The 115,343-nt window shown below is 39.3% G+C and carries 105 protein-coding genes (1 of these 105 running past the window's edge); 60 read left to right on the forward strand and 45 right to left on the reverse strand.

Translation table 11 applies throughout. From position 1 onward, the window contains the following. Positions 1-1,021: OmpA family protein (locus M0R16_02695; GenBank protein ID MCK9611791.1), on the forward strand; the 1,021-nt coding region annotated here is incomplete at its 5' end. A 26-nt stretch (positions 1,022-1,047) separates the two neighbouring features. Here the strand turns inward: M0R16_02695 and M0R16_02700 are convergent. From M0R16_02700 to M0R16_02720, 5 genes are read right to left on the reverse strand one after another with little or no spacing between them, the layout of a single operon-like run. After that, positions 1,048-2,055: a BtrH N-terminal domain-containing protein gene (locus M0R16_02700; protein MCK9611792.1), complete on the reverse strand. Its 1,008-nt coding sequence runs from the start codon at positions 2,053-2,055 to the stop codon at positions 1,048-1,050. Beyond that, complete coding sequence (locus M0R16_02705) at positions 2,052-2,567, reverse strand: hypothetical protein (GenBank protein ID MCK9611793.1); 516 nt, start codon at positions 2,565-2,567, stop codon at positions 2,052-2,054. Before M0R16_02705 ends, M0R16_02700 begins: the two co-directional genes overlap by 4 nt. Positions 2,568-2,593: 26 nt before the next feature. Continuing rightward, positions 2,594-4,048: an ABC transporter permease gene (locus tag M0R16_02710; GenBank protein MCK9611794.1), complete on the reverse strand. Its 1,455-nt coding sequence runs from the start codon at positions 4,046-4,048 to the stop codon at positions 2,594-2,596. A gap of 2 nt (positions 4,049-4,050) precedes the next feature. Continuing rightward, positions 4,051-4,797 (reverse strand): ABC transporter ATP-binding protein, encoded by a 747-nt coding sequence (locus tag M0R16_02715; protein ID MCK9611795.1) that lies wholly within the window; start codon positions 4,795-4,797, stop codon positions 4,051-4,053. A gap of 53 nt (positions 4,798-4,850) precedes the next feature. Continuing rightward, on the reverse strand, positions 4,851-6,137 hold the full coding sequence (locus M0R16_02720; protein ID MCK9611796.1) for a glycosyltransferase: 1,287 nt from the start codon (positions 6,135-6,137) through the stop codon (positions 4,851-4,853). A 144-nt stretch (positions 6,138-6,281) separates the two neighbouring features. Here M0R16_02720 and M0R16_02725 point away from each other — a divergent pair, with 144 nt between their 5' ends. From M0R16_02725 to M0R16_02735, 3 genes are all read left to right on the forward strand, one after another. Beyond that, entirely contained in the window at positions 6,282-8,135 is a 1,854-nt protein-coding gene (locus M0R16_02725; GenBank protein ID MCK9611797.1) for a type IIA DNA topoisomerase subunit B, read from the forward strand. Between the two features lie 132 nt (positions 8,136-8,267). Next, positions 8,268-9,407, forward strand: a complete 1,140-nt coding sequence (gene amrS / locus M0R16_02730; GenBank protein ID MCK9611798.1) for an AmmeMemoRadiSam system radical SAM enzyme — start codon at positions 8,268-8,270, stop codon at positions 9,405-9,407. Next, complete coding sequence (locus tag M0R16_02735) at positions 9,404-10,486, forward strand: hypothetical protein (protein MCK9611799.1); 1,083 nt, start codon at positions 9,404-9,406, stop codon at positions 10,484-10,486. The genes amrS and M0R16_02735 overlap by 4 nt, the downstream gene beginning before the upstream one ends. A gap of 380 nt (positions 10,487-10,866) precedes the next feature. On the opposite strand, the gene M0R16_02740 is transcribed toward M0R16_02735, so the two are convergent. After that, positions 10,867-11,925: a deoxyhypusine synthase gene (locus tag M0R16_02740; GenBank protein MCK9611800.1), complete on the reverse strand. Its 1,059-nt coding sequence runs from the start codon at positions 11,923-11,925 to the stop codon at positions 10,867-10,869. Positions 11,926-11,930: 5 nt separating this feature from the next. Then, complete coding sequence (gene speB / locus M0R16_02745) at positions 11,931-12,848, reverse strand: agmatinase (GenBank protein MCK9611801.1); 918 nt, start codon at positions 12,846-12,848, stop codon at positions 11,931-11,933. A 233-nt stretch (positions 12,849-13,081) separates the two neighbouring features. Between speB and M0R16_02750 the strand changes: the two genes are divergently transcribed. Together M0R16_02750 and M0R16_02755 are read left to right on the forward strand one after the other, a co-directional pair. Then, positions 13,082-13,324, forward strand: coding sequence for a DUF5652 family protein (locus tag M0R16_02750; protein MCK9611802.1), 243 nt, complete (start codon positions 13,082-13,084; stop codon positions 13,322-13,324). A 137-nt stretch (positions 13,325-13,461) separates the two neighbouring features. Continuing rightward, complete coding sequence (locus tag M0R16_02755; protein ID MCK9611803.1) at positions 13,462-14,373, forward strand: exonuclease domain-containing protein; 912 nt, start codon at positions 13,462-13,464, stop codon at positions 14,371-14,373. Positions 14,374-14,547: 174 nt separating this feature from the next. Here the strand turns inward: M0R16_02755 and M0R16_02760 are convergent, their stop codons facing one another. Beyond that, complete coding sequence (locus M0R16_02760; protein ID MCK9611804.1) at positions 14,548-15,147, reverse strand: flavin reductase; 600 nt, start codon at positions 15,145-15,147, stop codon at positions 14,548-14,550. 150 nt (positions 15,148-15,297) lie between these two features. Here M0R16_02760 and M0R16_02765 point away from each other — a divergent pair, with 150 nt between their 5' ends. Beyond that, complete coding sequence (locus M0R16_02765; protein MCK9611805.1) at positions 15,298-19,494, forward strand: C25 family cysteine peptidase; 4,197 nt, start codon at positions 15,298-15,300, stop codon at positions 19,492-19,494. A 47-nt stretch (positions 19,495-19,541) separates the two neighbouring features. Here M0R16_02765 and M0R16_02770 read toward each other — a convergent pair whose 3' ends face one another. After that, a complete protein-coding gene (locus M0R16_02770; protein ID MCK9611806.1) occupies positions 19,542-20,378 on the reverse strand; it encodes an ATPase in 837 nt (278 codons plus the stop codon). A 340-nt stretch (positions 20,379-20,718) separates the two neighbouring features. Between M0R16_02770 and M0R16_02775 the strand changes: the two genes are divergently transcribed. Continuing rightward, the gene (locus M0R16_02775; GenBank protein ID MCK9611807.1) at positions 20,719-21,120 is read left to right on the forward strand and encodes a hypothetical protein; all 402 of its coding nucleotides are present in this window, start codon (positions 20,719-20,721) and stop codon (positions 21,118-21,120) included. Between the two features lie 7 nt (positions 21,121-21,127). Here M0R16_02775 and xdh read toward each other — a convergent pair whose 3' ends face one another. Together xdh and M0R16_02785 are read right to left on the reverse strand one after the other, a co-directional pair. Next, positions 21,128-23,686, reverse strand: a complete 2,559-nt coding sequence (gene xdh, locus M0R16_02780; GenBank protein ID MCK9611808.1) for a selenium-dependent xanthine dehydrogenase — start codon at positions 23,684-23,686, stop codon at positions 21,128-21,130. A gap of 46 nt (positions 23,687-23,732) precedes the next feature. After that, positions 23,733-24,920, reverse strand: coding sequence for a diaminopropionate ammonia-lyase (locus tag M0R16_02785; protein ID MCK9611809.1), 1,188 nt, complete (start codon positions 24,918-24,920; stop codon positions 23,733-23,735). A gap of 217 nt (positions 24,921-25,137) precedes the next feature. On the opposite strand from M0R16_02785, the gene M0R16_02790 reads away from it, so the two are divergent. The 3 genes from M0R16_02790 (at position 25,138) to M0R16_02800 (ending at position 27,310) form a co-directional block, all read left to right on the forward strand. Further along, on the forward strand, positions 25,138-26,148 hold the full coding sequence (locus M0R16_02790; protein MCK9611810.1) for a hypothetical protein: 1,011 nt from the start codon (positions 25,138-25,140) through the stop codon (positions 26,146-26,148). 180 nt (positions 26,149-26,328) lie between these two features. Continuing rightward, positions 26,329-26,520, forward strand: coding sequence for a cold shock domain-containing protein (locus M0R16_02795; GenBank protein MCK9611811.1), 192 nt, complete (start codon positions 26,329-26,331; stop codon positions 26,518-26,520). Positions 26,521-26,626: 106 nt separating this feature from the next. After that, positions 26,627-27,310: a hypothetical protein gene (locus M0R16_02800; GenBank protein MCK9611812.1), complete on the forward strand. Its 684-nt coding sequence runs from the start codon at positions 26,627-26,629 to the stop codon at positions 27,308-27,310. A 60-nt stretch (positions 27,311-27,370) separates the two neighbouring features. On the opposite strand, the gene M0R16_02805 is transcribed toward M0R16_02800, so the two are convergent. Further along, positions 27,371-29,101, reverse strand: a complete 1,731-nt coding sequence (locus M0R16_02805; protein ID MCK9611813.1) for a phospho-sugar mutase — start codon at positions 29,099-29,101, stop codon at positions 27,371-27,373. A gap of 148 nt (positions 29,102-29,249) precedes the next feature. On the opposite strand from M0R16_02805, the gene M0R16_02810 reads away from it, so the two are divergent. After that, on the forward strand, positions 29,250-30,152 hold the full coding sequence (locus tag M0R16_02810) for a cation diffusion facilitator family transporter (GenBank protein MCK9611814.1): 903 nt from the start codon (positions 29,250-29,252) through the stop codon (positions 30,150-30,152). A gap of 58 nt (positions 30,153-30,210) precedes the next feature. Here the strand turns inward: M0R16_02810 and M0R16_02815 are convergent, their stop codons facing one another. From M0R16_02815 to M0R16_02825, 3 genes are all read right to left on the reverse strand, one after another. Continuing rightward, on the reverse strand, positions 30,211-30,660 hold the full coding sequence (locus tag M0R16_02815) for a hypothetical protein (protein MCK9611815.1): 450 nt from the start codon (positions 30,658-30,660) through the stop codon (positions 30,211-30,213). Positions 30,661-30,784: 124 nt separating this feature from the next. After that, positions 30,785-32,332 (reverse strand): DUF4301 family protein, encoded by a 1,548-nt coding sequence (locus tag M0R16_02820; protein ID MCK9611816.1) that lies wholly within the window; start codon positions 32,330-32,332, stop codon positions 30,785-30,787. A gap of 102 nt (positions 32,333-32,434) precedes the next feature. Further along, positions 32,435-32,881, reverse strand: coding sequence for a hypothetical protein (locus M0R16_02825; protein ID MCK9611817.1), 447 nt, complete (start codon positions 32,879-32,881; stop codon positions 32,435-32,437). A gap of 152 nt (positions 32,882-33,033) precedes the next feature. On the opposite strand from M0R16_02825, the gene M0R16_02830 reads away from it, so the two are divergent. From M0R16_02830 to M0R16_02860, 7 genes are all read left to right on the forward strand, one after another. Continuing rightward, the gene (locus M0R16_02830; GenBank protein ID MCK9611818.1) at positions 33,034-33,885 is read left to right on the forward strand and encodes a mechanosensitive ion channel family protein; all 852 of its coding nucleotides are present in this window, start codon (positions 33,034-33,036) and stop codon (positions 33,883-33,885) included. A 112-nt stretch (positions 33,886-33,997) separates the two neighbouring features. Beyond that, complete coding sequence (locus M0R16_02835; GenBank protein MCK9611819.1) at positions 33,998-35,029, forward strand: hypothetical protein; 1,032 nt, start codon at positions 33,998-34,000, stop codon at positions 35,027-35,029. Between the two features lie 28 nt (positions 35,030-35,057). After that, on the forward strand, positions 35,058-36,110 hold the full coding sequence (locus M0R16_02840) for a hypothetical protein (GenBank protein MCK9611820.1): 1,053 nt from the start codon (positions 35,058-35,060) through the stop codon (positions 36,108-36,110). Positions 36,111-36,424: 314 nt separating this feature from the next. After that, entirely contained in the window at positions 36,425-36,823 is a 399-nt protein-coding gene (locus tag M0R16_02845) for a zf-TFIIB domain-containing protein (protein ID MCK9611821.1), read from the forward strand. A gap of 28 nt (positions 36,824-36,851) precedes the next feature. Next, positions 36,852-37,409, forward strand: coding sequence for a LemA family protein (locus tag M0R16_02850; GenBank protein MCK9611822.1), 558 nt, complete (start codon positions 36,852-36,854; stop codon positions 37,407-37,409). Between the two features lie 22 nt (positions 37,410-37,431). Then, positions 37,432-38,640 carry a M48 family metallopeptidase gene (locus tag M0R16_02855; protein ID MCK9611823.1) on the forward strand — a complete coding sequence of 403 codons (1,209 nt, stop codon included), beginning with the start codon at positions 37,432-37,434 and terminating at the stop codon, positions 38,638-38,640. An 18-nt stretch (positions 38,641-38,658) separates the two neighbouring features. Then, entirely contained in the window at positions 38,659-38,928 is a 270-nt protein-coding gene (locus M0R16_02860) for a hypothetical protein (GenBank protein MCK9611824.1), read from the forward strand. A gap of 139 nt (positions 38,929-39,067) precedes the next feature. On the opposite strand, the gene M0R16_02865 is transcribed toward M0R16_02860, so the two are convergent. The 5 genes from M0R16_02865 to M0R16_02885 form a co-directional block, all read right to left on the reverse strand. Continuing rightward, positions 39,068-39,457, reverse strand: coding sequence for a heavy-metal-associated domain-containing protein (locus M0R16_02865; protein ID MCK9611825.1), 390 nt, complete (start codon positions 39,455-39,457; stop codon positions 39,068-39,070). A 29-nt stretch (positions 39,458-39,486) separates the two neighbouring features. Further along, positions 39,487-41,727 (reverse strand): TonB-dependent receptor, encoded by a 2,241-nt coding sequence (locus tag M0R16_02870; protein MCK9611826.1) that lies wholly within the window; start codon positions 41,725-41,727, stop codon positions 39,487-39,489. 76 nt (positions 41,728-41,803) lie between these two features. Continuing rightward, positions 41,804-42,289, reverse strand: a complete 486-nt coding sequence (locus tag M0R16_02875; GenBank protein MCK9611827.1) for a hypothetical protein — start codon at positions 42,287-42,289, stop codon at positions 41,804-41,806. 112 nt (positions 42,290-42,401) lie between these two features. Beyond that, positions 42,402-43,634, reverse strand: coding sequence for a carboxypeptidase-like regulatory domain-containing protein (locus M0R16_02880; protein ID MCK9611828.1), 1,233 nt, complete (start codon positions 43,632-43,634; stop codon positions 42,402-42,404). 50 nt (positions 43,635-43,684) lie between these two features. After that, positions 43,685-44,380 (reverse strand): TonB-dependent receptor, encoded by a 696-nt coding sequence (locus tag M0R16_02885; protein ID MCK9611829.1) that lies wholly within the window; start codon positions 44,378-44,380, stop codon positions 43,685-43,687. Positions 44,381-44,639: 259 nt separating this feature from the next. Here M0R16_02885 and M0R16_02890 point away from each other — a divergent pair, with 259 nt between their 5' ends. Continuing rightward, positions 44,640-45,881 (forward strand): NAD(P)/FAD-dependent oxidoreductase, encoded by a 1,242-nt coding sequence (locus M0R16_02890; GenBank protein ID MCK9611830.1) that lies wholly within the window; start codon positions 44,640-44,642, stop codon positions 45,879-45,881. A 2-nt stretch (positions 45,882-45,883) separates the two neighbouring features. Beyond that, entirely contained in the window at positions 45,884-47,167 is a 1,284-nt protein-coding gene (locus tag M0R16_02895; protein MCK9611831.1) for a WG repeat-containing protein, read from the forward strand. Between the two features lie 139 nt (positions 47,168-47,306). Here M0R16_02895 and M0R16_02900 read toward each other — a convergent pair whose 3' ends face one another. From M0R16_02900 to M0R16_02910, 3 genes are all read right to left on the reverse strand, one after another. Beyond that, positions 47,307-48,476, reverse strand: a complete 1,170-nt coding sequence (locus tag M0R16_02900; GenBank protein ID MCK9611832.1) for a sigma-54 dependent transcriptional regulator — start codon at positions 48,474-48,476, stop codon at positions 47,307-47,309. Between the two features lie 53 nt (positions 48,477-48,529). Continuing rightward, a complete protein-coding gene (ettA, locus tag M0R16_02905) occupies positions 48,530-50,203 on the reverse strand; it encodes an energy-dependent translational throttle protein EttA (GenBank protein MCK9611833.1) in 1,674 nt (557 codons plus the stop codon). A 136-nt stretch (positions 50,204-50,339) separates the two neighbouring features. Next, positions 50,340-51,176, reverse strand: a complete 837-nt coding sequence (locus M0R16_02910) for a hypothetical protein (GenBank protein ID MCK9611834.1) — start codon at positions 51,174-51,176, stop codon at positions 50,340-50,342. 509 nt (positions 51,177-51,685) lie between these two features. On the opposite strand from M0R16_02910, the gene M0R16_02915 reads away from it, so the two are divergent. Both M0R16_02915 and M0R16_02920 read left to right on the forward strand, forming a co-directional pair. Further along, positions 51,686-52,030 (forward strand): hypothetical protein, encoded by a 345-nt coding sequence (locus M0R16_02915; GenBank protein ID MCK9611835.1) that lies wholly within the window; start codon positions 51,686-51,688, stop codon positions 52,028-52,030. A gap of 2 nt (positions 52,031-52,032) precedes the next feature. Continuing rightward, positions 52,033-53,541 carry an NAD(P)H-hydrate dehydratase gene (locus tag M0R16_02920; protein MCK9611836.1) on the forward strand — a complete coding sequence of 503 codons (1,509 nt, stop codon included), beginning with the start codon at positions 52,033-52,035 and terminating at the stop codon, positions 53,539-53,541. A 49-nt stretch (positions 53,542-53,590) separates the two neighbouring features. On the opposite strand, the gene M0R16_02925 is transcribed toward M0R16_02920, so the two are convergent. Beyond that, positions 53,591-54,136 carry a nitroreductase family protein gene (locus tag M0R16_02925; GenBank protein MCK9611837.1) on the reverse strand — a complete coding sequence of 182 codons (546 nt, stop codon included), beginning with the start codon at positions 54,134-54,136 and terminating at the stop codon, positions 53,591-53,593. Between the two features lie 11 nt (positions 54,137-54,147). Further along, positions 54,148-54,543 carry a transposase gene (locus M0R16_02930; protein MCK9611838.1) on the reverse strand — a complete coding sequence of 132 codons (396 nt, stop codon included), beginning with the start codon at positions 54,541-54,543 and terminating at the stop codon, positions 54,148-54,150. 82 nt (positions 54,544-54,625) lie between these two features. Between M0R16_02930 and M0R16_02935 the strand changes: the two genes are divergently transcribed. Then, positions 54,626-55,126 carry a thioredoxin domain-containing protein gene (locus M0R16_02935; GenBank protein ID MCK9611839.1) on the forward strand — a complete coding sequence of 167 codons (501 nt, stop codon included), beginning with the start codon at positions 54,626-54,628 and terminating at the stop codon, positions 55,124-55,126. 96 nt (positions 55,127-55,222) lie between these two features. Further along, positions 55,223-55,582: a thioredoxin gene (gene trxA / locus M0R16_02940; GenBank protein MCK9611840.1), complete on the forward strand. Its 360-nt coding sequence runs from the start codon at positions 55,223-55,225 to the stop codon at positions 55,580-55,582. Between the two features lie 80 nt (positions 55,583-55,662). On the opposite strand, the gene M0R16_02945 is transcribed toward trxA, so the two are convergent. Continuing rightward, complete coding sequence (locus tag M0R16_02945; protein ID MCK9611841.1) at positions 55,663-56,316, reverse strand: ABC transporter ATP-binding protein; 654 nt, start codon at positions 56,314-56,316, stop codon at positions 55,663-55,665. Next, entirely contained in the window at positions 56,300-58,777 is a 2,478-nt protein-coding gene (locus tag M0R16_02950) for a carbohydrate binding family 9 domain-containing protein (protein MCK9611842.1), read from the reverse strand. The genes M0R16_02945 and M0R16_02950 overlap by 17 nt, the downstream gene beginning before the upstream one ends. A 118-nt stretch (positions 58,778-58,895) precedes the next feature. Here M0R16_02950 and sucC point away from each other — a divergent pair, with 118 nt between their 5' ends. Next, positions 58,896-60,089, forward strand: a complete 1,194-nt coding sequence (gene sucC / locus M0R16_02955) for an ADP-forming succinate--CoA ligase subunit beta (protein MCK9611843.1) — start codon at positions 58,896-58,898, stop codon at positions 60,087-60,089. Positions 60,090-60,265: 176 nt separating this feature from the next. Here sucC and M0R16_02960 read toward each other — a convergent pair whose 3' ends face one another. Continuing rightward, positions 60,266-62,131, reverse strand: a complete 1,866-nt coding sequence (locus tag M0R16_02960) for a polysaccharide biosynthesis protein (GenBank protein ID MCK9611844.1) — start codon at positions 62,129-62,131, stop codon at positions 60,266-60,268. Between the two features lie 200 nt (positions 62,132-62,331). Here M0R16_02960 and gcvT point away from each other — a divergent pair, with 200 nt between their 5' ends. Continuing rightward, complete coding sequence (gene gcvT / locus M0R16_02965) at positions 62,332-63,420, forward strand: glycine cleavage system aminomethyltransferase GcvT (protein MCK9611845.1); 1,089 nt, start codon at positions 62,332-62,334, stop codon at positions 63,418-63,420. A 50-nt stretch (positions 63,421-63,470) separates the two neighbouring features. Here gcvT and M0R16_02970 read toward each other — a convergent pair whose 3' ends face one another. Beyond that, complete coding sequence (locus M0R16_02970) at positions 63,471-63,866, reverse strand: hypothetical protein (protein ID MCK9611846.1); 396 nt, start codon at positions 63,864-63,866, stop codon at positions 63,471-63,473. 417 nt (positions 63,867-64,283) lie between these two features. On the opposite strand from M0R16_02970, the gene M0R16_02975 reads away from it, so the two are divergent. Both M0R16_02975 and M0R16_02980 read left to right on the forward strand, forming a co-directional pair. Then, positions 64,284-64,616 (forward strand): PadR family transcriptional regulator, encoded by a 333-nt coding sequence (locus tag M0R16_02975; GenBank protein MCK9611847.1) that lies wholly within the window; start codon positions 64,284-64,286, stop codon positions 64,614-64,616. An 18-nt stretch (positions 64,617-64,634) separates the two neighbouring features. Further along, positions 64,635-66,374, forward strand: a complete 1,740-nt coding sequence (locus tag M0R16_02980) for a PspC domain-containing protein (GenBank protein ID MCK9611848.1) — start codon at positions 64,635-64,637, stop codon at positions 66,372-66,374. Between the two features lie 137 nt (positions 66,375-66,511). Here M0R16_02980 and M0R16_02985 read toward each other — a convergent pair whose 3' ends face one another. Next, a complete protein-coding gene (locus tag M0R16_02985; protein MCK9611849.1) occupies positions 66,512-67,036 on the reverse strand; it encodes a hypothetical protein in 525 nt (174 codons plus the stop codon). Positions 67,037-67,104: 68 nt separating this feature from the next. Next, positions 67,105-69,162, reverse strand: coding sequence for an acetate--CoA ligase family protein (locus M0R16_02990; protein MCK9611850.1), 2,058 nt, complete (start codon positions 69,160-69,162; stop codon positions 67,105-67,107). A 120-nt stretch (positions 69,163-69,282) separates the two neighbouring features. Between M0R16_02990 and M0R16_02995 the strand changes: the two genes are divergently transcribed. The 7 genes from M0R16_02995 to M0R16_03025 all read left to right on the forward strand — a co-directional run bounded on the left by M0R16_02995 (position 69,283) and on the right by M0R16_03025 (position 74,737). Next, a complete protein-coding gene (locus tag M0R16_02995) occupies positions 69,283-69,573 on the forward strand; it encodes a hypothetical protein (protein MCK9611851.1) in 291 nt (96 codons plus the stop codon). Positions 69,574-69,667: 94 nt separating this feature from the next. Then, on the forward strand, positions 69,668-70,225 hold the full coding sequence (locus tag M0R16_03000) for a nucleotide exchange factor GrpE (protein ID MCK9611852.1): 558 nt from the start codon (positions 69,668-69,670) through the stop codon (positions 70,223-70,225). 10 nt (positions 70,226-70,235) lie between these two features. Then, positions 70,236-71,378, forward strand: a complete 1,143-nt coding sequence (gene dnaJ / locus M0R16_03005; protein ID MCK9611853.1) for a molecular chaperone DnaJ — start codon at positions 70,236-70,238, stop codon at positions 71,376-71,378. 38 nt (positions 71,379-71,416) lie between these two features. Then, entirely contained in the window at positions 71,417-72,367 is a 951-nt protein-coding gene (locus M0R16_03010) for an ATP-binding cassette domain-containing protein (protein MCK9611854.1), read from the forward strand. Between the two features lie 4 nt (positions 72,368-72,371). Next, positions 72,372-73,694 (forward strand): ABC transporter permease, encoded by a 1,323-nt coding sequence (locus M0R16_03015; GenBank protein ID MCK9611855.1) that lies wholly within the window; start codon positions 72,372-72,374, stop codon positions 73,692-73,694. Positions 73,695-73,805: 111 nt separating this feature from the next. Then, positions 73,806-74,171 (forward strand): hypothetical protein, encoded by a 366-nt coding sequence (locus M0R16_03020; GenBank protein ID MCK9611856.1) that lies wholly within the window; start codon positions 73,806-73,808, stop codon positions 74,169-74,171. Between the two features lie 218 nt (positions 74,172-74,389). Continuing rightward, on the forward strand, positions 74,390-74,737 hold the full coding sequence (locus M0R16_03025; GenBank protein ID MCK9611857.1) for a hypothetical protein: 348 nt from the start codon (positions 74,390-74,392) through the stop codon (positions 74,735-74,737). Positions 74,738-75,080: 343 nt separating this feature from the next. Here the strand turns inward: M0R16_03025 and M0R16_03030 are convergent, their stop codons facing one another. The 4 genes from M0R16_03030 to M0R16_03045 all read right to left on the reverse strand — a co-directional run bounded on the left by M0R16_03030 (position 75,081) and on the right by M0R16_03045 (position 80,662). Continuing rightward, entirely contained in the window at positions 75,081-76,694 is a 1,614-nt protein-coding gene (locus M0R16_03030; GenBank protein ID MCK9611858.1) for a T9SS type A sorting domain-containing protein, read from the reverse strand. A 130-nt stretch (positions 76,695-76,824) separates the two neighbouring features. Beyond that, complete coding sequence (locus tag M0R16_03035) at positions 76,825-79,686, reverse strand: outer membrane beta-barrel protein (GenBank protein MCK9611859.1); 2,862 nt, start codon at positions 79,684-79,686, stop codon at positions 76,825-76,827. Positions 79,687-79,758: 72 nt separating this feature from the next. Further along, complete coding sequence (locus M0R16_03040; protein ID MCK9611860.1) at positions 79,759-80,217, reverse strand: hypothetical protein; 459 nt, start codon at positions 80,215-80,217, stop codon at positions 79,759-79,761. A gap of 94 nt (positions 80,218-80,311) precedes the next feature. After that, positions 80,312-80,662, reverse strand: a complete 351-nt coding sequence (locus tag M0R16_03045; protein ID MCK9611861.1) for a carboxypeptidase-like regulatory domain-containing protein — start codon at positions 80,660-80,662, stop codon at positions 80,312-80,314. A 535-nt stretch (positions 80,663-81,197) separates the two neighbouring features. On the opposite strand from M0R16_03045, the gene M0R16_03050 reads away from it, so the two are divergent. Together M0R16_03050 and M0R16_03055 are read left to right on the forward strand one after the other, a co-directional pair. Further along, on the forward strand, positions 81,198-81,845 hold the full coding sequence (locus M0R16_03050) for a DUF47 family protein (protein MCK9611862.1): 648 nt from the start codon (positions 81,198-81,200) through the stop codon (positions 81,843-81,845). Between the two features lie 11 nt (positions 81,846-81,856). Continuing rightward, positions 81,857-82,876, forward strand: coding sequence for an inorganic phosphate transporter (locus M0R16_03055; protein MCK9611863.1), 1,020 nt, complete (start codon positions 81,857-81,859; stop codon positions 82,874-82,876). Positions 82,877-82,893: 17 nt separating this feature from the next. Here M0R16_03055 and M0R16_03060 read toward each other — a convergent pair whose 3' ends face one another. Next, the gene (locus M0R16_03060; protein ID MCK9611864.1) at positions 82,894-83,673 is read right to left on the reverse strand and encodes a DMT family transporter; all 780 of its coding nucleotides are present in this window, start codon (positions 83,671-83,673) and stop codon (positions 82,894-82,896) included. Positions 83,674-83,901: 228 nt separating this feature from the next. Here M0R16_03060 and sufB point away from each other — a divergent pair, with 228 nt between their 5' ends. Further along, the gene (gene sufB, locus M0R16_03065) at positions 83,902-85,344 is read left to right on the forward strand and encodes a Fe-S cluster assembly protein SufB (protein MCK9611865.1); all 1,443 of its coding nucleotides are present in this window, start codon (positions 83,902-83,904) and stop codon (positions 85,342-85,344) included. 258 nt (positions 85,345-85,602) lie between these two features. On the opposite strand, the gene M0R16_03070 is transcribed toward sufB, so the two are convergent. Beyond that, positions 85,603-86,499 carry a DMT family transporter gene (locus tag M0R16_03070; GenBank protein ID MCK9611866.1) on the reverse strand — a complete coding sequence of 299 codons (897 nt, stop codon included), beginning with the start codon at positions 86,497-86,499 and terminating at the stop codon, positions 85,603-85,605. A gap of 90 nt (positions 86,500-86,589) precedes the next feature. Here M0R16_03070 and M0R16_03075 point away from each other — a divergent pair, with 90 nt between their 5' ends. The 21 genes from M0R16_03075 to M0R16_03175 all read left to right on the forward strand — a co-directional run bounded on the left by M0R16_03075 (position 86,590) and on the right by M0R16_03175 (position 107,368). After that, positions 86,590-87,690, forward strand: coding sequence for a hypothetical protein (locus M0R16_03075; protein ID MCK9611867.1), 1,101 nt, complete (start codon positions 86,590-86,592; stop codon positions 87,688-87,690). 39 nt (positions 87,691-87,729) lie between these two features. Continuing rightward, positions 87,730-88,236 (forward strand): DUF5606 domain-containing protein, encoded by a 507-nt coding sequence (locus M0R16_03080; GenBank protein ID MCK9611868.1) that lies wholly within the window; start codon positions 87,730-87,732, stop codon positions 88,234-88,236. A gap of 28 nt (positions 88,237-88,264) precedes the next feature. Then, positions 88,265-89,032 carry a dihydroorotate dehydrogenase electron transfer subunit gene (locus M0R16_03085; GenBank protein ID MCK9611869.1) on the forward strand — a complete coding sequence of 256 codons (768 nt, stop codon included), beginning with the start codon at positions 88,265-88,267 and terminating at the stop codon, positions 89,030-89,032. Then, positions 89,026-89,937: a dihydroorotate dehydrogenase gene (locus M0R16_03090; GenBank protein MCK9611870.1), complete on the forward strand. Its 912-nt coding sequence runs from the start codon at positions 89,026-89,028 to the stop codon at positions 89,935-89,937. The genes M0R16_03085 and M0R16_03090 overlap by 7 nt, the downstream gene beginning before the upstream one ends. Positions 89,938-89,969: 32 nt before the next feature. Next, positions 89,970-91,310, forward strand: a complete 1,341-nt coding sequence (locus M0R16_03095) for a B12-binding domain-containing radical SAM protein (GenBank protein MCK9611871.1) — start codon at positions 89,970-89,972, stop codon at positions 91,308-91,310. Between the two features lie 145 nt (positions 91,311-91,455). Continuing rightward, on the forward strand, positions 91,456-93,831 hold the full coding sequence (locus M0R16_03100; GenBank protein MCK9611872.1) for a carboxypeptidase-like regulatory domain-containing protein: 2,376 nt from the start codon (positions 91,456-91,458) through the stop codon (positions 93,829-93,831). A 318-nt stretch (positions 93,832-94,149) separates the two neighbouring features. Then, positions 94,150-94,878 carry a beta-ketoacyl-ACP reductase gene (locus M0R16_03105; GenBank protein ID MCK9611873.1) on the forward strand — a complete coding sequence of 243 codons (729 nt, stop codon included), beginning with the start codon at positions 94,150-94,152 and terminating at the stop codon, positions 94,876-94,878. 108 nt (positions 94,879-94,986) lie between these two features. Next, positions 94,987-96,207, forward strand: coding sequence for a beta-ketoacyl-[acyl-carrier-protein] synthase family protein (locus tag M0R16_03110; GenBank protein MCK9611874.1), 1,221 nt, complete (start codon positions 94,987-94,989; stop codon positions 96,205-96,207). Between the two features lie 17 nt (positions 96,208-96,224). Further along, complete coding sequence (locus M0R16_03115) at positions 96,225-96,476, forward strand: phosphopantetheine-binding protein (protein ID MCK9611875.1); 252 nt, start codon at positions 96,225-96,227, stop codon at positions 96,474-96,476. A 247-nt stretch (positions 96,477-96,723) separates the two neighbouring features. After that, positions 96,724-97,395 carry a lysophospholipid acyltransferase family protein gene (locus M0R16_03120; protein ID MCK9611876.1) on the forward strand — a complete coding sequence of 224 codons (672 nt, stop codon included), beginning with the start codon at positions 96,724-96,726 and terminating at the stop codon, positions 97,393-97,395. After that, positions 97,392-98,765 (forward strand): radical SAM protein, encoded by a 1,374-nt coding sequence (locus M0R16_03125; GenBank protein MCK9611877.1) that lies wholly within the window; start codon positions 97,392-97,394, stop codon positions 98,763-98,765. The genes M0R16_03120 and M0R16_03125 overlap by 4 nt, the downstream gene beginning before the upstream one ends. Then, complete coding sequence (locus tag M0R16_03130) at positions 98,744-99,193, forward strand: hydroxymyristoyl-ACP dehydratase (protein ID MCK9611878.1); 450 nt, start codon at positions 98,744-98,746, stop codon at positions 99,191-99,193. Before M0R16_03125 ends, M0R16_03130 begins: the two co-directional genes overlap by 22 nt. A gap of 26 nt (positions 99,194-99,219) precedes the next feature. Then, positions 99,220-99,651, forward strand: coding sequence for a hypothetical protein (locus M0R16_03135; protein ID MCK9611879.1), 432 nt, complete (start codon positions 99,220-99,222; stop codon positions 99,649-99,651). A 13-nt stretch (positions 99,652-99,664) separates the two neighbouring features. Continuing rightward, on the forward strand, positions 99,665-100,669 hold the full coding sequence (locus tag M0R16_03140) for a BtrH N-terminal domain-containing protein (GenBank protein MCK9611880.1): 1,005 nt from the start codon (positions 99,665-99,667) through the stop codon (positions 100,667-100,669). Positions 100,670-100,734: 65 nt separating this feature from the next. Next, complete coding sequence (locus M0R16_03145; protein ID MCK9611881.1) at positions 100,735-101,487, forward strand: ABC transporter ATP-binding protein; 753 nt, start codon at positions 100,735-100,737, stop codon at positions 101,485-101,487. A gap of 11 nt (positions 101,488-101,498) precedes the next feature. Then, a complete protein-coding gene (locus tag M0R16_03150) occupies positions 101,499-102,785 on the forward strand; it encodes an ABC transporter permease (protein ID MCK9611882.1) in 1,287 nt (428 codons plus the stop codon). A 3-nt stretch (positions 102,786-102,788) separates the two neighbouring features. Then, the gene (locus M0R16_03155) at positions 102,789-103,946 is read left to right on the forward strand and encodes a hypothetical protein (protein MCK9611883.1); all 1,158 of its coding nucleotides are present in this window, start codon (positions 102,789-102,791) and stop codon (positions 103,944-103,946) included. A gap of 5 nt (positions 103,947-103,951) precedes the next feature. After that, positions 103,952-104,587, forward strand: a complete 636-nt coding sequence (locus M0R16_03160) for a hypothetical protein (protein MCK9611884.1) — start codon at positions 103,952-103,954, stop codon at positions 104,585-104,587. Positions 104,588-104,595: 8 nt separating this feature from the next. Continuing rightward, positions 104,596-104,862 (forward strand): phosphopantetheine-binding protein, encoded by a 267-nt coding sequence (locus M0R16_03165; GenBank protein MCK9611885.1) that lies wholly within the window; start codon positions 104,596-104,598, stop codon positions 104,860-104,862. Between the two features lie 3 nt (positions 104,863-104,865). Beyond that, a complete protein-coding gene (locus M0R16_03170) occupies positions 104,866-106,059 on the forward strand; it encodes a beta-ketoacyl-[acyl-carrier-protein] synthase family protein (GenBank protein MCK9611886.1) in 1,194 nt (397 codons plus the stop codon). Positions 106,060-106,300: 241 nt separating this feature from the next. After that, the gene (locus tag M0R16_03175) at positions 106,301-107,368 is read left to right on the forward strand and encodes a hypothetical protein (GenBank protein MCK9611887.1); all 1,068 of its coding nucleotides are present in this window, start codon (positions 106,301-106,303) and stop codon (positions 107,366-107,368) included. 151 nt (positions 107,369-107,519) lie between these two features. Here the strand turns inward: M0R16_03175 and M0R16_03180 are convergent, their stop codons facing one another. The 8 genes from M0R16_03180 to M0R16_03215 all read right to left on the reverse strand — a co-directional run. After that, positions 107,520-108,575 carry a hypothetical protein gene (locus tag M0R16_03180; GenBank protein ID MCK9611888.1) on the reverse strand — a complete coding sequence of 352 codons (1,056 nt, stop codon included), beginning with the start codon at positions 108,573-108,575 and terminating at the stop codon, positions 107,520-107,522. A 20-nt stretch (positions 108,576-108,595) separates the two neighbouring features. Next, the gene (locus M0R16_03185) at positions 108,596-109,114 is read right to left on the reverse strand and encodes a T9SS type A sorting domain-containing protein (protein MCK9611889.1); all 519 of its coding nucleotides are present in this window, start codon (positions 109,112-109,114) and stop codon (positions 108,596-108,598) included. 139 nt (positions 109,115-109,253) lie between these two features. After that, positions 109,254-109,778: a hypothetical protein gene (locus M0R16_03190; protein ID MCK9611890.1), complete on the reverse strand. Its 525-nt coding sequence runs from the start codon at positions 109,776-109,778 to the stop codon at positions 109,254-109,256. Between the two features lie 86 nt (positions 109,779-109,864). Then, the gene (locus tag M0R16_03195; protein MCK9611891.1) at positions 109,865-111,895 is read right to left on the reverse strand and encodes a S9 family peptidase; all 2,031 of its coding nucleotides are present in this window, start codon (positions 111,893-111,895) and stop codon (positions 109,865-109,867) included. A gap of 105 nt (positions 111,896-112,000) precedes the next feature. Then, a complete protein-coding gene (locus M0R16_03200; protein ID MCK9611892.1) occupies positions 112,001-113,023 on the reverse strand; it encodes a tetratricopeptide repeat protein in 1,023 nt (340 codons plus the stop codon). 21 nt (positions 113,024-113,044) lie between these two features. Next, positions 113,045-114,064: a recombinase RecA gene (gene recA, locus M0R16_03205; GenBank protein MCK9611893.1), complete on the reverse strand. Its 1,020-nt coding sequence runs from the start codon at positions 114,062-114,064 to the stop codon at positions 113,045-113,047. A gap of 11 nt (positions 114,065-114,075) precedes the next feature. Then, entirely contained in the window at positions 114,076-114,543 is a 468-nt protein-coding gene (bcp, locus tag M0R16_03210) for a thioredoxin-dependent thiol peroxidase (GenBank protein MCK9611894.1), read from the reverse strand. 373 nt (positions 114,544-114,916) lie between these two features. Beyond that, a protein-coding gene (locus M0R16_03215) for a hypothetical protein (GenBank protein ID MCK9611895.1) crosses the window boundary here: on the reverse strand, positions 114,917-115,343 show its 3' portion. It continues 413 nt past the right edge of the window; only the last 427 of its 840 coding nucleotides appear in the window; the start codon falls outside the window, past its right edge; its stop codon occupies positions 114,917-114,919.

A 115,343-nucleotide genomic window follows, 5' to 3' on the forward strand; every position in this document is an offset into this window, starting at 1 on the left:
TGCCAGCGTTGTGCTAAAGGATTTGGCAAGCAATGAAACTATCAATGTAAGAACTAATTCATACGGAGAAGTGCTTTTGCCTCTTGATCATAAAAGCATTGGCGATAGTTTACGTTATCAACTTAATTTAAGTAAAGAAGGTTATGTCTCCAAAAAAGTTACTCATAAAAGCATCCTAACTATAGGAGAAAACCTGATTAAGGCAGTTATCGGAAAAATTGAAATGGGCGTTGATTTAGCAAAGGTTATAGAAATTAATCCGATATTTTTCGATTTCGATAAATACAATATCAGACAGGATGCGGCTGTAGATCTGGATAAAATTGTTAAAATTATGAATGAATATCCGAATATGGTAATCGAGTGCGGCTCTCACACCGATTGCCGCGGAAGCGTAGCATACAATAATGTCCTTTCCGATAACAGGGCCAAATCATCCGTAGAATACATTAAAAAACGCATTGTCAACACGGAACGTGTCAGTGGTAAGGGGTACGGAGAAAGCAAACATGTAAACCGCTGTAAATGCGAAGACTCTTATGTTGTAACTTGTACAGAAGACGAACACCAAATGAACAGGCGAACCGAGTTCCGGGTTGTCGGCTTTTTAGAAGGGAAAGATACTATCAGCAATATTGCCAAGAATGTTAAGGTTATCTACAATTTCCCCAAGTTAAGCAGAAGCTATACAACGCCTCAATATATAACATTTGAAAGTAACGAGACCAATAATGAGGAAGCAAATTTGAATAAAGAAGAAGTGATTTATCGTATTCAATTATGTGCCATCACCACAAAGCTACCCTTCGACAATCCGCTGTTCAGGGGTTTAGAAAACCTGAGTGTATACAAGAACAAAGGGTTATATAAATACACCTGGGGTGCAACCAATAGTTTAGGCGAAGCTGAAGTTTTGAAAAAACAAATGCAGAAAAAAGGATTTAACGATGCATTTATTGTTCCGTTTTATAAGAACAAACGTATCCCCATGGATGAAGCACTTCAAATGGGGTCGAAATAATTTGCTTTAAAACGCCGGGGTTCTATTTATTTTATTGCCCTTGAAAGTGTTTTAAAAAATTGTTCTTCCCTATCGGCCTGTTTGCTAATCAATGAGCCAAGTTCTTTTAGTTTTTCTTCGGCAAAATCGCGGTTGCGGCCGAGGCGGGCAGCAAACAAAGAAATTTCGCGCCAGTAGTCGCCGATTCCCATCATTTGTTTTGAAAGATCAGTGATATCCGGATTATTGAGCACTTCGGCTGCCTGTTTGAGGAAAGTGGCATACATAAAACGAAATCCTGCTCCCCCCGTGCCCTGGTCTTCCAACAGGACATTTATTTTAGACAACTGATGCGAGAGATCTTCGTTATCAATGGCAAATTTTGGCCATTCGGTGATATGCCTGGCAAACTTCCTGATACCTTTCACCCCAAGGAAAGGAATAGGTATCTTCAGCATATAAAAGCATGCTTTTTTAATACCGTTTTTCACTGCTTTAGGAAAATCAAAATCTTGGGGAATAAAAACCGGGTAAAACAAAAAACCATTGGGCGCCATACTGCCCCCGGCAAAGCGGCCTTTGGTCAGTGATTCTTCCGATAGCTCCACGATACGCGGATGGTAGCAATCACTGATAAGATAATTGTTTTCATTTTTGCCTACCACATTGATGAAATGAACATTGATATGCACCCTTAAATATTGCGGAAGGTACTCCATAAAAAAGAAATCCACCTGTGTGGCCACTGGTAGGCCTTTTTCAAGCACCCTGTCGAGCCCAGCCTGCGCCTGCTCCGGGGTTTTGAAACTTTCGGTATGGAATTTTACACCCAGTTGTTTGCTGATGTTTTTGCGTATCTGCCCTGGCTTATTTCTAACGATAAATGTCGGGAAAGCAAACCTGGAGTTATTAAAATACCCAAAAAAAATACCGCTGCCAATGCCGAAAACCATAGATTCGCTGATATCCATGCCGTGATATGATAACTGCGAACTCAGGGTGCCTGTTTCACAATGTGCCGACATGCGGTGTTCAAAAGGAATGTTTATGTTCATTTGTTTTTCTCCTCTGTTTTAGTTATCACGACCCATGGGTTTTGCACCTTATGCTGGGCCACACGGAAAGCATCTTTTATATTTTCTTCTTCATGATAAAAATGATAATTAGGGTTTAATCCCGTTGAGGTTTCAATCACCTGAAAAAAATTTGCCAAAGGAATATTAAATGCTTTTGCATATTTCCCCAGGTCCCCTACTCTGGCTTTTTTAAATCCTGATGGTTTCAGGTGGCATCTGACTTTTACCTTGCAAATCTTTGCTCTCCCAGCAAGTTCTGCCACCGTCATCTCTCCAAGCACCATGTAGTAATACACAGGAGTTATTTCTCCTTTATACAGGCGTTCCCTGAGAGTTTTTTCCAGATGGTTTTTTTTATGCCAGAAATCGTCCAAATCGTTTTCGATGATATAAGAGCCGCCCTCGACAGTTCCGTAAGAGCCGTCATTTTTTTCGGCATACAGGATATATTTCTGGACTTTGTAATCGTGGATTACGTCTTTTTCTTTCATGAAATTTTTTTTTCAAATTTAAAAAATTATTTTCTTCTCACAAAAATTAGGAGGGCGATGAGCAGGGAGATGCAGAAAAACGCATTCATTCTGAGCAAGTTCATACCGATATCTTTAAGTCCTGCATCCCGTACAAAAATATCAAGGAAACTGTCGATGCCCCAACGCAGTGGCGAAATGACACTGGCTGCCTGCATGGGTTCGGGCATCATGTACACTGGCAGGAAAATCCCCCCCAATATAGCGAGTATGAGCACCATGAAAGAGCCAAAAATCCCTGCCTGACTTTGAGTGGAAGCAAAGGTGCCAACCAGCAGGCCAAATCCTATTGCAGCAAAGGCAGAAGAAAAGGCAGCACATAATAAGGCGATATAATTAGTGCCTAATACCAGTGCAGGCATGCCGTAAATCAGCGGAAGCAGGTACATACCTGTAACAATCATCAGCAACAATTGAAGCAGACAAATGGAAGCATACACAACAACCTTACCCCACAATATAGTAATGTACTTCACAGGCAGCGTTAAGATGCGATTGTAAGTTCCTTCATTTCGTTCGGTGAGCAAACTGCCCGCCAGGGGAATAACAATAAAAAACATGGCAAACAGGGCGAAGGCAGGAACATTGTTTTGTACCAGCGTAGGTTTGATTACCGCTTTACCGCTTTGGGCATATTGTTCCGCGACAGTAACCAGGTTTTCATTTTCAATGTCATCGTTAAACTTAATTCCATTTCGAATATCTTCCGTCATGTCGAGCTCCACCTCACGCGGCTGGGCATCAATCTGAAAGTCAGCAGGCAGGTATTCGCCCATACGGTTTTTAATTTCTTCAGTAAAAACACCTTCCATTACTTCTAACTGTTGCAGGAGGAAATTTTTTATAGGCTGCTGCAGTTGTGCATTTAACTCATGTGGCAGGGCTTCAAAAAAAGTACTGAGAATAATTTTTATCTCTGCCGAAAGTATAAGCCGCTCCAGAGAGCTTGTTACTGCATTTTTGTATGAGTCGCGTATGGCAGGGTCATAAATTATGCATATGGCTTCATTTTCATGCTCTTTATTTTTCTCAGCTGTTACCAGGGTGTCGAGGGCAAAGCTTTTCTGGATACGTTTTATTGCTTTGGCCCTAGCATTTTCTGTAGCTCCTTTGTTTATTATAATACCCACCTGATAATTTCCTGCTGAAATTTCATTTTGTGCAGTGGTAACATCCAAGTTTTTTCCTTTCAGTTCTTTAATCACATGGAAATATCCGGATTTAATCAGGCCATCTTCGACCGTTTTGCTGAGATATTCTTTATCATTGTCAATAAAAAGAATGTCCGATTTATTGTCGTAAAGTTTTTTAAATGCATTTTCCTGTGTACCTGTAACGGCAAGTATCAACACCATGGGCATCAGAAAAAGTATGATTAGTCCCGGGATATCCCTGATAACCTGAATGTATTCCTTTTTTATGATGGCTTTCAGCGCATTCATGATTAATCTCTCAGCTCCCTTCCTGTCAGTTTAATGAATACCTGTCCCAGGTCGTTGCATCCGGGGTTATTTTTAATCAGTTCCGCCGGTGTTCCGTTGGCAATTATTTTTCCGTCGTCAATTACGGTAACACGATTGCAAAGGTTTTCGGCTTCTTTCATATAATGCGTGGTATAAACAATGGTTTTTCCCGAGCCGTTCAGTTGCTGAAGGTATTCGTAAATGAGGTTCATAGACTGAGCGTCCACTCCCAAAGTTGGCTCGTCAAGGAAAATGATATCGGGTTCATGTATCAGTCCTGCAACAAGGTTTGCGCGGCGTTTGATGCCTCCCGAGCATTTTGATATGCGTTTTTTGGCATGAGTACCCAGCTGAACCACGTCAAGATATTTATCAACAGCACTTTTCAGTTGCCCGCCCTGCAGTCCGTGCAAACGTCCGAAAAATTCCATATTTTCTTTTACAGTTAATGTTGGATAAAGAGCTATCTCCTGAGGTATCAGTCCAATCATATTGTTGAGTTGGCGGTGGTGTTTTCCGATGTCAATGCCGTTGACATAAACACTGCCTGAGTCAAACTTCAGCAAGCCGCAAATCACGGAAATCAGTGTAGTTTTTCCAGCTGCATTGGGGCCGAGCAACCCTAAAAACTCCCCTTCAAAAACTTCCATGTCAACACCCTTCAATACTTCCCCGGGGTTGCCTTTATATGTTTTTATCAGTTTTGAAATCTGGATGATTCCGTGCATACATTTCTGAAAGGCTGCTAAATTAATCAAATAATCTTTAAACAGGAAATGTATTAAACCGATGGATGTAAAAATTTTTCAATCAGTTCAACGGTTTCCACAGGGGCATTGTGCTGTTGAAAATCCCTGCTAATGCGAGAGGCATTTTCTTTATAGACAGGGTTATTAAAAATTTCGCTCACTGCTCTGGCAATTTTTTTAGGTTTGGGATGGCCGGTGCCCAGGTTAATGCCCACCTTGAAATAATTTATTCTTGCAGCAATTTCAGGCTTATCTTCCGAGTCGCCGGCCACTATGAGCGGCACACCATAATTCAGTGCGGTAATCACCCCGCCAAAACCACCGTTTGTAATCATCAGGCTGGCATAAGGCATAATATCAGCATAAGGCATAAACTCCTCGATGATTATATTTTCTTTGGGACATTGTTTTTTCAGATCTTCCATAAACTCCTTCCCTGTGGCGACAAGAATGAGGGCATCCATGTCATGCACAGCTTTCAGGGCGGGGATAATCAATTTGTCATAATCATGAATGTTCACGGAGCCCTGGGTAATAAAAATAACAGGCTTTCCGCTATTTAGTTTGTCAAGCCAGTAAAAATGTTTATGATTTGAATTTTCGGGGATAGCCGGACCCGTAAAATGAATCTGCTGAGGTAAATATTTCCATTTAAATTCAAAAGCCCGGGTATTAAATTTTATAAAGAGTTTGCTAATAAAAATATTATGGATCAGAAAAAAATGTTCCATAGATTTCAGGCCAAGCTGCCTGCGGGTTTTGTTAATATACCTTTGCACTCCGACAAAAAATATTTTCGTTACCATACAGTTCACGATGCGGTTTCTATGAATGCCGTAAACATCAGTTCTAGGGAAAATGCCTGCCCCGGGAAATGGCACTTCATCATCGTAAAAAAACAAGGGTGAATTGCAATACACTATCCATGGTAATTTGTTGCTTTCGGCATAAGGAATAGCTCCGGTAAACCATTCATCCGTGAGGAGCACATCGGCATGAAACTCCTGAAGTATCTCTTTCATGTCGAGGTACTGGCCCTGCATGTTGTCGTAAAATACATGCTTGATGAAGAAGGAAGCATGTCTGAACAGGCTTTTTTCCGGCAAGTTTGGAAATTCCGCACGGATGGTGCTGTCGTGGAAATCCCTGGCTTCTTTAAAAGGAAAAAAACGAGCTCCTGTACTTTCTATAAGCTGCTTGTATTTTTTTCCGCAGTACCAGCATACCTCATGTCCGCGGCTGATAAGCAGCTTTGCCAGCGGGACAGCAGGGTTGACGTGTCCGGAGAGTGGTACCGATGCGAGGAGGATTTTTGCCATATTGTTTGCAAAATTATTAATTTTCTATGATGCTTATAAACGGAATGCTTAGACATTAAATTATAAACAAACCCTGTTAATAAAAAAATTTAGTAAGCACACCTACTCATGCCTGCTTTAGGTAAATTTGCAAAAATTTTCTCTATGACTTTCGAAGCTCACGGATATAATGAAGAGTCCATACGGACACTGGAATGGAACGAGCACATACGGCAGCGCCCGGGGATGTATATCGGCAAACTTGGCGACGGCACCTCACCCGATGACGGCATCTATGTGCTGCTGAAAGAAACCCTTGACAACGCCATTGACGAGTTTACCATGGGGTTCGGCAAAACCCTCGATATCACTATCAAAGAACAGACGGTCATCGTGCGCGACTACGGAAGAGGCATCCCCCTGAACAAACTCGCCGACTGCGTATCAAAAATTAATACAGGCGCAAAATACGATAATAGTGTATTCACAAAAACAGTCGGATTGAACGGGGTGGGTTCCAAAGCGGTGAATGCGCTTTCGGCATTCTTCAGGGCACAGTCGGTGCGCGATAAAAAAATTAAAACCGTTGATTTTGAAAGGGGCTTGATGGTTAAGGAAGAAAAAATCAAAGACTGTGAACTGCAAGACGGCACCATCATTAAATTTACTCCCGACGAAGCGATATTCGGAAATTTCCGCTTCATCAACGAATACGTTGAAAAGATGCTGTGGAATTATGCCTTTCTGAACAACGGCCTTACGATAATTTTCAATGGTCAAAAATTTGTGGCGAAAAACGGCCTGCTCGACCTGCTGAACAACTATATTGACGGAGCCATCCTCTACCCCATCATCCACATTAAAGAAAACGGCTTTGAATGCGCCATCACGCACAGCGCTTCCAAATATAATGAAGAATATTACTCATTCGTCAACGGGCAACACACCACACAGGGAGGCACACACCTGCAGGCATTCCGCGAAGCCGTGGTAAAAACCATACGGGAGTTTTACAAAAAAGAATACGAGCCCAGCGACATACGTGAATCCATTTTGGCAGCCATCAGTATAAAAGTACAGGAACCGGTGTTTGAATCTCAGACAAAAACCAAGCTCGGCTCCCAGCACATTGAACCCAAAGGCCCCGGTATCCGCAACTACATTCAGGATATTATCAAAAAACATCTTGACAACTACCTGCACATAAATACAGAAACGGCAGAGATACTTCAACGCAAGATAATGCAGTCGGAAAAAGAGCGCAAAGAGCTTGCCAGCATAAAAAAACTGGCAAAAGACAGTATCAAAAAGGTGAGCCTGCACAATAAAAAACTCCGCGATTGCCGTATTCATTATAACAGCAACGAAGATCGGCGTTATGAAAGTACGCTATTTATCACCGAAGGTGATTCCGCCAGCGGGTCCATCACCAAATCAAGAGATGTAAACACCCAGGCAGTGTTCAGCCTGAGAGGCAAACCACTAAACTGTTTCGGCCTCACAAAAAAAGTTTGTTACGAAAATGAAGAGTTCAACCTTTTGCAATCCTCTTTAAATATTGAAGATGATATTGAAAACTTGCGTTATAACAACATCGTGATTGCCACCGATGCCGACGTAGACGGCATGCACATACGTATGCTACTGGTAACTTTCTTTTTGCAGTTTTACCCTGAAGTCATCAGGACGGGACATCTGTATATTTTGCAAACCCCACTCTTCCGTGTACGCAACAAAAAGAAAACCATATACTGTTACAGCGATGCTGAAAAAAACCGAGCTATCTCCGAACTCGGCACCAATCCCGAAATAACACGCTTCAAAGGGCTGGGTGAAATCTCCCCTGAAGAGTTTAAACACTTTATAGGTCCGAAAATGCGCCTCGAGCCGGTGATGCTCACCAAAGACTCTCCCATCAAAGGTTTATTATCATTTTATATGGGAAAAAATACCGCCGAACGCCAGGATTTCATCATTGAAAATCTGAAGGTGGAGTTGGATGTCGTGGGGGAAGGTTAGGAGGAAGTTGAAAGTTCAAAGTTAGATGTTAGAAGTTGAAAGTGTTTTTGAATAATATTTCCGTAATTTTATTCGTTTTCTTTTTACAAATCTTTTCATTACTTTTACATCTTAATGAACGATTCGAAAAAAATGAACCGTCGTGAATTTCTGAAGAGTTGTGCCCGTTATGCCGGTACGGCAGCTATTGGCTTTTTTGGCCTCGACACCTTTGCGGAACACAATAAGTATTTAAAATCAAAAAATATGGTTGACATCTGGAAATGGAATACCCTTGCACATTATTATACAAAAGGTCCAAATGGTGTTGTTTGCGGCTTGTGCCCCAATGCCTGCCTGATAAAGCCCGGCGACAAAGGAATCTGCAGGACACGCGTCAACTATAAAGATGAGCTTTACGCCATTAATTACGGCAATCCATGTTCCATAAATACAGACCCTATTGAGAAAAAGCCTTTATATCATTTTTTCCCCGGCACCTCGGCATTTTCGCTGGCTACAGCCGGATGTAACTTCACCTGCCTGAACTGCCAGAACTGGCAGATATCACAGTCATCTCCGTTTGAAACAAAAAATTACGACCTTTTTCCCAAAGAAATAGTTGCATACGCTCTGAGAAATGATTGCAAAAGCATTGCTTATACTTATACCGAACCGGTGGTGTTTTATGAATATGTTTACGACACTGCCAAGCTAGCAAGAGAAAAAGACCTGAAAAATGTTTTTATTTCCAATGGTTACATCAAAGAAGAACCACTGCGAAAGCTCTGCAAATACCTTGATGCCGCCAACATCAACCTGAAAGGGTTCGACGATACCAAACACCGCAAGCTCAACGGCGGAATGCTTGAGCCTGTTAAAAATAGTTTAAAAGTTTTTAAAGATGAAGGCGTGTGGCTGGAAATCACCAACCTGATAGTACCCAGCTGGACCGATGACATGGATATGATAAAAAGAATGTGCGACTGGCTGTACGATTCAGGCTTGCATATTTTTCCCCTGCACTTCAGCAGGTTTTTCCCAACTTATAAACTCACCGACCTGCCCTATACACCGGTGGACACTTTGAACAAAGCACATGACATCGCCCTGAATGCCGGCATCAAACATGTTTATATTGGTAATGTTCCCGGAACAGAATACGATGACACCTACTGTCCGAAATGTAAGAAGAAAATCATAGAACGTAAAGGTTACGTGATACTTTCAAAGCAAATCAAAGGGGGAAAATGCAGTTACTGCGGAGAAAAAATCAATGGCATCTGGGAATGAAAAAAATTAAAATCTTAGCGGTTTTATCTTTTTCACTTCTGCTACTCTGCTGTATATCCTTCACATTTCATCCACCAAAAAAAACAATTTCAGAAGATTGGGAGACGCAGCTCAATTATCTTAATTACCTTATCATCCGCGCATCTTCCATCAATATAATTCATGGTTTATACCTTAATGATGAACAGGAAAAAAAACTTCTGCCTCTTTCACGTCAGATTGAAAACATAGATATTCCAAAGCATACAGGAATAAATTATTATAATGATGACTTAAAAAACATTTGCCAGACTTACGAAAAGCTCATCGAGCTGTTGCTAAGCAAACAACCGCTGAGTGATTCCATCAAAGCTGCTGTAAACACCTGCCGGGAACAACATGCAGAAATAATCAAGCGCAGTTTGCTTGCAGCGCAGGGTCAAGGCTACCAAGCAGAAGGCTGCCTGAAATGCCATGCACCTCCATCGCTATTTCCGAAAGGCAATATATCCGGCAAGGACACAAAACCCATAACTTCCTGCGACAGAAAAGAAATTGACCTCGCACATGTTAAAGGACTGTTTGGGGAAGCAGGCACCTTGTTACTTTGGGATTTGCGCAATGAAGTTGATAATATCCTTACCAATGAACAGCTTTACATATTCAACAGCTTCCGTTGCTGCCTGATACCTCAGGAAGATGTAGCAGACCCGGGTATTTTCGGGCAGTCATTTGTTACCAATGAATGGATAGAATTTTTCAGGAAAGCCCGTACGTTAAATAATAATGAATGGAATGATTATAAAGACCTTTTTCTGATACCACTCAGAGATATCCTGGAGGCAAAATTACCGGGAATAAAAAAAAACGACAAAAAGCGTATGATGCACAGCGCCGAAGCAGTGATAACAGATGCACGCAATATGGATGAAATTGACTTTGAACTGCAGAAGGAAAACCTGTGCGTGCGTTTGAGCGAAGCACTCAATGTTGACATTCTTAATGGAGAAGCAAACCGCCAGAGCGATGAGAGAAAATTTATTGCAGCGATGTTTTTGCTTTTCCCCGGAAGCAGCGATTTATTGAACAATGAGCAATGAGCAATGTTCAATGTTCAATTTTATTAACTACAGGGGCCGCAGAGAGAAAACAGAGGGACACAGTGATTTTTTAAACACATAGGGCACATAGGATACATAGGCACATAGAGGATTATTTTCAATCCGCCACGGCGTATCAATTTTTAATTTTCAATGTTCAGAAAATTTAACATTTTATAAAGTTAAAAATGTAAGATTTTCTATGTCGGGATTACCCCCCGACACTTTTTGTGCGGGACAGTCAGATTCTGCCCGCACTCTTTCCTGCTTGTCATTAGTTCATTATATTCCTAATGATAAATCTGGGTTTAACTTTATGCAATAAAAAAGCCCCGGCCATCAGGCCGGGGCTTTTTATTATATGATTTCCGATGGACATATTATTTCTTCTTAGGAGCAGCTTTCCCAGCCGTTTTCTTTTCGAACAATTTTGCCCACTCGTATTTCTTGCGTTTGCGCCAATCGCCCTTATGATACAGATAACTTGCAATCAACGGGACAACAGTCGTTGCTTCAGCGTACACCATTTGTTCATAAACCGTATCCACTTTTCCCCAAGAAGATGCTTCTTTCAGCGTGGAACTGGAACATGCGCCGTCACGGACATCAGCCACTGTAATCTGAATGGCATATTTGTGCATGGGGACATCAAATCCCAACACTTCGGCACAAACCACAGTGTCCTGAGTGAAATTTTTAGGAACTCCCCCGCCCACCATGAACAAGCCGCTTGTTTTTGCCGCAATTTTGATTTTGGTCAATTCCAAAAAATCCTTTACGGAATCAATACTTGCATGGCTTTCAGGGCGAAGCCATTGATGTTTTACCAGGCCGAAACCCGCGCTGCTGTCACTAAAAGCCGGGCAGAAGATTGGGACATTATGTTCGTAACATGCCTGAACCAGCGAGTTCTTCTTCTTTGCATTTTTTACGAGATATTTGCCCATTTCCCAAATAAACTCCCTGGAGGAATATGCCCGGTGCTCAAGAGATTCAGCAATCTTAAAGATAGCATTATCACAAGCCTGCAACTCTTTCTCATCAATAAAAGTGTCATAAATACGGTCGATGTATAAGCTACGTAGCATGCTGTCGTCTATCCAGGGCGTGCCTTTGTAATGCTTGAATCCAAGGGCTTCGAAAAAATCCATATCAACAATAGAAGCACCTGTAGCAACCACCACATCTATCATATTGTTTTTCACCATGTCCACGTAAATCTGCATGCATCCGCCTGCGCTGGTGCTTCCGGCGAGGGTCAGCATCACGGTACAGTCCTTATCCTTTATCATCCGATCGTAAATATCGGCAGCAACAGCTGTGTCGCGCGAAGTAAACGACATGCCGCGCATCGAATTGATGATGGCTGTGGTGTCCACTTTTTTAATGTCGAAATGTTTAATGGTTTCTTTCAACAGGTCTTTCTTTTTTAATTTCATGATGTTTATTTTTTACTAAATTTATAACTCAGAATTTTATAAATAAGTTTTGATGCGAGAAAATCCGGGGCTTTATTGATTTTATTGGGACAAAGTTCCACCACATCAAAACCGGTAATATTGCTTTTTTTGTTAACCCTTCTCAACAATTTGAGTACTTCATTCCAGTACAAACCTCCGGGCTCCGGGGTTCCAGTGGAGGGCATGATGGATGGGTCGAACACATCCAGGTCAATGGTAATGTAAACATTTTCAGACAACAAGCGTATCACTTTATCCATCCATACAGCATCTTGCAGGCGTTCCTCTGCCAGAAACAAATGCTTTTTGCTGATGTATTGCAGTTCTTCCTTTTCCATGCTTCGTATGCCGACATGCACCACCGGGCAGGATTCCACAGCCCTTGACATGGCACATGCGTGGTTGTAACGGCTCCCCTCATATTCGGGGCGCATATCGGAATGAGCATCCAGTTGCAATACGGTTAGTTTGTCAAATTTTTCAGCATGTGCCCTGATGGCGCCCACACTCACCGAATGTTCTCCACCTATGGTTACCAGAAATTTTTTGTTGTCAACAAATTTTTTTGCAGTTTTAAAAACGGCTTCGGTCATCTTTTCGGGCGAAGAATTTTCCGTTATGGGCTTCGCCGTGTGTATTCCTTTTTTATATACCTCGCTGTCGGTTTCTATGTCGTAAAGCTCCATATTGGCAGAGGCTTCCAGGATGGCATCCGGACCTTTGTCGGCGCCTTTGAGCCAAGTGCTGGTGCCATCATAAGGAACCGGCAGCACCACTATTTTTGAGTTGCTTATTTCCGAAAATTTCTTTGGTATGCCTCCGTAATTTGTTGTTGTCATGCAGTATTTTTTTCTCTTATCACACAGAACTTCCGCCGAAGGCGGATAGTCGAAGCGTGACATTCATTATTATTTTTTATCTCGGCCTTCTCCCCTGCTTACCGGAATATCCGTTATGCAGGCAGTAACTCATTCCCATTGCATTCGGAACAAGTTTAGTTAACCGTAGATTGTTCATTACTAATTATCAAAACCTTGACAAAATTAGTAAATTATGCGATTTTTTAAGTGATAAGTTTTTTGTAATTTCTTATAAAATAATTATTTATATTTGCTGTAACCAAAAACTTAAAATTATGTGTGAGTTACATGAAGTCTGGGGCCCTATCGCCTGTCTTATTCCTGTTTTTCTTTTTCTTGCACTGTGGGAAACAGTCTGGAAAGTCATCGCCATGTGGAAATCGGCCCGCAATAATCATCTTGCATGGTTCATCTGCATTGCCGTGATAAACACCGTTGGCATTTTACCCATTATTTACATTTTGACACACCGTAAAAAAGCTGATGCTGAAAAGCCAAAAACTGAAGGTGAAGCTTAAAAAATAATGTGTACAAAAGGTGTAGCAGTCTCCCTAAAAATAGTAAACCTGCCTGCCTGCAGGCAGGTAGCTTAGCACAAAGGTGAAGCGAGAAACAAGTTAGTGGCAACCCTAACAAAAGAAAAAACACAAAATAAATGGACTTTATAACAATTGACTTTGAAACAGCAAATTCACTAAGAGAGAGTCCTTGCGAGATTGGCTTGACATTCGTAAAAGACAATCAAATAGTTGAGACAAAATCTTGGTTAATAAAACCAATGTTTAACAGATTTGATCCTTTCAACATTTTTATTCATGGTATAAGACCTGAACATGTTGCAGATAAACCCGAATTTAATGAATTGTGGCCTGAAATAAAACCACTTATTGAAAATCAATTTTTAATTGCACACAATGCAGGTTTTGACTTTAGTGTATTGCGCAAGACACTAGACACCTATCAACTGCCTTATCCAACTTTAAATTATTCTTGCAGTTATATTTTTTCAAAAAAAGTTTGGCAAGGACTTCCAGCATATGACTTAAAAACCCTATGCAAAGTAAACAATATTGACCTAATACATCATCGAGCAGGTGCAGACAGCAAAGCAACTGCCGAGTTGACTATAAAAGCATTAAATATTGCTGGGGTTACATCAATTGATGACTTTCCTGAAAAACTTAAAACAACCGTTGGACAAATCTATGACGGTGGATACAAATCTTCTGAAACAAAAAGAGAATATAAACCAAAAGACCTTGCTAAAATTGTTGGCGACCATACAAAGCATAACATTGACAGTATTTTTTATGGCAGAACCGTTATATTTACGGGAACATTATCATCAATGGTGAGAGCTGACGCTCAACAATTGATAGCTGACATCGGTGGTTTAAATGGAAACAGTGTTACAAAAGACACTGACTTTTTAATTGTTGGTCAGCAAGATTACAGAATTGTTGGTGATGATGGAATGAGCAGCAAACAAGAAAAAGCAATAAAATTAATAGAGAAAGGTTCATCGCTTGAGATTTTATCAGAAGATGACTTTTTAAAAAACGTATGACAGAAATTAAGGCAGCCACTAACAAGCATCTGCTTTCAGTGGCGGCGTTGTGGCACGGTGGAAAAAAAAGGGGAAATTTAAAGGGCAGTGCAACATGAAAACGACAGAAAGTTATATCGCCACCGAATAGCAGCAGCCGGAACGTTATGTAATAAAAAACAAGTCAACAAAGCTTTACTTCATCCAAACATTCGTAATCTCTCCTACATACATCGTGTGAAAATCCTTTGAAGGATATACTGTTTTCATAAGGTCCTTATCAACAAAACCCGCCTCTAAGATGGATGTCGCATAAATTTTTTTACATTCGATGATTATCTTTGCTTCCTTGAAAGCCACACTGCCATGTTCTGTTGTAATGGCTGTCAGGCCGGAGTCTTTCATCTTGTCAAAATCCCTGCCTGATACGCTGCCCATTTTTAAAAGAATTTTGCGGTAGGTTTCTTCATAAAATGTCAGTGTAAAATAGTCTTCTTTTTCGGTGAACTGATGAGTGTAGCGCTGTGGCCTCACAAAAATGAAGGTCACGGGTTTTTCCCACAGCCAGCCCAGCCCGCCCCAGCTGGCGGTCATCATGTTGAAGCTGCTGATGTTGCCTGCACATATCAGCATCCAGTCGGTGCCTATCATCTTAATCGTGTTTTCGCTCAGCGACTGCCACCCGGTATTCTTAAAGCCTTCAATCACTGCCGGCGCCTTTGACAGGTCCTGTGCATGTAAACCAAAGCTACAAAACAATGTCAAAAAGCAGTAGAAAAGAAATAATTTTTTCATCTTTAAGTTATTTAATAGGTGCTAAGTTATACATAAGCTGCATTCATTGCATAAGTATGGGCAAAAAATGATGTTTTTTTAGTATCTTTGTACATAGAACCAAAAAGCGAATTATTACGTCTTGTAAACTACTGCGCAACTGATAATACTATGAAAAAAATCATCACATTCACAGCGCTTTTTGTTTTTGCTTTTTTTGCCATTGCGCAGGATCATTCCGCAGAAAGCCGCACGGTGAGGAAAGTGAACGATAAAGGCACTAAAGGTATTGAATGCCAATATTTTTTTCCCAATCTCAAAAATTATAATGTCAGCGAAGGAAGCACGGCTTTTACCCGCATCGGATTAAAAGACTTCACATTTTTGAAAACTATTGGCAAACCAGCCTTGCCGGCACATTACGACCTGGTGTTGCTTCCTGAAGGAGCGAAAACAAAAATCGTCCTGAAAAGTTCAAAATCTGCTCAGCAAAGCGACCTGCTCATCTACCCTGCCCTGCGCCACGCTACCGACCGCTACGGCGATCCGGAACCTGAATTCACTATAGACTCGGCGTTTTACAACAGCAACCAATGGTACCCCGAAAAGCCGGTAACTATTGTAAAAGAGATTAAAATCAAAGGCATTTCACTGGCTGTTGTGCAAATATGCCCGGTGCAGTATAATCCAAAACTCAGAAAGGTCAGGGCATTTGGCAATCTGAATTATGAAATAAAATTTTCCGGAAGTAAAAAATTTATCACGCACAAAGAACAATACTCCGCCGCATTCCTTAAGCAGCTAAACAACTGCATTATCAATTCCGGTGCTGTGCTGAACGAGATCAATGCATGGGAAAAATCTTCTGTTGCAGGCCTTCCCGTAAAAACTTCTTCATCAAAAAATTATATCATCATCACCCATTCCGATTACCGGGAGGCTGCCGATTCACTTGCCAAATGGAAAAGCCAGCTCGGTTATTCCGTTGAAGTGATTTCAAGGTCGCTGTGGACCAGCGCCCAGGTAAAATCGGAAATTCAGAGCCGCTATCATGCATGGACTCCCAAACCTGATTATTTTGTAATACTCGGCGACCACGACAAAGTGCCCGGCGAAATATTCCAAGACCCTGCCTATTATGAGAATTTTGCCAGCGACCTTTATTATGCCTGCATGGACGGACCCGGAGATTATGTTGCCGACATGGCTTTCGGGCGTATTTCCGTATCATCGGCCTCACAAGCTATTGCGGTTGTTAATAAAATCATTGGTTACGAGAAAAATCCACCCGCTTCAACAGCATTTTACTCAAGCGGTACGGTATGCTCTTATTTTCAGGATAACGAACCCAAGGACACATATGAAGACAGGCGCTTCGTAATGACAATGGAAGAAATCAGAAATTATATGTTGCCACAGGGTTTTACTATTGACCGTATCTATAAAGCTTCCGAAACTGTTGATCCATTATATTACAACAACGGGTATTTTGCCAATTCCGAACCTTTGCCTTCAGAGCTTCTCAAGCCAGGCTTTGCCTGGGACGGAGATAAAAATGATATCGCCGCCGCATTGAATTCTTCCGGAGGCAGGCTATTTCTCGCTCATCGAGACCATGGTTATGTTGGGGGTAGCGGATGGGCAACGCCGGAATTTACCAGCAACGATATTGACATGCTGAACAACGGAGATAAACTGCCTGTGGTGTTCAGCATCAACTGCCATACCGGCGAATACCGCCTGACGGAATGTTTTGCCGAGAAATTTCTGCGTAAAGCCAATGGCGGCGCTGTGGGCGTTTTTGGCGCAGCTTATTACAGCTATAGCGGTTTTAACGACGGTTTGATTGATGGCATGTTTGACGCCATCTGGGCCAGCCCCGGGCTTATCCCCGACTTCACGGGCTATGCTGATGAGCCGGTGGGAACTCCCGAATCTCATGAGCCCATATTCACCATGGGCGATGTCCTGAATCAGGGCTTGTTGCGCATGGTGCAAACCTGGGGCGACGATGAATATACACATCAGTTGTTTCATTATTTCGGCGACCCGGCCATGAAAATATGGACGGCTTTTCCATCCGCCATAACCGCAACACACCAGGACACGCTGGAATGCCTGGCTACTTCATTCATGGTAATTTCAAGCTCCTGTCCCGACGGACTGGCAACGCTGGTGGTTGACGGAGTGCTAATGGCCGCCGATACGCTGAACAACGGAAGCGTCACACTTACATTTCCGCCTGTTGCTGGAGAACTGGCCGTATTGACCATATCAAAACACAATTACAGGCCTTATATTGCCAACATTCCTTTCAGCTCACCTTGTGTCAGGGCACATTTCACTATTGATTACAGTTACAGTTGTGCGGGGGAACCTATCACTTTCACCGATGCCTCCACGGGCGACAACCTGAGTTACAGCTGGCATTTCGGAAGCGGTGCAGAACCTCAATCATCGTTAACAGAAGGGCCTCATCAGGTGTTATATTCTAACCCCGGAATGAAAATTATAAGTCTGACCGTGAGCAACGGAACTGACAGCAGTTCTTATACAGATTCAGTTTACATCAGCCAGCCCTGTGTTTTTACATGCATACAGAATCAGGTAGTTACAATTAACTCTTGTGAGGGTGTACTGATTGATAACGGCGGGTACAACAATTATTTGCCGAACAGCAACGACACCATAAAAATAATTGCAGACGGCGCTGAAAACTTGAACCTGTATTTTGCCGTTTTTGATGTAGAACAGGGCGATTCAGGGTATTGCAATTATGATTACCTTAAAATTTACGATGGAGCCGACACCACGGCTACGCTTCTGGGAAAATTTTGCAGCCTGCCTGCCAATATACCGCCCTCAATAATTACAAGCAGCGGAAACACAGTTCTGCTAATTTTTCATAGTGATGGTTATACCGAAGGTCAGGGCTATGAGATAAATTTCAACTGCAACATTACGGGACAAAAGCCTTCAGCTGCTTTTACTGCTGAACCCTTGTCGTCATGTGACGGGTTAATACATTTCAGCAACCTGTCAACCAACAGCCCCGCATCATTTTTTTGGGATTTCGGTGACGGCGACACTTCAGATACAGAAAATCCATCACACCAATTCATGGGCAATGGTAATTACACGATTTCGCTGATAGCCACAAACACATACGGCAGCGATACCATGACACGAATAAATTACATCTATATTCAAAGACCTCAAACGCCAGCTATAACCAACGACACACTTTGCGGCCCTGCACAAGCCACTCTCGAAGCTTCCTCTGAAGGAGTCATTCGTTGGTATGACGGCGCCATAGCAGAAAACCTGCTTTACACGGGGAACACTTTTATTACTCCTCTGCTTGATACTACAACAACATATTATGCTGAATCAGCCACTAACGAGGTATTCTCCGGCGGCGCACCCGACACGCTCATAGGTGATGGCGGATACTATACTTCTTCAAATGCACATTACACCAGATTTGACTGCCTGTCAGATATCCTGCTGGTATCGGTGGACGTTTATGCCCAGACAACAGGCACCCGAACCATCAAACTGCAGGAACACAGCGGAAACACTATTTATGATACTGCAATAAACCTGAATGCAGGGAAGACTACCATATATCTGAACTGGACGATAGCTGCCGCATCCAACTACCGCCTGGTTGCCGACGGTCCGGAATTCAAACTTTACAGGAACCTAACTGGCGCACAATATCCTTACTCCATTGGCAACGTTCTGAACATCACTGGTAACAGTTACGGAAACCCCGCTTACTATTATTATTTCTACAACTGGAAGATTCAGGCAGGAGAATGTATTAGCCCCAGAATAGCGGTTACTGCTTTTGTTCATATTGGATTACCACATCCGGGCTTCACTTATTACGCTCCCGACAATACTGTTGCTTTTACCAACACATCCACAAATGCCGTCAGCTACTCTTGGGATTTTAATGACGGGAACTTTTCTGAGGAAGAAAATCCTGTGCATACCTACATGGAAAACGGCAACTATTATGTGTCGCTGACTGCCGGAAATGCCTGTGGCGACAGCACTCTCACAGATACCATAACTATTACCTGTGTCGGCATCAACGAAACAAATGATATACAGAATATAAGTGTAACACCAAACCCGGCTACAGGAAACATTTTTTTGAATTGGTCAGGCAAAGCGGAAAAAAATATAAAGATTGAGATTACTGATATTACAGGAAGACAGGTTTTTTCAAAAGAACTTCTTTCTGCTCAAGGAAACAACTCCTGCAAAATTGACTTACAAAATTTAACAGGAGGTATCTACTTTGTGAATCTTAAAAAAGAAGAAAAGGCATACGTCAGCAAACTTATCATTTTCTGAAAACATTTTTTTCAGTTTTATATACATTATCCCCCACTATTAATAATCTATTGGCTTCTGTGGTATTCCACAAGCCCTTCCATGGGCTCTTTCATTATTTTTGATATGCTTGCACCAAACTCAGAGGCCACTTCCGCAAGAATATCTTTAAGGTTTGAGGAAACTGAACCTGTAAAGGCCAACGGTAATTTTTTAAAAGAGGGATATACAATAATGTGGTTTATAAAAAACTCTTTAAAACAACCATAGACCAGATTATGAATAAACGGTTCCTGGTGGTTTGCCCTGATGAATTTAGAAAAGGATGCGAGGTAAGCATTAGGAGCCGGCTGGCGATAAACCTTATCAAGAACTTCTTCACGGCTAATGTTAAAATCTTTTTCAAAAGCTTGATGCAGTGGTGTAGGTAGTTTTTTATAAAAATATGCTTTCAACAATTCTTTCCCCAATGAAGCTCCGCCTCCTTCATCAGCAAGGATATATCCTAAGGAAGGTGTTCTTCGTGAAATTTTTTTACCGTCATACACACATGACACAGAACCCGTGCCCAATATGCAAGCAATTCCTTTATTATTGCCGAGCAATGCTCTGGCTGCACCCAACAGGTCGCTATACACATATATCCTGGCTTTGGGAAAATGAGATTTAATAAAATTTGCTACCTGTTCAGCTTTACTGTCGGCACCGCAGCCTGCACCATAAAAATGTATGCACATGATTTTATTTTTGTCTACAGGCAAATCTTTACTCAATACCTTATCAAAAATATCTGCTCCGGCAAAATAAGGATTCAATCCCTTAGTGTAATGACTTTCGTCAGAGCCATCTGCATGTATTTGTTTCCAGTGTGTTTTGGTTGAACCGCTGTCGGCTATTAGTATCATTTATTTCTAATTTTATATATAACAGCAACAGACCTAATTTAGAATAAGCAATATAACGTGGCTAATTCCTTTTGGCCATTGGCTATATTTATTAACCTTTATTATCCTGTTTATGACCGCTAAGTTATATATTTGTTGTTAGATTTTAAAATACTCTTTTTTAAATGCAACATTTACTGCCGGAAATACTTATATGCATTGTCGTAATTATTGTTTTGCTTTTAACTTTCCGTTATTTTTCCTTAAAAAAACAAAAACACATAAGATTTTTTGTGCAAAATAAAATTTTATGCTATGTTTATTCCTTAAATAAAATTGGTTACTTTGTAAAAAAACTAGTATGAAAACCCTATTACTTTCATTATTTTTTACCACGATATTTTTTTCTCAGCTTTCTGCACAGGGAAAAGCTACACAAGGGAACTTGGTGGTATGGTCAGACGAAGGTTGGATAATAAAAGCCGAAAACAAATGGTTAGGCACTATAACTTTTAAATTTAGCTGGGTCACCGAAGGAACTGATAAAGAGGGCAAAATAGTAAGTTCTGTCAGAGAAGAATCATCCGTTTATAAGTTGTTGTCTAAAGAAGTAAGGCAATTATTTACTGCCCCTCAGGACCCGAAAAAGGAAATTACTTATGTGTTTAAGGATATTGTTATAACAATGTTCCATTACGAACAACCCACCATGCAGGAATTGATAGAAGAAAAGAAACAGGCAGCAATTAAATCGGGACAGTAATTAAAATTTATTCAAGTTTCAGGGGTAAAGAAAACCTCTTTATTTTATCAAAACAATAATAAGCATTAGCCACTGCTGCTGCAGTAGGCACCAAACCTATTTCCCCAACTCCTTTAGCACCGTATGGGCCAAAATTATCGCTCACTTCAACTGCTTTAACAACAATCTCGGGAACGTCTTTAGCTTTTAGCAACCTGCAATCCTTAAGTTTATCGCTTTTCAAATAACCATTCTCCATCAGTAGATTTTCGCTAAGGGCATAACCAAGTCCCATCACTACAGCGCCTTCTATCTGCCCTTCAAACATGGTTTTATTCATCACTTTGCCGGCATCATGCGCAGCAACAACTTTTTTCAGTTTCCCTTCTTCGTCAAGTATTACTAGCTGTGTGGCATATCCGTATGAAAAATGTGTTACAATTTTTTCCACATCAGCACCGGGCCTGGTGGTCCAGTTACATTCCGAGTATCCGGAGAATTTTTGACCTGACAATTCAGAAATATGTTTGTTGTCAAGGGCAGATTTTAATTTCCGTGAAGCATCAATAAGTGCGTTACCAAGAAGTACCGTTGCTCTGGAAGATGTTGTCATTCCTGTTTCCAATCCGGCTTCGGTGTCCATTTCCACCACTACATTGTGCGGGTCAATTCCTGTTTCTGTAGCCAGAATTTGTATCACTACATTGCTGATGCCCTGTCCCATATCCGTCCAGCCATGTTTCACCACAATTTCTTTTTCCGACCTTATCTCAATCAGCGCATGACTGAAATCAATCATTCCGTTACCCACACCGCAGTTTTTAATGCTGCAAGCCAGACCCGTAAATTTGTTTTTATAAAATTCATCTTGAACCGCAAGCAATGTGGCTCTTATGCCAACACCCTTTTCGAGCACCTGCCCTGTTGCGGTCATTTTCCCTTCAGTCAGTGCATTGTCGTACCTGAACTTCCATCGGTCAAAACCCCCTTTTTCACATAAATCATCAATACAACTTTCCAGGGAAAAAGCCGCCTGATTGGCTCCGAAGCCACGCATGGCACCGCAAGGAATATTGTTGGTGTAAACGGTTTTTGATTCTATATCAACCACCGGAACATGATATCCTGCACTGGCATGTCCCGCCACACGTTCCATAACTTTAGTGCCCACCGACGCATAAGCTCCGGTATCCCCAACAGCCCTTAGCCGCAATGCGGTAAGCATGCCTTTTTCATCACATGCAAGAGTGATATCCATAAACACCGGATGGCGTTTGGGGTGCATTCTAATAGATTCTTCCCTCGAAAGAGTAACTTTTACTGGCGTCCCAGTTAATTGCGCATATAAAGCCGCATGCCCCTGAACGGTCAGGTCTTCCTTGCCGCCAAAACCTCCGCCACATGGCACCATGGTAATTCGTAATTTATCCTCGGGAATATTCAGAAGTTCTGAAACCTGCCTGCGGTCAACATATATTCCCTGCCCCTGGCTGTATAAATGAATACCTCCATCTTCCGGCAATGCAATGGCAGACTCTGTTTCAAGAAATGCATGCTCTATACGCTGTGTTTGGTAAAAACCAGATGATACATATGCCGAGTTCTTAATGGCTTCCTCAATATTGCCTCCACGACGCACTATACAATTTTCAAGCAGGTTTGAACGCCCGGGATGCACCTGCTCAGCATCCTCCTGCAATGCCTGATAAGTATCGGTAACTGCAGGAAGGATTTCATAATCAACAGTGATGAGCTTCAGAGCATTTCTTGCAGTGCTTTCATCACAAGCAATGACGCCGCAGAGAACATCGCCTATATATTTTGTTATTTCTCCTTCGGCTATCATCAGTGGCCAGTCTTTATATATAAGCCCCGTGAAGCGTGTTCCCGGAACATCCTTTGCAGTTACCACTTTTATAACACCCTGAAGTTTTTCCGCATCAGAAACATCTATCCTTTTTATTCTTGCCCTGGGGTGTTCGCTGAACCTAAGCGCTCCGAAAAGCATGCCTTCAAAATGCATGTCATTCACAAATTTCCGTGCTCCGATGGCAGTTTCGTATGCCTGATACTTTGGGTAAGAGCTGCCAATGCCAGCTTTGGTTTCAGAAAAAGTTACCGCTTTGTTTTCCCGCAAGTGCCTGACTGCCATTTCTATGGCATCAATAATTTTTATATAACCGGTGCAGCGGCATAAGTTCATATTTAATGCACCGGCAATTTCTTCGCGGGAAGGCATGGGATTTTTCTGGAACAGGACTTTGGTCCTCATAATAAAACCCGGAGTGCAAAATCCGCACTGCACTGCGCCTTTTTCCACAAACGCTTTAGCAATAATATCCCTGATATGATCTGGAATACCTTCAGGCGTTATAATTTCAGCGCTATCAAGCTTTTCCATTTTTGTGACGCATGATAATTTAATTTCTCCGTTGATTTCCACCATGCATGCCCCGCAGTATGCCTGCCCCGAACAACCGTCTTTAACAGAAGTAATGTGTTTATCGTTACGCAAAAAACTCAGCAAGGATTTTTTTAAATCACCTTCATAATTTACTTTTTCATTATTTAATAAAAAACTCACCATAACTTCCAACTTTAAGTACTTTAGGCACCTTAGGCACTTTAAAACTTTAGGCACTTCCCAGCCCTACTACCCTTTTAAAATTCTCCGGGTCGGTATCTCCTTCTGTATTAATCAATAAAACTGATGTTTCGGAATTTATTCCCATTTTCATTCTCCACCCTGCAAGCTTTTCTTCTTCGAATAAAGCTAAAAACCCAGCCATGCTTGCGGCCCCTGATTCACCTGAAATGATTTGTGGGTCTTGCCCGATGGGATAATAATATTGCCTCATCGCTTTTTCCGCATAAGCATCGCTGACCGTCATTAAATAATCAGCTCCTTCTTTTATATAATCCCAGGCTAAAAGAGAAATAGTGCAATTTAATCCTGCCATTATTGAATTGTAATCATTTGCTGATGCCGAAGGTTTGCCATTAATAATTGACTCCATCACAGAGTCTGCCCTTTGAGGCTCCAGACATATTATTTTAGGCCTGTGTTGGCCATATTTATGAACAAAATACCCGATACCCGCAGCTGTTAGCCCACCAACCCCTGCCTGCAAAATGACCACATCAGCTTCGCACTTTTGTGGTTTATTCACTGAATTCTCCATTTCCCTGAAAATGGTCGTATAACCAGCCATTATTTGTTGTGGAAAATACATATTGTCCTTATAGGCCGTGTCAGAAATCACTATCCAACCATGAGCCCGGGCATCAGCATCCACAAGGTTCACACAATCGTCATAAGTGCCGTCAACAAGAATAACTTCTGCTCCCTCGTTTTTGATATTTTCAATCCTTGAAAGCACTGAATTGGATGGCATATAAATTTTAGCCTTTTGCCCAAGTTTACGGGCAGTCCATGCAACAGCTCTTCCGTGGTTACCATCGGTGGCTGCACAAAAAGTAAATGAACCCAGCTTACTCATTTTTACCGGGTCTTTGAAATCAGAAATTGTAAACCCGCTGTTAAACTCATTCTCCCATTTTGATTTCAAAACACAAAATATGGCATAAGAAGCCCCCATTATTTTAAAAGCTTTAACATCAAAACGAAAAGATTCGTCCTTTATAAAAATGGCTTTTATCCCCAGCTTATGTGCCAGATTTTGCAGGCAATGAACTGGTGTCGGTTCATAACCCTGAAGTGAGCTGTGAAATCTTAAAATACCATCATCCAAAAAAAAACTTTTTTGGATGCTCCATTCGGGAGTATCCTTGTAAAATGGATTTTTAATAAACTTACACATTGTATTTTGATTTTTTTATAAACATCATTTAACGGGATTATAAAATTACCTTAAAGTTATTTCCAAATACTACCTGCCATATAAATTGGAGTTCTGAACAATAATCATTTGTAGGCATTAGTATTTTGAAAATTTTCCTCATAACAAACCTACTCATTTTTTTCAGACCGGCGGCAATATGAGTGATTTTTTGTACATATTTGCAAAAAAATTCAAGATGGGTTTTGAGGCAGGAAAAATAAAAGACTTTTTCATCCAATTGTTTAAAGATGTTGCCAGAACGGTTTTTATCCTGTTCCGTATCATGATACCCATATCTATCATCGTGAAACTTTTACAAATGATGGGGGTAGTATCTCTGATAGGCGATGCTCTCTTTCCTGTAATGAAGTATGTGGGTTTACCCGGCGAAATGGGGCTGGTATGGGCAACAGGGATGATGACTAATTTGTTTGGGGGGATTATTGCCTTTTTAAATATTTCGCAGGGGTTGGAACTAAGCATCGCTCAGGTTACAGTAATCAGCATGATGATGCTGGTAGCACACACTTTTCCTATTGAACTGGCTATTGCACGCAAAACCGGAGTAAGAGTTATGGCCATGTTTTCAATACGTTTTATTTTTGCTTTTGCTTTCGGCTTTGTGGTATTTAAAATCTATCAACTGGGCGGATGGTATAACGAACCTGCTGTTCTTGCATGGCGTCCGGACATAAGTGCTGACAATTCACTGACCGCTTGGGCTTTAGCAGAACTCAAAAATTACGGGCTAATCATCTGTTTTATCTTTTGCCTGATGTTGCTACTCAAAGTACTAAAAATCATAGGAGTGATTGACCTGATAACTAAGGGGCTAAGCCCTTTTCTGAAGCTGATGGGCATAGGCAAAGAGGTAAGCACCATTGCCTTAGTGGGCCTTACACTCGGAGTAGTTTATGGCGGAGCGTTGATAATTGACGAAGCCAGGTCGAATCCCAAAATACCAAAGAAAGATATTTTTTATGCCATGGCATTGATGGGGCTCTGCCACAGCGTTATTGAAGACACATTATTAATGATGGCACTGGGAGCCACTTTTAACGGAGTCTTTATCATTCGGCTCTTTTTAAGTATGTCGGTAGTGTTCTTACTGGTGAAAATCACAAAAAAAATTCCGGACAAGATTATCTATAAGTTTTTAATAAGAAAAGTTAAACATAAAGAAATCAACCTGAATCCTGGTGTTTAATTTGACAAATCATAAAAATATTACACCCCTAAAAATGTAAAAAAACAACACATCTATTTGTATTTCTGCCTTTTATATTATTTAACATTTTAAGGGATTATCTATCTCTCATCAAATATTTTAGGTGGTTTAATTTATTATGTTTATCTTTGCATAAATTTTAAACAATAATTTATTACAATGAAAAAAGGTACAGTAAAATTCTTTAATGAATTAAAAGGTTTTGGATTTATAAAAGATAATGAATCCGACAAAGAATACTTCGTTCATGCATCAGGACTGATTGACAAAATTAAAGACGGCGACGAAGTGGTGTTTGAATTAAAAGAAGGTCCAAAAGGATTAAACGCGGTTAATGTTAAACGAGGATAGCTAAACCATTTTTTAAATCATTAAGTACATAAACCCTCCCGAAAAAAGGAGGGTTTTTTTTTGTTTTTTTTAATTTTTTTATTTTTTTTGTGTAAAAATTCCAAATATGTGTTTTTCTGCTGAAGCAAGTTTTGGTGCAAGTGCCGTGATTGGTATTATTGGCATTATAGCTTTAAAAAAAGCGACAAACTTCCCTCAAAAGGTTTTTGCAATAATTCCCATATTTTTCGCTGTCCAGCAATTCCTTGAAGGGATGCTTTGGCTGGTACTTGACGGCAAATTGTATATGTCATGGAAACAGCCATTGATATTAGGTTTTTTATTTTTCGCATGGCTTGTCTGGCCTGTTTACATTCCCTTTTCAATGGCAATGTTTGAAAAAAATCGAATCAAAAGAAAAGTGTTGCTTTCTTTTTTAGGATTAGGATTTCTGATTATTCTCGGATTTCTTTATGTTATGATTTTTCATAATATAGATGCAAATGCTGCCAAACTTCATATCAATTATACTTATGATTATGTGCCGCCTTTGCCATGGATCTACGGCTTGCTCTACCTCATTCCGACTATCGTTTCCTTTATGCTTTCGAGTGTCAAAAAAATGTGGGCTTTAGGCCTCATTAACCTGACTTCGTACATTTTCTCCAGAATATTTTTCTTCGGGCATGTTCTTTCGGTTTGGTGTTTCTTTGGTGCTGTGGCAAGTGTTTTTATACTCTGGTATATTATTCAACTAAATAAAATCGAGGTTCACCAGGAAGACGAATATGGAGTGAATCAAACAGCCTGATATGATTTTATTATCAACATTTATAAGGTTAATAAAAGCTGTTATTTTTACCAGCTTTTTTTATAGGCTCAAATCGGCTTTGATGCTATTGATTTTTTCCTTACATCTTTGTTCGGTTTCATCAAATAGCAAAACATCATTTATCACTGTTTTGATTCCGAAATAGAATTTGATTTTAGGTTCAGTACCCGATGGCCTTACCGTTATCTTGCTTCCGTCTGCAGTAAAAAATTGCAGCACATCCGATTTGGGTAATTCAATCGGGGATGTTTCTCCACAGGCAGTTACAGTTTTTTGTAAAAGATAATCTTTTATCAAAACAACTTCAGAGCCGTCGATTGTTTTTGGTGGATTATTGCGAAAATCATTCATCATTTGTTTAATTTCATCGGCACCGGAAATACCTTTCTTAGTTATGGGAAGCAGCGATTCGTAATACAACCCAAACTCTTTATAAATTTTCAGCAATAATTCATAAAATGAAATGCCCTGCTCTCTGGCATAAACCGCAGCCTCGGCGATAAGACAGCACGAAATTACTGCATCTTTGTCGCGTACAAAATCGTCTACAAGATAACCGTAACTTTCCTCGCCGCCACCAATAAACTTTTTCTGATTTTCAAATTTCCTGATAATTTCGGCAATATATTTAAATCCGGTCAGCACATCAATACATTCCACTCCGAATTTTTTTGCAATGTCGGCAAGAAGCTCGGAAGTAACAATTGTTTTAACGATAAATTCCTTACCGCTGAGCATAGCTTTTCGTTTCCACTGATTCAAAATATAATATATCAGCACAGAGGCTGTTTGATTACCATTCAACAGCACAAAATCCCCTTTAGCATTTTTAACCGCAACGCCCACTCTGTCGGCATCGGGGTCGGTGGCTAAAACCAATTCGGCATTGCAGATTTTTGCTTTTGCAAGCGCCATACTCATGGCGGCTTGCTCTTCAGGATTGGGAGATTTTACTGTTGGAAAATTCCCGTCAGCACTGGCCTGCTCTTCCACCAGAGAAATGTTGGTGAATCCAAATCTTTTTAAAGCTTCCGGTACTAAGCTGATACCGGTGCCATGCAGCGGGGTATAGACAATAGGTATGTCTGCATGTTTTTGAATTACTTCCGGAATTATGGAAAGTTTTTTTATTTCAGACAGATAAACTTCATCAATCTCTTTGCCTATTATATGAATGTTTTCATTTTTCGCTTCAAATTTCACCATGCCAACAGAACTTATCTTAAGTACTTCTTCAATAACATTTTTGTCGTGCGGACTTACCAGTTGTGCGCCATCATCCCAATATACTTTGTACCCATTATATTCTTTGGGGTTGTGCGAAGCAGTAATCACAATACCGCTCTGGCAGTTCAAATACCTTACAACAAATGACAGTTCGGGAGTGGGCCTAAGGTTTTCAAAAAGATACACCTTACACTCGTTGGCTGATAAAATACCTGCCGCAATCTGTGCAAAATACCGGCTGTTATTCCTCGAATCGTATGCAATAGCCACTTTAATTTGTTGAATACCCGGGAACATTTTTTTTAGATAGTTGGCAAGTCCCTGTGTAGCCATCCCCACTGTATATTTATTCATGCGGTTGGTGCCTGCTCCCATAATGCCTCGCAAACCGCCGGTGCCAAATTCCAGATTGGTATGAAAGGACTCTTTAAGTTCCGATAAATCTTCTTCCATCATTCTTTTCACCTCCAGGCGGGTGCTTTCGTCAAAGTCAGTGCCGAGCCATAAACGGGCACGTTCAAGTATTTCATGGTCGTTGTACATGGGTTAGTTTTTTTCAAAAATAATAAATTTGAGTGAATTGGATGTTATGGCTTAAATTAGTGTATTATTATGTTTTTTGACGATTGGGTGGCTTTATTTATTTGTTTAATTTATTTTTGTAAAACAATCCATAAGTAATATAGACAAAATGACAAATCAACCTGAACAAGGGCATGTTCAAAACATTCAGGTAACTCATGGAAAAGCTTTTATTGTTGGCATTGGGCTCAACGTAGCCTTTGTAATTATAGAAATTATTTATGGGTTTATTGCAAATTCATCAGCATTATTAGCTGATGCAGGCCATAATGCCAGCGATGTTCTTGCATTGGTTTTTGCATGGTCGGCAGCATGGATGGCTACAATAAAACCCCGTGGAAAATATACTTACGGCCTGCGTAAAACAACCATTTTAGTTTCTATCCTTAATGCACTGATGCTGTTTGGCGCTATTGCAGTAATTGCAGTGAATGCCTTCGCAAAAATCAAAGAGCCTGAACCTGTTGCCGGAGTCCAGGTCATGATTGTAGCCAGCATAGGAATATTCATCAATGGCTTCACTGCAATGCTGTTTTATAAAGGCCAGAAAAACGACCTCAATATCAAAGGGGCTTTTCTTCACATGGCAACCGATGCAGGTGTTTCTCTCGGGGTAGTTATAGCAGGTTTGTTAATCAATATAACAGGGAAACAATGGATTGACCCGGTAACAAGTTTATTAATTATTACCATTATTATCTGGGGAACATGGCGATTGCTCTCCGATTCAATTGACCTTGTGCTTGACGCAGTACCCAAGCATATTGACATTAATAAAGTAAAAAATTTTCTATCTACGCAAAAAGGAGTTACAGGCATTCATGACCTTCATATCTGGGCTTTGAGCACCACTCAAGTTGCTTTAACAGCACATCTTATTATGCCAGGCGGTGCCAGTGACAATTTCATTGGAGATTTACAAAAAGAACTCAGGCATGAATTTGGGATAAATCATACTACTTTTCAGATTGAAAATGAAAATATGGAAAAAAATTGCCTGACAGACTTTTAGAAAATACAAATAAGACTACATTAATCCTACCTAATAAAAGAAAAAATCGTTACAAAAATTACTTAAACAGCTGAAACAAATTTACCAGCCCACTGGCAATGTTGATTGCTTGTGTGGAAGTGCTTGCTACAGTTGACGAGTAACCACTTAACCCGGTAAGGTTCAGTAATGCATTCATTACTGCAGTTGAGTTACCGGTAGTAACAAGACCTGTAGAGCCTGTTACCAAACCTGCTGCAAATGCCTGTTTGTAAGTTGTTGAGTTTCTGTTATTCTTGAGCGCAGCAACATAAGTTCCCAGCTGAACTATATTGGATATAGTTGTGGTGCTGCCCATATCTATTTTCCCTGTTGATTTGTATTGTGAATACATGCTTGCAAGTACTTTTCCGCAGGCTGTCCCTGTTGCCGTTGCCCCGGCATCGCTGTTTGCCACATTCGAAACGGTTGTGCATGATGCAATAAATATTACAACTGCTACCAATGAGATAATGCCAATCTTTTTCATGTTTTTTTATTGATTTAATTTGGAATTAATTGCAAAGGTAAAAACCAAAAAGCAATAAAACAAATGCAAACTTATGCTCATTTCAAAATTTAAATGTAATGATGATAAAAAAACATATGAAGTATCATTCCAAATGCTCTTTACGCAGCAAATCATTAACGGTTTTTACAGGGTTGAATGTTGTAATAGGCACTTCTACAAAAATTGTATTCCAATAAGCCATGGCACCGTTCCACAAGCCCGGAAGCTCCTGCGCCTTCAAAGGTCTGCCATCTTTGGATTTTGTAGAAATAAATCCCGTACCCGGGTCAACAAAATCCAGAAGATTGAATTTTTTACCTTTATAATCAACGAAGCTGCATACCAAATCAACCGGGTTGAAATGTGTGGATGTTTTAAAAATATTTTTTTGTGTTTCGTCATTCATATTTACCTGAGATGATTCCACAATTTGCTGGCTTATGTGTCCGTGACTGTCGCACACAAAAAAAGGCCCGCCGCCGGGTTCGCCCTGATTTTTCACCATGCCGCAAATTCTCAACGGACGGTTTAAAAAGCTTTTCAGATAATTTGCTTTTTCTATCTGCTTAAAAGTATTAAATTCCAAAGGAAAATCATGAGCAAATTCGGATATAATGAAACTGGTTATTTTAGCTACGTCATCATCTTCAATACTTTCATTTTCGAGCAATCTCAAGTACTCATACACATGAAACCTGATGTAGAGCAGGTAGCCGGCAAGCACTTTTTTATAAAACACCGTGTCCTCTGATAAACTTTCTGGCGCAAGGTTATCAATGTTTTTAACAAACACTATGTCCGTGTTGATTTCATTCAGGTTGTGTATCAGCGCTCCGTGCCCGCCAGGGCGAAAAAGTAAAGAACCATCATTATTGCGGAAGGGTTCATTATTTTCGTCAACAGCGATGGTGTCGGTAGATGGTTTCTGTACAGAGTGTGTAATATTATATTTTGCATTAAATTTTTTTTCAAAATACGGAAGGACACTTTTCAGGTGGGTTTCAAACTTTTCAATATGTTCTGGAGAAATCGTAAAATGAATATGAACTTCATTATTTTCATTTTTGCAATATTGAGCTGTTTCTGCCAGGTGCTCATCCAGTGCGGTGCGGCTAAGGCCTGCATATTTGTGAAACTTTATCAACGCTTTGGGAAGCTTAGCATAATTCAGGCCTCTTTCATTTAAAAGAAATTCAATGATGAGGGCATAATTGTGTTTATTCAGTAATTCTTCAATATCATACCCGGCATCGTGCAATTTTAATTTTAAATTGTCGAAGAAAGCGAATTTCCGGATGTTTTTTAAAAAATATTCTGCCGAATTAAAATCGTAATTATCACTAGTAATTTGTTGAACCTCTGAATTCCGGTTTTCTTCGCACCAGCTGAACAAGTGGCTGAACATGCGGGAAGCAGCGCCCGATGCAGGAACGAATTTAATTACACTATTAAAAAGTAAATTCTTGCTGTAATATTCGGCAAAATTTTTCGCATAGGTTTTATCAAATACTTTCAAACCCGATTGTGGAGTGCACGCTTTTACAAGGCTTACATAAGGAAAGCCCCTGATGAAATTTTTAATCTGATTATCTATCTCAACCGGGCTTATTCCTTTTTGTTGTAGTTGGTTTAGGTCAGATGGATTAAGCATATTTTTTCTTCAAACATACTATCTTTTCGCTTAATATATGCTGTAAAAATGAAGAAAATGAAAAATTTCCAACAAATAAAAATATGCTAAATCTGAAAAAGTCTAGTTAGCAGAAATTTCTTTAAAGTCAAAGGCCCAGCTTTCCACCTGGTCATCAGGCAAACATTTATCTGCAAAGCTCATCAGGTGCCAGTTAAACTTTTCAAAATTTTTGGTTTCACCGGGTTTTAATTTAATAGTGTATACATCTTGTCCGAAACCGGCAGAAAGGTCAAATTTAATTTTAGTTATTTCCGATTTGTTGGTAATTTCCACGTAATACCATTTTCCGGCAGCAACTTTTTTCTGAAGCTTAACTCTGAATGACAGTTCCACCGGTGCTACTCCCGATTTTTCCATTTTTACAGATTGTAAATTTTTAATAATGGGCTCCGACCATTCTTTGGTGCCATTCGGGAAACTGAATTTTTGGCCGTTTAAACTTTGAGCCGATAATGCAAAGCTTATAAATAGCATTGCAAATGCCGATAAAATTGCTTTTGTTTTCATAAATTTTATTTTTAAATAAATTATGTAGTATTTAGGTACAAATATACCTCTTTAATTATTATAAAACAAGTTTTTTTCCAAATAATTATTAAAAACATTAACTATTGCTTTATTAACGTTCAAATTCTTTGTTTACTTTGCATTAAAAAAACATGAAATACGATTTCACAAAATGGTTTGACAAATTAATTCCCTGGCTGCTGAACCACGGTGTCAAGATTGTGATAATTATTATTGCAGCGATTGTGCTTTATTTAATAGTCAGCAGGGCCATCCGCAGGATAGTGCGTATTTCGGTTGCTGCCGATAAGGAAAGTACGCCTGAAGCACGGCAAAAAAGGGAATTTACGCTGATCAGGATATTTAACTGGACTAACCGTATCGTTTTTTTTCTTCTGGGCGGGCTGATGATGCTTCAGGAAGCCGGAATACCTGTCGGGCCGTTGCTGGCTGGCGCCGGTATTGTCGGGATAGCCGTTGGTTTTGGGGGACAGTATATCATTCGTGATATACTGTCAGGATTTTTCATCATTTTCGAAAATCAATACCGTATCGGCGATGTAGTGAGTTTTGATAAAACATCCGGGGTTGTGGAAGATATTAGTTTACGGTTGACAACCTTACGCGACATGGACGGGACGGTGCATTACGTTCCCCACGGAGAAATTAAAATCGTGTCGAACCTGTCAAAAGATTATGCCTATATCAATATGAATATCGGCATTTCGTATAATGCTGATCTTGACCATGTGATAAAAGTGGCCAATGAAGTCGGGCTGCAACTGGCCAGCGACCCTCAATGGAAAAGCCTCATAAACAAGCCTCCTCAGTTTCTGAGGGTGGATAAATTTGAGGACTCCGCAGTCATAATAAAGATAACGGGCGAGACACAACCGTTGAAACAATGGGAAGTGAATGGCGAACTGCGCAAACGTATAAAAATTGCTTTTGATAAAGAAGGAATTGAGATGCCCTACCCACAACGGGTGATACATCAGGCATAATTTTGTAAACAATATGCTTATTAAAATTCATTTCAAATTATTTTGTAATAAATAAACAATAATTACATTTGTATGTTTATTCATCTGATATAAATTTAATAATCTTACAAAAATGAAATCTATAAAGGTTATTCTACAGCTTGCTCTTATATTGATTGTTTTTGACTCATGTAAAAAAGAAGGGCCACAGGGACCCGAAGGCCCCAGCGGTCAGGCAGGCACTTCACAAACTGTAAATCCTGAACTATATGGAAAATGGCAAGTCGTCAGCGGACTGCCCGAAACAAAGTACGTAATTGTTTATAATAACAACATGACCTACCTTCTCGATTCGCTTGAATACGGGTTTAAACACATCCTTGAAGACATGGCACTTATAACCTATGCACAAATTTATCTTGATAATACAGTTTTCAATTATACAATCAGCAATGACACTTTGAGATTAACTAATTTCTCTAAAAACATTGTCATGAAAAAGAATAGCAACGCACCCACGGAAACAGAATGGGTGACTTTCGTTACCATTACCGACAACATTCCCAGTCCGAAAAACGATATGGCGGCTTTTGATATTGGATACACCAGTGGCAAAATTGCATGGACTGCTAAAAGTCCTTCAGACACGCTGTTCCTTATCAATACAACAACACATGATGTTACCTACTTATCGATCAACAGTGTCAACAATGGTTCGGTAACCTGTTCAACTGCTTATTGGATTTCCAGCGACAACAGAATTTACCAGGTATCGCCCAATAACGGGATGACTCTTTCATCAAGCCCGGTATTGGGTTCAGGAACAGTTGAAGCACTTGCTCTGGTTGGCGCTAATGACATGTGGCTCTGCATTGATAATAAAATCAAAACCTGGAACCCCTTAACCAACGACATCACCGAGAAATTTGAACTTTACGCGAATGGAATGGAGTATGTTGATTCCTATTTATACATTTTACAAGACGAATGGATATTCAAATGCCAGTTATCACCAACGTTCCAGGTTGTTCAGATCTATTACATCAACGACTCAAATTTAAACTTCTGGGGAAACGGCGGTATCACTTATGATGGAGCACATTTCTGGATTGTAGGTCAGGATATCGATACGTATCAATATAGCCTTTATAAACTTAGCCTTTAATACAAATTAATTTCTATAAAGAAGCATTATGAGGTACATAAAAACAGCATTATTACTTTTTTTAGCCCTGAGTTTTTTTATTTCGTGTAAAAAGGATAAATATACTGGACCGCAAGGCCCAGAAGGCCCTGCAGGACCGATGGGAATTGCATCGTCACCTGACCCGGCTCTTTTTACAAAATGGACTGTTGTGAGTGGCTTAAGCGAAACAAAGTACGTCATTATTAAAAGTGATTTCAGTATTAATTTACTTGACTCCGCCCAGTACGGATTTAAAACCATTTCCAGTGATCTGGCTTTCATCACAAACAACCAGTTATATTACGACTATTCGGTATATAATTATGTCGTTGTTAACGATACACTCAAAATAACTAACAAAACTGATACGGTGGTCCTTAAAAAAAACACAAATGCTCCTGACATGACAACATGGGTTACCTATCTAAGCGTTACTGATTCTATAGAGAATCCGGAAGTTGGCGGAGAGGGTAATCAGGATATTGGTTTTGATGGTAACAATATTCTGTGGTCCGGGAGCTGGAATTCCAGCAAAATATACAGGATAAACCCAGAAACTGGTTCACATACAACATTAAACTTATCCGGAAATTATTATTATGCAGGAGTAACTTGTGTGGCCCCGTCCATCTGGATTGCTGATATAAACACCTTTGACCAGGTCGACCCTTCAAATGGTTCAGTTTTGAATACCAGCCCGGTTATATCATCGGAAGGAATCAGAGCCCTCGCAATAAGTGGCGGAGGGAGTATGGTTTACTGCACTCCAACGGGAAAAGTTTTCAGCTTTGATATGGTTTCACATTTCAACATGTGGCTATTTACTTATCCGGGTGGTTTTACAGGCATGGAATATGTAAATGGCTTTTTATATTTTTTTGGAGGTCATTATTTATTTAAATGGCAGGTTTCCTCCTTCGGGGTTGTATCATCGTATTATATTGATTCTCCCCTTTTTGATAATGAAACTGGCGGAATTACTTATGACGGAACACATTTCTGGGTTGTTGGAAAGAATCAAAATACTGATGAATACAAGCTTTTAAAACTCAATCTTTAACTTTTTTACATTAGTTAATCCTAAACCATACAAAGTATTATATTCAGCATGTAAAGGTGGTTATTTTGTACGAAGTGATAAGCATTTTCATTTACCTGCCTTAGCCGATACGAAACCATAGTTTTATACAAACGTACTGTCAATTATTCCATTTTTTGTAACATCTGATAATATTAATGGACTAATTGTCATAAAAACACAAAAAGACACTAAATTTGTTAATTCATTTACCAATTAATAAAATACTCAGTAAAGTTAGGAGTACAATATTAATATTTGTATTTTTGAATTACTGAATTAACAAATAAAATTATATGGATTGTCCAGTATGTAAAAAACCGATGCTCGTATTGGAACTACATCAGATAGAAATTGACCATTGCCAGGGATGTGGAGGTATTTGGCTTGACGAGGGAGAGTTAGAACTATTACTTGGAAATGCCTCCGAAAAAGAAAAGCTACTGGAATCTTTCAGCGCTGATTTTAAAAATCCTGAAAAAAAACGCCGTTGCCCGGTATGCTCAAAAAAGATGAACAAAGTTTTAGTCGGGAGAAATAACAAAGTACTCCTGGACAAATGCAAAAAAAACCACGGATTATGGTTTGACGAAAGAGAACTGCATGAAGTTATTGAACTTGGAAGTAGCAGAGATAAAGACCATAAGGTTTTAAAATTATTAAATGACATGTTTGCATATAAATTAAAATCTTAATACAAATTAAAATCACAGGAGGTAAATTATGACCGCATTATGGATTATTTTAGGAATTGTTGCACTTCTGATATTTATGGTTATCGGAATTTACAACTCGCTTATCAAATTAAGAAACCAGGTAAAAAATGCATGGGCACAGATTGATGTTCAATTGAAACGCCGTCATGACCTGATACCCAATCTTATTGAAACTGTTAAAGGATACATGGTGCATGAACGTCAGACACTGGAAAGTATCACCAAAGCACGTGCCAGCGCAATGGGGGCAAACACTATGACTGACCGAATCAAAGCTGAAGGAGAATTGAGCAACCTCATGGGGCGTTTAAACATAGCCGTGGAAGCTTATCCCGACCTGAAAGCCAACCAAAATTTCCTGGCTCTGCAGGAAGAACTTACATCCACAGAAAATAAAATTTCCTATGCACGCCAGTCATATAACGACCAGGTTCTTTTTTACAACAATAAAAAACAAACTTTCCCATCAAACATCATTGCTGGTATGTTCAACTTCAAAGATGAAGTATTTTTTGAAATTCAGGACCAGGCCGAAAAAGAAGTTCCCAAAGTTAGTTTTCAATAAATAAAATACAGACATCAGATTTATGTGGGAAGTCATTAAAGCCAATCAGCGAAAATCGTTTTTTCTCATCACGGTGATGGGAATATTACTCATTGGATTGGGCTTTGGAATAGGATATTTTTACGACCCTCAGGGTGGTGGCGCTTTCATAGGTATTATAGTAGCCTTGCTCATCTGGCTGGTAATGACACTTATTGCTTTTTCCAGCGGAAGTTCTATCATGCTTTCGGCAAGTAATGCAAAAGAGGTTACCCCTGATGTACATCCTCAGTTGTTTAATGTTGTTGAAGAAATGAGCATAGCCGCCGGCATGCGTAAAATGCCAAAGATATACATTATCCCTACGGACGCCCCCAATGCTTTTGCAACGGGTATGAATCCTGACAACGCCATAGTGGCTGTTACCGCAGGCTTGCTGGCCCGCATGAACCGGGACGAGCTTCAGGGAGTGATAGCACACGAAATGTCACATATTGTGAACCGCGACATCAAGTTCATGACTTTGGCAGGAGTGATGCTGGGCACCATCGTGATTATTTCCGAAATTTTTCTGCGCAGTATGTTTTTAGGCGCCGGGCGTAGCCGCGGAAAAGGAGGCGGGCAAGGGCAAATAGTTATCATGGTAATTGCACTCGTATTAGCCATCCTTACACCCATTATGGCTCAGCTACTTTATTTTGCCATCTCACGCAAACGCGAATACCTAGCCGACGCATCCGCAGTAAGACTTACTCGTTACCCTGAAGGGCTGGCCTCCGCACTGGAAAAAATTTCCGGTTCGACGGAAGAAATACCTATGGCAAATAAAGTTACAGCCCCTCTATATATTTGCAATCCGTTGAAGAAAAAAGGGATGAAGATGTCGGACCTCACCAGCACCCACCCTCCTATCTCAGAGCGCATCCGTATTCTGCGCACCATGTCAGGCGGAGCCGGCCTTGTTAACTATCAAAAAGCTTTTAATTCGGTATCGGGTAAAAACAAAACCATCATCCCCTCCGGCGAACTTGATAATTCAGAAAGTATTGCTTTCAGAGAAGGCTCGGGGGTAGCCGCTTTTGCCGATAGCAAAACCACCACACGTGCCTCACATGACATCATGATGAAAATGGATAAATACTCTTTCATCAACTGCAATTGCGGTATGAAAATTAAAGTACCATCTAATTATGCTTCAGATAAGGTTTACTGCACGCGCTGCGGGAAAGAACACCCTATTGGAAACAAATAACACATTATAACACAACATATGAAAACATTAATATTTATACTGTCGCTCATAGTGTTTATTCTTATTTCTTACTTGTTATATAAGAAATTTGGCTTTAAAAAAATAACTAACGGGATTATTTTCCTGCTGGCAGGCGTAATACTTATTTTGTTTTCAGGTTTATTTCAGGAATGGACTGATAAGTTGTCAACATTTTACATTTCATTATTTTCAGGTATCTTTCTGACAATTATAAGTGGTGTGCTTATAGCTTTTGGGTTAAGCAAAAAAAAGAAAAACGAAAAATAAAAATTCGATTTTACATCCCTGTATTGTTTAATTACCTACAGACTCCATATTTTATTTATGTACATTTTGGAGTAAAATTTTACTCCAAAATGCACATAAAACTCAATTGTAATTATAAATCAAAGGAAAAAAATCAGAATTAGTGCTTGCCGCAACCCTGGCTATGCCCGGGGCAGGATTTCACACAACCATTTCCTGTTTTGTTGCCCGAACCCATACATGGTTCGGTTACTAAATCGGCTGTATAGCCCAATTTATTTACTTTTGCTTTTATATTTTGTTCGTTCGTTTTTTTTGGGTTATAAACCACAGTGAGTATTTTCGTATCCAGGTCAACTGATACATCCTTGATGCCTTTATCATAAGCCAAACCCTGTTCCATGGTATTTTTACACGAACCGCAATGAGCATTGGTTTTAAATTTCACAACCTGCTTATCTGGTTTTGTTGTCTGAGAAAAAGACATTGTTGATGCCATCATAAAAACAGCCATCATACACATAGTAAGCATCGCATTTTTTGTTTTCATAGTATTGGTATTAAATTGTTTATTCATGTTTATTTTATAGTTAATCTTAATCCTGCATATATAGTTGCACCCATCATCGGCCCCCATATCATCGAAGTGTCAAAATACTTTCCGAAAGGCTCTTCGTGTGAAACAATAGGATGGTGCTGCATATAATTGGTGATATTTTCAGCTCCAAGATAAATATCAATGTATTTAAACTTTTTTGTTACCTGTGCATGGAGCATAAAATATTCCTTTGAGTAGCGAGGCCTGTTGTAGGGCTCAGGGTTGGTATCTGTATCAGGAAGACGGCTTTTTCCATTAAATTGTCCCGTGACATCAAACTTCCATTTTTCAAACTTAGTCGCATACGATAAAGTGATAAGGCCTTTGAATTTACTCACATAAGGAGCTTCACGAAACTTACCATCAATTGTTTTTTTGACATCATTATACCTCCCGGCCAAAGTGATTTCAAAACCTTTAAAAGGCTGTATCATACCGTCAATCTGTAGGCTGTTTGAATATGACCTTCCTTGAAGATTATAAAAAACTGCTTCCTGAGGGCTTCTGTCAAGGTCAACAATTATTTGATTTATGAAAGAAGTGTGATAAAAGTCAGCGCCAAGGCTTGCCTTAAGTGATTCGGTCAACCAGAATTCCTTAGTAATATTTATTCCAGCGTTCCAGGCTTCTTCCGCTTTCATGTTGCTTTCAAAAATAATGCTTCTTGAACTTGCCAAAAGGCTTGTATTTTCTGCAATGACATGCGGAGAACGATATCCTCTTCCAGCCGAAGCCCTAAGGATTAGTTTATCCGTGATATCATATTTAATATGCAACCTGGGGGTAAAAAAGAAACCAAATTCTGAATTGTAATCACCTCTTAATCCAATAATAAGATTAAGTTTTTCCGGATAGGTATATGAATACTGAAAAAAGACTCCGGGGACATATTCCCTAAGCTCAAATAATGAATCATTGAAGGTTTCATAATAATCATCAAACATAAAACTGGTTCCCGTACTGTATTTATGGTTGGTATTTCCCATAATGGACTGAAAAATCAAGTTCACGTAAACGCTGTTCTGAGTACCGTCATAAGCATTTTTTCCATAAAACGAATTAAGTTCGTACCTGTTGAAAGAACTCACAATACCCAGGCTTGATTCATTATGTGCTCCCATGAAAAAGCCGGTTTTTAAAAATGCAGAATATTGCCTGGCATCCACACCAATTCCATAAAAATCAGGCTTAAGCGGTTCTTCTGCTTTATAAAACTCTTTCTGCCCGCCTTGTTTATCATCCTGAAGATAGCCTATCCCAAACTGTATATGCATCTTACCTGACACTTCGTATTGCCATCGGTTCATAAAATTTGCAGTCCAGAATTTTGGAGCATCCAGAAAGGAATCATTGTTTCTGTCAATCATAAAACCAAAATATGAGCCGTGGCCCAATATCATGGTGCTCCAACGCTCGTTTATCTTGATGGTTGAATTCAGGTTCCCCTCGAAACGGCCTTCACTATTTCCATATAAGTTAAAAAACAAAGGTTCTTTGTTCGTCTCGGGTTTTTTATATTCCACATTTATCTGTCCTGTTATGGATTCATAACCATTTATTACCGATGAAGTACCTTTCGATACCAATATGGAATGCATCCATGAACCAGGGATATAAGACAAGCCATAAGATGAAGTCAGTCCGCGAACAGAAGGTATGTTCTCAGTGAGTATCTGACTGTATATGCCCGACAATCCAAGCATCTGAATGCGCTTTGCCCCAGAAACAGCATCCGAATATCCAACATCAACGGTGGCCGTACGCTCAAAGCTCTCAGAAAGATTGCAACAGGCAAGTTTTTGTAAACCATCCTCAGTAATGACTTCTGTTTTTATCGGTTTAATTTTAGAAATATAATCTCCAAGCTTTTCCTGAATATCCACTGTGTTTAAAGTGGCATTAGAAATCAATGAAAAATCAACCCTGCTTTGTCCGGTAACGAGTGTAACAGTGTCGGCTTTATATCCAACAAAACTGGCAATAAGTTTGAGTTCTTTGTTACCAGACACAGCAATTGTGAACTTTCCGTTTTCATCAGCTGTGGTGGAAATATTACCACCCTGCCAATAAACACTGGCAAAGGGCAGTCGTTCGGTTTTAAATTTTTCTTTGTCTGCCGAAATACCTCTCACAGTACCTTCGACATATTGCACTTGTGCCGAAATTTTCAGAATCCCACACAGCAAAAGAAAAAGAAATATAAATCTTGTTTTAAATATCATAATCTTTTTTTATTACGGTTAATAAAATATCATGAAGGCTTTTTTGCCTTCAAAAAAAACTATAATAAAAAAAGGATTATAATCTAAGAATGTTGTTCTTCAGATAAACAGGAAATGAAAATAGTGGTGGTGGTTCTAAGATTCTTAATAAAGGAATAGAATCATTTGTCGAATAAACAGAAGTTATTTCAGATAAAAAATAAGATATGTGAAAAATACTTTCTTCCGAAATCTTAACACTGAGCTTAAAAAACGGGCTAAATACTTTAATAAAGAAATTCTTAAATGAGCAACATTCATCTTTTGCATTTATTAAAAGATTGTCTTTGCCAATTATAATCTCCGCCTTGCAACAATGATCTTCTGCTTCCTCTTTAATTGCTGAATTTGAGTGGCTGAAATAACTGTCAATGCTGCATTCACATGTTGTTACCGGCTTGAAGTGTAAATCACTACTGCCAGATTTGTTGCAATGATGGTTTATAAAATAAACGCCTGTAGCAGCTGAAGCAAATACAACTGCAACAATAATGGTAATAATGTTTTTAAACAATTTAAGCATTGCAATACAAAAATAGTATAAATTTTATATTAAAGAAAACCTGTTTGTAGTTTTAACATGGATTTAACTTCCTTTATATGATTTGTCATTATTATCAATGCTAAAAAACAAACTATATTTTCATTTTATAGAGTTTTTTATATTCAGCAAGATCCTTCTGCCTGTATAAGAAATACAAATAACCTTCGTTGACCTTTATTTTTTCTATAAATACAAAGCCCGGTATTTCTATTGACAGAACGATCGCACCATTGCCGGTACTGATCTCTTTCAGTTGTGAAATGCCGTTCTTTCTGAATAATATATACACCTTTTGCATTGCAACGTCAATATATAATTCTCTTACGTAATTTCTGCCCAGTTGAAAAGTGATTCCTGTTTCTGATATTTTATCTGCATCAATACTGAATTTTTCCAGTTTTGATTCCAAAAAGTTAAACAGGATTAAGGTATCGTTTAAATTTATAAGTGGTGCATACAGCGGCCGGTTGATAACAAGTTGCTGAAAACGGAGGTCTTCTTCCTTACCATCGAAATATACGCCCCAACGGTTCCTTTGTATATTATCATGGTCTGCAAGAGTTCTGAAGCAGTTGAGGCTGTCATCAGGTTCAAAATAATTGTAATAATTGAGTACCTGATCTTCATACATGTATTGCCTTAAATAATAATGCTCACCGGCATGACCAACAATCACATTGTTTATACTGTTAAACTTTTCAATATTAATAGGGTTTGCCAGCATTAATTTCTCTGAATCAATCATGATTTCATAGGCAGTGGTTTTAGAAATAAAATAAATTTTTCCGTCGAAATCTTTACAAAGCCCAACAGGTTTATTTACCGGGATATTTGTTAGCGTGTCACCCAAAAAACTGACAAGCAACAGCTTTGGTTTTAGAAAACTCTGATTTTCAAAAGCCAGTAGGACAATGTTGTCACCGCTGATCTCATAATCCATAACATGATATGCTTTCCCCGGGATGACCTCTTCGGGTTTTGAAACCGTTATGTCAACAGGGTTAAGGTTAACAGGTTTTGCAGGCAGGTAAATAATCGTAGTATCATCGGAGACAGAAATTCTTGTTTTGACAGTTTTATATGACAAATGACGGATCTCTGCTTCGCAGTTAAAACACGATACTGTGAGGAAGAAATATCCCTGATCATTTGTATAAGCTTTATTTACCTGCCCGTACAAAAAAACTTCAGCATCAGATAAAGGCTTTTTGGTTGCTGAATCTAACACATGACCATTAAGCGTATAGTTTTTTTGAGCATGGCAGAGCAGGACCGAACAAGCCAGAGAAACTAGTAAGACGCTTATGGGTACTGTTGTTTTCATTTCTTCAATTATACGGTTGCAAAACCTGAATTAATTATAAATGATACATCTTATTTATTAAAAAAACTTTTTGTCTCTATAACAACACAGCCGCCGGTAAAATCACCGTAATTTGCAGGTACTCCACCCGTATACACCATCATCTTTCCTATAGCACCCGAAGGTATATGTGCTTGTCCGTCGGCAGCCTTAACACCATCCACAATATAAACAACACTGTTGTCCCTTGAGCCGCGGAAGTATATTTCATCATCTTCATTAACATAAATATCTGAAGACAAATTACTTATTATGGTATTTATGTTGTGACCTCCTGCCAGGTTATCAAGCATATCAGGGCTGACATTGATCACAGGAACAGGTTTTATAAGCGGGTCTTTATATCCGTATATTTCAACGGGTTGCCCGTCAATGATAATGCCTTCCATACTAACATAAGCATCTTCGATAAACGTTATTTCTCCGGGGCTGACTTCAATACCTTCGATAGTGACAGTTTTATACCCCATGTAAGAAATTTTTATTGAATATTTGCCTGAACTGAGTGGCTTCAAAACATAATACCCGTTTAGGTCGGTTTGGCAGCCCACCGTGCTATTACCTGAACTTATGACCACATTTGCTCCCGGCAGGGTTTCCTTGGTTTCATTGTCAAGTAACTTACCTTTAATGACTCCCGTGTTTTGTCCATGGACCTGTGCTACAAGGAACGGGATGAAGGCACAGAATAAAAATAATTTTTTCATAACGTTAAAATTTTTTGGTTAATAATTTTATTTCGTTTCAAGTGGGTTTTATATTGATGAAATTTTAATTTTAGTGTTAAGTTATCAGAAGGAATGAACCTTAATTGAATGAAATCAGAAAGCGGAAAATTAAACAAGTGAACGGCAGTACCTTTTCAGTAAGTGGTCATAACTTGCTTTTTATTTATTATGTATCAGTTTTTTTAAAGTTCGCAAAACCTAATAAGAAATACCATAAATTAGCAAATATTTTTAGTAAATGAATTATGATGTCATTATCATAGGGGCAGGTGCCTCAGGACTGATGTGTGCCGGAACAGCTGCAAGCAGGGGTTTGCATGTTATGTTGCTCGAAAAGATGCCAATGCCTGCCCGTAAGTTACGCATCAGTGGCAAGGGCAGATGTAACATCACCAATATTGCCCCACAATCAGAATTCATGAAACATATCGGCCCTGACACCAGATTTTTGAAATATGCTTTTGCAACATTTTTTTCGAAGGAACTAATACATTTTTTTGAAAGCATAGGTGTTCCGACAATAACAGAACAAGGCGGGCGGGTTTTCCCTGCCAGCGAAAGCGCCCAGGATGTAGTGGATGCCCTGGTGAAATGGGCAAAAAAACAAGGTATAGAGATGATTTGTAAAGAACCTGTAAGTTGTATCACAGTGAATGATAACAAAGCTACAGGAATTATTCTTGCAAACGGCAAACACATCCCTGCTAAAAAAGTAGTGCTTGCCACAGGAGGAGCTTCTTATCCTGCCACAGGTTCTGAAGGTGACGGCTACCGTATGGCTAAAGAACTAGGACATACGATTAAACCTGTTTATCCGGCTTTGGTTCCTTTTGAGACTGACAGTGATATTCCAAAGCGCTTGCAAGGACTTTCGCTGAAAAATGTTCAGGCACATATATGGGTTGAAGGAAGGAAAACAGCATCGGCTTTCGGGGAAATGCTATTTACACATTTCGGCGTTTCGGGGCCTATCATTTTATCTTTAAGCAGAAAAATACAACCCGGGGAAATAAAGCAAAAGAATGTTGAAATTTCAATTGACCTTAAACCTGCCCTAGACCATGAAAAATTAGATGCAAGGCTTTTGCGTGATATGGATGAACACGGGAAAAAAAGTTTCAATTCACTGCTGAAATTATGGCTTCCTTCCAGCATGATTCCCGTTTTTGCAGATAGTACAGGCATTCCATTGGAAAAAACTGGCAACCAGATTTCATCGGCTGAAAGAAAAAAAATACGATTGTTATTAAAAGATTTTCGTTTACGAATAATAAGAACCCGAGGTTTTGCAGAAGCTATAATAACTGCTGGCGGAGTCAGTACCAGTGAAATCAATCCGGTTACCATGGAGTCGAAACTGATTAAAAATCTTTTTTTCTGCGGGGAAGTGATTGACCTCGATGCCGATACCGGCGGTTATAATCTGCAGATAGCATTCTCAACGGGTTACCTTGCAGGAATTTCAATGCAAAAATCATGATTATGAAAAATGTAATCATTATATTTTTGCTTTCAATATGCATAGGGTTATCCGCTCAACAGGTCAATTACAATTACCTTCCCGTAAAAGTCAATGGCAAATATGGCTTCATTGATACTACCGGGAAATACCTTATTAAACCTGAATTTGATTTTCTTGGCAATATGATTGAAGGAAGGGCGCGTGTTAATGTTGGAGGAATACCTGATGATATGGGTTTTATGGAAGGCGGAACTTGGACATTTATTGATTCCCTGGGGAACCCGATAACCGAACCCGTTTATGACATGGTTTATGACTTTTCAGAAAGCCGTGCCAGGGTGATTTATGAAGGGGTATATGGGTTCATTGATGAAAGTGGCAATGAAGTAATTCCTTGTATTTATAACAACATCCTTGATTTTAATAACGGCCTGACACAGTTTCAACAAAACGGTCGCTGGGGCAGCCTTGACAAATACGGAAATGTTGTAATACCGCCGCATTTTATAAGCTCCTATTACTTCAGCGAAGGAAGAGCAGTTGTAGGATACATTTTTAATGAAGGTTATATTGATAAAAAAGGAAACTACATCACTGATAGTAATTTTTTTGATGCAAAAGCATTTAAAGACGGATTGGCCATTGTTATTACGGCTGATTCAGCCCGTTATGGCATGATAGATACTTCGGGAAAAGTTGTTACCCCCTGTAAATACGGATATATAAACGGATTCAGCGAAGGACTCTGTGCCGTAAATATCGGAGGAGTATTTTCATCAGACCTTTATCAGGTACTGGGTGGAAGTTGGGGTTTTATGAATAAATCAGGCAATCTGGCAATACCCGCTGAATATGAAGGTGCAGGATTTTTTTCGGAAGGCCTTTGCGCAGTTAAGAAAAAAGGGAAGTGGGGTTTTATCAACAAAGACAATATGGTCGTGATACCGTTTCAATTCCAGACCGTATTTGAGTTTTCATCGGGAATGGCCCGTATTATAAAATCAGGGAAATACGGATATATTGATAAGACTGGTAAAATAAAAATCGCGCCACAGTATGACTACGCCCTGGATTTTCATAATGGATTTGCTATAGTCAATAAGGGAAGTGTTACCAAAGAATATGAGCCCGACTATGGTAAGCCGGGAAAATGCGGAGTAATAAACACCAGCGGAAGATATATTGTTCCGCTTGAATTTGATGGAATCCGGCACATAGGGAAAAATATATTCAAAGTAATAAAAGGGAAAGGATGGGGATATTATAACTCGAAAGGGCAATGCATATTTGTTGTTACAGAATAGAAGTTCCGGCAAACAAATATTCGACTCCTGATGGAGTCGTTTTTTCTAGTTCAAGGTTTTTTATAAACATTTAACTCCAACGGAGTCAAAGTAAAAGCAAATCTAAAACGGCTACAGAGCAGTCGCATAACTGTATATATTATTTGCTCTGCTTCAGAGGATGGGCAAAAAGTTTTACATCCTGCCCCGTAATCTGTTTGTCACAAAGGATAATAAGTCGTTCCACCACATTCCTTAACTCACGGACATTTCCCGTCCATTGTATCTTTTGTAGTTCTTCGATTGCTGAAGGCTGTACTTTTAGTACCGGAATTCCCTGTGACTGGCAAATTTCTTTCACAAAATGCTCAACAAGTAGAGGGATATCTTCCAACCGTTGGTTCAGAGAAGGCACTTCAATTAAAATCACACTTATACGATGATAAAGATCTTCGCGGAAGGCTTTATTTTTTATCTCCTCATCCATGTTTTTGTTGGTAGCAGCAATCACCCTGACATTGACCGGAATATCTTTTTCGCCACCTACACGGGTAATTTTGTTTTCCTGCAAGGCACGCAAAACTTTTGCCTGAGCTGACAGGCTCATATCACCAATTTCATCCAGAAAAATAGTGCCTCCGTCAGCCTGTTCAAAATCTCCTTTGCGTTGTTTGATAGCAGAAGTAAAGGAGCCTTTCTCATGGCCGAAAAGCTGACTTTCTATCAGTTCGGAAGGTATGGCCGCACAATTCACTTCAATAAAAGGCTTGCCTGAGCGGTTACTTTTTTCGTGCAGCCAGCGTGCCACCAACTCTTTGCCTGTGCCGTTCGCACCGGTTATCAGCACACGGGCATCTGTAGGCGCTACACGGTCTATCATATCTTTAATTTGTTGGATGGCTTTTGATTCACCAACCATTTCCCAAGTTTTACTGATTTTCTTTTTCAGCACTCTGGTTTCTGTCACGAGGCTTGATTTATCCATAGCATTGCGAAGCGTTATCAACAGGCGATTTAAGTCGAGAGGCTTTGCAATATAATCGTAAGCACCAAGCTTAATTGATTCCACTGCAGTTTCTATGGTCCCGTGGCCGGATATCATCACTACCGGAGTATCTGTCTTTTCCATAATGACTTTAAGCACCTCTATCCCATCCATTTTAGGCATTTTGATATCACATAAAATCACATCATATTTTTCCTTTTCAATCTTCTGTATGCCTTCGGTGCCATCAGCCGCATCATCTACCTGAAACTTTTCATACTCAAGTATCTCACGCAAAGTGTTGCGGATACTTTTTTCGTCATCAATTACTAAGATTTTTGCCATTTTATTTTTTGAATTAAGGAAAGTTTATGAGTTATTGTATTAATGTGTTATTACTAAATAAGTTTCTTATATCTAATTCTTTTTGGACCGACATCTCCAAGTCTTTTCTTTTTATTCTCTTCGTATTCAGAATAACTTCCTTCAAAATAATACATTTCCGAATTACCCTCAAATGCTAAGATGTGGGTAGCCACACGGTCGAGAAACCAGCGATCGTGAGAGATGATAACTGCACAACCGGCAAAGTTCTCCAGCGCTTCTTCTAATGCACGAAGTGTGTTCACATCAATATCGTTGGTGGGTTCGTCGAGCAATAATACATTGGCTTCCTGTCGTAAAGTTAATGCCAGATGCAAGCGGTTACGCTCGCCCCCTGAAAGCACGTCGGCTTTTTTGCCTTGATCGGGCCCACTGAAATTGAAGCGTGATACATACGCCCGCGAGTTCATGGTTCTGTTGCCTAATACGATATTTTCATTTCCTTCTGAAATAACTTCCCAAACATTTTTATCAGGGTCTATCTCAACATGAGCCTGATCAACATAGGCTATTTTGACTGTTTCCCCTACTTTGAAAGTTCCAGAATCTGGTTTCTCCAGTCCCATCATCAATCGGAAAAGTGTTGTTTTTCCCGCGCCGTTTGGCCCTATCACTCCCACTATCCCTCCGGGAGGCAGCATAAAATTCAGGTTCTCGAATAAAAGTTTATCACTAAACGCTTTTGACACATTCTGGGCTTCGATAACCACATCTCCCAGCCGTGGTCCATTCGGAATAAATAACTCAAGCTTTTCTTCCTTTTGTTTCACATCTTCGTTCAGTAAACTTTCATAGGCTTTCAACCTTGCTTTTCCCTTGGCATGACGGGCTTTGGGAGCCATTCTTACCCACTCCAGCTCACGCTCCAGAGTCTTGGCACGTTTACTCTCGGCTTTTTCTTCCTGCTGCAATCGTTTTGTTTTCTGCTCCAGCCATGAAGAATAATTTCCTTTCCAGGGAATGCCTTCTCCTCTATCAAGTTCCAGTATCCATCCGGCAACATTGTCGAGAAAATAACGGTCGTGAGTAACAGCAATGACTGTACCTTTATATTGCTGCAAATGATGTTCAAGCCATTCAACAGACTCCGCATCAAGGTGATTGGTGGGTTCATCCAGTAACAAGATATCAGGCTCCGAAAGTAACAAGCGGCACAGAGCAACCCTGCGGCGTTCACCCCCCGAAAGATTTTTTATTATCATATCGCCGTCGGGGCAACGCAAGGCATCCATGGCACGTTCCAGTTTATTGTCTAGCTCCCAAGCCTCATTTTTATCAAGCAATTCGGTGAGTTGGCCCTGACGTTCTATAAGCTTATTCATCTCATCATCCGACATTGGCTCAGCAAACTTATTATTCACTTCTTCGTATTCTTTCAGAAGGTCAACTATCGGCTGTACACCTTCCTGAACTATTTCTTTCACGGTTTTTGTGTTATCGAGTTCTGGTTCCTGCAACAATATTCCAACAGAATAACCGGGAGAAAATACCACTTCTCCATTGAAGGATTTTTCAAGTCCTGCGATGATTTTAAGCAATGTAGATTTCCCGGAACCGTTCAAACCAATGACCCCTATTTTAGCGCCATAGTAAAATGAGAGGTAAATGTCTTTCAGCACCTGCTTGTTAGGAGGGAATACCTTGCTGACATTCACCATGGAAAAGATAATTTTTTTGTCGTCGGACATCTTTCTATTTTTGATTTTTATGAGAAATGCGAAAATAATAAAATAATCTATACATTTTACGATTAAGTACAGGTATCAGGCATGAACCTTATGCCCAATGATACATCTTAAAAATCAGGTTACAGAAACCCGGTATTTACTTTGACAGTTTCTTAAAATCCTCCTCCAGAAATGCATCAGGTTTTTCGGAAGTAATTTTATGCTCGCTGAAATAAAGAGGCTTGCCTTCTTTGGCGGTAATGATAAATTTATAACATGTCGCCCCTAACACCGTGCCCTCCGGCCCAACTTTATGAAGCAACGCCACATTGGAGTAATTTTCTTCAATGGCTTTATCAATTTCCTCAGGTTCAACAATTTTAACGGCGTAAGGATAGTATTTTTTTATTTTTTCCACTGTATTGACATTCACGGCAAGTTCAGATTTTGTAAGCCACAATTCATATTTATTCATTTCAGTAGCATTTTCTTTCACCATCTGTTCAATATCCTTACCGGGATTTTTACTGATATATTTCATATAATAATCAACAAATTTCAGTAAGGCACCAAAGCGATACTCATACGATTCTTCATCCACTTCCGCATAAGCGACAGGCACTATGCACAAATCATGCAGCTTGTTCAGATTTTTGGAAGCATCACCCATGACCAAATTAATAATAGTATAATCATAAGACTGAGATTTTCCAAAACTCGCTTGAGCCACATACAAAAAAGAACTTCTGGTATCGCTCATTTTCTTCTCAAACTCTTCGTAAGAAATAACTTCAAAAGGTGTTATTTTCCAAATCTTTTCCAGACCTTCAGTTGCATAGGCATTAAAAACCGAGAATGGATTGTCTTCCAGAACCACATACGTCTTGCTTTTATTGAAAGCCTCCACATCTTCCTTAGCAGGGGCGGTAAGCTGAGCATTGATGCAATGCGCTGATATGGCAAAAAGAACAGCTAACACAATGATTTTTCTCATAGGATTATTTTTCTTTAAAAACTGAAACAACAATCGTATATTACTATTTTAGTGCCAAAATTATAAAACTAAATCTGACAACAATACAATTTTACCATTGCTTAGTATTTTCATTTAAAAATCGTTGTAACTTTATCATACAATATTTTAAATGTTAAACAGCATTATAAACTGGCTTGAAAATCATACCCTCCCATGCCTGCATAAAACACTACTGGGTTTTGAATGCCCGGGTTGCGGTGCACAAAGAGCTTTTATAGAACTGCTGAAAGGTAACATTATTGAAAGTATAAAAGCATGGCCAGCCCTTTTGCCCGTTATGTTTATGCTCATTTATCTAATTTTATTTTTAATTTTTAAGTTTAAAAAGGGCACTGAAGTTTTGAAAGCCACCTTTATAATTAATGCAATAATTATTACTGCAAATTATTTTTATAACCTAATTTTGCATTTATTATAAACGAACCGCCACAATATTCTATGAGGCTTATTAAAAAAAAACAAATGTTATGGAAATACAACAAACAGAATACAAGAGAACGGTGCTTCGGCAAAAAATGATACCCTACTCTATTACATGTATGGTTTTCGGAATAGTGTCCATAGCCGTTTTATGTTATTTCGGCTGGGTAGCCGCTATTGTGGCTCTGGTCCTGCATAAAAAGGCCATGAAAATATACAATGAAAACCCTCCCGATTATAAAGAAAGTTCATTAAAAATGCTCAAGGCGGGAAAAATATGCGGCATCATCGGGCTTATCGTATCCATAGTTACAACCGTTTTCTACATACTTTATTTTGCTTTTATTTTTTATATTGTTGAGCGACCTGGTTTAATAAATTTTGATTTTTAGCGATGAAAATTCTACCCGTAACCCTTATCCGTGAAGCCGATGTATATACCATAACTCATGAGCCTGTAGTATCCCTTGACCTGATGGAACGCGCCGCAGGAAAGTGTTTTTCATGGCTTATTCAACACTACGGAAAAAATAAAAAATTTAAAATTTTCTGTGGCATTGGCAACAACGGCGGCGATGGACTGGTAATTGCCCGCATGTTGGCAGGAAAAAACATTTACGTTGAAACATACATTGTTCGTTATAGCACAAAATCCTCAGAAGATTTTAATATTAATCTTGAGCGCTTAAAAAAAATTAAAAAGTCAATAATTAATGAGATTAATGATACTATCAACCTTCCCGAAATTGACAAAGATGACATTGTTGTAGATGCCATTTTTGGTTCAGGTCTTTCGAAGCCTGTTAACGAAGGAATTGCATCTGATGCCATAAAACATATTTCAAAGAGCAGAGCACAAATAGTTTCCATTGATATGCCATCAGGATTGTTTGGTGAAGATAACAGTTATAATAATGGAAATATTATTTGTGCAACTCACACCTTAAGTTTTCAGTTTCCTAAACTTGCTTTTCTTTTTTCAGATAATGAAAAATATGTAGGTAATTGGCACATACTTCCTATTGGCCTGCATCCGGATTATATTAATAATGCTAAAGTCAACAATTTTTTAATTGAAAAAGACGACTGCCACCAGTTGATAAAACCTCGGAAGACATTTTCACATAAGGGCACATATGGGCATGCTTTACTGGTTTGCGGCTCATACGGAAAAATGGGAGCTGCTGTTTTGTCTGCCCGTGCCTGCATAAAATCAGGGGCCGGCTTGGTGAGCGCTCATATACCAAAATGCGGATATGAAATCATGCAATCGGCAGCCCCGGAAATCATGTGCAGCACCGACACAAGTGAACAAGTTATCTCTGATATCATTGACCTGAAACCATACAATGCTGTTGGTGCAGGCCCTGGCATCGGCACAGATAAAAAAACGCAGCACGCATTAAAAATACTTATTCAAAACTGCAACTGCCCTATAGTTTTTGATGCCGACGCAATAAATATCCTTGCTGAAAATAAAACATGGCTTTCATTTGTGCCCCAAGGTTCGATATTTACTCCACATCCTAAAGAATTTGAGCGACTGGTTGGGAAAACAAATAATGAGAATGAAAGGCAAAAATTACAAATTGATTTTTCAAAAAAATATGGAGTATATCTTGTGCTGAAAGGAGCATACACATGCATCAGCACTCCCGCAGGCGACTGTTATTTTAATTCTACCGGCAATCCGGGTATGGCAACAGGAGGCAGCGGCGATGTGCTTACCGGAATTATAACCGGTCTGTTAGCACAGGGTTACACTTCATTCGAATCATGTTTAATTGGGGTTTTTGTTCACGGTTTGGCCGGTGATTTTGCCACAAAACGATTTGGCTATGAAGCCACTACAGCTAGTGAGATAATTCATTTTCTGGGGAAAGCCTTCTTAAAACTGCGATAACACTATTTGTCAATAATGTATGTCGCATATCACATATTGAACTAATAAATCAGGTTAGTAAAATTTGGCTTATATCTTTCCTAAGCCGTGGGGTATTTGCTCGCTTTTTCAATTCTTCCGTCAATACAGCTGTATCTCCCCGATAACCTATCGCAGCAACAGAAATGACATCATAATCATCTGATATATTGAAACTATCTCTTGCCATTTCAGAGCTGAAACCTCCCATCTGATGTACATAAATTTTATGTTCCATGGCAGCCATTATAAAACTCATCACTGCCATACCGGTATCATATCGATAAAAAGGGTTTGGTTTTTCATTGTGCGAGAAGTTTTTCCTGGCCAGCACTAACATGAGTGCCGGAGCAGTTTTTGCCCATTCCATGTTAGCATCAACAAGGCAGTTGAAAAGTTTTTCATATTTTATATTTTCAGTTTTAGGACAGTAAATAAAACGCCACGGCTGCTCATTGTATGCCGAAGGCGCCCAACGTGCTGCTTCAAATAAAGGGAACAACAGGTTTTCTTCAATACCTTTATTTGAAAATATTATAGGGCTGTAACGCTGTTTAATCAAATCAAATGTATTCATAAATATTAAAATTAAATTTCTATTATGCTATCATGAACTTTAAACCATTCAATAGTTTTCTTTCGGAATTTCCAGCATGTCATTTTTCTGATGCACTCATCCTTTGCAATCTTGTATGCTGAGATATTCGGGTTACAACATATGGAATACATTATTTTAAATGCTTCAGTTATCGGCAAACGACAGTTATGGAACACAGTATGCGCTGTTGCAGATTCATCATGTTTGCATCGTGTGCAACGTCTTGAATATGGTTTTTTACCTTCACAGTAATTGTCATTTCCGCATTTGCGGCATCTGTAACCGTCTTTCCACTTTTCATCTGTTAAAAATCTAAGGCAATTTTCTTTCGAAGAATAAATATTTTCAAATTTATCAGGTAGTATTCCTTTAAACACCCTTTTCATTGAATTTTTTTACAAAAATATAAAAAAAGTGATACTAAAGCGATATTATTAAAATTTTATTTATCTTTGCAAAAATTTTTTTATGAAAAAAGTATTCATCATTATATTATCTGCATGTGTATTTTTATCATGCGGCAATAGTTCAAACCAAGGTCAGACAATACCTGAAGATATTAAAGTAACTGAAAAAGAACCTGTAAAAAATGAAATTACCGATGTTCCGGTTTCGTCACCAATTTCAATTAATGAAAATGAATTCAAACAGAAAATTCATGATTTCACTAAAAAAGATTGGAAATACCTTGGCGATAAGCCCTGCCTTGTTGATTTTTATGCTGACTGGTGCGCTCCCTGCCGCCGCCTTTCCCCTATACTCGAACAAATTGCATCTGAGTATGCAGGGAAATTATACATTTATAAAATAAATACTGATAAAAACAAGTCCGTTTCATCATACTTTGGTATCAGTAGCATACCAGCGGTGATGCTTTGTCCTATGATGAATCAGCCTCAGATGATGGTGGGGCTGTACCCTAAAGAAGAATATATCAAAGCTATTGCTCAGGTATTGGGAATCCAATAAGATGAATTATTTATTACCGGCTAAGATAAGGACTCATGGCCAGAAGTTATTGGCAAACAGTAATTCTGTATAAATAAAAAAATAAAATAATATCACGTGAAAAATTTAACAAAAGAAACATTTAAAGAAAAAGTTTTCAATTTTGAAACCGAAAAAGAATGGAAATTCAATGGTTCTCTACCCTGTATCATTGATTTTTATGCCGATTGGTGCGGGCCATGTAAAATGGTAGCTCCTGTTCTTGAGGAATTATCTAAAGAGTACACTGGAAAAGTTGATATCTATAAAGTTGATACAGAGGCTGAACAAGAACTCGCATCTGTTTTCGGAATACAGAGCATCCCCAGCATTTTGTTTTGTCCTAAAGATGGCCAGCCGCAAATGATGATGGGGACCATGCCCAAACAAAGTTTCGTTCAGGCTATTAATGAAGTGCTTCTGAATAAGCAAAACTAGATGCAATATTTCATACTTAATTATTAAGGAGAAAAAAGGTATAAGTTTTTTATTCCCCTGATCTGCTTTTTAAATTGTTTTTATACTTGTATCAAACCGTCTTTAATTAACATGATACGGTCTGACATGGCAGCAAACTCTGTATTGTGGGTAACAATGATAAAAGTCTGGTTGAACTTTTCTCTTAGGTTAAAAAACAAATTATGAAGTTCTTTTGCATTTGCCGAATCCAGGTTTCCTGAAGGTTCGTCGGCAAGTATCACGTCGGGACTGTTTATTAATGCACGGGCAACTGCTACACGTTGTTGTTCGCCACCCGACATCTGCGAGGGTTTATGCAACAGTCGGCCGCCCATTCCTAAAAAATCAAGAATATCTTTTGCTTTTCGCTCTGCATCTTTTTTTGAAACCTTTGCAATATATGCCGGTATGCAAACATTTTCCAAAGCCGTGAACTCTGGGAGTAAGTGGTGAAATTGAAAAACAAATCCAATATGGCGGTTGCGAAAAACAGATAATTTTTTTTCACTCATAGAAGACGTATTCATCCTGTTAATTTCCAAAGTTCCTGAGTCGGGGTTATCCAGTGTGCCGATGATGTGTAACAGTGTGGTTTTTCCAGCGCCTGAAGCCCCTGCAATAGCTACAATCTCACCTTTAGAGATAACCATGTTAATACCTTTTAAAACCTTTAATGACCCGTAGCTTTTACAAATATTAATAACTTTTATCATGATGGTTTTTTTTCTTTTTAATAAATCTTTTCACTTGTTGATAATCGAGATAATAAAGAACCTTAACAGAAAGCGAATTTAACTGTTTTTCGTAAAATATTTTTCTGAAGTTTCTGAAATATGATGGAACAATAATCTGGCTGTCTTTAGCAATATTATTCTTATATGTGATGTGCAGGCTGCTGCCCGGAGCAAACTCCCAGTAAAACATCAGGTCAATGTTGAAAGCATTGAAATTAAAATTATATTGCTTGTCTAGTGGCAATAATGGATCCGTTATCAATATGCCGTCATTATCCAATTTATAATGTTGGTCGTACATTCCTTTTGCCCAGTAATGCCTCAACTGCAAACTCAGAGAGAGGTCTTTCTTAAAAACATAACGAGCATTCAACTGATTTTCGACAGTAATTATATCCCTTTTGCCCATGATGATATTTCCTATGTCATCATTGTAAACAAATCCAATATCATTATAGTTTCCCTCATATTTACAGCTTATGTCAAAAGCAAAATTATCTGTAGGCACAATGATGGGGTTCAGTGTTATACCATAATAAATTCCATCTCCGTTTATTTCCTGCCAGTAATCCAGTGTGATGTCAATGGCAAAAGTTTTACGATAGTCCGTTGAAAAAAAAGCATTTGCAAGAAACCAGCGATCCATCACAAAAAACCTTCCTGGAGTCCTGGTTTCGTGAAAGTTATTTACAAATAGTGGACTAAGAGTAAAAGTACCCGTAATACTGAGGTATTTTTTTGTCGTCAAAAAGCCTGTATATTCTATTTGAAATTCTTCAACTCTTTTAGCAAGAAAATTTTCGGTATGATAAATATTCAAAGTATTATAAAAATGACGTAGTCTCCAGAAAGGCTCATAAATATTGTATTTAAAAGTAGCTCCCGTGGTAGTTATGTTGTTTTGAAGCACCAGGCCCATATCGTTGGCATCATAGGTATGGTTCATCTCGTTGCGGTAAACTGAGAACTGAAAGCGTCCGCTAATCTTATTAAAAGAAACATCATATTTATATCCCAGATTATTTTTATAATTAAGGTTTTCGGAACTATCAACATAAAACTTCTGGCTGAGTGCAGCGGAAGCTGCAATTTGGAATATATTTTTTCTGTCGTTTAAGTTAAAGCCCAGAAGCGAAACATTAGCATCATCATATTTTCTGCTTCTGATGACATTGGTATTCACAAAATAAATTTTTGAATTGTTCTTTAAAATCTGGTCGAACACAAAAATGTTATAATTGGTTAACGGCTCGGTAAGTATTTTCCGCTTATTTCCCAAAGAATCTTTTACTGTTGCATAAGTGTTATTGGTTATGGCATTAAACACCCCAATGGCTGTCCCGTTTTTGTTACGCCCTGAAATTTTTATGGCATTCAGCAGTTTTGCCTGTCCGGGATTTTTATATATAAACTCATCATCCTGCAAAGAGTCTTCCACAGAATAATGTCCCTGCGGCTCCCGGCCAATGCGCCGGGTATAAAACAGATCGCCAAGCGTAAACAAGTCAATGGCTTCGGTAAAAAAGGGGCGGTGTTCTTCATACACCGTTTCGAAAGCAGAGATATTTTTTACCTGATAATCCGATTGCACCTGGCTGAAATCGGGCAGCAGCGTCACATCTATAGTAAAACACTCACTGATGCCATATTTTAAATCAAGCCCACCGGAAAAAGAATAGGAAAAATTATTTTGTCCTTTGATATTATATGGGTAATGGTCTGCGTACAGTGAAATGAAAGGTGTTATTGATAATCTTAGCGGTGCTTTCACCCCAGTAATGCCGCGAAGTTTTCCCCACTGAAGCAAACAATTGCCTGAACTTTTCACTTCCAGAGCCCATTTATCCATCTCTCTATGGCGGCGAATACCCCTGAATATCTGCAAACCCCAAACTTGATCATCGAGCTTGGGAAAACGTAAAGCAGAATAATTTATCTTCATCTCACACGCCCACCCCCAATCGTGAATTTTTACTGCACTATGCCATACACCGCTATATGTTTCGTCGTTTTTCCGGTAATCAAGTTGCACCCCCGATGCCCAGACCATGAAAGTATAAGCATCCGTCTGCATATTGTAGGTATCGAATTCCACACCGAATTTATCGGCATTCAGGTCATCATCGTCGCGGTTCCCAAGTTCTTTTAATATGCTATCGGGGGCCGTATCGTACATCCTGGCAGCAATATATACAGCTTCATCATCATAAGCAATTCTTACAACAGTTTTTTGGGAAGCAGCTATGTTATAAATAGGTTCATACTGGTAGAAATCACCCACGGAATCACACAATGCCCAGCAGGTATCTGTCAGCAAACCGTCAATTTTAGGAGGTTGGCTAATACGAGTTGCAAATGCAGTTTTTTGCTGCGAAAAAAGTTCAACAGGTATGCATATCAAGACAAATATGATTAACAGAATATGCAAACATTTTTTCATCAACACAAAAATAATGTTTTACTTTTAACATTTTCAGATAATATTCATATGCAATATTTATCAGGTGCAGAGTTAAATTGGTTTTTTTTATAATTTTGACTGTATAAATACTTTAGAAATGAATCTACACGAATATCAGGCTAAAGAATTATTAAAAAAATACAACGTGAAAGTCCCGGAGGGTTTGGTTGCCAACTCACCGGAAGAAGCCAAGAATGTTGCAAAACTTATCTATACCAAAACAGGCTCCGAAAAATTTGCTGTAAAAGCGCAAATACATGCCGGAGGCCGTGGCAAAGGAGGGGGCGTAAAAATTGCTTCAAATTTTACGGAAGTTTATGATTATACAACACAGATTATAGGAATGCAGCTTATAACACCTCAAACCAAAGCTGAAGGGAAAAAAGTCAACAAAGTACTGATTGAACAAAATATTTATTATCCAGGGCCAGGCCAGATACAGGAATTCTATGTCAGCATTTTACTGAACCGGCAAAGCGGAAGAAATATTGTGATGTATTCACCACGGGGTGGTATGGATATTGAAAAGGTTGCTGAGGAAACACCTGATCAAATCTTCATAGAAGAGATACATCCTTCTTTGGGCATACAATCTTTCCAATGCCGTAGAATTGCTTTTAATCTTGGATTATCGGGGGAAGCTTACAAAAACATGTTACCGTTCATTAAATGCCTTTACAATGCCTATATAGGTTATGATCTTTCCTTATTAGAAATCAACCCTGTTATAAAAGCTTCCGACGACAAAATATTTGCCGCCGATGCCAAAATGGTTGCAGATAATAATGCACTATTTCGTCATTGTGTCATTGCAAATATGCGCGACTTCACCGAAGAAAACCCAACCGAAGTAGAAGCAGGAAAATATGGGTTGAATTTCATCAAACTTGATGGTAATGTAGGCTGCATGGTAAATGGTGCCGGGCTAGCCATGGCTACTATGGATATCATTAAACTCTCGGGCGGCTCTCCTGCCAATTTTCTTGATGTAGGAGGTTCTGCCGATGCCCGGCGAGTTGAAGAAGCTTTCCGTATCATACTTTCCGACACTAATGTCAAGGCCATTCTCGTCAACATCTTTGGAGGTATCGTCAGGTGCGACCGCGTAGCCAATGGCATAGTGGATGCCTATAAAAGTATTGGTGAAATAAAAGTGCCTATCATTGTGCGGCTGCAAGGCACCAACGCTAAAGAAGCCAAAGACATCATCGACAAATCAGGACTGAAAGTGTTTTCAGCCATACAACTACAGGAAGCAGCTGATTTGGTAAATAAGGTGTTGAAGAATTAAGCCTTAGTCTTTTGTTATCGAATTTTTTATTCGACTGCGCTGCAGTCGATGTGACTTGCAATAATCTTATGCTTCTCTTCTGACTCCGTAGGAGTCAAATATTTATAAAAACACTGAACCAGAATACTTACGACTCCTTCAGGAGTCGAACATATACCTTAAGCATAAAAAAGATTCTAATCCAGCTTCACATACACCGAGTTCTGGCTCTTAAACTCTGCAACTATTTCTTTCATCTTTTTAACAATCTGCATATTGTCATGCTGGTAAAGCAGTTTTTCAAGTTCATCCAGTTGGTTTGAAATAGTTTTATAATCGCTTTCCGAAACACGAGCTATCATGATCTGAGGATGATAAGTTGGAAGAGTATTTTCTTTGTCGTTGAGCAGTTCTTCATACAGCTTTTCTCCGGGGCGCAGGCCGGTATATTTTATCTGGATGTCCTTCCCAAGTTCAAGCCGAGAGAGTTTTATCATCTTTTTCGCCAAATCAAGTATCTTCACCGATTTGCCCATATCAAAAATGTATATTTCACCACCCTCTCCCATAGCTCCTGCTTCCAGCACTAATTGGCAGGCTTCGGGGATTGTCATGAAGTAGCGCGTAACCTCTGCGTGGGTGATAGTAACAGGTCCACCTTTTTCAATTTGCTCACGGAACAAGGGTATTACCGAGCCGTTGGATCCCAGTACATTGCCAAAACGCGTAGTGATAAATCGAGTAGAGTTTTTACTATTGAGCGACTGGGTGTAAATTTCTGCAATACGCTTGGTGGCGCCCATCACACTGGTAGGATTCACTGCTTTATCGGTGGAGACCATCACAAATTTTTCTGTCTTAAATTCGATAGCTAAATCTGCTATTATCCTTGTTCCTAAAACATTTGTAAAAACTGCTTCCACCGGGTTGTTCTCCATCATCGGAACGTGTTTGTATGCTGCAGCATGATAAATAATTTGCGGCAAAAAGGCCTCCATAATTTTGCGCATCCGCACCTTATGGTTGACATCGCAGATAATGATTTCAAAATTTACATTCGGAAATTTTTCATTCAGTTCCAGCTCCAGGTGGTATAATGGCGATTCGGCCTGGTCAATCAGGATGATTTGTTTTGGCGAAAAACGGGCAAGCTGCCTTACAATTTCGCTGCCTATAGAGCCAGCAGCACCGGTAACCAAAATACATCTATCCAGCAGTTCCTTTTGCACTTTGTTCTCATCCAAACGAATTTCATCCCGTTCGAGCAAATCTTCAATATTGATTTTTTTAATTTGCTTAAAGCTCAGTTCGCCGTTTATCCATTTGCTTACCGGGGGCACATTCAGCACTTTGGTGTTATAAGTAAGACAGGTTTCAATAATCTCCTGTTTTTTTGCCGGCTTAATGTTTTGAATTGAAATAATCAGATGCTCTATGGCATTGTTTTCAAGGAGTTTTTCAAGTTTATCGGGGCCGTATATCGGGACGTCTTCTATCTTTAGTCCGATTTTTTTAGGATCATCATCAATAAAACCGAGCACTTTGTATTTTGTACCTGCATCACGGTCGAGTGAACGCTTGGAAATAAGCCCGCTTTCGCCTGCACCATAAATCAACACGTTTGTCTTTTTACTCGAAGGATTGTTCATTTCCATGTAAGTAATTTTCACTAATATACGGAAAGCCGACAATGCCAAAGTGGTGGTGATAAAGTCAATGATAATTATTGAATAAGGAATAAAGTTGATGCCATTTATCAGGAAAAAAGTTGTTAGGTCGGTTAAAACGAAAATTATACTTCCTACAGTTGTAACGGTCACTATTCTTACTGCATCTTTTGTACTGGTGTATAATATTATTCCGGCGTAGGTACGGGCAATGAAAAACGAAACAGCCCGAATAGCTACAACAAAAATCAACACTTTGGGCAGGGCATTGGCATCTTTTTCGGGAAGCTCGAAATTAAAGCGCAGCATATACGCTAACACCACCGATGCCGCACATATCAGCAGGTCTATAAGAAAAATCAGCCAGCGGGGTAAATTAAGCCGTGAGGATATCATAATTCATTTTGTATACCGGCATCAAAGATAAAACAAAATTGTATCTTTTATACCATCTGATTGATAGCTTGTAATCGTTTTTTAAACATGATTTATTTATGTTTTTATCACAGGTTTATTTTTTTATTCATACTTTTGACTATTCGATAACATTTAACACAATATTAATCAAATTATCCACTTAATAAAAAATAATACTAATGAAAAGTACAGCATTATGCAAGATTCATGAGGCAGCCGGAGCCAAAATGGTAGAATTCGCCGGTTTTTACATGCCCATTCAGTATGAAGGTTTAATGGTTGAACACGAAAATGTCCGTAAGGCATTGGGAGTTTTTGATGTTTCACACATGGGGGAATTTTGGGTGGAAGGGCCCAAAGCACTTGATTTTATTCAGTATGTTACTTCCAATGATGCATCAAAATTGATTGATGGAAAAGTTCAATATTCCTGTTTCCCCAACGGGCAGGGCGGAATAGTCGATGACTTGCTCGTTTACCGCTTCGGACCCGAAAAATTTCTGCTCGTAGTCAATGCTGCCAACATTGACAAAGACTGGGCATGGGTAAACAAAAACAATCCTTTCGGAGCTAAACTCACCAATGCCTCTGACGAAACTTCCCAACTTGCCATTCAGGGGCCGCTAGCACTAAAAGCCATGCAGAAACTCACCGATACCACTGTCACTGATATGGAATATTACACTTTCAAAGTATTGAAGTTTGCAGGAATTGATAATGTTCTTTTCTCTACCACAGGTTACACCGGTTCAGGCGGCTGCGAGATTTATTTTCCAAACCAGTATGCCGAAGTGATGTGGAATGCTGTGATGGAAGCCGGAAAAGAATTCGGCATAAAACCCATAGGCCTTGCTGCCCGAGATACCCTGCGCCTTGAGATGGGCTTCTGCCTCTATGGCAACGATATCAACGACACCACCTCTCCTATTGAAGCCGGGCTGGGCTGGATTACAAAATTTACCGATGAAAAGAATTTTATTGATAAAGAATATAACCTCAAACTTAAAACTGAAGGCGTTAGCCGTAAGTTTATCGGTTTTGAAATGATTGACCGTGGAATTCCCCGCCAGCATTATGAAATATGCGATGCAGAAGGAAATATTATAGGGGAAGTAACATCCGGCACCATGGGCCCGTCGGTACAAAAAGGCGTTGGAATGGGTTATGTTAAAACCGCCTTTGCAAAAGCTGATACCGAAATTTTTATAAAAATCCGGGAAAAACTGCTGAAAGCAAAAGTTGTTAAACTACCTTTCTACAAAGGGTAAAATTCTTACACTTTAAAAGAGGCTGCTTCATAAACTGGCAGCCTCTTTTTTTAAGCACTCCCTTTCTCCTTATTTCTCTTTTTAAGGAAATAACTTAAAATAAAAAGCATTCCCACGACCATAAAAGGTATAGTGGTTGTGATGATTATCACCAGGCTGGTTCCCAGGGAATGATTCATATTATAATTACCCATAAAAATAAAGGGAGTAAATCCTGCCCCAAGCATAATAAAAGCTACACCTCCATGTAATTCATACCTCCATGCAAAAACCAACATGAGTATCAGAACAAATGATGGAATAAGATGCATCGCTAATGCTTTAATCTGCTGCATACCGCTCAGGCCAGAATCAAAAACATCCAGTGCAAACATGCTTACAAATAAAATAGCAACAATACATAGTATTCGTGGCAACCAATGGATGATTCTTACAGATTTTTTCATTTTACCAGACAAAAAAGTTAATTACATTATTTTATTATAGAAAAGTTTAGAAATAAAACTACTCACAATACAAATATAATATTAAAATTGATACCATTTAAAAATTCAAACAAACATAATAATCAGATTTACAATTTGTTGATGAAATTACAATAAATTTTTTTAAATTTTAGTACTTTGTATTGCATAGTACTATTTTTTGCATTATCTTTGTCGCGAAATGTATTCAAATCATAATTCTTAAATAAAAAATGTTCAATAATCAATGTTCAATGCTCAATGTGGAAATAAACAGACTTAAGACTGCAGACTGTGAACTGCAGACTGCCGACTATTGACTGTTAAATATTAACTGTTGACTGTTAACTGCAGACTGCCGACTGAATAAATGAAAAAACTCAAATTATAAATAAAAAAATGGATATCGAAAATTCAAAAGCACAAATGCGAAAAGGGATACTCGAGTATTGCATACTTTCCATAGTGGCCGAAAAAGATGTATATGCTTCGGATATTATTGAGCGCATGAAGGAAGCTCACCTGATTGTTGTAGAAGGCACATTATACCCTCTGATGACACGCTTGAAAAATGACGGCCTGTTAAGCTACCGCTGGGAAGAATCGAAATCGGGACCACCGCGTAAATATTATACACTGACCGAAAGCGGGAAGGAATTTCTTGAAAGCCTTGACGAGAGCTGGAAAGAACTTGTTAACTCCGTAAAACTGATAACCAAAAAAAATAAATAAACTTAAAATACAAACATTATGAATAAAACAATTTCAATTAACATCGGTGGTTTGTTCTTTCAGATTGATGAAGAAGCTTATAAACTGCTTGAGAATTATCTCAATTCTCTGAAAAAGCATTTTGAGAACACCGAAGGCAAAGAGGAGATCCTTCAGGACATTGAAAGCCGGATTTCAGAAATCTTCCAAAGTAAAATTGAAAAAGGGCAGGCACTCATTTTACCTGCTGATGTGGAAGAAGCTATTAAAATTCTCGGGAAACCGGATGATATAGGTGATTCAGAAGATCAGAAAGAGAATAAGAAAGAAAAGTCCACTAATTTCAAAAAACGCCTTTACCGTGATGAAGATGACAAAGTGCTGGGCGGAGTATGCTCGGGTTTGGGCCATTACCTGAACATTGACCCGGTGTGGTTCAGGATATTTTTTATTGTAGCATTATTTATTTTCGGCTCCAGTGCACTGATATATCTTATACTCTGGATAATTATCCCGAAAGCCACCACTACCGAAGAAAAGCTAAACATGAAAGGCGAGCCGATGACTATTTCTGAAATACAGGAAAATATTGAAAACGAATTTCAGGATTTGAAATCGCGCTTTAAAGAAATGAAAAACGATGCCTCCCATCATTCCCGAAGAGAATTTCATGAGATGAAGCGTAAAATGCGCCGCACAAAAAAAGAGGAAGCCTATTCCCGACGTCTGCGCCGTATGGCAGCGGAAATAAGCAAACCTCAAACAGTGAAAACGCCATCAACTGGTTTTGGCAGCGTTTTTGGCGAAATACTCTATTATTTTCTGAGGGCGCTATTGATTTTTGTCGGAATAGTGCTGCTGATTATCGGCATTGTGCTAACACTAGGTCTGGTGCTCTCAATGACCGCATCCGACACTGTCCTGTTTTTCACCAAATGGGGCATCACATCGATATCTCTGCCTGCTCTTTCTGGTTTTTTCTTTGAAAACACCTGGCAGGAACAAATGGCTGTTCTGTCACTCATAATGCTGATAGGCGTACCCTTACTGATGATGATAATCAACAGCATTCGCCTGATATTGGGGTATAAGAAACGCATACGTTTCCTGTCCGCATCAGCATCCCTGCTATGGCTTTGCGGACTGATACTCGGCATCATACTTTCCATAAAGATCATTGGAAGCTTCAGCGAAAAAACATACAGCAAAAAGGAAATTACGCTGCCGCAGAATTTTAAAATGCTTACAGTTGGCGTAAGTCATAAAATACTTAACGAAGATGTGCTACCGTTTGATGATGACTTTATGAGAAGCGAAGAACATGAGCGTTTTATTTTTAAAAATTGTTTCCTCGCAGGCACCCGCGAACATCCATTCATCTATGGTTTCCCAAGATTAAAAATAGCCCCTTCAAAATCGGGAGAATACAAACTGACGGTTTTACGATATGCCAAAGGCGAAAGTATAAATCAGGCATTTGAAAGAGCCGGGCGGATTATTTACAATGTAACAGTAGCTGATTCCACAATATCCCTTGACAATTATTTTATGCTGCCTGAAAAAAGCAAATGGCGCAACCAGAATATCCGCCTGATACTGGAAGTGCCCGAAGGCAAATCAGTATTTCTTAATGATGATTTAAGGAAACTGGTTTACGACAGCGACAATCAGGATTACAGCTGGGACTTCAGCATGACGGGAAAGAAAATGTATATGGTTGATGGCAGGCTAACCAGCGATGTTGTGGTCGTAACAGATACGGTAAAAATCATCAAATAATTTGCAGTAAATTGCGAAAAAATCACAAATTATTCGCAGTCCACTGCGAATAAAATTAAAAATGGCTGGACATTTTGGATAATGTACGTCGGATAAATTCATGAATTTATCCGACATACACATTGAAAACCTCCCCTTTACACCACCATTTTTTTTGATTTGTATTCTTCTGCCATTTTTAATACCAACTCTACCTTTTCCTGTTCCGAAAGGGTACTATCAGAAAGAATTTTTTGTGGTGAATAGGTTCTCACAAAATCCATAATGACGGCCTGCACGGCAAAAGCCTGTTTTTCCATGCGGGAAGCTTTATAGGCTTTTTCGTGAGGCATACCTAATATGAACTCCCTGAATTTTATTCCTGTCCTGTCCCAAAACCTGATAAGAAAATCAGGGAAGCTGCTTTGATAATAATCGTACTCATGGGTGATTTCATGAGCAATCGTGCCCAGCCATGCCGGGTCATCGGTATTTGCATAAGCATCGGGGTTGAGCCTGATACGATTCACTCCCCAGGTTTCGGCTTTGTTATTTTTACGGGTATCAAAACGAAAAACTAAAGTTTTCAACCTTTCTTCCGATAGGCCGATCAGCTCTGAATAAAACATAACTAAAGGCTTTTTGAGTCTTCCGTTGTTGCCGATCATCCATTCTGCAATCATACTTATTTGTGAATTATTGTCGGGGTGACTGACAATGCTCAGCAATGCGCGCAGTCACCCCGACAATATCACTTTTCAATTCTTATCCTTGCATCAACAGCAACTACTTTTTCGGCATTGCCGAGCAAGGGGTTGAAGTCTAATTCCTGTATTTCGGGAGCTACCTCCAGCAAGGCTGATAAGCGCAAAATAATATCTACCAGCATATCCTGGTTGATGCCTCTTTGTCCGCGCACGCCTTCAATGATTTTATAGCTTTTCAAGCTTGTAATCATCTTCTTTGCTTCTTCTTTCCCTACAGGAGACAAGCCCGCCGAAACATCCTTGAGCACTTCGATGAATATGCCGCCCAGTCCGAACAAGATCATATGCCCGAATTTCGGCTCGTATTTGGCGCCGACAAAAAGTTCCGTGCCGCTGAGCATAGGCTGTATCAGTATAGCTGTGGTGTCTTTGATTTTTTTCATGCGTTCAAATTCTTTCTCAACGGCTTCAACATTTTTTACGTTAAGCACCACACCACCCACATCTGATTTATGAACCGGACCAACCACTTTCATCACCACGGGAAATCCTAACTTCTGTGCTTCGACCATAGCAGATTCTTTGGTTGTTACCACAGCTTCTCCGGCACGCGGAATTCCTGCAGCATCCATCAATGACTGAATCTCAGCCGGTGATATATAGCCGTTATTTGCGTTATCAATAACTGAACGGATCTTCGCTGTATCGGTCTTTGGTAAAGAGGGTTCGATATCATAAGGTTTGCCTGCGTGATATACTTTTGCAAGCGCTTTTGCAAGCGCCACTTCTTCGGGAAAATTGATTCGCCCTTTTGCAATGAAGTCATTGACCTCTTCACTTGCCGTCAGTGTAGAAGGCAGTACCGGATAGATCGGTTTCTTAGCCGTCTTCATTTTTGCATGGAGTATATTGTACACATCAAAAATCCGAAACAAGCCGGGTGTGCCGAAAATAACCACCATAGCATCTATTTCATCAAATTTCTGGTCAACATAATCAATAATGATTCCCAACTGTTCTGCTGTGCCGGTAGCCAGAAAGTCAATGGGGTTGGCCACCGAAGAGCCGGGAAACAGTTTGGCCAGCAGTTCTTCACTTTCCGGCGATTCAATATGAGGAATTTCCAGCCCGCTGTTTGACAATGCATCGGTGCACATCACTGCCGGGCCGCCTGCGTGGGTGATAATGGCAATGCGTTTACCTTTTAGTTCGGGATGCATGAAAACTGATGCCACGCTTATCAGTTCTTCTCTGCCATGGCACCTGACAATTCCTGCTTTGCTTAAAGGTGCATCCACGGCCACGTCAGAGCTGGCCAGCGCTCCGGTATGCGACGAAGCTGCACGGCTGCCGGCATCGGAAGAACCAGCCTTAATAGCAGCAATACGACAACCTTTGTTTATCAGCGAAGAAGCATGTTGTAAAAGTTTCTTCGGATTCTTGATGTTTTCTATGTAAAGCAATTTTACTTTTGAACTTGTTTCGGGGTCAAAAGTATTATCAAGGTATTCGAGAATTTCTTCAACTCCAAGCTGAGCACTGTTACCTACAGAAAACACATTCGCGAATGTCAGTCCGTTTGGGATTCCGGCTTCCATTATAAAGCAGGCAGTAGCTCCAGAGCCCGAAATGAAATCACAGCCTTTAGCATCCAGTTTCGGAATGGGATAGGTAAAGATGCTGTGGTGTGCCGGAGTCAGAATGCCGGTGCAGTTGGGGCCGATAAGACAGCCATTGACACTGTTGATGACATCTACCACTTTTTTCTCAAGCAGTGCGCCATCTTTGCTTTCTTCGCTGAAGCCGGCAGAGAGAATAATAAATGCTTTGGTCCCTTTCTGCCTTGCAAGTACTTCAATAGCTTCAGGAATGAACTTTGCAGCAATGGCTATCACAGCCAGGTCAACCTGCGGCAGGTCGGCAGCGTTCTGGTATGCAGTGATACCCTGCACTTCAGATTCTTTGAGGTTAGTAACATATAGCTTTCCTTTGTAATTTCCGTCAATAATGTTTTTTAGTATTTTACCCCCAGGTTTGTTAATGTCATTAGAACCGCCAATAATTACTATACTTTCCGGATTAAATAATTTTTCGTTTATCATAGCTGAAATTCATTAAAAAGATTGCTAAGATAAAAAAACCTATTCAAAATAAAGCTTGTCGGATACAAAATTTATTTTTTATTACTTTTGTAAACTTTAGTAACTTAAATTACTAAACCAATGACAGCTATTAAAAAAAAGAAAAAGAAAAAAATTAAATATAAAAAATTTGAGTTTAAGCTTTCGGAGAAGCAAAAACGAATAATTGATAAATTTTGTCATGCAAAAAAAACCAGTCCCAATAAAATGATAAAATCTGCCATCAAGGATTATATCAGTAAGTTTGCCGACTCCCTGCCTGAAGAGGATTACATCAGTGAAAATCAGCTACAATTATTTGATGTTGAAGAAGATAACGAAATTTATCAGCAAACTGAAAAAGAACAGGAATTTAAAGGCACATTGTTCTGACAAAATGTCTTAATCAAACTGCTTGGCAAACATATTGCTATGTCGGAGATAAAAAAATATCAAAGTAACACAAGCTATGAAAAAGAAGGGGAATATGCAAACGAAAGAAGAAAAATCCAAGGAAGATACTCCCATTGACAAAGAAGAAAACGCTGAAATCACAGAACAGGAACAAACAGATGGCACAGAGTCTGATAAAGACGCTATAATCTCAGAGCAAAAAAACAGGATTGCAGAATTAAATAACAAATACCTCTATCTTTTTGCTGAATTTGAGAATTATCGCAAACGCACCTCAAAAGAAAGGCTGGACTTGATAAAGACGGCCTCATCAGAAGTTATATTTTCTATGCTCCCTGTTCTTGATGATTTTGAAAGAGCCATCAGCGCCTGTCCCGGAGACGAATCTATGAAAAGTCTGAAAGACGGCTTGATTCTCATCTACGAAAAATACAAAACAGTACTTGCCAAATTCGGGCTGGAAGAAATCAAATCCCAGGGAGAAGTATTCAACACAGATATTCATGAAGCTGTTGCCCATGTTCCGGTTGAGAGTGAAGAACAGAAAGGAAAAATAATTGATGTAACCGAAAAAGGTTATTACCTTAATGGAGTAGTGCTGCGCTATGCAAAAGTAGTAGTTGCCGGTTAATACAAAATTTATGACAAAACGTGATTATTATGAAATTCTCGGTGTTGACCGGAACTGCACCGAAGCAGAACTTAAAAAGGCATACCGTCAGTTGGCGTTGAAATATCACCCGGATAAAAACCCCGGCAACAAGGAAGCCGAAGAAAAATTCAAGGAAGCTGCCGAAGCTTATGATATTCTTAGCAATCCTGAAAAACGGAGCCGATATGACCGTTTTGGCCATGACGGTATGAACGGCGCTTCCGGCTTTGGTGGCGGGATGAGTATGGAAGATATTTTTAGCCACTTCGGTGATATTTTCGGAGGGGCTTTTAGTTCCTTTGGAGGTTTTGGAGGGTCTTCATCACACCGGCGCAAAGTGAATTATGGCAGCAATTTGCGTATCAAGCTGAAGCTGACACTGGAGGAAATAGCAACAGGCATAGAAAAAAAAGTCAATGTCAACAAATACGTTACCTGCACTGAGTGTAAAGGCAGTGGCGCCAAAAACGGCAGCTCATACAAAACCTGCCCGACATGTAACGGCAGAGGCCATGTTGTGAGTATCACCAACACTTTTCTCGGACAAATGCAAACCACCTCCACATGCCCTGCCTGCGGTGGTGAAGGACAGACAATAACCGAAAAATGCACATCCTGTTTCGGCAATGGCATCATCAAAGGCGATGAGATTATCAGTATAAAAATCCCTGCCGGTGTCGCTGAAGGTATGCAACTTTCTGTAAGCGGTAAAGGCAATGCTGCTGCCAGAGGCGGGCATCCCGGCGACCTGATAGTGCTTATTGAAGAGATTGAGCACCCTGAACTGCAACGTGATGGCAACAACCTGCTTTACACACAGTATATCAGCTTCCCCGAAGCCGTGCTGGGCACCACCGTGGACATACCAACACTGGAAGGCAAAGCCCGCATCAAGATTGAACCGGGGACTCAGTCGGGGAAAATCCTGAAACTCAAAGGGAAGGGCTTACCGTCTCTGAATTCATACGGGCGTGGAGACTTGCTGGTGGGCATCAGCGTTTGGACACCACAGCACCTCTCCAAAGAAGAAAAAAATACTATCGCAAAAATGGCGGAATCCGAAAATATGAAGCCACAACCGAATGCCAAGGATAAAAGTTTTTTTGAAAAAATGAGAGAGTTTTTTCAGTAATCAGTGAATAGTTATCAGTAATCAGTGAAGGAAAAGAGTTGTTTTTACTAGAAACAAAAAATATCACAAAGAGGTATGCCAATCATCTGGCGTTGAAAGAGGTTTCCATCAGCGTGCCCGAACAGTGCATTTTTGGATTGCTTGGGCCCAATGGTGCCGGCAAAACAACATTGATACGCATCATAAATCTTATTTCTGTTGCTGACAGCGGAGAGGTGCTGCTCAATGGCGACAAGATACGGAGGGCCGATGTTGAAAGGATCGGATACCTCCCTGAAGAACGTGGCCTGTATAAAAAAATGAAAGTGGGCGAACAAGCCCTGTATCTTGCACAACTGAAAGGCTTATCGTATCATGATGCCATAAGAAAACTGAAATACTGGTTTGAAAAATTTGAATTGCTCCCTTGGTGGAACCGTAAAGTTGAGGAACTCTCCAAAGGGATGCAGCAAAAAGTGCAATTTATCATCACCGTGCTTCACGAACCTAAACTTTTGATTTTTGACGAACCATTCAGCGGCTTTGACCCCATTAATGCCTCACTCATAAAAGAAGAAATTATACATCTGAAAGAAAATGGCGCTACCATTATTTTTTCAACACATAATATGTCTTCGGTGGAAGAACTTTGTGATAACATTGCACTAATTAATAAATCAAACAAAATACTTGAAGGCCGGGTCAAAGACATTAAACATTCTTACAAAAGTAATGTTTACCATATTGAATTAACTGATTATACAGACCAGCTTAAAGAATCCCTGAACCACGACTTCGAAGTGATTGAGGAATTGCACGAGGATGGAGTACTGAAAGCACAAATAAAAATTCCGAACAGCAAGAGCACAAACGAAATGATTAAAGCTCTGATGCAATATGGCAATGTTCATTCCATTCAGGAAATTATCCCAACCATGAATGACATTTTTATTAGCAAAGTAAGTTCAGACAAATTAACATATAATGATGCCCGTGGCATAACAGAATAAACTCATGAAAAAAACACTCATCATCATAAGGCGTGAATACCTGTCGCGGGTAAAAAAAAGGTCATTTGTGGTGATGACTATACTCGGACCTTTGCTTCTGGCGGCTATGATGATTGTCCCGTATTATATCGCTAAAATTGACAGCGAACAGAAAACAATTAATGTGGTGGATGAAACCGGGCTTTTTTACAATCTTAAAGACAACGCCACCATTAAGTTTAATTATATCTACTCTGATATCAGTTCTGCAAAAAAGAATTTTAATGCCAGTGGTGCCGCAGGTTTGTTGTATATCAAAAGAACCTCCCATATCCTTCCCGAAAACGCCGAACTTTTTTACACCAGCAAACAGCCGGGAAATACTGTGGTTACATACATACAGAGCCAGATGGAATACGAACTAAAAAAACACAAACTTGAAGCGGAAGGTATTGATATCGCAATTATCAACAAGGTGAAAGCGGATGTCAATATTCGTATGGAAAGCATCAGTACAGGCAAGGTCAGCAATTCCGTTATCAATACTTTTTTGGGTATTTTTCTGGGTTTCATCATCTACTTTGCCATTTTTATGTATGGTTCGCAAGTAATGCGCGGAGTGATAGAAGAAAAAACCAGCCGCATTGTGGAAATTATTGTTTCCTCTGTAAAACCTTTTCAACTGCTGATAGGAAAAATAACGGGGATTGCGCTGGTGGGGCTTACGCAATTTTTGCTTTGGGTGATTCTTACCTTATGCATAGTAACTGTATTTCAGGCTACTGTAGGGCTCAGCAAAACAAGTATTTCCACAGGAACTGAATTTGTTAAGCACGACAACACATTAATTCCCGAAAAAGCAGACATAAAACCCTTGGAGCAAGGGGAGAATAAAATAATCTCTTCCGTATTTAAAGACCTGGCAAATTATGACTTTGCAGCCATTATAGCCCTGTTCTTTTTTTATTTTCTTTTCGGATATTTGTTGTATGCAGCATTGTTTGCCGCTGTTGGCTCGGCGGTGGACAGCGAAGCCGACACCCAGCAATTTATGCTACCCATCACCATTCCGCTTATTCTCGCATTTATCATGGCGCAGTCAATCATTGAAAACCCGCAGGGTTCCATCTCATTCTGGTTTTCCATCATTCCGCTCACCTCCCCCATCGTCATGATGATGAAACTGCCTTTCGGAGTGCCCGTTTACGAGCTCATACTTTCGATGGCGACGCTTGTACTGGGATTTTTTGGAGTGGTATGGCTGGCAGCAAAAATCTACCGCACAGGGATTTTGATGTACGGGAAGAAGGTGAATTACCGGGAGCTGTGGAAGTGGCTTAAATATTAGAGAGTTAGAGGTTAGGGGTTGGATGTTGGATGTTAGAAGTTGGGAGTTTGAGGCTTGGGGCTTGGAATTTGAGATTTGAAATTTTGAATTTAAAGTTTAAAGTTTGAGTTTATGAAAAAAACAGTCGGTATTTACTCCATATTGCTTGGATTTGCTGTACTTGCCATGTGGGGGTTTTTGATTATACAGGGTGATATTGAGGAAGGCCTAATCGAGATGGGGTTTCATTTGTATGCTGAATTTATAATGGCAGTTATTTTGATTGTCAGCGGCTTTATGATGTTGGGAAAACGGCCTCTCAGTGTTGAGACCAATATGACCGGTCACGCGATAGTTGTTTACTCCGTTCTGAATGCGGCAGGTTATTACGGACAAAGAGGAGAATGGAGTATGGTGGTGTTTTTTATTGTTCTTTTCCTATTGTCAGTTGCTGCCATAACTGCTAACACTTATCTTCTAAAAAAATTGTCAACATAAAAGAAAAGTATTTCACTTATATTAAAAGGCATCTCAGTAAAACATCTGTAACTCTGGCTTTATCATTATTATTCCCGTTAGTGGTATTGGCACAATGCAATACTGTTGACCAAAGCCAGTTGAATTAAAACGGTGGCACCAGTGCTCGTAATCTCAATAAATATACTTTATGGCAGGATTTTACTGCGGGAATAACAGGTACACTTTGCCAGATTGATATGGGGTTTTTTAATGCCATGAATGGAACAGGTATATTGAATATATTTGAAGGTACCGGGACCGGAGGAACATTATTATATACGCAAACTGTAACGGTATCCGGTAACGGGAATTTCTTTCAGGCATTTTCAGTTTCTGCACCCGTTATTGCAGGCCTGGTATATACATTTCAATTCATTCCCATTCAGGGCGGCGGGCTCCCCGACCCTTACGGTGTGCAGATAGAAAATCCCGGCACATGTCCGGGCGGCGAAATGAGGATCACGGATCCGTCAGGCACCTATCCTACCGGCTTCGATATGGTTTTTAAGACTTACGTATCTGTTACCACACAAACTTCTTTCTAAGCACCGTCTTCAAATTCCACTGTGATTTTCCCCAACCCGTTTTCATCAAAAACAACTTTGAAAACAACAAAAAATCTAACCGATGCCTCTTTGTTAATCTTCAACACACTTGGCCAGTAGGTTGAAAGAATAATCAATATTAACAACAACGAAATAAGCATCAATCATGAGAATTTAAGTGAAGGCATATATTTTATTCGTTTAACGCAAAACAGCAAAATAGTATTTGCCGGGAAATTATTTGTTGGCACTAATTACTGATTGATAATAATCCTAATGTTTTGAGCATAAAAAAACCCGGATAATTCCGGGCTTTTCAATAATAAATTATTAACCTTGAACCTTAAAGAACGAAAAGTTTTTTTGTAACAGAACTTTTCGTGGCAGATATATGAATGAAACAAACACCAGCTTTCAGTTTACTAACATCGAAATTTATATTGTGGCTGCCTGCTTCCAGAATGCCATTTTGCAGCATCATGATGCTGCGGCCTGTAATATCCAACACTTCAATTTTTACAAATTCATCATCCGACAGGGTGAAACTTAAATTTGTCAAACCCATTGTCGGATTTGGGTACAATGCTGTCACTTCCGGCTCTGTCACATCAATTATTCCTGCGGGCTCACACGATAACCACACACGGTTTAGCAAAGGCGAGCCCGTTTGAGGTAAAAAATCTGGGCTTGTCAGAGTGAAAGGGCCGTTGACCATCAACTCCGTATTTTCACTTAAAGTATCATTGCATTTGGCAGGATTGAGAAACCAATTGACAATATTCATGGTTACTCCCGTGCCAGCAACAAATTCACTGCCGCTGATTCCTGCAATAAAAGTATATTGCATATCCAACTGATTCAGTAATGCCAGGGAATCGGTTGTTGCACCTTCTATTTTCAAGCCGTCTTTATAACCGGCAAATAGTGAATGGTATATTTTTATTGCCGTGGAACGCCTTAAATGCAATGCGCTTTTGTAATTTGTGTTTATTAAAGTTGATTTTGTAACCTTAGGGCCAAACATGCTGAAATTACTGAAAACCGCTTTTGTCAGGGGCTGATTGACAGAACTGTTTGCATCGTTGTCTGATTCAAAGCCGTTTGAACCCGAACCCGGGTCGGCAATATCAGGGTCACGTAATGCCACACCAAACTGAAGCATGCCGCTGTAACCGTTGTCGGTGTCAAAGTCATCATCCCATGTTCTGTAAGAAACAAGATGCCTGCAATTCACATTGCCTCCAAACCATTCATAAGCATCGTCGCCGCAATAAGAAACCTGAATGTAATCAACAACTGTTTTACTCCCAACACCACCAAAGGTAAGGCCGTTGATTTCCTTATCCTGCACAAAAGGTACGCCGGGAAATTCAATGCGTATATATTTAAGCACACCCGAACTATCGTCAACAACAGGGCTGGCACCCCCTCCGTAAACTGAACCCGGCCCACCTTCAATAACTGAAGTTCCACCGGGAATATTTAATACCGACCTCCCGCACAGAATTATACCTCCCCAGTCGCCATAATCCCTATTGCCAACATCTTCATTGGATGTAAAAACGATGGGTTGTGAAGATGTGCCTTCGGCTATCAGCTTTGAACCCCGTTCAATAATCAAAGCACCTTTGTTGGTGTAATCGCCACGAATAACTGTACCCGGCTGTATCGTCAGCGTAGCATTGTTTTTAACATAAATCCACCCGTTCAACAGGTATGTGTTGTTGTTGGTCCATGTTGTATTTGTTTTAATGGTGTCAACACTGTTTACTGTTACATTTGTTGCCGGATATACTGTGTTTTGAGGGTCCCAGTTGCACCAGCCGCTTGTCCAGTCAGTACTTCCAAAGGCACCAAAATAATTAACGTGTTCGAAAAAAGGGTCGTTAATTGTTTGTGCCCTTAATGTGTAAATTGTCATTAACAAAATGACTACAATCATAATTTTCTTTTTCATAATTCTTTTTTTTTATTTGATACAAAATTATTACAAGATGAACCATCCCCTGTTAAGCTACTATTAAGGTTTTTATAAGATTAGGTTAAGTAAAAATAAAAGCGCAATGGAACTAATCATTCCGAAACAATCAGAAGCTGACACTTATACCCAGAGAATAATACCTTCCTGTTTTATACAAACGGGTGGTTTGTTCATGTAAAACCGTTTTGTCAGGAGTGCCATCACCATCCGTATCTTTTTGATATTCTTCTGTTTGCACCAGCCTATGTTTCTGATTGAGAATATCGTTGATGCCGAATTTAATATTTACATGTTTTCCTAAAGATTTAGATACAGAAAAATCAAGAATATTTCTTGGCATTTCGTATGTGTGAGGGTCGTTCACATTCCCGACATAAATTATTCTTTTACCAATTACATTGTATAACAAACTGACTCCAAGTCCAAGGGTATCATTTTGATAATAAATGCCAAGGTTGACTATAAAAGGCGACTGACCCTGCATGGCACGCTTTCTTTCACGTGCAAAAACATCATCGGTTGTAACTTCGCTTTTAATTAATGACGCGTTCAATACCAGTGTAAAATCTTTAAAGTGCCTTAAAAAGTTCTTCTTTCCTGCCAGATTAGCAAATGACTTTCTCATATCCAGCTCTGCCCCGAAACTATATGAGCTAACGGCATTGACAAATGTATAATCCCATCCGGAGCCCGCGGAATACATTGTTGCTTCAACGGGATTTTTAAATTTCTTATAGAAAGCACCTATTGTGAGAATTTCTGATAATGAAGGATAATATTCATAACGGAATTCAACATTATGGATGTAAGCACTTTTCAGACTTGGGTTCCCTTTGTAATAAGCTTTCAGCTCATAAACATAGAAATTAAAAGGGGCTACTTCCCTGAATTCAGGGTGATTGATAGTTTGTCCGTAGGCAAAACGGATAATATTTTTTTCGTTGATATTGTAGGACAAGTTGGCGGATGGAAAAAAATTGATGGTATCATTTTTAACACTGACCGGCGACTCCTCACTTCCCGAACTTAATGTGAAATGATACTTCTCCATCCTCAGGCCTGCATACAAATTAAACCTTTGAAGAAAGGGAATCTTAAATCCCAGGTAAGCTGCAAGAATATCATTACCGGCATTGTACTTATCTAGCGAGTTGGTTTGCTCATCAATTTTTATTCCTGTTGTAGCATTGATATTGGTATCCGCAAAAATTTCAGCAATAGACATGTAAGGAATTTCCCAGTTAAATGATGATGTTTTTGCAATTGCGAAACCAAGCAGGCGGGCGTCAAACTTACGTGATTTATATTCATAGAAAAGCCCGGCTTTTATTTCCGGATGAAATTTTCCAAAATGAAATTTTTGTTCAAAATTAAGTGTCGCCGTCAGTAGGTGTTCTCTTGTGTCCATAAATATTCTTCCGTTTTGGTCGGAGTTGGCAGCAAAATTGATATTTACACCATACATATTATAATAAGGGCTTTCAGAATCTTCGTTTAGTACTGAAGTGATACGCCTGATGTCGGGCTGATTTTTTCTGGCATAAGAATATCCAATGGTCCAGTCCATTTTTGAAATATCGTTCTTAAGCGGGTGCTTCCCACCAAGCTGCCCGGAATATATTGTACGCGCTGAATAATCAAGTTCATACGATTTAATGGTCATGCCGCCGTAATTGTCCCTGCCATCCGTCAGTGTGGTTTTTGAAGCGCCTATCTGGTTAAACAGATTTCGCAATTCGAGGGTATGCCCTTTCTCCGTTTTGAAAGACCAATTTACAAGGGCATTAATTTTTGATGTATTCGTATATTGATTGTCATTAAAATAATAGGCCGTATCGCTTACTTCATTTATCCTGTCGAACGCAAGATAATTGGCCCTGAAAAGTTCACGGGATGAATAAGAGTCAGAATAATTTATTGCCGTAATATTCCCAAAAGTGGATTTTCCGGCTTTAAATTTTTTCGCTAATGTTAACGATGCTTTATTATCATTTATTGCTTTTCTCTCGTGAGGTTCCCATATTTTATTTAGCATGCGGCCTACTTCCGTGCGAAATAATTTACCCTCCGCATCACGAGGGATTTCGTTCAGGTTGTAATCCGGAAAATTTTCGGGCAATGCCCTTGTGCCGTCATCAAAGCCGAGAGCATCCCATTTCCCGCCTTCATATTCATAAAAAGTTTTAAAGGTTGTGCCTCCCAGGAAAGATGTTCCATAAGAAACAGTGATATTATCCTTTTCAGGAATATTTTTGGTATAAATCTGCAGTGCTGCTCCGGCAAAATCTCCGGGGAGTTCCGGTGCAGGAGTTTTATATACCATTATGTTGTCTATCAACGAACTGGGAATCAGGTCAAATGAAAACGCTTTCACATCCGACTCCAAGCTGGGCGTGGATGCATTATTAAGCCATACCGTATTATATCGTTCATTCAGACCCCGCACTACAATGAAGCGGTTACTTAATATTGTAATGCCGGGAATACGCCTTACTACTTCGGCTGCATCCTTGTCTTGAGATTTGCTTATCTGCTGGCTTGAGATACCGCTGACAACAATATCAGAAAATTTAATGGAGCTTATCATGGAAATTTCACTGTCGTGGCGGCGCGTTCCAATGACAGTAACTCCCGTAATCTCAGTATTCACCTCCTCCAAATCCACATCTACACGTGTTTGTTTCCCTTTTTCCACTTTTACATTCGGGACAAGCTGTTTTTTATAAGAAATATATGATATGATAATATTGTATAAGCCAGGTTTTAAGGGGCCTATTTTATAATTTCCCTCCAGGTCGGAACTCACGCCGATAGTTGTTCCCTCAATCATTACAGTGACACCAACAATAGTTTCTTTTGTTTTAATATCTCTGATTGTTCCTGTAATGGTTTCGTTTTGAGAGAAAACATGCAAAGAAGCAGTAAAGAAAATAATTGTAAGAATAATGTTTTTTAAAATAGAATTCATCGCTTTCTGATAATTTGTGTCATTAAGTATTCAAGTTGGTGTACTTTATATTTGAAAAAAAACCTTCCATAATTAATTATCGTGATAATTTTTCTCTTTTATTTTCTCACCTTTTCCGTTCCACATAATCCAGATACCGGTTTTCATTCCATTGTTGTAATGCATTTCATATCGCTTCACTCCATTATCATCCCATATATACCACATGCCGTTTTTCTTGCCCGATACATAATTGGCTTCAGCCATTTTCACACCCTGTTCATTCCATTCGCACCATAAACCATTTTTAATACCTTCCGAATAATTTCTCATTTCCTTTTTATTTCCATTTTCATAGTAGCTCAAATATTCTCCGTCAATTTTTCCATTTACAACAGATGTTTCGGATTTAATATTTCCATTTTCATAATATTCCTTATAAATACCGGTGTAAAGCGTCAGGCAATAGTAAAGGCTGTCTTTATATACTATTTCCTGTGTGTAAGCATAAAAACTGAAGGTCGTGAGAATAATAGTCAGTAATTTCTTCATTACTTAAAATTTAAAAATATTATACAAATAGCTACAAGGAAAACAACAGAGTATTATACCTGTTATCAAAAAATATGATGGCTGTCTTTGCAGATTAATTCGGTCTTATTTCGATTTTTAAATGAACATCATTGCCCGGATTGCAAACAACATTTTTAAGTTCATTAACTGAATAAGAAATGTAACTAACTTTAAATGTATATGTGCCGGGGTCTACATTTTGAAATAAGAAGTTACCATCCAGGTCTGTATAAACCTTCAATCCTGATTCTTCAATCATGACCAGCACTCCTGCAAGGCTTTCTCCCGTTTGCTTGTCAAGAACTTTGCCGCTGACATTAGCTTTCTGAATGTTTTTTGAGGGATTGTTTTCGGTAAATCCGAATGCATTTGACATAATAAGACTCATTGCAAATGCAATACATGTCATCATAAATTTTTTCATAATTATTTTGGTTTTTTTCACGGTACAAAATAACTACGTCATTGTTACCCGAATATTAATTGCGGATTAAGTTTATATTAATAATTGAGCCCAAATTCCGCATTAAGAATTTTCTAATGTGTAGCATTAGGAATAAATAAGTATAATTAACTGTTTTTAAATAATTTATAATGTAAATTTTTAATACGGAATCGACAAAGTAAATGTAATCCCAGCATTTAAAAATTGCCAGGAACATTTACTAAGTCGGGGTTACCCAGATTCAGCGCACAATCCTGCGCGCTACTCAATAGTTCACTACGTTTCTATTGCGTAATCTGGGTTGAGTTATTCTCCAAAAAATTTTATTAATATGACATACCTTGAAGTACTGAAAACAAAACAAGAATTGCCTGAGAACTTGATATTTATAAAAAACTTAACATTAACTTAATATAAGCTTAGCAATAACATAACCTGTTTTTTTTATCTGTAAAGTTCTTGCTATGTAATTTTGTAATGAAAAAATTTTATACACTTCACAATTAAATTTATTATGGGATTCTCAAAAATAATCAGCTATCTTACACCAAAAGAAAAAAAATTCTTCCCGATGTTTGAAGAAGCGGCTGAAAATTTAGTAAAAGGGGCAACATTGCTTAACAAGTACTTTCTCATTTCAGATAAAACTGAGAAAGAAAAAATTATCTATGCCATTAAAGAACATGAAAACATTGGTGACAATTTCACTCACAAGCTCTATGACGAATTAAATAAAACTTTTATCACTCCCTTCGACAGGGAAGACATCTACAAATTAAACGGTTCTCTTGACGATGTTATGGATATGATAAACAGCTTTGGGCAGAAAGTTCGTAATCATCCCCCTAAAACGGAACCACAATGTTTTCTTGTTATGAGCGAACTTATTCTTCAGGCAACACGAGAAATAAAAAACGCCGTCGTTGAGTTAAAAAACTTAAAAAATCCAAAAAAAATCATGGATGCCTGCATACGCCTGAACGAAATAGAAAATCAGGCTGATGAGGTATATCACTTAGCTCTGTCTGACCTTTTTCAGCATGAAAAAGATGCCATCGAGCTTATTAAGATTAAAGAGATGCTCAACTCGCTGGAAAAAGCTACGGATATGGCAGAAGATGTCAGTGATGTGATAAAAGGAATTATTGTTAAAGCAAATTAAAAACTACTATTATGGATATTTGGACTATAGTCATTATCGGGGTGATACTTGCACTTGGGTTTGATTTTCTGAATGGGATGAACGATGCAGCCAACTCCATTGCAACAATCGTTTCCACCAAGGTGCTCTCGCCCTTCGTCGCTGTACTTTGGGCAGCCTTTTTCAATTTTGCGGCTTTCTTTATTTTCAAAACCCATGTAGCAACAACTATAGGTAAAAACATTGTATCTCCCGAAGTTATTACACCGTTGTTTATTCTTGCAGCGCTTATAGGAGCTATAATCTGGGTATTTATATGTACACGTTTCGGACTACCTATAAGTGTTTCGCACTCACTTATAGGAGGACTAATTGGACCAGGACTGGTTGTTGGCGGAACAGGTGTTCTTGTAGCATCAGGAATTTTTAAAGTAGCACTTTTCATTGTTTTGTCACCCTTGATTGGAATGCTTCTCAGTTATATAATTATGGTAATAACTTTGTGGGCATGCAGAAAGGTAACGCCAAAAAAAGTGGATAGGGTTTTCAGGGTAATGCAGTTATTTTCGTCGGCAGTATTTAGCCTTGGACATGGCAGCAACGATGCACAAAAAACTATGGGAGTAATTACCTTACTTTTATTCAGTGCAGGATTTTTTGGCGACACGTATCCTGAAAGCATTCCAACATGGGTGATGTTATCTTGTTACAGCGTTATAGCTCTTGGCACTATTACCGGTGGATGGAAGGTGATTAAAACTCTGGGCGTAGGGCTTACAGACCTCAGGCCTGTTCATGGTTTTGCAGCTGAAACAGCCGGGGCCATAAGTGTAATCGGGTCTTCTTTATTTGGGATACCCGTTAGCACCACACATACAATAACGGGGTCAATAATGGGTGTGGGAATGACAAGGCGCCTTTCAGCAGTGAGATGGAGTGTCGGGAAAAATATTGTTATCGCATGGGTGTTAACTATTCCGGCCACCATGCTTGTTGCTATGGGTACTTATTATTTTTTAATGCTGATATTCCCGAATGGGTTGACTCATTAAACCCGGCTATCTTTCAATTAAAATTTTATGCCTGCTATCAGCAAAATAGCAACTACAGATAATAATATACCAATAAAATTAACGGCTGAAAATTTTTCTTTAAAGAAAAAGTATCCAATAAGTGCTGCTACAATAACTATACTTGCATTAAATACAGGCACAAAAACAGAAACATCAAAAAAACTCAGGCCCACAAGAAAAAAGTATGTAGAAAACCAGTTTAGTAAACCAAGAGCAATGCCCGCAGACATACTTCGTATATTGAGTTTGTTTTTCTTTCCAAATAATTGTATTAATAATATCGTCAGACAAATTAGCAACGAAACCCCAAAAGCGACCGTCAGAAAATCTGTAAAATCATCTGTAATATACAATTCCTGTGAAATATTAAAAACACTATCGTTCAGCCCGTTGCCGAGAAAAAGTAAAAAAGGCAAGATTGCATATTTTAACCTGACTTTCTGAGAAGAAGTTTTTTTCAACGTAAGGTAAAAAGCAAGCAAGGCCAGCAAAATACCTGAGATTCTCATCCACCCTGCCGTTTCGTTAAAAAAAACAAAACCTGTCAGTACGGGTATCACTACAGACATTTTCCCCGAAACACTGGTAATAGCCACACCTACTTTCTCAACCGACACAGCATAAACAAAAAAAGTAGCGACAAGTAAAATTCCTGATAATAAAGACAAACTGATCCAGGGTTTTGAAATAACAACAGAAGCTGTCAGCAAATCGGAAGCAGAGAAATAGCCGAAAATAAATGCCACCAGATAATTCACCGTCAATGCTTGAACCATATTTATCCGGAAACGTTCAAAAAATTTGAACATTACAAAAATGGCAGATGAAGTGATTATGGATAATAACAAATAAACCATAACAGAAATTTAATTCTGCAAAAGTATATCAATGATTGATTTTCATGAGAAATAATATGATTTTAAAATTATTCAACAATTTTGTTTCAGCACATGACGGGTTTTTCATAATTTTGTATCATTATTCAGGCTGAACATAATTTTAATATGACAAATAATGATATAATTGACGAGCTGACTCAGGGGGAATACAAGTATGGCTTTTATACGGATGTTGAAATGGATACAGCTCCGAAAGGACTCAATGAAGACATCATACGTTTCATTTCAAAAAAGAAAAATGAGCCTGAATTTATGCTTGAATTCCGGTTGAAAGCATTCCGAAAATGGCTCACGATGAAAGAGCCCACCTGGGCACACCTGACTTATCCTCCGATAGATTATCAGGACATTATTTATTATGCTGCTCCAAAATCTACCAAAAAGGCAGGCAGCCTTGATGAAGTTGACCCCGAACTGCTGAAGACTTTTGAAAAACTCGGAATTCCGCTTAACGAACAAAAAATTCTGGCCGGAGTAGCTGTTGATGCAGTCATTGACAGTGTCTCCGTTAAAACTACTTATCAGAAAGTGCTGGAAGAAAAGGGAATTATTTTTTGTTCAATAACAGAAGCCATACAAAATCATCCCGAGCTGGTTAAAAAATATCTTGGCTCTGTTGTTCCTTATGGGGATAATTATTTTGCCGCACTCAACTCCGCCGTTTTCACTGACGGCTCATTTTGTTATATTCCCCGTGGAATCCGCTGCCCTATTGAACTTTCAACGTATTTCCGAATAAATGCTGCTAATACCGGCCAGTTTGAACGCACACTGCTTATTGCCGATGAAGGGGCTTATGTGAGTTATATGGAAGGCTGCACTGCTCCTCAGCGCGACGAAAACCAACTTCATGCTGCTGTAGTTGAAATTATTGCCATGGAAGATGCCGAAGTAAAATATTCAACAGTGCAAAACTGGTACCCCGGCGATAAAAACGGACTGGGAGGTATTTATAATTTTGTCACCAAGCGAGGCCTTTGCAAAGGCAACAACTCAAAAATATCGTGGACACAGGTTGAGACAGGCTCTTCCATCACATGGAAATACCCAAGCTGCATCCTGCGTGGCGATAACTCTGTCGGCGAGTTTTATTCCGTGGCAGTAACAAACAATTATCAGCAGGCCGACACCGGAAGCAAAATGATACATATTGGGAAAAACACCCGCAGCACCATCATCTCGAAAGGTATTTCAGCTGGAAAAAGTAACAACAGCTACCGCGGGCTGGTAAGAGTGAACAAGGGTGCAGTTCATGCACGTAATTTTTCGCAGTGCGACTCGCTTTTAATGGGCAATAAATGCGGAGCACATACCTACCCTTACATAAAAGTGGATAATAAATCCGCAATCGTTGAACACGAAGCAACAACATCAAAAATTTCGGATGACCAGCTTTTTTATTGTAAACAACGCGGTATAGACCAGGAAAGTGCTATCAACTTAATAGTAAATGGTTACGCCAAAGAAGTTCTTAACAAGCTTCCCATGGAGTTTGCCGTTGAAGCTCAGAAATTACTATCCATCAGCATGGAAGGCAGCATAGGCTAAAAAGCTCTATGCCAATAAAACAGGGCTTTATAAGCTTCTGAATGAAAGCCCAAACAGCTTGTTTACCATCAAATAAAATGAAAACAATGATGATAATAGTATCTGCATATTTGCTTCCAGAGCTTATTACTGGATTCAGTTGTGAGCCACATTTGATACAGAAAAGAGCGGATTATCCGTTTTCAGTTTGACATTTATTGCAAATCATATTGTGTGATTTTTTATAACGCTACATCAAATATCAAGCGAAGTCAATAATTAATGCAACTTTTTTCTTTGAAAAGGCGATTTGCCAAGCAAAAGCCCGGCAAGAGTTATAAATATGCCCACAATTTTCAGTACAGTAAACTTTTCCTGAAAAATTATGTATGACAATAAAGCTGTAAATATTGGTATTAAATATGTAAACAAAGTTGCTTTGGTTACACCCACTTTTTTGGTGCCTACCATAAACAGAAAATAAGCCATGGAAGAAGCAAAAACAGCCAATGCCAAAAGGTTAAGCAGAAGATCGGTATTGTAAGGTATGGTAGTTAAATCTTCATAATCTATAAGTAATACTAAGGGTAAAAAATAAAAAATCCCGACAATATTCTGATATGTTATCAGTGAGTAAGGATTATATTTTTCAAGCAGTCGTTGCAGCAAAACACTATAGCCCATCACACTGCAAACAGCAATACACATATACATCAGGCCGAGAGGAGAAGCAGCAAGTGTAAGGTCCTGATTGAGCACTACCATCAGCACACCTAAAAATGATATCAGGATACCCAGGAAATTATTAGACATCAGGGGTTCTTTCGCTAAAAAATACATTGAAAAGGGCACAAAAAGAGGGATGGTAGAAATCATGATAGCCGCAACTGTAGGAGAAACGAGCTGTATGCCATAACTCTCCCCCAGAAAATACATGAAGGGCTGAAAAAAAGAAAGGAATAAAATGACAGGTATGTCTTTTCTGTGAGGCTTCTGTAATTTTTTCATTACCAGAGTTATCACAATTAAAAAAATAGAAGATATTATCAGGCGGAGAAAAACGGTAGTCAGCGGATTAAGATATACGTATACTTTTTTTATCCAGATATACGAAAAGCTCCAGAATACCATAGATAAAACTAGTGCCAAATAAATCAGGGCGGTATTTTTTTTCATATATAGCAGCAAAAGTAGCTAAAGTAAAATAATGAGGGAACAAAATGTTTTACACGAAATCAATTTATGTATTTTTACAAAAAAATTCCCATGCCGGAAAGCAGAGATAAAAAACTTCCGCCCTTATTTATTATTCAAGCTACCTTTGCTTTCAGAAACTTCCTAAAACGCATTGTTCGGAATATGCTCCCTGCCGGTTTTGTGTTGCTTGAAGAGATTTCAGCCGTATGGAAAGTAAAGTGTATTGCTTTGGCAGCACAACTGGATATTGCAGGCTGTCTGCAAAAAGGGCCTTTGACATCAGTTGAACTTGCTTCCATGACCAACACCAACGCTGAAACTTTATACCGTATGCTCAGGGCGCTTGCAGGAGACGGAATATTTAAAGAACTTCCCGGGAAAAGATTTAAAAACACAGGCCTGTCAAAAGCCATGCTTGATAAAAAAAACACCGTCAGATATTTCGTAATGCATCATCTGGGGGAGACCAACTGGCAGGTAGTCGGAGACCTGATGCACTGCATAAAAACCGGCGAAAATGCCATAACTTATAAATACAACACCGACCCTTTCAGCTTCCTAAGAAGCAAGCCTGAAGAAAGCAACAACTTTAACAAAGCCATGACCGAAACTGCAGAGCTTTCTGGCAACATACTTGTCAACTCTTATCCTTTCGGGAAATACAAAAATATTGTAGATATCGGAGGCGGACAAGGGCACCTGCTGTCGCAAATACTGCTAAAACATGTAATGGCAAAAGGAACACTTTTCGACAGGCCCGAAGTGGTTCACAATCTTTCTCCTGACTCACCAATAAAAAAAGTTCAGGAAAGGATTGCCATTACAGGCGGCGACTTCTTTAACGATAAACTTCCCGAAGGTGATTTATTTATTATGAAAAACATTATCCATGATTGGGATGATGACAGGTCAATTACATTATTAAAACATACTGCTTCTTTTATGCAGACCGGCAACCGTTTGCTTCTGATTGAAACCATTATAAAGCCCGACAACAAGCCTTCGTTCGGTAAATACCTTGACATACAGATGATGATAATCACCAGAGGTGGCCGGGAAAGAACACTGCATGAATACAAAACACTGATAGAGAAATCAGGTTTGAATTTTGTCCGTGTTATACATAATGCCACCCCTTTCAGCATTATTGAAATCGAAAATAGACCTTAATTAAATAATAATTTTTAATTTTGCCACAAAATAACTGATATGGACTTTAAGGAAATTCTCTCCGTTTCGGGCAAACCCGGCTTATATAAAATCATAGCTCACACAAAAAACGGACTCATCGTAGAGTCGCTTACTGACAAAAAAAGAATTCCGGTTTATACTACCGACAGAATAAGCAACCTCGAAGATATAAGCATTTTCACCACCGACAAAGAAAAGCCTCTTGTTGAAATTTTAAAGCTTATTTATGAAAAAGAAAATGGTGAAAAATCTTTAGACCACAAATCAGAAGATAAGAAACTTAAAGAATATTTTGAACAGATCTTACCCGATTATGATAAGGACAGGGTTTATGCTTCGGATATCCGTAAAGTCTTTAACTGGTATAATCAGCTTATCGGAAACAAGATGCTTGACTTTACTGAAAAACAAGATGAAGCTAAACCTGAAGAAAAAGCAGAAGATATAAAACCTGAAACTGAAGGAGCTGAAGAAGGCAAAAAGCAGGATAAAGCTAAAAAAGAAACTCCTGCTACAGAAGAATAATGCAGCACGGTTTTTTTATCCGCACAACATGAAAAAATATATCAACGACCTGACCGTATGCGCTAACAAAAAACTCAACCCTCAGTATTTCATTTTAAGCCTTACCTCAAAATATCCTTTACCGGAAATGCTTCCCGGGCAGTTTGTTGAAGTTAAAATAAATAACAATCACGATGTTTTTCTACGTCGGCCTATTTCGATACATCAGGTGGATTACGAAAAAAATATTTTGTATTTGCTTATTAAAGTTGTTGGAAAAGGCACACAAACTTTATCAAAATTAAAAGCCGGTGATACTTTAAACATTATATATCCTCTGGGCAATACATTTACTTATGAGGGCGTAAAAAAAGCACTTCTTGCCGGAGGCGGTTGCGGTATTGCCCCCATGCTTTATCTGGCAGCTTTTCTGCACAAAAACAATATCGAAACTGACATTCTTTTAGGTGGGAGAACATCTGAAGATATATTAGAAGAAGAAGAATTTGAAAAATACGGTAAAGTTTTCGTTGCTACTGATGACGGCAGTCTGGGAGAAAAAGGATTTCTTACAAAACACAGCGTTTTTGAAAATTTATCATCCTATGACCGTCTTTATTGCTGTGGTCCCACCCCTATGATGAAAGTCATGGCCGGTATTGCAACAGAAAAAAACATAGATTGTGAAGTTTCCCTTGAAAACCTTATGGCTTGCGGCATAGGCGCCTGCCTTTGCTGTGTAACTGCTACCACAGAAGGCCATAAATGCGTATGCACCGAAGGTCCGGTGTTTAACACAAAACAACTTATATGGTAGAACTGGGTGTAAATATCGGTAATTTATTTTTTAAAAACCCGGTACTGACAGCTTCCGGGACTTTTGGCTACGGTAGCGAGTTTGAAGATTTTATGGACATCAGCCGACTGGGTGGTATTATTGTAAAAGGCACAACGTTTGAACCCCGTCAAGGCAATGCATATCCACGGATGGCTGAAACAGCTTCAGGAATGCTAAATGCTGTAGGACTTCAAAATAAAGGTGTAGATGCATTTATCAATGAGATTTATCCAAAAATAAAACATTACGATACCAACATTATCGTGAATGTTTCGGGTTCCAAGCTGGAAGATTACATTAGTGTTGCTGAAAAACTAAACGACTTTGACAAAATCCCCGCCATTGAATTGAACATCTCCTGCCCCAATGTTAAAGAAGGAGGTATGGCCTTCGGGACTTCGTGTTCTTCAGCAACAGAGGTAACTTTGGCTGTGCGCAAGGCATATAAAAAAACGCTCATCGTAAAGTTGTCGCCTAATGTTACCAACATCGCTGAGATAGCCCTTGCCGTGGAAGCTGCCGGTGCTGACGGCGTTTCTTTAATCAACACTTTATTGGGAATGGCCATAAATGCCGAAACACAAAGACCAAAACTTTCAACAGTAACAGGAGGTTTGTCAGGGCCGTGCATAAAGCCGGTGGCTTTGCGTATGGTTTGGCAGGTTTTTAAAGTTGTAAAAATCCCCGTCATCGGACTGGGAGGTATCATGAATGCTAACGATGCCATTGAGTTTATGCTTGCAGGTGCAACAGCGATACAAGTTGGTACAGCAAATTTTATTGAGCCTGACATAAGCGCTAAAATAGTGGAAGGTATTGACGAATATTGCAAGCGGCACAATGTCTCATCGGTAAAAAGCCTGACAGGCGGACTGAAATGTTAACAGCAATATTTTTTTCAAAAATGCTGTGAACCATGAAAATTCTCTTAATCAACCCACCACGCTCTCCCGAAAATAAAATTCTGGAGTACGCTCCTGAAGAAGCCAAGCACTTTGTCCATAAAAAACTTATTGGTCCTCCACTTGGACTGCTGACTGTTGCCGCAGCTTTAAAAGATTTTGATGTGATGCTGATTGACATGAAAGGCGAATACGATTTGATACCAGATACGCCACCATTAGCAGAACTCACACATAAATATATTGAAGAATTTCAGCCCGATATTGTCGGAGTAACATTTATTGCATCAGAGTTTCCTTATGGTATGGAGTTATTCCGTGAAGCAAAAAAATATAATTCAAAAATCCTTACTGTTGCCGGCGGGCTGCACACGGTGCTATCCCTAGAAGATTTTACCTGCTCCGAAGTTGACTTGGTGTGCCCGGGGCAATCGGCTGCTATGTTCAGGGAAGTAGTGATTGCACATTCACAGCATAAAAGTTTTGAATACATTGATGGACTTTATATCAATGAAAATAACATACTTAGGCTGACAAGGCCCATACACAAAACCTTCAACGCCTCTCGTGAAGATTTTATCATGCCCGACAGGAGTTTGCTGCAGCGATGGATTTCAACATATATAGTTGGAGGTAGACCGGTTCCGGCAACCTATTTATTCACATCATTGGGATGCCCTTATGAATGTTCTTTTTGTTCGATATGGCCACAATTTAATAAACATTTCTACCAACGTGAGCTGGAAAGCATTATTGATGAACTGAAACAGATACCCGAATACAAAATTGTGCGCTTCGCCGATGCCAATACCATAGTAGATGTAAATTTTATCAGCCGTTTATTCGACCGTATCTTAGAAGAAAAAATTGATAAAGAATATGTGATGGACATCCGCTTCGACACTGCCGTAAAACACCCATGGCTCATCGAGAAACTGGCCAAAGCCGGCCTGAAAGTTGTGATATGCGGCTTCGAATCTTTCAGGGATGAAGAGCTGAAAAAGTATAATAAATCATCGGAAGCAGCCCTCATCAAAGAAGCCATTTCCATATTCGATAAAAACGGTATTATGTTACGAGGAAATTATGTAGTACCAAACGACTATACAGGTAGCGACTTTCAGGCATTATCAGATTATGCATCCATGCACCCCGTGGTATATGCGGGTTATACCATACTCACACCCATGCCTGGAACCTTGTTGTATCAAGAAATGAAAAATGAAATTATTGACCATGACCTGCTGAAGTACAACTTTTTTAATTGTGTGCTGAAAACAAAATTGCCATTGGAAAAGTTTTATGAAAATGTAGGGAAACTATGGCTGATAAAGAAGGGCACTGACGTAATTTAGTTAGCAGTTATCATTTAGCAGTTATCAGTTAACAGTTAACAGTAGTTTGTTGCTTTTTTATTATTACTTCCTAACTTATGAAAATCATTAAAAATGTATTTTTGCATATATGGATACTATGAGAAGCCTGCGAAAATTCATATTTTTGTTTCTATTATTATGCATGGCAATAGCAGGTTTTTCTCAAACTCAAACTATTCGCGGCTGCATCACCGACAAGGTTACTAAATATCCGCTAATCGGTGCCAACATTGTCGTTTTGAACAGCAGCCCTCTTCTAGGCGCTGCCACAGACACCTCGGGTAACTTTAAATTAAGCGACGTCCCTGTTGGTTTCATCTCTCTGAAAATAAGTTATATGGGATATTCCGATATTATACTAACAAACCTGGAACTACTCCATCATAAAGAATTAGTGATAAATGCCGGTATGGAAGAAAAGGTTTTCACGGGAAAAGAAGTCGTGATAAGTGCCGGAAATAATGGCATTACTCCTCTCAATAAAATGGCAGCTGTAAGCATTCGCAGTTTTACCATCGAAGAAACCAGCCTATTTGCAGGTACACGTTGCGATGTATCTCGTATGGCATCCAATTATGCTGGCGTTAGAAGCGGTGATGACGCACGCAACGACATTGTCATCAGGGGAAACACTCCCACGGGTTTACTCTGGACGTTCGACGATGTTGAAATACCAAATCCTAACCATTTTGCTGCATTCGGCACTTCCGGAGGCCCTATCAGCATTCTCAGAAACAACCTGCTTCAAAATTCAGATTTTCTCACAGGCGCTTTCCCTGCAGAATACGGCAATGCTATTGCCGGGGTATTCGACTTAAAATCAGCAAATGGAAACACTGAAAAACACGACATTTCGATCCTTATGGGATTTGATGGTGCCAGCGTTGCAGCAGAAGGGCCTGTCAACCGGGCCAAAGGCAGTTCCTACATGACAAGCTATCGTATATCGTTTCTGGAATTGTTCAGTTTGCTCGGCGTAAAATTTGGCACAGGAATAGGTGTGCCCAAATACCAGGATATTTATTTTAAAGTCAACCTGCCCAAAACTAAAATCGGCAACCTGTCGGTTTTCGGCTATGGTGGCATCAGCAACATCGCTTTTAATGACAGTGAAAGAGACACCACGAAAAATATCAGGGACCTTTACGGAACGCGAGGATGGGATATTAACAATCATTCTGCTCAAGCTGTAATTGGCATATCCGATTATTTTCTGCTCAGCAAATCAAGTTACTTCAAATTTTCTCTGGCCACCACTTATCATAATTTTTATTTTTATAAAGACTCGGTAACACCCGTAAGCCTTGAAAAATTCAGATATGAATTTAATAACGACATGGAATGTAAATTGTTTGGGAACATCAGTTTTACTCACAAATTCAATGCAAGGCACCACCTGAAAACAGGAATTAAAGCATCCCTGATATACTACAATATTATAGACAGCTTGTATTATGCCCGGGAATATATGTTTATCAAACGAAATGATTTTTGTGGATATTCGGCCTTGTTGCAAGCTTATATAGATTGGCAGTACAGGGTCAGTGAATTTTTCACCATGACTCTCGGCGCCCATGGACTATATTATTTTTATAACCAATCCTGGGCGCTGGAACCTCGGCTGGGATTGAAATGGAATGTTGCGCCCTTACACAGCCTGAGCCTGGGTTTTGGTATGCACAGCCAACAGATACCGTCCACTATTTTTTTTATGCAGGAATTGCAGGATGATGGCTCTTACCAATTCTCGAACCATAATCTGGGGTTTTCAAAAAGTATTCATTTGGCTCTCGCATACGACTGGATTATTTCAGAAAACACCCGGCTTAAAGCGGAAGTGTATTATCAATATTTGTATGACATTCCGATTGATACAAGCAATGGCAGTTCTTATTCGCTACTCAACGAAGGGGCCAGCTTTGACGTTTTAGCTCCTGATAATCTCAACAATCTGGGTATCGGGCACAACTATGGTGTCGAAGTTACTGCAGAACGTTTTTTTTCCAAAGGCTTTTATTACCTTGGCACTGCAAGTTATGGCGTTTCTAAATATAGCGGCGCAGATAAGATTTTACGTAGCACAGCTTTCAACAGTGGGTACAACATTAATTTGCTCGGCGGAAAGGAGTTTAAGTTTAAAACAAAAAAAAACAAACCTGTCAAAAAAAGCAGGTCAATTATACTAAATATCAAAACGACTTTAAGCTCAGGAAGGCATTACACTCCTATAAATGAACGTCAGTCATACATTGAACAGAAAATAATTTATTATAATGACAGGGCGTACTCATCGCAACTGCCTGTTTACAGCCGCACAGATTTAAAAATTTCTTACCGCATGACTGCAAAAAAAATTTCGTTTGAAGTTGGGCTTGAAATTGCAAACCTTTTCAATCAGAAAAACATATTGAATATCTCCTTTGATAAAAATTCAGGAAAACTTTATAAAGTTTATCAGTTAGGAATTATGCTCATCCCGCAGTTCAAACTTACGTTTTAGATATCGTATAACCTTTTGCCATCGGTCTCACAAATATAAAAATTATTTGAATTGATATAAATTCTAAAAAATTCTCTGATGTTTTGTTTCCTGCACCACCCCATGTCAGCTGAACAGGCAGTTGTATTTACCATCCTTGCAATTTTTCTTTTCCTCCCTCATCCCCACAACAAAACAACCTAAAAACCATATAACATATTAACAAACTTACCTAAAAACCATCCAACCACACCCTAGCCCCAAACGAAAAAATCTCCTCAGCATAAGCAACAAAATATTATCTTTGCACCCTTATTTTAATAAATTATTATACTAATAATGAAAATAGCATTAGTTACGGGAGGTTCCAGAGGCATAGGCAGAGCGATATGTCATAAGCTTGCAGAAATGAAATATCATGTTCTTATAAACTTTCTTTCTAACGAAGATGCGGCAAATGAAACTTTGAATATCATTAAACAAAGCGGGGGTACCGGCGAATTTATGCCCTTTGACATAGCTTCACAGGAAAGTATTGAAAAAGCATTGGAACTTTGGTATGAGAAAAACCCGGATAAACACATTGAAGTTTTGGTAAACAACGCAGGCATCAAAAAAGATGCGCTGATGATGTGGATGAAAAACGAAGAATGGGGCGATGTAATCAATACCAATATGAACAGTTTGTTTTACATCACACGGCGCTTAATTAAAGATATGCTGATACATAAATACGGCCGTATTGTTAATATTGTGTCCTTGTCGGGCATTAAAGGGCTGCCGGGACAGGTGAATTATTCTGCTGCCAAAGCCGGAGTTATCGGGATGACAAAAGCGCTGGCACAAGAGGTCGGCAAAAAAAATGTAACTGTGAATGCTGTGGCACCCGGATATATCAGAACAGACATGACTAAAGACCTTGACGAAAATATGTTAAAACAGATGATTCCTGTCGGGCGTTTTGGCACGGCCGAAGAAGTAGCAGAAGTAGTAGGTTTTTTAGCATCCGAAAAGGCATCTTATGTAACAGGAGAAGTTATTTCGGTAAATGGAGGAATTTATACGTAGAAATTGGCCACTGGCAAATAGCCACTGGCGATTGCCGGATGCCGACTACTGACTAAAAACTGAAACTAAACATCAACAAACAAACTAACCGCCAAACACCAACCACCAATGAACAGGGTAGTAATCACCGGATTAGGAATTTATTCTTGCATAGGTAAAAACCAGGAAGAAGTTAAACAATCCTTGTACGAGGGCCGTTCCGGCATAGGATATATCGCAGAGCGTAAAGCAATTGGGTATCGTTCTGCTCTTTCGGGAATAGTTGAAAGGCCAAGCCTGAAGGGAATCCTCGACAGGCGACTACGAGTAGGTATGGCTGAACAGGGAGAATACGCATTTCTTGCCACACAGGAAGCGTTGACCCAGGCCAAAATAGATATTGATTTCCTGCAGAATCAAGAAGTTGGGATACTATACGGCAACGACAGTTCTTCAAAAGCAGTTATTGAATCCACGGATATCGTCAGGGAGAAAAAAGACACCATGTTACTGGGCTCTGGATATATTTTTCAGTCGATGAACTCTACGGTGAGCATGAATCTTTCTGTGATTTTCAAACTTCGCGGTATCAATTTCACCATCAGCGCTGCCTGCGCCAGCGGTTCTCACGCCATAGGGCTGGGATATTTATTTATAAAACAGGGTTTACAGGATATGATTGTCTGTGGCGGCGCTCAGGAAGTAAATCATTATTCGATGGGAAGTTTTGATGCACTTAGCGCCTTTTCTGTCAGGGAAAATGAACCACAAAAAGCATCGCGCCCTTTTGATAAAAATCGTGACGGCTTGGTTCCCAGCGGCGGAGCCGCAACAGTAATTCTCGAAAGCTATGAATCAGCCCTTAGAAGAGGCACACCTATACTCGGGGAAATCGTAGGATACGGATTTTCTTCCAATGGTGAACATATTTCTCAATCAAATGTTGAAGGTCTGATACGCACCATGAAAATGTCACTGAAAGATGCCGGTATGTCTCCCGCCAATATTGACTATATCAATGCCCATGCTACATCCACTATTCACGGCGATAATTCCGAAGCTATCGGTATCGCAGAAGTCTTTGGACACCACAAACCATTTATCAGTTCCACAAAATCAATGACCGGCCATGAATGCTGGATGGCAGGAGCCAGTGAAATTGTGTATGCCACACTGATGATGCAACATGGATTTATTGCCCCAAATATTAATTTTGAAGAACCCGATGAGTATTCCTGCAAACTAAATATCGTACCGCAAACTATAAATAAAAATTTTAATGTATTTTTGTCAAATTCTTTTGGATTTGGAGGTACAAATTCAGCATTAATTATTAAGAAAACAGACTGAAACACAATAATCTGTCAATGGAAAAAGAAGAAGTTATCCGAAAAATTAACAGCTTTCTGGTTGAAGAATTTGAGTTGGAAGAATCACAACTTAAACCCGACGCCCTGCTGAAAACCGATTTAGGTATAGACAGCCTTGATTTTGTTGATATCATAGTCATCATCGAAAAAAATTTCGGCTTCAAGGTTAAGGGCGAAGAGATGGTGAATGTAAAGACCTTGCAGGATTTTTATAATTATGTCAGTGAACGTGTAACTCTCAAACGCTGATAACTAACCCAATATAAACATGGCCCTATGGCAAGGAAAATCACGAGGAGGCGTAACCGGCCATAAAGTATTCGTTTTCATTATTAAAAATTTAGGAACCTCTTTTGCATATTTCTTTCTGAAAATTATTGCAGTATATTATTTTTTTTCCTTCGGAAAACCCTTCATGTCATCCTATTTTTATTTTAACAAGATACACCGCTACAATAAAATAAAATCGTTATTGTATATTTATAAAAGTTATTGCATGCTGGGAAAAGTCCTGGTTGACAAGGTTGCTCTGCTTTCAGATGTTGGAAAACAGTTTTTGCGCAATTACGACAACGACCATATTATAAAAGAGCTTATTGATGGCAATACCGGTGGCATCATAATCAATGCGCATGTTGGCAACTGGGAAATTGCCGGCCAGCTTCTGGAGTATTTCGATACTAAAATCAATATACTGATGTTTGATTCGGAGCATCAAAGAATCCGAAATTATTTATCAAACGTCCTGGCAGATAAAAATGTGAACTTCATCATTATCAATGACGGCATCGGGCATTTGCAACAGATAGAAAAAGCTTTGAAGAATAAGGAACTTATAGCAATGAACGGCGACAGGTTTCTTGCAGGCAACCTCACTGTAAGCTGTAATTTTCTGGGCCATGATGCCAAATTTCCTTTAAGCCCCTACTATATTGCAGGAAAATACAATGTTCCGGTGGTTTATGCTTTTGCCATGAAAGAAGGGAAAAACTTCTACAGGTTTTTTGCCACTCCTAAACGCTATATAGAAAATTTTTATTCCATGAAAAAACGTGAACAGGGTTTAAAGGATGCCGTGAATGATTACGCTGCAGCGCTGGAAAAAATTGTTTGCAAATATCCCTTACAATGGTTTAACTATTATAATTTCTGGAGCAAAACCGAATGAGCAAAACTTCTGCTAATATATTGTTTGTTTCGCTGAACACCCTGTCACAACCTTATCCTGTTTATCCTATAGGTATTTCCTATCTTGCAACTTACCTGAAAGAAAAACTTCCTCATTACCATGTTGATGTTTTTGATTTAAACATGGGAACACCTGACGAGTTGATTCATTTTGTTAACACGCATCGGCCTAAATATATAGCGATGTCCATCCGTAATATTGACGGAGCAAATTCATACGACCCTACAAATTTTGTTACAGAATATAAAACCGTTATTGAACTATTACGTGATAATTATCATGCCGATTACACTCTTTTTCTCGGCGGTGCAGGATTTTCTATTTTCCCGACCGCAATTTATGAACTTCTGAAACCCGATTACGCCATGATAGGCGAAGGAGAAGAAGGCATAGTAAATCTCATTAAACGCCTCGATAAAGACCTGCCGGTTGATGATATAGAAGGTCTGGTATACAGAAAAAACGGGCAAATAATTGTCAATGAAAGAAAACTTCACACCACAGACCTTCGCGTATGTTTTGAAGAATCGCTTGTAGACTATTATTGGAAACAAAGCGGTATGCTTAACATTCAGACAAAGCGCGGCTGCCCTTTTCACTGCATCTATTGCACTTACCCTGTTATAGAAGGGCACGAAGTCCGCACTCTGAACACTGATATCATCGTGGAAACCATCAGCAGGTTATACCACGACAAAGGCATAGATTATATTTTCTTTACCGATTCGGTGTTTAACATCAAGGAAGATTTCAACGTGGAACTGGCAGAAAAGATTATCAGGTCTGGAATAAATATACGCTGGGGAGCCTATTTTTATCCAAAAGGACTTACAGAGACTACACTCCGCCTTTTAAAAAATGCCGGCCTAACCCATATCGAATTTGGCACGGAAAGTATCAGCGAAGAAACACTGAAAAACTACGGAAAACACTTTACCGTATCGGATATTTTATCCCAGTCGGAATTGTGTAATAAGGTGGAAGTGCCTTTTGCACATTTTCTTATACTTGCCGGATATGGAGAAACAGATAAGACGGTTAACGAGACCTTTAGCAACAGTAAAAGAATACAAAATACAGTATTTTTCCCCTTTGTTGGTATGAGGATTTATCCCGGGACAAAACTTTTCCACATTGCTGTAAATGAAAACATCATTAACAAAAACGACACTTTGCTCGAACCTAAATACTATATTTCAAAACACGTGACCCTCGGCACACTGAAAGAACGGGCTTTGCTCAGCGGCAGGCGTTGGGTTTTTCCCGATGAAGACACCTCGGCAATCACAGATAAATTAAGAAAATTAAGAAACAAAAAAGGCCCGTTATGGGAATATCTAATCCGTTAAATATGCTGGCACAGGGAGAAGAAATATATAAATTAATTCCGCAGCGACCGCCAATTGTGATGGTTGACAAATTAATCTCTGCAGAAGACAAAAAAACTGTGAGCGGATTCTCAATTAACAAAGATAATATTTTCGTATCAGAAGGCGTCTTACGCGAACCCGGCATTATTGAAAACATTGCTCAATCCGCAGCTTTGGGAGTGGGCTATGTTTGCAGCAAAAATAATGAAGCCGTTCCCATTGGTTTTATCGGTGCAATCACTAATTTGCAAATAATGAAACTGCCTGAAGTGAATACAGAACTCCTTACAGAAATATTCATAGAATATGAAGTTCTAGGAGCTACACTTATTCGCAGTAAAGTTTTTTGCGAAAAAAATTTAATTGCACAGGCAGAGATGAAAATATTTCTTAAAATAAACAGTTAATAATATTACAATATAAAGATAAGTTTATGACAAAAGATAAAAAATCTTATAATTCAAGCCATATCATAGATGCGGAAAACCTTGATGTGGATTATGATTTTCGTATCACTCATTATAAAATTGATAAAAACGGCAACTATGTGCATGAACTTCAGGCTGAATGGGGAGGCAGGAATCCAATAGTACAACACAGCTGGGACATTATAAAAGAACGAATCCACCTGGCCAAAGAAAAAGTTATTAATGGGGAAATAAGCCCTGTTGCCTATTACATGGAAAAATGCATTTCTGACATCAAAATTCTAGCAAAATTTACAGGTTACCCTGTCTGGCGGGTAAAAAGGCATATGAAAGTCAGAATATTTAACCGCCTAAGGGACAAAACCCTGAAACCTTATGCTGATTTTTTTGAAATTTCAATTGAAGAACTAAAAGACATTGACCACATAAAACTATAATCGTTTAAACTATATGAAATTAAATTTTGACCATATGCAGCTTTCAGCTCATTGCGAAAGCGGAGCAACAGTGAATATGCTTGGGTATTTTAAGATAAAAATCACAGAACCTATGGTTTTCGGTATAGGTGCCGGTTATTCTTTCGGGCATCTTCCTTTCATGAAAATAAACTATTCACCGGCAACTACTTTCAGGACTTTGCCCGGAAAGGTTTTCGGACGAACTTGCAACAGCCTGGGTGTAAAATTTGAACGCATGGCATTCCGCAACCCCCAAAAAGCCATGGATGAACTAGACCGTGTTTTAGAAAAAGGTATCCCTGTCGGGGTACAGGTAACTGTTTTCTACCTGCCGTTTTTCCCTCCGGAATATCGTATGCACTACAATATGCACAATATGGTGGTTTATGGGAAAGAAAACAACGAATACTTTGTTGCCGACAGCATCATAGAAGGGGAAAACAAGATATCCTATCAGGATATGATAAAAGTACGATTCCCAAAAGGAGCTTTCGCACCTAACGGGAAAATGTATTATATGACCAAAGTTCCCAAAACAATGGATTTCAGGAAACCTGCTATTGACGGGATAAAAAAATCCTGTAACGAAATGCTCGACGTACCTTTCTGGATGATAGGCGTTAAAGGCATACGTTTTTTTGCCCGACAGGTACGCAAGTGGCCGGTTAAATACGGAAATAAAATTGCTTCACAATACCTAAACCAATCAATCCTTTTTCTGGAGGAAGTTGGTACGGGAGGAGCTGGATACCGGTTTATGTACGGCGCATTTCTGAATGAAGCTGCCGATTTATTGCAACGTGATGAACTGAAAGAAATTTCTCTCGAAATGGGCAAAGTGGGCGACCGCTGGAGAAACTTCTCGTATCTCGGCGCTCGCAATTGCAAAAACAGGCCTGAACCAGAATTTTCTTATGATTATCTTGCAGAAATCCTTATGGATTGCGCTGATATGGAGGAAAAAGTATTCAGAAAACTTAAAAAGATAAAATTTTAAGAGCTTCTTCGTAAGGTTTTTTTTACTTTTGTTTATCGATTGATAGGCTTGCATTTATACTATATATGAACGAAAACACTGTAATTGAAATAATTAACCTCTCCAAAACTTATAAAGGCAACCATAAACCTTCCGTTGACCATATTTCACTTAATATTTCACGGGGCGAAATATTCGGGTTGCTTGGTCCGAATGGTGCAGGCAAAACAACTACAATCTCAATACTTTGCGGACTTTTTGCTCCATCAAAAGGAGATGTTTATATTGACGGGCTTTCCGTCAGAAAAAACAAAGAACAAGTTAAAAACATTATTGGAATAATACCACAGGATATTGCGCTGTATCCAAGCCTTACAGCAAAAGAGAACCTTCAATTCATCGGCAGGATGTACGGACTGAAATCCAAAGTATTGAAAGAACGTATTCTCAAATACACTGAATTTCTGGGTATGCAGGAAAGTCTGAGAAAAAAAATAAACACATTCTCTGGAGGAATGAAGCGAAGAATCAACCTGGTAGCCGGCTTGCTCCACGAACCGAAAATTGTAATACTGGATGAACCTACTGTGGGTGTTGACGTACAATCAAGAAACCAGATAGTACAATACCTTCGGGAACTTAACCGAAACGGAACCACGATACTGTACACATCACATTATCTGCAGGAAGCCGAGTCCCTGTGTTCAAAAGTTGCATTTATGGATAATGGAAAGATTATTATAAGGGGAACACCTCAGCAACTCATCTCAGGGTGCCCGGGCTGCCAGACACTGGAAGAAGTATTTTTGAAACTAACAGGTATTGATTTGAGAGATTAAACAAAGCGGGCATGAATAAATTTTTTGCGGCATTTATCAAAGAAGTACTATTGCTTATACGCGACAGAGCTGGCATTATATCCCTTTTCGTCATGCCTGTCATTTTGGTTTTTGTAATGACGGTTATTGAAGACAGCGCCTTAAACTCTACAGTGGATAAGCAGATATCAATGTTATTCTGTAACTCTGAAAATGACAGCCTTGGAATAGCCATAAAAAAAGGCTTGAATGAAACCAAAGCATTTACAATTTTCGAAGAAGTGGACGGAAAAAAATTGGATAAACAGTCATTAGAACATTTCGTAGCGGAGGGAAAATTTCCTGTAGGAGTTTATATACCGGAAGGTGCTACCGACACTTTAAGAAGTAATGCACGCAAAGTAGTGTTAAAAACATTTTCCGAGATAGGCTTAACATCAGAAACCAATAATGCGTATAATTTTGACTCAGTTGTTATTCAAATTTATTACGACCCGGCTGTAAGGAACTCTTTAAAAGCCTTGGTGGACGGAGCTATTGGCCAACATTCTGCTGTCATAGTCGGAAAAATGCTATCAGGAATGTACTCAGAAGTATTATCTGATTTTTTACCGGGTGGGAAAAAGCTTAACGTCAATTATCCCGAAATGATTACGGTTAACAGGCAGTATGCATCAGAGCCCGACAATTCCATCATTCCAAATTCTACCCAGCATAACGTGCCCTCCTGGACGCTTTTTGCTATGTTTTTTATTTTAATTCCGCTTGCATCGAGCATTATACAGGAAAAAGACGGCGGAACCTATATGAGGCTGGTAACCATGCCAAGTACTTATACCACAACTTTCATTGGAAAAATTACGGTGTATTTCATTGTGTGCCTGCTTCAGGTAACTATATTATTCAGCATGGGGGCATATCTTATTCCTTATGCTGGCATACCCGGACTACAGTTAGGAAGCCATTTCGATGCTTTGTTATTGGTAGTTTTCACCGCTTCTTATGCCGCCGTGGCTTTCGGGGTTCTGATGGGGGCATTCTGCACAAGTTACCAGCAGGCGGCATCCATCGGAGTCATCCTGATTATAGTACTTGCTTCTATGGGTGGTTTGTGGATGCCTGTTTACCTGATGCCAAAAACCTTCCAGCATATTCTCGTTTACTCACCACTAAACTGGCCACTAACAAGTTTTTATGACCTTTTTTTGCGTGATGCAGGAGTTAAAGAAGTGCTGCCTAATGTTTTCAAATTATTTTTATTCGGAACCGGATGCTTCATTGTAGCATTTTCTTATAAAGCTTTAAAAAAAATTAAATAATTCATGCTTTCAGTTTATATCTGCGGCAATAATGCAATAAGTTCCTTAGGATTTACTACTGAAGAACATATCGATAAAATTAAAAAAGACATTAGTGGAGTTTCATTAGTAACCGACAGAAATTTATACCCAGAAAACTTTTATGCTTCGCTGGTTGATACCGGGAGGTTGGAACGGGAATTTTCAAAATTAGCTGATAATAAAGCATTCACCCGCTTTGAAAAGCTGATGATACTTTCGGCTGATAAAGCGATAAAAGGAAACCCAAAAATTGATGTGTCGTCAGAAAAAACCATCTTCATTATTTCCTCCACTAAAGGCAATATTGATTTGCTTGATAGCCGTAACAAGGATTTTTTTCTACAGGAGAGAAATTATCTGTGGAAGGCCGCTAAAATAATTTCCTCTTATTTTAAAAACCCCAATAAGCCTATTATTATTTCTAATGCATGTATTTCAGGAGTGCTGGCCATTATCAATGGAGCAAATATCCTAAGCCTGGGAGGATATGAAAATGCGGTGATAGTGGGCGGGGACATTGTTTCGGAATTTGTTGTGTCAGGTTTTTTGTCTTTTAAATCACTGGCTTTTGGCATTTGCAAACCTTTTGACGCAAACCGCAACGGTTTAAACCTTGGGGAAGGTGCCGGAACTCTAATACTGACAAATAAAAAAGAAAACATCAGTGCCGACACCATTATTGAAGTCAGCGGTGGTGCCAGTAACAATGATGCCAACCATATTTCGGGCCCATCACGCACAGGAGAAGGATTATACCTTGCCATAAGCCGGGCCATGAAACAGGCCGGAGTGGATGCCGGGAAAATTGATTTTGTTTCGGCTCATGGTACCGCAACACCCTTTAACGACGAAATGGAGTCAAAAGCTTTTGCATGGGTTGGACTTAGCGATGTACCACTCAATAGCCTGAAAGCATTTTTTGGTCATACCTTAGGTGCTGCAGGAATTATTGAATCGGTAATTTCACTTTACGGCATGCAGGAAAATAAAATCTATAAAACATTAGGGTATGAAGAGTACGGAGTGCCGGAAAGAATCACCATCGCTGGCCAGCTGCTGGAAAAAGAACAGTATTGTATTCTAAAAACAGCTTCCGGGTTTGGCGGTTGCAATGCTGCCGTGGTATTTGAAAAAGAATAACAACTATGATTATTACTAAATCCGCCCATATCACAAAAAACCTTATCCGGTGCAACAGCAGGGAGGTATTCAGTCAGGAAAACGATAACGGTTTTACCGAATTTATTAAATCCGCATTCAAACAAATCTGCCCTGCCTATCCTAAGTTTTATAAAATGGACAGCCTTAGCAAACTTGCATTTGTAGCTTCCGAAGTCCTCCTGAAAGATACCAATTTACTAAGCAATTACGCAAAAGAGGACATCGGGCTGCTGTTTCTTAATAATGCTTCCACCATCAATACCGACAATGATCACCAGAAAAGTATAAGCGACAGGCAAAATTATTTTCCAAGCCCTTCCGTGTTTGTTTATACCCTTCCAAACATTATGCTGGGCGAAATCTGTATTAAAAATCAGTTTTTTGGTGAAAATGCAGTTTTTATTACCAGTGAATTTGATGCGGAGATGCTTGTCAGCCAAGTTACCATTTTAGCAGAAAAAAAACGAATAGAAGCCTGTATCTGCGGATGGGCTGATATAGAAGATGATAATTATGAAGCTTTTTTGCTGCTTACCGAAAATAAAACGATGCTTGCAGGTTCGGAAGAAATCTGTAAATTTGCAGCTTTAGAAATAAACAAATTATATAACAATAAGTAACCTAAACTATGCAGGAACAAGAACTTATAGAAAAACTCCGATTGGAAATCATACAGCAACTTAATCTGGAGGATATAAAACCCGAAGACATTGACCCTGATGCTGCTTTATTCGGAGAGGGTTTAGGGTTGGATTCCATTGATGCATTGGAAATCATTGTGTTGCTCGAGAAAAATTATGGTATCAAAATTGAAGACCCCAAAGAAGGGAAGAAAATATTTTCATCCATCCGCTCCCTGGCAAAATATATCATAGAACACCAAAAGGCTCAGTAATTCATGGGCAGCAAAATCCTTGTTACCGGTATGGGGATCATCTCCTCATTAGGAAAAAACCTGCCGGAAACATTTGATGCCCTTTCACACTGCCGTTCAGGCATTGGTTCAATCAGGCTTCTTGACACCATTCATAAAGGTAAAATTCCCGCAGCAGAAGTTCTTTATTCAAACGAAGAACTTGCAAAGATGATGGGCTTGAATAACTCCAATAACCTTACACGTTCCACGTTGCTGGCAATGATAGCTGTCCGGGAAGCTATTCATATTGCAGGAGTAACTGATTTTTCAGCCACAGGACTTATTTCGGCAAACACCGTAGGAGGTATGGATAAGAGCGAACTGTTTTATTATGATTACCTCAAATTAAAAAAAATCAACCCTTATATTGAAACTCACGACTGTGCCGACAGCACTGAAAAAGTTGCTGATTATTTTGGGATTAAGGATTTCATCACAACGGTAAGCACGGCTTGTTCTTCTGCATCCAATGCTGTTTTGCTAGGTGCCAGGATGATACAAAGCGGAAAACTGAAACGTATTATTGCCGGAGGTACAGAATGCCTCACCAAGTTTCATCTTAATGGGTTCAACTCATTGAAAATATTAGACAAAGAAGCCTGCAGGCCTTTTGATAAAAACCGGGCAGGCATTACTCTCGGCGAAGGAGCAGCATATATTGTATTAGAGGCAGAAGAAACTTCGGCAACTTCCTGCAAGGATTTTTCATTCGAACTCAGCGGATGGGGAAATGCCTGCGAAGCTTTTCACCAAACAGCTTCCTCTCCTGATGGGGACGGGGCATACCTTGCCATGAAAAAAGCTTTGGAAATGAGCGGACTTCAAGCCTGCGATATTGATTATATCAACGCTCACGGCACCGGAACAGACAATAACGACATCTCGGAAGGCAGGGCAATAGAAAAACTATTTAGTCCAAAAATTCCACCCGTAAGTTCTACCAAACCATACACAGGACACACTACCAGCGCAGCAGGTACCGTTGAAGCCATCATTACCCTGCTGGGAATGAAACATAATATGATTTTCCCCAACCTGAATTTTAATGAACAAATGCCCGAACTAAAATTTAAACCTGTTGATAAATTAATTACCGACATTAAACTAACTCATACTTTATCCAACTCTTTTGGTTTTGGAGGAAATAACACTTCATTAATTTTTTCAAAGATTTAAGAGGATATGGATTAAGTCAGAAGTTGGAAGTCAGAAGTCGGAAATCAGAATTAAAAAAATGAAACACTAAATTTGAATTTGAAGTCCTTAAAAACATAACCATAACGAACGCAAAGCAAATACAGTAGTGTGCAAAGAAGACAAAAAAAAATAAAAGAAATCAATCATAATAACAGCCTAAACACCTAAACACCTAACAGCCTAACGGTCTAACAGCCTAACCACCTAATCCCCTCAAAAAATGTCCTCCTACATCTCCGGCATCGGTTGCATCTCACCTCAAAAAACTATTGCAAATACCGATTTTCTAGAAGAACCTGTAAACCAGCAGGCATTATTTCTGCAAAGCATACAGCCTGAATCGTACCGCGATTACATTGACCCTTTGTTATCACGCCGCCTGAGCCGTGTTATTAAAATGGGGATAACCTCCGCACTCATCAGCTTGAGAGAAAGCAAAATTGAACAACCCGGCGCCATCATTACAGGAACAGGCCTGGGCAGCGTGGCAGATACCGAGAAATTTCTGATGACCATGCTCGACAACAATGAGACATTGCTGAACCCCACAAATTTCATGCAATCAACATACAATACCATAAGTTCACAAATTGCAATTATCCTGAAGTGTTCCAACTACAACACCACTTATGTTCACCGCGGTTTTTCGTTTGAGTCGGCCTTGGCTGACGGACTTGATCTTCTGGAAAGAGGCGAAACTGACTCAGCGCTGGTGGGCGGAATAGACGAAATTTCTGAAAATCATTTTAATATCTCCGGCCTGTTGGGTTTGTGGCGGCAACAAGCAGAAAACCATCTTGACCTGCTGAAAAACCCCGGACAAGGCACAATTCCCGGCGAAGGTTCTGTGTATTTTACACTGACAAAAAATCGGCTTCCCAATTCCTATGCCCGCCTGGATTGTTTAAAAACAGTCTACAAACCCAAATCAACAAAAGGCATCCATGATGCGATCAATAACATACTAAAAGAGAATAATTTATCAGCCACCGATATAGACCTTTTTGTTGCTGGGCTTAACGGTAACGAACAATCCGACAAGTGGTACCATTCAGTAATAAACGAAATTTTTGATAAACAAGCTGTTGCCGCTTTCAAACATTTATGCGGGGAATACTATACCGCTTCGGCTTTCGGACTCTGGCTGGCTTCAAATATTCTAAAAAAACAGCGGATACCCCGGACCGCCCTTTACAAAGGCAAACACCCTGAACGTATCCGCCGCATTTTATTATATAATCATTATGCCGGGGAGCAACATACCATCATGCTCCTCTCGGGTATCTGATCTTTTATTCTTATAGTGTTTCATTTTCTACTCCAGATGCATAAAATGCCACAGAAAAGTTACCGCAACAAGCATAAGTTCACGGATTATAACTTCTTAAAAGAGGTTGCTAACTTAAACAACCTCCTTTAACAAGAAATAAAACAACTTATTAATAGACTTTATGCCCGGTAAACCAGGTAGAAGATTCAGTTGAAATACTATAAATGTCGAGGACGCTGTAAACAACAACTTTTACAATATCACCGGCAACGAGTTTCATATCTGCAGAAATATTTATTCCAAAAACACCTGAGCTTGTTTGTGAAGCCGAAACTTTTTTAGACACCCCATTTACATATAATTCAATACGGGTATTCGAACCTGCTGATGAAGCAGCATTTAACATAACATGGGCATCAAAATGGTACAAGCCTGCTGAAGGGACCACAAATTGATTATTAATAGTGTCATAGTTATTTCCATCATCAAACAGTTCTTTGTTTAAAGTGATATATGTGTTACTAGCGGCAGGAATATGTGTGTATGTTATGGCGTAGGCTGAAAAAGAAATCCGAGTATTTGCCCACTTTGTTGCTGCGCCTGTGCTGGTAAGAATATCACCTTCATTACCTGCATAATTCGACATATCGTAAAATGCTCCCGTCAACCTTGTATTCCCGTCAATATGAAGGTCGGCTGTTGGCGCCATTGTCCCGACCCCGATATTCCCATTTTTATTTTCATAAATGCTTGAATTAATCAATCCGCCCATGGGCTGGTATTTCGGGATGTAGTTTGAGTCGCCTTTGATATCCGCATTTGCTGCAAACATCGCGTAAGGGACACTTAACAACTGGCTGGTACCCATATTGGCATAAGTAGAACTTCCCAAAGGATCCATCTCTACCTGTAACCAATACTGGTTCTTTTGCCAAGCTATGGTGTCAAATTCTCCACTGACAACAGTACCTTTTCCTATCTCAAGGGTAAACAAACCGAATTCATTTGTTGTCGGTGTAAATGTTTCAGAATAAGAAACCAGCCCCGATTCTGAGCCCTTATGTAATGACACCTTAATGCCCAAAAGCTGGGTTTGTAAAACATTACCCGAAGCGTCGCGGGCAACAGCCTGGTAATTAAATGCCTGAGGCGACTGGGCAAATGAGGAAAATGCAAAAAGCAGCATGGAAAATACTGCCACGAATTTTGTAAATGTTGTTTTCATGTAATTTTATTTTTTAATAGTTAATATGCTAAATTGATTTTTATAACCTTCGCTTCTTTTCTGCCGTTTTCATAAGTAAAGAGATATTCTAAAAGATAAATACCTATTGCAGAACCTCTGATATCAATGGATGTTGAGTTTATTCCGGGGTTTAAGTTCATCTTTTCCGATACTGTTTTTCGGCCCAGAATATCATAAACATTGATAACTGCTGAACCCTTTTGCTGTGAATTTACAACGAAACAAAATTTTCCGTTATTCGGATTTGGATAAGTATTAATCCCATTTGTGGGTTTATCTTCTTTTACGGAAGCATACCATTCACCGGGTTGTTGAAAACCCTGGGTCAGGAAATTACTTGCAGCAGAAAACGTCTGCACCATTGTCATCTCAGCCACTGTCGCAGAAAGCGAACCGGCTGCAGAAGTGTAATAGCCTCCGGATGATGCCACAACAAAAGGTTTTAACGATGGTTGCGAAAACAGTTGGGGGCCAGCAAAAACACCTAAAACTAAAATAATAATAAATTTATTTTTCATATAATAATTTTTAAAGAAACAAATATATAACATTTATAAAATAAAAGCAAATAAAAAATATAATAATGTAAAAAGAAGTCCTTATATAAAAAAAGCCTCGAAAAGAAAATCCGAGGCTTCTCTGAGAATTAATTGTATCTTATTTATTGAATACGTAATTGAAACCGATGCTAACGGACGGATTTGATAATGGGGAAGTCGGAATGAATTTAAACTGAATAAAAGGGTCGTATAATGCCATAGCTTTAATCCATAATCCAGAAGTCAACTCCCGCTGATAACCCACTCCAATTGGCATACCTACAACAAAACCTTTCTTCACAATAGTGTCACTAAGATAACCTGTGTACATTGCTTTAAATTCCAAATGGGCAAGAATTCCTTTCCATATGTCGTATTCAGCATATATTTTAGCGCCTAAAGCAAAATCTCCTTTAAGGTCTGTAGTGCTGACAGCCATATATTGTAGAATAGGTGAAAAACCTGCACTGAAATTTTTATATTTGTACCCTACTGTTGGAGCAATATTAATTGTTACTCCATTAAGAAACGATACATTCATATCACCGCCAGTAAATACCTGAGCATTGGTACTTGAACACATAGAAGCGACAATAATAGCTGCTGCAAACAACAATTTGATTTTAAGTGAAAGTGTTTTCATGTTTTACTTTTTTACAAAAATAACATTTTATTTAACCTATCAATAATATCAAAAAACATTTGTTTTACAAACTATTTAATAAATTTTTATTTAAGCCACAGGTCAAGCCAACGGAAAAATTCCCTTTGCCATAACACACTGTTTTGCGGTTTCGTAACAAAATGCGATTCATTTGGAAAGAATAAAAACCTGCTGGGAATATTCTGAAGCTGTGCCGCATCAAAAGCCTGCATACCTTCGGTATAGGGAATACGAAAATCGTTGCCTCCATGAATTACTAAAATGGGTGTATCCCAATTCCCAACAAAATTATGCGGTGAAAAATCATAGCTTTTTGGCTTGGGTTCTTTCCAATACGCTCCTCCCAGATCGTAGTTTGCAAACCATAACTCTTCAGTGCTGCCATACCAGCTTTCGAAATTGAACATACCGCAATGTGCAATAAACGCTTTAAAACGCTTGTTGTGGTTGCCAGCCAGCCAGTATACGGAAAAAGCGCCATAGCTTGCGCCCACTGCTCCAAGTTTATCGGCGTTAACATAAGGTTCTTTTGAAACAGCATCAATAGCCGATAAATAATCCTTCATATTCTGCCCGCCATAATCTTTCGATATCTGTGCATTCCACTCCTGCCCGAAACCCGGTAAACCCCGGCGGTTAGGTGCAACAACAATGTAGCCGTTGGCCGCCATCATCTGAAAGTTCCAGCGATACGAAAAAAACTGGCTGACAGCACTTTGCGGTCCACCTTGGCAATAAAGCAATGCAGGGTATTTTTTGTTTTTATCGAAATCGGGTGGATAGATGACCCATACCAGCATCTGCTTGTTGTCAGTAGTTGTTACCCAGCGTTCTTCAACCTTACCCATAGTTATTTTGCTCAACATTTCTTTGTTAGTAAAAGTCAGTTGTACAGGTTTATATTTGCCTTTATCCATATCCAGGCGGTATATCTCTGATGGCTCTGACATAGACATTTTCACCCCAAGTATGAGAGTGCCATCAGCAAACAATTCCGAAAAATCATGAACACCGTTTGTGAGTTGTACAATTTTTTTTGTCTCGGGTTCTGCCTGAAAAACCTGACAGGTACCTTTTGTGTAACTTAGAAAATAAATGAAGTTATTGTCGGCATTCCATCGTAGGGTTGAAACACTTTCATCAAAACTTTCGCTTACGTCAGTATATGTTTTCGATGTGAAATCATAAACCATCAGTCGTTTCTTATCTGATTCATAGCCCGGGGTTTTCATGCTACACCAGGCAATTCTGTTACCGTCGGGAGAAAACGCTGGGTCGAGGTCATAGCCCTGCATATCTTTAGTAATATTTTCCGTTATGCTTGTCTGCATATTGAAAATATAAATATCGGAGTTAGTACTCACAGTTTCTTCCCTGCCTTTCAGCTTGCGGCACACGTATGCAATCTTCTGCCCGTCGGGGCTCCATGAAATTTGTTCCATGCCTCCATCGGGAGTTAACGGGGCATCAAATTTTTCTTCACGCATGATATCCAGTGCGCCAGTGACTGTGCTTTCGAAATATGCAGAAACAATAATATGGCTATATGCATAATCGTGCCAGCTGTCCCAGTGCCGGTAGAATAAATCGTCAATAATGCGAGCATCGGCTTTGGGGAGGTCTGGATAGATTTCATTAGTGGTTTTATCGAGTTTGATATCTCTGATAAAAAGTACGTGCGTCATAGTTGGAGAATAGGAAAAACCATTGATGCCGCCTTCGAAATTTGTCAGCTGTTTTTTATCGCTGCCGTCGGGATTCATTTCCCAGAGTTGTGGCTCGCCGTTCTCAGCAGAGATGTAACCTATTTTTTTCCCATCAGGACGCCAAACTCCGTTCCATTCGCTGCCGGGAGAATTCGTAAGGTTTACGGGAGTTCCCCCGGAGACAGGTATTACATACAAATCGCGGTTGCCTTTGTTCTCTTCAAGGTTGTAATATGTTACACCATACAGCACTGTTTTCTTATCAGGCGACACCTGCATATCGCTCACCCGGCCGAATTTCCATAACAATTCCGCTGTGAGTTTCTCTTGTGAAAATGCACAAAATGACAGTGCTAAAATGGCTCCAAAAATAAATGATGTTTTTTTCATAAATTTTATTTTTCTTTTTCCCGCACCTGCCTGCCGACAAGGCAGGAGTTTCGCAGATATTCGCTGATTCTCAGTGAATTTCGACTGCTGGAAAAAAATATTAATTTACATATTCATTAATTTATCAAGACGGTTCATGCCGTCAATGGCTTTCTGATAATTCACTTTTATTTTCAATGACTGCTGGTAATCAATGCGTGCCGCCTGGATATTTCCAAGAAGCTCATAGCAATATCCCCGGTTATAATAGGCTTCGGCATAGTTCGGGTCGCAGCTGATGGCATCGGTAAAATGTTTTATTGCCTGATTATACACCTGCAGGTAAACCAGATGGATATACCCCAGATTGTAATGCGCAAATTTATACTTTGGATTAATCTGCAATATGGTGGAATACTTTTCAATCGCCTTGTTGTATTCACCGGTATTCTGGTAAAACATTGCCAGTGCATATAAAGCCTCAATACTTTTTGGATTCAGGTTGAGTGCATTATTAAAGTAATCAGCTGCGAGCGGGTTATTTTTTGTGGAATAGATAATCCCCAACTGCATGTAAGCATGATAATAGTCCTGGTCTTTTTCCACTGCAATCTGAAAACATCTCACCGCCTTTGCCGTGTCGCCCATATCCTTATACATCATGCCTCGGATAAAATCCGCTTTAGCGTTGAGTTTGTCAATTTTCAAAGCTTTTTCGGTGTATTCAAAAGCTATTTTATATTCCTCTTTATAAAAATGCAGCTCTGCCAGTTTCAGCAGGGCTTCGTCATCGGAAGGATTTATCTCACAGGCTTTCTCCAGCATCTCCTGACACTTCGTGATTTTCCCTCCGGCAAAAAAAACATCCGACAAAGTCCTCAGGTAGCTTGAATTTTTTGGGTCCAGAATTGTAGCTTTGCCGGCATCGTTAAGGGCTTTTTCTATATCTCCGTGATTCAGGTAGTACAAAGCCCGCTGTTCATAAAGAGCCGCATTTTCTGAACTTTCGGCAATTTTTTTACTTAGCATGGCAAGCGTATCAGGCAGAGAATCACTTTTCTGCTCTTTACCTTTTTCACTATTATTATTTCCGCAAGCAGCTGCAAAAAACAAAACTACTACTACCGGAATTATCCGTAAAAAACTCATAATGTTTACGTGTCTATTGTTTTAAATTACCCTTATTTTGGCTTCTATTTCATCGCACAACTCAGGGTTATCAGTAAGTAATTGTTTTACGGCATCCCTGCCCTGCCCAAGTTTGGTTTCGTTATAACTGAACCACGAGCCGCTTTTTTTAATTATTTCTTTATCCACGCCCATATCAATTATTTCTCCTATTTTTGAGAAGCCTTCTCCATAGATAATATCCACTTCGGCTGTCCTGAAAGGCGGAGCCACTTTGTTTTTCACCACTTTCACACGTACCCTGTTGCCAATGATGTTCTCACCATCTTTTATCTGGTTTATCTTGCGAATGTCAATGCGTACGGAAGCATAGAATTTAAGGGCATTTCCGCCGGTGGTGGTTTCAGGGTTTCCGAACATGATGCCGATTTTTTCCCTTAACTGGTTGATGAAGACACAGCAGCATCTTGTCTTGCTTATAGTTGCCGTCAGCTTGCGCAAAGCCTGCGACATCAGGCGCGCCTGCAGGCCCATTTTTGAGTCGCCCATCTCCCCTTCTATTTCGCTTTTGGGTGTCAGCGCTGCCACAGAGTCAATCACAATAATGTCTATGGCTCCCGACCTGATAAGGTTTTCAGTGATTTCCAGTGCCTGTTCGCCGTTGTCGGGCTGTGATATCAGCAGGTTTTCAATGTCCACTCCTAATTTACGGGCATAAATGCTGTCGAAAGCATGCTCGGCATCAATAAATGCGGCAATGCCTCCCTTACGCTGTGCTTCGGCAATGGCATGCAAGGCCAGGGTGGTTTTTCCAGAGGATTCCGGGCCATAGATTTCGATAACGCGCCCTTTTGGAAAACCGCCTACACCCAAGGCAATATCCACTCCAATAGAGCCGGTGGAGATGTATTCCACCTCTTCCACAGCCTGGTCGCCCAGTTTCATGATGGAACCTTTTCCGTAATTTTTTTCGATTTTATCAAGTGTAAGCTGCAGGGCTTTCATTTTTTCTTTGTTGAAATTGCTTTCTTTTTTTACTTCGGTATCTTTTTCTTTTGACATGGTATAATAATTTATTTGTTGTATAATATTTCAAATATTTGTTGTGTGTGGCTGCCGGTATTCACTTTAGTTATTACTGCTTCAAAAATTCCCTGCTCAGAAATGACAAAGGTGGTTCGGTTGATGCCGTTAAAAACTTTACCCATAAACTTCTTTGGCCCCCATACACCATACAGTGTGCAAATCTCTTTATTGGTGTCAGCTATGAGTGCAAACGGCAGCCTGTATTTTGTGATAAATTTCTGATGCGACTTTTCGCTGTCGGCGCTTACGCCGATGACAACAAATCCTTTTTTGAGCAATTCGCTATGGTTGTCGCGCAGGTTGCAGGCTTCCGCAGTGCAGCCGGGTGTGCTGTCTTTCGGGTAAAAATATAAAACTACTTTTTTCCCTGCATAATCCTTTAAGGCGATGGCATTGCCATCCTGGTCGGTACCTTTAAAGTCAGGAGCATTATCTCCGGTTTTTAATGAGGTCATGTGATTGTTTTTGTTTACACAAATTAAATAATTATTATTGAATTTTACGGGGGTTGTTGATAATTATAATTAAATATTGTTCAGGAATTTATTTCATGCCGGCTCAAAACAGTCTTAATCATCTCTATGGTTAAGGAATTAAGCTGATATTTTTTTAACCACAGAGGTTAACAGAGTAAAAACAGAGTGCACAGAGTATTGTTTTCGCAATAATCTTTAAATGAGTTTGTTTTATAATGCACAAAACCTTTTAATATTGTGAGCTCCGTGAAACACACTGTGTGCTTTGTGGTTAATTAGTTTTGTCGAAATTTTTTCTAATCACCATATTAACAGAAAAAATACAGGAGTACTAAGTTGTTATGCAATTTCATTACAATTTAAGCAAATTTCTCAATGCAAAAGCTATAGAATCCGCCTTTGTCTTTATTGGAGTCGCCGACAAAGGAATCTTCACGGGCACATCAAGATGCAAAGGTATTTTACCGGAAACTGGCAGTTTATAAGGGAAAGTTATCAGCGCCTCGCTTTTAACCGGAATATTAATCGGGATGTTCAGGTCAACAGGAATGTTCAGTTGTATCTTCACCGGTATATTTTCCGATATTGGCAGTTTTACCGGTATGTCTGACAAGACATCTATAGGGTCTTTGATATCCAGGGTAATGTTTTGCTTCAGGGGGATGTCAGCAATAATCGGGATTCTGATACCCTTTTTCTTTACTCTGTTGGTAGGAATAGTAAATTTCTGATCCACGCTGATAATTTCGTCAACAGGAACCACTATTTTATTTTTAAAA

The organism is Bacteroidales bacterium (assembly GCA_023228145.1).
GTDB lineage: Bacteria > Bacteroidota > Bacteroidia > Bacteroidales > CAIWKO01 > CAIWKO01.

Coding starts and splice junctions, on each gene's coding strand:
- M0R16_03050 (MCK9611862.1), top strand. CDS start 81,198: ATGGGATTCTCAAAAATAATCAGCTATCTTACACCAAAAGAAAAAAAA.
- M0R16_03075 (MCK9611867.1), top strand. CDS start 86,590: ATGCCGGAAAGCAGAGATAAAAAACTTCCGCCCTTATTTATTATTCAA.
- M0R16_03045 (MCK9611861.1), bottom strand. CDS start 80,662: ATGAAAAAATTTATGATGACATGTATTGCATTTGCAATGAGTCTTATT.
- amrS (MCK9611798.1), top strand. CDS start 8,268: ATGAACCGTCGTGAATTTCTGAAGAGTTGTGCCCGTTATGCCGGTACG.
- ettA (MCK9611833.1), bottom strand. CDS start 50,203: ATGTCCGACGACAAAAAAATTATCTTTTCCATGGTGAATGTCAGCAAG.
- M0R16_02830 (MCK9611818.1), top strand. CDS start 33,034: ATGAAATACGATTTCACAAAATGGTTTGACAAATTAATTCCCTGGCTG.
- M0R16_02785 (MCK9611809.1), bottom strand. CDS start 24,920: ATGTGTAAGTTTATTAAAAATCCATTTTACAAGGATACTCCCGAATGG.
- M0R16_03135 (MCK9611879.1), top strand. CDS start 99,220: ATGACAAAAGATAAAAAATCTTATAATTCAAGCCATATCATAGATGCG.
- M0R16_03035 (MCK9611859.1), bottom strand. CDS start 79,686: ATGAATTCTATTTTAAAAAACATTATTCTTACAATTATTTTCTTTACT.
- M0R16_02765 (MCK9611805.1), top strand. CDS start 15,298: ATGAAAAAAATCATCACATTCACAGCGCTTTTTGTTTTTGCTTTTTTT.
- M0R16_02770 (MCK9611806.1), bottom strand. CDS start 20,378: ATGATACTAATAGCCGACAGCGGTTCAACCAAAACACACTGGAAACAA.
- M0R16_02750 (MCK9611802.1), top strand. CDS start 13,082: ATGTGTGAGTTACATGAAGTCTGGGGCCCTATCGCCTGTCTTATTCCT.
- M0R16_03085 (MCK9611869.1), top strand. CDS start 88,265: ATGAAAAAATATATCAACGACCTGACCGTATGCGCTAACAAAAAACTC.
- bcp (MCK9611894.1), bottom strand. CDS start 114,543: ATGACCTCATTAAAAACCGGAGATAATGCTCCTGACTTTAAAGGTACC.
- M0R16_02825 (MCK9611817.1), bottom strand. CDS start 32,881: ATGAAAACAAAAGCAATTTTATCGGCATTTGCAATGCTATTTATAAGC.
- M0R16_03170 (MCK9611886.1), top strand. CDS start 104,866: ATGGGCAGCAAAATCCTTGTTACCGGTATGGGGATCATCTCCTCATTA.
- M0R16_03070 (MCK9611866.1), bottom strand. CDS start 86,499: ATGAAAAAAAATACCGCCCTGATTTATTTGGCACTAGTTTTATCTATG.
- M0R16_02795 (MCK9611811.1), top strand. CDS start 26,329: ATGAAAAAAGGTACAGTAAAATTCTTTAATGAATTAAAAGGTTTTGGA.
- M0R16_03115 (MCK9611875.1), top strand. CDS start 96,225: ATGGAAAAAGAAGAAGTTATCCGAAAAATTAACAGCTTTCTGGTTGAA.
- M0R16_03095 (MCK9611871.1), top strand. CDS start 89,970: ATGAAAATTCTCTTAATCAACCCACCACGCTCTCCCGAAAATAAAATT.
- M0R16_03030 (MCK9611858.1), bottom strand. CDS start 76,694: ATGAAAAAGAAAATTATGATTGTAGTCATTTTGTTAATGACAATTTAC.
- M0R16_03080 (MCK9611868.1), top strand. CDS start 87,730: ATGGACTTTAAGGAAATTCTCTCCGTTTCGGGCAAACCCGGCTTATAT.
- M0R16_02840 (MCK9611820.1), top strand. CDS start 35,058: ATGAGGTACATAAAAACAGCATTATTACTTTTTTTAGCCCTGAGTTTT.
- M0R16_02715 (MCK9611795.1), bottom strand. CDS start 4,797: ATGCACGGAATCATCCAGATTTCAAAACTGATAAAAACATATAAAGGC.
- M0R16_03110 (MCK9611874.1), top strand. CDS start 94,987: ATGAACAGGGTAGTAATCACCGGATTAGGAATTTATTCTTGCATAGGT.
- M0R16_03200 (MCK9611892.1), bottom strand. CDS start 113,023: ATGAGTTTTTTACGGATAATTCCGGTAGTAGTAGTTTTGTTTTTTGCA.
- M0R16_03190 (MCK9611890.1), bottom strand. CDS start 109,778: ATGAAAACACTTTCACTTAAAATCAAATTGTTGTTTGCAGCAGCTATT.
- sufB (MCK9611865.1), top strand. CDS start 83,902: ATGACAAATAATGATATAATTGACGAGCTGACTCAGGGGGAATACAAG.
- M0R16_02925 (MCK9611837.1), bottom strand. CDS start 54,136: ATGAATACATTTGATTTGATTAAACAGCGTTACAGCCCTATAATATTT.
- recA (MCK9611893.1), bottom strand. CDS start 114,064: ATGTCAAAAGAAAAAGATACCGAAGTAAAAAAAGAAAGCAATTTCAAC.
- M0R16_02920 (MCK9611836.1), top strand. CDS start 52,033: ATGAAAATTCTACCCGTAACCCTTATCCGTGAAGCCGATGTATATACC.
- M0R16_02860 (MCK9611824.1), top strand. CDS start 38,659: ATGAAAACATTAATATTTATACTGTCGCTCATAGTGTTTATTCTTATT.
- M0R16_03015 (MCK9611855.1), top strand. CDS start 72,372: ATGAAAAAAACACTCATCATCATAAGGCGTGAATACCTGTCGCGGGTA.
- M0R16_02865 (MCK9611825.1), bottom strand. CDS start 39,457: ATGAAAACAAAAAATGCGATGCTTACTATGTGTATGATGGCTGTTTTT.
- dnaJ (MCK9611853.1), top strand. CDS start 70,236: ATGACAAAACGTGATTATTATGAAATTCTCGGTGTTGACCGGAACTGC.
- M0R16_03125 (MCK9611877.1), top strand. CDS start 97,392: ATGAGCAAAACTTCTGCTAATATATTGTTTGTTTCGCTGAACACCCTG.
- M0R16_03060 (MCK9611864.1), bottom strand. CDS start 83,673: ATGGTTCAAGCATTGACGGTGAATTATCTGGTGGCATTTATTTTCGGC.
- M0R16_02855 (MCK9611823.1), top strand. CDS start 37,432: ATGTGGGAAGTCATTAAAGCCAATCAGCGAAAATCGTTTTTTCTCATC.
- M0R16_02700 (MCK9611792.1), bottom strand. CDS start 2,055: ATGAACATAAACATTCCTTTTGAACACCGCATGTCGGCACATTGTGAA.
- M0R16_02820 (MCK9611816.1), bottom strand. CDS start 32,332: ATGCTTAATCCATCTGACCTAAACCAACTACAACAAAAAGGAATAAGC.
- M0R16_03020 (MCK9611856.1), top strand. CDS start 73,806: ATGAAAAAAACAGTCGGTATTTACTCCATATTGCTTGGATTTGCTGTA.
- sucC (MCK9611843.1), top strand. CDS start 58,896: ATGAATCTACACGAATATCAGGCTAAAGAATTATTAAAAAAATACAAC.
- M0R16_03155 (MCK9611883.1), top strand. CDS start 102,789: ATGCTTTCAGTTTATATCTGCGGCAATAATGCAATAAGTTCCTTAGGA.
- M0R16_02895 (MCK9611831.1), top strand. CDS start 45,884: ATGAAAAATGTAATCATTATATTTTTGCTTTCAATATGCATAGGGTTA.
- M0R16_03195 (MCK9611891.1), bottom strand. CDS start 111,895: ATGAAAAAAACATCATTTATTTTTGGAGCCATTTTAGCACTGTCATTT.
- M0R16_03185 (MCK9611889.1), bottom strand. CDS start 109,114: ATGAAAAATAAATTTATTATTATTTTAGTTTTAGGTGTTTTTGCTGGC.
- M0R16_03150 (MCK9611882.1), top strand. CDS start 101,499: ATGAATAAATTTTTTGCGGCATTTATCAAAGAAGTACTATTGCTTATA.
- M0R16_02985 (MCK9611849.1), bottom strand. CDS start 67,036: ATGATTGCAGAATGGATGATCGGCAACAACGGAAGACTCAAAAAGCCT.
- M0R16_02945 (MCK9611841.1), bottom strand. CDS start 56,316: ATGATAAAAGTTATTAATATTTGTAAAAGCTACGGGTCATTAAAGGTT.
- M0R16_02870 (MCK9611826.1), bottom strand. CDS start 41,727: ATGATATTTAAAACAAGATTTATATTTCTTTTTCTTTTGCTGTGTGGG.
- M0R16_02710 (MCK9611794.1), bottom strand. CDS start 4,048: ATGAATGCGCTGAAAGCCATCATAAAAAAGGAATACATTCAGGTTATC.
- M0R16_03140 (MCK9611880.1), top strand. CDS start 99,665: ATGAAATTAAATTTTGACCATATGCAGCTTTCAGCTCATTGCGAAAGC.
- M0R16_03145 (MCK9611881.1), top strand. CDS start 100,735: ATGAACGAAAACACTGTAATTGAAATAATTAACCTCTCCAAAACTTAT.
- M0R16_02740 (MCK9611800.1), bottom strand. CDS start 11,925: ATGAAATTAAAAAAGAAAGACCTGTTGAAAGAAACCATTAAACATTTC.
- speB (MCK9611801.1), bottom strand. CDS start 12,848: ATGTCACGCTTCGACTATCCGCCTTCGGCGGAAGTTCTGTGTGATAAG.
- M0R16_02755 (MCK9611803.1), top strand. CDS start 13,462: ATGGACTTTATAACAATTGACTTTGAAACAGCAAATTCACTAAGAGAG.
- M0R16_02975 (MCK9611847.1), top strand. CDS start 64,284: ATGGATATCGAAAATTCAAAAGCACAAATGCGAAAAGGGATACTCGAG.
- M0R16_03130 (MCK9611878.1), top strand. CDS start 98,744: ATGGGAATATCTAATCCGTTAAATATGCTGGCACAGGGAGAAGAAATA.
- M0R16_02935 (MCK9611839.1), top strand. CDS start 54,626: ATGAAAAAAGTATTCATCATTATATTATCTGCATGTGTATTTTTATCA.
- M0R16_02790 (MCK9611810.1), top strand. CDS start 25,138: ATGGGTTTTGAGGCAGGAAAAATAAAAGACTTTTTCATCCAATTGTTT.
- M0R16_03040 (MCK9611860.1), bottom strand. CDS start 80,217: ATGAAGAAATTACTGACTATTATTCTCACGACCTTCAGTTTTTATGCT.
- M0R16_02950 (MCK9611842.1), bottom strand. CDS start 58,777: ATGAAAAAATGTTTGCATATTCTGTTAATCATATTTGTCTTGATATGC.
- gcvT (MCK9611845.1), top strand. CDS start 62,332: ATGAAAAGTACAGCATTATGCAAGATTCATGAGGCAGCCGGAGCCAAA.
- M0R16_02720 (MCK9611796.1), bottom strand. CDS start 6,137: ATGGCAAAAATCCTCCTCGCATCGGTACCACTCTCCGGACACGTCAAC.
- M0R16_02995 (MCK9611851.1), top strand. CDS start 69,283: ATGACAGCTATTAAAAAAAAGAAAAAGAAAAAAATTAAATATAAAAAA.
- M0R16_03175 (MCK9611887.1), top strand. CDS start 106,301: ATGTCCTCCTACATCTCCGGCATCGGTTGCATCTCACCTCAAAAAACT.
- M0R16_02980 (MCK9611848.1), top strand. CDS start 64,635: ATGAATAAAACAATTTCAATTAACATCGGTGGTTTGTTCTTTCAGATT.
- M0R16_02885 (MCK9611829.1), bottom strand. CDS start 44,380: ATGAAAAAATTATTTTTATTCTGTGCCTTCATCCCGTTCCTTGTAGCA.
- M0R16_02815 (MCK9611815.1), bottom strand. CDS start 30,660: ATGAAAAAGATTGGCATTATCTCATTGGTAGCAGTTGTAATATTTATT.
- M0R16_02910 (MCK9611834.1), bottom strand. CDS start 51,176: ATGAGAAAAATCATTGTGTTAGCTGTTCTTTTTGCCATATCAGCGCAT.
- M0R16_02970 (MCK9611846.1), bottom strand. CDS start 63,866: ATGAAAAAATCTGTAAGAATCATCCATTGGTTGCCACGAATACTATGT.
- M0R16_02880 (MCK9611828.1), bottom strand. CDS start 43,634: ATGAAAACAACAGTACCCATAAGCGTCTTACTAGTTTCTCTGGCTTGT.
- M0R16_02960 (MCK9611844.1), bottom strand. CDS start 62,131: ATGATATCCTCACGGCTTAATTTACCCCGCTGGCTGATTTTTCTTATA.
- M0R16_02850 (MCK9611822.1), top strand. CDS start 36,852: ATGACCGCATTATGGATTATTTTAGGAATTGTTGCACTTCTGATATTT.
- M0R16_03160 (MCK9611884.1), top strand. CDS start 103,952: ATGATTATTACTAAATCCGCCCATATCACAAAAAACCTTATCCGGTGC.
- M0R16_03105 (MCK9611873.1), top strand. CDS start 94,150: ATGAAAATAGCATTAGTTACGGGAGGTTCCAGAGGCATAGGCAGAGCG.
- M0R16_03000 (MCK9611852.1), top strand. CDS start 69,668: ATGCAAACGAAAGAAGAAAAATCCAAGGAAGATACTCCCATTGACAAA.
- M0R16_02930 (MCK9611838.1), bottom strand. CDS start 54,543: ATGAAAAGGGTGTTTAAAGGAATACTACCTGATAAATTTGAAAATATT.
- M0R16_03090 (MCK9611870.1), top strand. CDS start 89,026: ATGGTAGAACTGGGTGTAAATATCGGTAATTTATTTTTTAAAAACCCG.
- M0R16_02775 (MCK9611807.1), top strand. CDS start 20,719: ATGAAAACCCTATTACTTTCATTATTTTTTACCACGATATTTTTTTCT.
- M0R16_02900 (MCK9611832.1), bottom strand. CDS start 48,476: ATGGCAAAAATCTTAGTAATTGATGACGAAAAAAGTATCCGCAACACT.
- xdh (MCK9611808.1), bottom strand. CDS start 23,686: ATGGTGAGTTTTTTATTAAATAATGAAAAAGTAAATTATGAAGGTGAT.
- M0R16_03025 (MCK9611857.1), top strand. CDS start 74,390: ATGGGGTTTTTTAATGCCATGAATGGAACAGGTATATTGAATATATTT.
- M0R16_02735 (MCK9611799.1), top strand. CDS start 9,404: ATGAAAAAAATTAAAATCTTAGCGGTTTTATCTTTTTCACTTCTGCTA.
- M0R16_03165 (MCK9611885.1), top strand. CDS start 104,596: ATGCAGGAACAAGAACTTATAGAAAAACTCCGATTGGAAATCATACAG.
- M0R16_02835 (MCK9611819.1), top strand. CDS start 33,998: ATGAAATCTATAAAGGTTATTCTACAGCTTGCTCTTATATTGATTGTT.
- M0R16_03055 (MCK9611863.1), top strand. CDS start 81,857: ATGGATATTTGGACTATAGTCATTATCGGGGTGATACTTGCACTTGGG.
- M0R16_02800 (MCK9611812.1), top strand. CDS start 26,627: ATGTGTTTTTCTGCTGAAGCAAGTTTTGGTGCAAGTGCCGTGATTGGT.
- M0R16_02845 (MCK9611821.1), top strand. CDS start 36,425: ATGGATTGTCCAGTATGTAAAAAACCGATGCTCGTATTGGAACTACAT.
- M0R16_02805 (MCK9611813.1), bottom strand. CDS start 29,101: ATGTACAACGACCATGAAATACTTGAACGTGCCCGTTTATGGCTCGGC.
- M0R16_02915 (MCK9611835.1), top strand. CDS start 51,686: ATGGAAATACAACAAACAGAATACAAGAGAACGGTGCTTCGGCAAAAA.
- M0R16_02890 (MCK9611830.1), top strand. CDS start 44,640: ATGAATTATGATGTCATTATCATAGGGGCAGGTGCCTCAGGACTGATG.
- M0R16_02990 (MCK9611850.1), bottom strand. CDS start 69,162: ATGATAAACGAAAAATTATTTAATCCGGAAAGTATAGTAATTATTGGC.
- M0R16_03120 (MCK9611876.1), top strand. CDS start 96,724: ATGCTGGGAAAAGTCCTGGTTGACAAGGTTGCTCTGCTTTCAGATGTT.
- M0R16_02705 (MCK9611793.1), bottom strand. CDS start 2,567: ATGAAAGAAAAAGACGTAATCCACGATTACAAAGTCCAGAAATATATC.
- M0R16_02725 (MCK9611797.1), top strand. CDS start 6,282: ATGACTTTCGAAGCTCACGGATATAATGAAGAGTCCATACGGACACTG.
- M0R16_02810 (MCK9611814.1), top strand. CDS start 29,250: ATGACAAATCAACCTGAACAAGGGCATGTTCAAAACATTCAGGTAACT.
- M0R16_02875 (MCK9611827.1), bottom strand. CDS start 42,289: ATGCTTAAATTGTTTAAAAACATTATTACCATTATTGTTGCAGTTGTA.
- M0R16_02760 (MCK9611804.1), bottom strand. CDS start 15,147: ATGAAAAAATTATTTCTTTTCTACTGCTTTTTGACATTGTTTTGTAGC.
- M0R16_03180 (MCK9611888.1), bottom strand. CDS start 108,575: ATGAAAACAACATTTACAAAATTCGTGGCAGTATTTTCCATGCTGCTT.